Source organism: Bradyrhizobium sp. cir1, from assembly GCF_014198245.1.
Classification (GTDB): domain Bacteria; phylum Pseudomonadota; class Alphaproteobacteria; order Rhizobiales; family Xanthobacteraceae; genus Bradyrhizobium.
Window position 1 is genome coordinate 1 of record NZ_JACIHE010000017.1, and the last position, 115,343, is coordinate 115,343.

A 115,343-nucleotide genomic window follows, 5' to 3' on the forward strand; every position below is an offset into this window, starting at 1 on the left:
TGGCATTTGCCATCGTTCCACCTCCACCGATCAGCTCATCCCAGGCTGTATCGCGCGCAAGCCGAGGCGTGGCGAGGTGTGGGCCTCATGCCGGTCACCATCGCGGCAGGATGCAGAAGATCTGGCGTGCTTCCGGGATGCGACAATACGTGGGCGACTGGTTTGCTGCGCAGGCCCCTAAGCCTGAGCGTGGATATCGCGGCCGAGGCCTTTACGAAATATGCAGGCGGTCGCTCCGACCTACTTCTCTATGCGATCATTCTTGATGATGTTGAGCCGCATGCGCGTTTTCGGAGGCGCTACCATTGCCGCTGGATTCAGCGAGTATGGCCGCGTTCCTTGTTCGATCCAGCAAGCGCGAAGTCGTCGGCCCACAACGGATCCGGTGCAGGAGCTTGAAGTCTTTACCGTAACTGGGTGTGTGGGAACTCAATTTAATTAGCTTTGTGGGACAAGCCTGCCTCGCTACAACCCTGACGTAGGCGTCTCAACTGTCGGATTTGGCAGCAGTCAGTTTGAGCTGGCTACGCCCAATTCTTGCCGTAACGCCCTGAGACTGGGCTGCTCGGATGAGCGTGCACAAACGAAGAAAACGAATGATCTCGAGCGGAGTGGGCTAATGAACGTTGCAGAAGATTGCCAGCGAGCGGCCGAGGAGATCGAAAGGGCTTCGGAAATGTCGACATTGATTGGGCCAATTGTCTGGATCTTCGGACTACTGGCCTTGCTGCTGTTCGTAGCGCTGTACCTTCCATGGTAGACGTTTGGAGCTCTGCAAGGGCGGCCTCGGGGGCGTCGAGGCAGATGCTATTGGCGCATTTTAAAAGCTCGCTTGCTGTGCGGTGGGGGCGCCCGTCAGGCCGGCGCTGTCCGCCTTTTCGATGAGCGCCTGGACGCGCGGTTGCCCTTTCGTCACGACCGTGCTCGCGAAGAACCTGTTCACCGACGCTATCACCGAAGCGATCAATAGGGAGGGCTGGACGCCTCGGATACTCGCTAAGCCGGTGCACCGATCATTTATGGCGCGACCCGCCATCCCTCATCGAGCAAAATCCGCAACAGCCGTACGATACAAGCAAGATCAATGGTGAGGATTCTTTCGAGCAACTTGCTGCTGCGGATCACCCGGGCCGGCTCGCGACTAGCGCCCTCACTGCAACCTTTCTTTAACGGTACTTTCGCGGCCTATTGAGGTAAGCTCTTTTCCAGTGCGGACAGCGGCACGCCAACTGCCGCCAGCGCCAATAGTATCAGCGTCGGTCAAACGTTGCAACATAGCGATGTTTGGTGATTCTGGCCGTGGGCGACGCCGCGTTGTCGTGACCCCGCTACTGAAAGGTCCTGTTCATCAGCGGACGTGATCCGCCCGCATGAACCGCCTCAACGCGAAAGTCGCGGATTGCTCTTTTCTTGCTAAGGGCCCGCCACCCGCCGTGTCATGCGCGTCAATCCTGATCGGCGTCGAGACCTTGCTCGCGAGCACCACCGCGTGAAGCTGTCGGCGCCGGCAAATCCCAGAGTCTGTCCTGAGTGTGCGTCAGCGGGACCGCTAAAGCCTCAAAAGCCGACTTCACGCCTGCGTAGGCAGCCTCCTTCAAGGCGACAGCCGCGGGCTCGATCTCATTGTAGGCGGTCAGCGCCGCTGCATAATCACGATAGAGCGGAATTTGTGCCTCGTTGGTCCAGCCGAGACCGAGATGGTGGAACTGATCGGCCGGAACGGTGGTGCGGCGTTTATCCAGCTCGCGGAGGTAGTCCGCCGACCAGTCGTGGATGGTATAGGATTCAATCTTATCCATCATCGACCGCCAGCGCCTGACACGCTCCTCCAGCGGCATGTTGGTCGCTTTCGAAATGGCGTCTGCAATCTCTTCGGGATCGTTTGGGTCAACCAGCAGTGCCTCGTCTTCGCTGAAATCTTCAGCCGCCCCGGCAAACTTCGATAGTACAAGAACACCGGGATCATCTGGATCTTGGGCCGCGACGTACTCTTTCGCCACGAGATTCATGCCATCGCGTAGCGGCGTGACGAGACCTACATTTGCGGCGCGGTAAAGACGGGCGAGTGCGGCCTGGCTGAACGAGTCATTCGTGTAGTGGATCGCGCTCCGCTCGTCCGTGCCGTGCTCAGCATTGACTTGGCTGATCGCATTCTCCACGTCTTCCTTGTATTTCTGATATTCGCCAACGTCCGCACGCGAGGACGGCGCGATCTGCAACAACGAGATGCTGCCAGGGTTCGCAGCTAAAACGTGGTTGAACGCTTCGACCCTTTTATCGATACCCTTCGTGTAGTCGAGCCGGTCGACGCCTATCGCAAACTTGGAGCCCTCGAATTTCTGCAGTAATGAAGAGAGTTTTTCTTCTTCTGCGGGCGAAAGCTCTGCCCCAAGATGCTCTGCGAACTGCCTGGGATCGATGCCGATCGGGAATTTCTGGAGCCGCGTCTGGCCACGGTCCGTTGTCACGATGCCATCCTTGCTCTCCAGCCCGAAATAGACCTGCAGGCAGGCCAGAAAATTGTTGAGATCCCGGTTTGTCTGAAAGCCGAGCAGATCGTACTCCAGCATAAACTTCATAAGTTCGCGATGGTGGGGTACGCGCTTGATCATGTCGGGTGCCGGCCATGGCGTGTGCAGAAAAAAGCCGGTCGGCCGATCGATGCCGAGCCTATGCAGTTCAGCCGCGAGCGGAAGTAAATGATAATCATGGACCCAGAATGCGTCCCGATCCCGTACGTCGAAGGCCGCTCGCGCTATAAACGCGTTGACGTTTCGATAGCTCTCATAATCGCCTTCGGAGCCCGACATCCGCTCGAGCAGGGAGTGCAATCCCGGCCACAGGGTCGAATTCGAAAAACCTCGATAATAGCCGGGATAGTCTGCCTCTGGCAGCTCTAGCCTCGCCACGTCGCCTGCACCGGTCTTCACCAGCGGCAAGGGCCGGTCGGTCCCATCTCCGCGCGTATCCGAGGAACCTACCCAGAGTGCACCGGAACGCTCAACGACCGGTTCGAGGCCCGCCGCAAGCCCGCCGGTCTGGGGCTTATTAGGATCGAAGGGAGCAACTCGGTTCGAGATGACGACCAGCTTCATGTCGGGCTGGTGGTTTACGGTGTTGAGGCGGCCCTCCGGGTCGCTTGAGACAACAGCAGCGGAAGGTCCTGCTCCTTCGTGTTGCCCTTGCTCCAGCGGCACGCCGTCCAGGTGCATGTCGAAGGCAGTCTGTCCTCCACTTTCATCTTGCTCAGTAGCGCCTGACGTTGCGGTGTCGAGCGCGGCATGGATTCGAACCATCTCGTAACTCCGTTTGACGATGTTCGCGCTTGATGCATTCGTGGATCGACCGAGATATCTCGACGATGCCATACTGGCAGGTCCAGCTTTCTGGAAGCTGACCGTTCGCCGGGTTAGATAGCCGCACAGACGCCGGAGGCGCATCCCTGCGAGTGTCTTCGTGCTTGAGAAAACATGTCAGATATCTTCATGCAGGCATGCGCGCATTGATAATCCTGCTCCAGGCTGCGCAATGGAGTCACGACCGCGCTCTTGTTCAACGTCGATGAAAACCTTCCGCCGGCTCTGCATAAGCGCGGCATGTTCGAGGCTCCGCAACTCTTCTGTAAGCCGGTGGCGCGCGACGAGTGAAGCGAATATCAAAACGTCATCTGGGCTGAAGCCTTGAGGCGAAGTGTCGTCGACGTCAGGATTTTTGTCGCTTGCACGATGCGGCCGCAGCTAGACGCGAAAAAAACGAGCACGTGACCAGCACAGCGACGCTGGGCATCTCTTGCCGACCGTCTTGATGGCGGGGAGACTCTTCGCCAGATCACTATGGAGATGCCCGCGGTGGCAATGGGTATTGTGAAGTGGTTCAACCCTACCAAAGGTCATGGGTTCATCGGGCCCGCGGACGGAGGTCCCGACGTCATCGTGCACATCAGTGCCGTCGAAAGAGCCGCCTACACCACCGTCGAAGAGGGGGCCGCGGGTAAGTTATCAGCTCAAGGCCTGGCGTTCGGGTAAGACGTCAGCTGAGGATCTCCGGGTTGGCTGATCTGACTTGCCTCCGGAAAGTGCTCTCTGCAAAGCTTGCTCTCGCACCTGTCCGGCGATGCCTCGTCACGGCGCGCCGGGCGTTCGGTCTTTCGACCATCTCTTCTTGGCATGGGGGGCTCGCAAACGGCTTGAGAGCCTCGATCTTCTGAAGCCGTTGACCAATCGCTGCAGCCAGAGTTACGGCTCTACCAGCCAGGTCGCAGTGCCGCTGTGGCACCATATTTCGGCCAGCTGGCCACGTCGAGCCGTACGCTCGTGAACAGCCGGGAAGTGCGCGTCGCGCACGCCTCGAGCTCATGAAGTGGTTGGCGGAACACGGGCCGATCCCGGCGGGGCTTCCGTCTTGCACCTGCGCGCAGTAGCGGGCGCGCACGAAGGGGAAGAGGGGGAATGGCCGAGTAGGTGAAGAAGAACGCGATCGCGGCGCGGCAAGCTGTAGAACTCAAGATGCTTCAAGGTCGCATGATGGTGACAGCTTCTCGCTGGACCGAGCGTGTAGATGCGGACCCTCAGGAGACCAGCCTTCTCGTCTATGATCATCGCTTCGAGCTCGAAGGCTTCGCCTATGATTAGCGCACAGAGATCTTCGCTGAATTCCTCGCGCAAGCGATGTTCCGGCCCAATCTCGGCGCAACGTACCTTTCCCTCTGCAACGCGGTCGGGTGGCATCAAGGCGATTCCGTGTTCCTTCTTGTCGCGGGCAACTCAGCGCAGACGGAGAGTCTCTGGGTGAGGATCTCACCAGTTCGTTGTCCAGCTTGTTGATGAGGTCCCGAAATGGAGGTCCATGCCTATCCGGCTGAACACAACAGGCTGTTCGAACCCGTCGCGACCGCGGTGCTGCTACCCCAAATGCCGGAGGGTTCTGTGCGCATCGATCGCGGCTGGCGCAGCCGTGCATGCGAAATCGTCAACGACGGGCCGGTCCAGCCAGGGACACCGCTGATTCGGAAAGTTCATGCTGAACCCTCGGTCAACCAAAGCTTGGAGGTGTCGGAAAGCGAAGGTCGTCAAAATCTTTCTCAAACATTAATGGAGATCATTTCGAACGATAGAACAGCACGCGTCCGGCTGGTATCAGCTGGAGTAGCATACCATAGTCGCCGACATTCGCAGTCAGGACGACCAGGCCGAGCTTTTGCCCCTGCAGGAACAGCACGCAATTCTGAAGCGCGCGCAACTTGCCGTCCTTTTCATATCCCTGTAGACGGCAGAGGATCCCTGATAGCAGCGCGGCTCGTCCCAACACGTCTATGTCCGGCGCAAAGATCCGATGCGGCGGCATCGCTTTGATCTGCTTCCCGATCACATCGACGACAGAAGCGGTTCGCGCGTCGGAAGGATTGAGCGCGCCGACCGTGTGCATCAACTCCTGGATCGCGACAGTCGAATGATTGACTTGTCGCTGCGTGATCAGGTCGTCCAGGATCGGAGGGAACGATTTTGCATTTGATCAATATAGACGCAGGTATCGAGCAGTAGCCCCCGTCCGGCGGTCAGGCCGGCGCTGACGAACGGAAGTTCATCGTCGCTGCGCCGTGCCAGCGTGTTTTCCGGATCGAACCTCGCCCAACGTCGTGCCGCGTCAAAGTCGAATTCCGCCACGTTAGAAACCGAGCTTTAGCGCTGGGTCGACCTTGCCCCGAGACTTCTTGAACGCTTCTGCGAAGTTGTCCTCGAGTGCGACCGTCGCCAACGCAAACTCGATCAACTCCGTATCCGTCTCGATGCCCGTCTGGTGCTTGGCCTGCCGGACCAAGGCGGGACTCACCCGGCCACCGATGCGGCTGCCTTTTTCACTCAAAAGGCCAGCTCATTCCGCCGCCAGCATGACCGCTTCAAATCGTGCCTTGCTCGCGACAAGCCCGCTGGTCGCCAGCTCACGCTTAAAGGTCTGTATCAGTACCGAGCCATCCTTGGATGCAGTTCTCCGTTTCGCCCGGAGGGGCGTGGGCTTGCTAGCCGATCTTTTTGCCATAGAACTTTAACCGTTTGTTGAACAAAAAAATGAATTTGTCCAACATAGTCTTTCTGCTGCTTCGACTTCAAGCCGTCTGATTGCCATGCCGGCCTCGAGGACCAAGTGGACGATCATTGGAAGGAGTTGTTGGCCGCAGCTGCGCTGTCGATGCTGCTCGTCGTCAGTGCAGAGTCGAACCCGCGAGCGGACAAGGAGGAAGGCTCCGCGATGTGGTTTCAGCTGGGGCGCTCATGTTTTGACGCGGTTTCGCCGCAGCGAGATCGTCCCCTATATCGCCCATCCGCTGCCGGTTCGCGAGCCGCACAGGCCGACGAAGCGTCAGGCTTCACCTATGCCGAATCCTGGCGCGGGCTGACCGGCGCCTTCCCTGTGTCGCTCACCATGCCGCTCTCGCGGGCGTCGCATGATGCCTCGGCAATTCTGGTATGGGCGGCAAATCTGCTGCCGGAGAACGCAACTCTCGGGACCGTAGGTCATATGCTCGGCAAGTCGCCGGCCGATGTCATCGGTGTTCTTGCCGAGATGGGCCGCGACACCACCGGCGCGCTCTCCGTCGGACAACCTGACACGGGGCTGATTGCCGGCAAATGGCGAGAGATCCCCGACAAGGCCTCGCTCGAGCGCATCCTCAATGAGCTACCCCACAAGCCCTTCCTCGTCGGCGAAGATGGCGTGTCGATGTCGCTTGCCGGTACGCAGACGAGGCTCGCCGTCGCTCTGGATGGCGACACCCTGCACATACCGATCGACGGCGCGCCATCGACCCACATCATCAAGCCCGATGGCGAGCGCTTGCCTGGCCCCGTCCAGAACGAGGCATTCTGCCTAACGCTCGCGCGCATGATCGGAAGCCCGACGCCGAAGGTGACGACCGGGACGGCAGGCGAACGTAGCTACCTGCTGGTTGAGCGCTATCACCGACGTCATGACGGCAAGAGGTGGCGGCGGCTGCATCAGGAGGACTCCTGCCAAGCCCTGGGCCGACCGCCAGCTGCCAAGTACCAGAACAACGATAGAGGCCTAAAAGGACCATCATTGGCCGACATGGTCGGCGTGGTCCAGCGCCACATCACAGCACAGGAGACCGCCCGCTTCCTCGATCTTGCCATCTTCAATCCCATGGTGTGGAACACGGATTCCCACGCTAGAAAATTATTCGCTGATGCTATCGGCGCGCGGTGCCGCCGGCGCCAGGCTAGGACCTCGTCTGTGCGGCGCCATATCCGAAGATCACCCGCAACATGGCGCAGAACATCGGCGGGCAGAAACAGGCTGACCAGCTCGGACGCAACCACTGGGAGCGCTTCGCCATCGACTGCAGCCCTCTCCAGCGCAGACGATCCGGCGTGTCTCCGAGATTGCTCACGCCGTGACGCACCATGCAATGGCGGCCAAGGCCGAGGTCGAAGCCATGCCTGCCGGCGGCGATCCCGTCATGGACACGGTGGTCGAGGCGGTTATTTCGCGCGCACGCGGCTACCTAGAGCGCCTGAAGCAAGCGGAGCCATCGCCGGAAAGGCGCAGCAGCCCATCGCCCTAGGCGAGGAATAGACGCATGACGCGAGAAAGCCGAGCCCGCCTGCCTCACCGCCGGAAAACGTGGCTGCACATCTGCGCTCAAGGCTTCCGGGTGATGTGCCCGACGATCTTCCGCACAAGGTTACGATCATCGCACTCAAGGCGCTGCTCGAAGACGACGACAAGGATTTCAGCCAGTAGCGCCCGATCTTCCGCATCGCTTATGTAGCTCGACGGCCCGCCGGATAGCAGGATGTCTGCTCCCGGCACGATATCCGCGACGTGGCGTGTGAAACCACAAACGGCGGTTAATCGCAAGGCCATGATGCGCGCCGATCGAGTGGCAGAGCGCCCAGGTTACGGCGAGCTTTGTGCTGATGTCGTAGCCTTCTTCGCCATCAAGGAGACGAACTCGGCAAGCCCCCGCGCCTCATGTGGATCGTTGTCTCCAACTCTTGCCTCCAAATCCTTGTCTCCAAACGCTTGGCCCGCTCGCGTTGCGAATCGCGGAGTGGTCATTCGATGCGTACCAGCCCCGGCAGGGTCAATGTGCGAGTCTCTGGATTTCTATCTTCGTCAAAGATGCCGCTTAGGTCATGGCTTTCGCTTCGGAGCAATTGGCCGCTCTCTGACAAAGTCGCGCCGGACCGGAGAAGGTCGCTAGCACGGCGGTGTCGGAAGATATGGAACATACAGCGGCGGACATATGACCTTACGTTCAGTGGACAACAGGGGTACCGACATTGCGATGTGTCCCAGCATGAATTTTCCGGCGCCCACAAGCGCGGACGTTCTTGAGAGGCTCAGAAGTCGGCTTCTCGAAACCCCGAGATGATCCGGGCTCGGCATGTCGAACTGCGATGCGGGCGTTCAAGCGCTAAGCCTCCCACGGAGACCTAACAGGGCAGTTACAATCATTCAGATTCCTCGTCAGCTTCTCGAAAGCTAAGCCTCGTAGCGAGAACGTGTTTATCCAGGTTCGACGTTAGCTTCTCAGATTTGTCAGGAGAATCGGATGGATGCGTTCAACCACCTCCACCCCGTCGAGGCCCCAGATGTCGAGCGGGCGTACGACGACGAGCTGGGACAGCAGCAGGAGTACCAAGCGGGGTTTCAGCAGCACCTGAACGAGTTGCATCCGCACGAGCGCCCGCCCCAGAATTCAAATAACCTCAGCGACCGCGACGTTGTGTCGAACAGAGATGCGGATTTTTTGAGAATGCCGCACGGGGATCGCGTCGGACAAGGCATCTCGGGGTTGCCCTCGGATTCGCCCGCCTTCTCTGGACAAGGCGTCAATCAAGATCTGCTTTTTCCGGGCGCGGATCGGAGTGGCCAGTTGCCAGCCGGCAGTTTCAGTCTGACGGATAGTTGCCACGGCGTGGATGCAGCTGCCGATTGGCCGACGCAAAGTTTCGATCAGGAGGAGCATTGGTGGGCGGAGCCCGGTGATGTGGTGCCTGAGTGGCCAACGACCGCGGCAATTCCTTGGCAGCAAGATCTCGGAGTATCAATCCTCGGCCGACAGCCCCGGCCGGGCGATGGCAGTACGACGGACCTTGAAGACCCCGTCCTCAGGCAATCGCGGCTCGACCACATCTTGGACACCTGGGCCGGCGAGGAGGGGCAGACGCAAGACGAAGACCGCCAAGAGGCCGTAAGACGAATAAGAGCCTGGGCAGAGGCCGGCGACGTCTATGCAGGGCTGGAGCTGCATGATCTGGGCCTGACGACACTGCCTGCCGCCCTTCCGCCCGGGCTCCAGTCGCTCAACGTCAGCGACAACGAGCTGGTGCGCCTGCCTGACACCCTTCCGTCCGGCCTCCGGACGCTTGGCGCCAGCAACAACCGGTTAACCGACCTGCCCGACACTCTCCCGACCGGACTCCAGTCTCTGGTCATCGGCAGCAACCAGCTGACCGGGCTGCCTGAAACGCTTCCGGAGAGCCTTTCGACACTCGCCGTCTGCAGCAATCGGTTGACCAGCCTGCCAGACAACCTGCCGGCCGGGCTCCAGGACCTCGATGTCCGCGGCAACCTGTTGACCCGCCTACCCGACATCTTACCGACCGGACTTCAGTCGCTTGCCCTCGGTAGCAACCGGTTGACCAGTCTACCCGACACTCTCCCGCCCGAACTCAAAGAGCTCGAAGCCGACGGCAACCGGCTGACCAGCCTGCCCGACACTCTCCCGGCCGAGCTCCTGTTGCTCTTCGCCCGCGATAACCGGCTGAACAGCCTGCCCGAGACCCTCCCGACTGAGCTCCAGAGACTCCACGTCAGCGGCAACAGCCTGTCGAGCTTGCCCGAGAACCTCCCGACCGAGCTCCAGATGCTCGAGGCACGCAACAATCGGCTCACCAGCCTGCCAGAGACCCTGCTGACCCGGCTAGGTTCTGGGTGCATGGTTTATGTGGAGGATCATGCGCTGCCCGAGCAGGTGCGGACGAATTTGGCGGCAGCCCTGAATGCGCCGAGCTATGCCGGCCCGCGGGTCTTCTTTTCAATGGGTGGAGGAACGATGGTGGACCAGGAACGGCCGCTGGCCAATGCGGTCGCGGACTGGTTGAAGGGCGAGCCGGAGGCGATCGCCGTCTGGCAGAACTTCGCCCACGAGGAGGGTGCCCCGGAATACGCGCTCTTCCTCGACAAGCTGCAGAAGACTGTGAATTATGACAATCCCGAATTCCGAGAGGCGGTGGCCGAGGATCTACGGCAGGCGGCGATCAGGCCGGAATTGCGGCGGCAGTTTTTTGAGCTGGCCTACGGGGCGAGCGAGACCTGCCAGGATCGCGTCACCTTGACCTGGAACGGCATGCAGACCGCACGTCTGAACGCTGATGTCGAGGACGGAGCCTATGACGATCGGCTCGGCGAACTCATCCAGCAGGCGCGGGTCCTGTTCCGCCTGAACGCGCTCGAGCCGATCGCCCGTCAGAAGGTCGACTCGCTCGGGTTCGTCGACGAGGTCGAGGTCTATCTCGCCTATCAGGTCAAGCTACGTGAGCGGCTGGACCTGCAGCTCATCGCTCCGGATATGCGATTCTTTGATGTCGCCCACGTCACTGAAGACGACCTCACCGCAGCCGAGATCCAGGTGCGCAACGAGGAGGCGACGGGGTTCGCCCACTATCTGGCAACTCGCTGGCAACCCTGGGAGATGGTGGTGAGTCGGATTGCGCCACAAGCTCATGCACAGATGGAGGGCCGGCTCAGGGAGGCGATGGACGAGGAGTTTCCGAGCCGCCTTGAGCAACGGCTCGCCGACCATCAGCTAACCGGAGATAGCGATGCCGAGTTGCAATTCGGAGCCCAGATTAGCGAGGAGATCGCCCGCGAGATCAAGGGTCCTCTGATGCGCCAGGTGCTTGGGGACCGCGGGCTTGAGCTGTGAAATGGCCATCCTTGCGAGGAGCGTCAACGTCATGTTGTTTTCGGATGCCGGCGCGCTGAATGGGTCGTTTGTTGAAAACGCTCGGCCGGCGGATCTACGCGCATGGGCGCTCGATCTCCCCGAAAGATGGCCGCAGGGGCGCGCGGCAGCGACAAAGATGCAATTCATCAGCTTCGCAGCTGACCGACACTATTGCTTGTTGCGCAATTGCTGCTTGGCATCAGGGCATCCATCCGGGGGTGAAGCGGACTGATTGACTGGCACATCGCCTATCCTAGGAGTCCGATGCCTCGCAACCGGAACGATGAACGATGCGCCGCTCGGTACGATTCCAACTCTAGAGCATCCGCCGATCATGTTGCAGCGTATCCTGCGGCGATGAAGTAGTTGCGGCATTCGGTTCCTGTGATGCGACCAATCGCGCTCCAGAGGCCGTGAACGGTTCGTTTTGCGGCCTCTACGCAAGAGTGGCTTGAGCTTGGCGAAGGCGTTCTCGATGGGATTGAAGCCGGGGCTGTAGGGAGGCAGGTACAGCAGGCGTGCACCCGCAGCCTCGATCATCTGGCGCACCCTTGGTCCCTTATGGCTGGAGAGGTTGTCCATGACGACGATGGCGTCTTGCGTAAGGTCGGCGATGAGAACCTTCGCGACATAGACTTGGCGTATCTGCAGTACCGCATGGGTACATCGATGCGGTTGATTTCTTCGATGAACTCCAGCGCGAAATGAGAAAATTCGCTTGATATCTGCGGTGCCCGGCAGAAATTGGCGAATTTTCCTCTTCACGACGAGGTAAGTTTTCAATTGTGGACGGTGTCCGGTCGAAGGGCCCGGGTCCGGATGAAGGCTCAAGCCGATTGAGCTCACGCCGCAGCAGCTTTTTTCTATCGATGCCGAGCAGCTAGGCTGCTTCGGGTGCTGCACACCAGGGTTTCTGACTCCGGAGTTGCAGAAGATGAAGGCGTGGGATCGTCGCGAAGGTTTTAAGTCTCTCCCAGGAGCGACAACTGGAAGTGATCGGGCATCTCGGCATTTCGGCTCGCTTCGATCGGGGTCCGTGAGAGTGACCAAAGTTGGTCCTCTCCAAAGCGTCAGCGCGGCACGGTGTGTGTTCCCAGCCGATCGCCGCATTTGCCAGAATTTCGACGCAAGGTCGCGAGGAAAGCGGCTCGCAGGACTGAGGAGCTGGCTCAGATTCGACCTTGTACGAACCTTACCCAAAGTCACACGGTCCGCAACATGGATGACGCGATACTCATGTTAAACGTGCCGCCGAATCTTCGCGTCGCCCTCAAATTCGGCGGCCCCCTCGACCCCTCATCGACAATCCCTTTCAGCGTTTGCCGATACTTGGTGACAACACTCCGCCCAAGATTGCGATAAGAGGATTTTACTAGTTTGTTCTGATTGGAATTAAGCGAGTCCTGTTGTGAGCACTTTCCAATTTATCCATACCGGCGACATACATCTGGACAGCCCCCTGAGAGGCCTGAGCGGACAGGAGGGGCCAGCGGCCGAGCGTATTCGAACGGCGACCCGAACTGCCTTTGAGGACCTCATTACTCAGGCAATCGATAGACAGGCGGCTTTCGTGGTCATCGCCGGAGACCTCTACGACGGCGATTGGCGCGATTTTCACACCGGCCTGTTTTTCGTTCGGCAGATGGGTCGTTTGCGGGGGGCGAAAATCCCCGCCTTCGTGTTGCACGGCAATCATGACGCCGAAAGCCAAATCACGAAGCGGCTGACGCTTCCCGACAATGTTGAGGTGTTTAGCTATCGAAAGCCTCAAACTTTCAAGCTCGATGATTGCCGCGTCGCCCTTCACGGTCAAAGCTTCCGCCTGCAGGCGACGACGGAAAATCTGGCGGCAGCCTATCCCGCGCCGATCAAAGGCTATTTCAACATCGGCGTGCTGCATACTGCACTCGGCGGAATGGGCGGTTCTCACGAGAACTACGCCCCTTGCACGCTCGAAGAGTTGGTCAACAAGGGGTACGACTATTGGGCGCTCGCGCACGTGCATCAGGGCGGCGTACTGCATCGAAATCCGCACGTGGTGTTCTGCGGCAATCTACAGGGGCGCCATATCCGCGAAGCCGGCCCGAAATCGGCGCAGCTCGTTACGGTCCAAGACGGAGCGATCGAAGGCGCTGAGCTGCTCCAAACGGATGTCGTGCGGTGGATGCATGTCGATGTACCGGTCAGTGGTAGCGCGCGGTTCGGGGATGTTGTAGATCAAATCAAACGCTCGATCGACGAGGCGGCCAAGAACGCAGAAGGCCGACTGCTGGCTTGTCGCATCAAACTAACTGGCCCGACGGCTCTTCACGCCGAATTGATGGCGTCTGCGCCACAATTGTTGGCTGAAGCGAGGGCCGCAGCACTGGCTCTTGGCGAAGAGGTTGCATGGATCGAACGTGTGATCAATGCGACCGTGCCTGCGACGGCAGTTTCTAACCAGTCAGAGGGCAGCGCGATCAACGATCTCAAAGTCCTACTAGCTCAGGCTGCGGGGGATTCCGATCTCCAGGCAGAAATCGCGAACGATCTGGGCGACCTTGTCCGCAGGCTTCCTCACGACGCGGTACTTGATATTGACGATTTTCTTCTCGAAGCGGTGATCGCGAAACAATACTCGGTTGTGATTGAGCAGGCTGGCGAATATCTGAGCGCACGTCTGACTGCGGAAAGGCGTTGATCCGTGCGTATTCGTTCTCTTGACCTGATCCGTTACGGACATTTCACCGGCACGACGCTTCATTTTCCGTCAGGCGAACCTGACTTTCATGTCGTGTACGGCGAGAATGAGGCTGGAAAGTCGACGACGATGTCGGCGATTGAAGATCTACTCTTCGGTATTCCCGGGCAATCATCCCGTAATTTCCTGCATGAGAATGCGGCGCTGCGCATCGGCGCCGCCCTAGAACGCGACGGCGCGCTGCTTTCGGTCCGGCGTCGCAAGGGCAACAAGGACACGCTTCTCGGTCCGGACGATCTGCCGCTTGCGGCTGGCGATGGCATGCTTGCTCCTTTGCTCGGCGGGATGGACCGCGCGTTTTTCTGCCGGATGTTCTGTCTTGACCATGAGCGCCTGCGGGCTGGCGGGCGGGATATCACCCAGGCCAAGGATGATATCGGCGCGGCATTGTTCGCCGCCGGGGCCGGCGTGTCAGGTCTCCGCGATCGGCTGGGTGCGATGCAGGCAGAGGCGGATGGGCTCTGGGCCAGCCGCAAGGCGGGACACCGAAAATACTACCAAGCGGAAGACCGCCTTAAAGAGGCTGATGCGGCGTTGCGTCAACACACGGTGAGCGTAAACAAATGGCAGGAATTGAAATCCGCATTTGATGAGGCGCGCGGCCTTTGCAATCAGATCGAGAAGGAAATCGAAGAGCACGTTTCCGAACTTGCGAAGATTTCTCGAGTCCGGCGCGTATATCGCGGTGTGCGTCGGCTTCAAGAGATTGAAACCGAGATAGTGGACCTCGGCGCGGTGGTCGAATTACCTCCCGACGCGGCTAGCCAATTTGAGGAGGCCTCGGGCGATAACGCTGCTGCAGAAGTGCGTATAAGCGCATTCCGCGAACAGATCGCAACAATCGGCACGGAAATTTCCGGACTTGTGGTTGACGATGGCGTTCTGCTCCACCAAACCGAGATTGAACGACTTTCGAAGCGCAGCATACAACTCTCTTCGGGCCGGGCGGACTTACCGAAGCGGCGGGTCGAACTCGCCGCAGCGGAAGAAGTCCTGAAGCGCGCGGCGATTGAACTGGGGTGGACAGGGTCCGTCGCCGACCTGGTCGAGAGAATTCCGCCGCGGGCCAAGGTTGCAGCAGTCCGCGGACTGTTGACATCGCGTGGCAGCCGATTTGCCGCCGTTGATAGCGCTGAAGCGGCGCTAGAGGATGCCAGCGAAAAACTCGCCGATATCCAGGCACGGATTGAAGCGCTCGGAGCGCAGAAAGACCTTTCGGTGCTGGCTGGGGTCGTTGAGTCCATTCGTGCTTTTGGCGATCTCGATGCGCGTCTCCTGAGTATCCATCAAGAGCATCAGGATGCCGATAGATCATGTCAGCGGCAAATGGCTGATATGAATCCGCCTATCGTGAGTGAAACGAGTTTGCAGGCCTTGAAAAGCCCGGCGGAAGACGCGGTAAGGGCGCATCGCGATGCCGCCCGCGAGCTTCAGGCGCGTATTCAGCGCCAGCAAGCTGTGACGCGTGAGCTGACGCGTACAGTCGAAAACAATCGGAAGTCTTATGCTCGTCTTGTGTCGGATGAAAGAATTGTCGGCGTTGAGGAGTTGAAGAAACTGCGCGAACGGCGAGATGCCGGATGGTCTATCATCAGGCGCAGACATGTCGACAAGATCATGGTGCCAGAATCGGAGGAGCTCGCTTTTACAAGCGGCGAGCCGCTGCTCAATGCCTATGTGAAGGCCATCGAAGACGCCGACACCGCGGCGGACCGTCGCTTTCAGAATGCGCAGTCGACGGCTGCGGCCATGGTGCTGGCGCGGCAAATCGCTGACGAGCAAGACGTCCTTGAATCCGCCAAGCAGGAGCTTTTTTCGTTCGCCGAAGAGCAGAAAGCGTTGGCCGAGGCTTGGGCGATCCTGTGGAAACAGGTTACCGATGACCCGCGTTCTCCGGATACGAAATGCTGGATTGGCTCGATGCGAGGGCTGGCGTGCTCGATCAAATCGCAAAGCGTGACGCCGCGCTTCATGCAGGGTCCTCGCTCCAGCAGCAAATTGCAAAGGCCAAGCAACATCTCGCCAGCTTGATGGCGGACACGGCAATCGCAGCCTCGGCAGATATACTGCCGCTGAACGGAATTCTTGGTGCTGCCGAAGCGCGCCTCCGCACGGAGGAGGGCAACACACAAAAGAGGAATGAACTCGCGCTCGAGGAACGGAAGGTCGCAACAGAAGTCGAACGCAGGCGCGTGGCTGTTGAAAACGCTGCGAAAGAGCGTGATGTCTGGAACGCGCAATGGAAGGAGGCCCTGAGGGGTCTCAATCTGTTACCCGAAGCCCCGCTTGAGACCGTTCAAGAGCAAATCGAAGCAATCGATCAGATGCGGGAGACGTCTGCCAAGATCGCGGATTTGAACCACGAGCGCATTGGAAAGATCGAGCGGGACATCACGGCGTTTACGGAGGATGTCGAAAAGCTCGTAAATGCGATCGCGCCACGGTTTTCCGGGCAGAATGCAGATGAAGCAATCCTCCAACTCCATGCGCAATTGAATGCGGCGAGGCAGACTGTCGTCTCCCGCGACGAAAAAGCTGAGGCGATGCGGGGCCTCAAGAAGAAATTGGAAGAATGCGACAAGTCCAGGACGGACGCCGCGGCCGCAATAGATGGCCTCAAAAGGGCCGCAGCCGTCGATTCGATCGACAGATTGCGAGCGGCTATTCTTCAGTCCGATCTACAACGCGCGCTTCGCGATGAGCGATCGCGCTTGCGGACCACGCTTGAGGCTGATGGCGATGGGCTTGCTGTCGAACAACTCGCCGAGGAATGTCGCAGCGCCGATCCCGATCAAACAACGGCTCGGGAGCAAACGCTAAAGGCAATACTCAAAGATGTCAGGGAACGCCAGCTGATCGCAATTCAGAGCCGCAATGATACTGCGTTTGTTCGAAGCCGTCGGCGGCGACGCCGCTGCGGCCAAAGCTGCTGGTGATCGTCAGCTGGCTTTGGCCGAGATGAAGGAGGTGGCGGCGCAGTATGCGCGCGTTCGCTCCGCAACCATCATCCTGAGGTGGGCGATCGAGCGGTTTAGGCGCGAAAAGCAGGCACCATTGCTCAAACGGGCAGGGGAGCTGTTCTCTATTCTGACCGGCGGCTCGTTCCAACGCCTTACGCTCGAATACGACGAAAAAGATCTGCCACATCTGGCGGGCGTGCGTGGGGACGGTGGAGCGGTGCCCGTATCAGGTCTCAGCGAAGGCGCCGCCGATCAGCTCTTTTTCGCGCTGCGCATTGCTGCTGTTGAAGAGTATCTGATGCATGCTGCGCCGGTGCCATTTATCGCCGATGATCTTTTCATCAATTATGACGATGCGCGCGCCTCGGCCGGTTTCAGGGTGTTGCAACTGCTTGCGGAGAAAACGCAGGTGCTTTTCTTCACCCATCACCAGCACCTGCTTGATGTGGCGTCTACTGCGTTTGGCAGGAGTGTTTCGACGGCAACGCTTGAGCCTCGCCCACATCAAATGAAGAATGTTGCTTAGATGGATTACAGAATGCATGTCTCGACATCATAATCGCTAAGTTCAAACGCAGTCCGCGACGCGGAGTTTGCGTCGATATGCTTCTCGGACTTCCTTTGGGGAAGATCAATCCCGGAAAGTTCACGGTGCTGCAGGCCCTTCGTCGCCGCGACACCAAACGTAACCTGATCGGCTAAGGGCTAATTTCAGATTTAGCGAGGACGCAATCCTCGCCGAAATTGTTCCATTCACTAAATCTCATGGGGATGACGACGGCTGTAGTGGATACAGTCCGCGTTGGCCGGGAAGGGACTGTATGGCGGCCAAGAGCGCGCCGGAGATGGCGCAGGAATTCGCGCAGGCGGCGCTTAGCGCCACACCGGTGATCATTCTGGGCAGCGGCGCCTCGGCTGCACACGGTGTGCCCGGCATGGGCGGCTTGGCGTTGCAGCTTTCCGCTATCAAGCCTCCAACGAGCTGGACAGCAGACGAGAGGAGCGAATGGGATAAGTTCGTCGCGCAGCTTGCAGCCGGCAAAGATCTCGAAAGCGCCCTCCAGGCCGTGCGACCGACGGAACGCCAGACCCAGTTCATCGCCACCGAGACCCGCGCTGTCCTGCTGCCGCACGATCTTCGCGTCCTCCAGACGCTTGTGGCGGATCGGCGCGCGCTACCCCTTTCGCGGCTGTACCGCCATCTCTTCGACAGCACACACAAGACCGTCCATGTCGTCACGCCTAACTATGACCGGCTTGCCGAATATGCCGCGGATGCCGTCGATGTAAGCACGTTCATCGGCTTCAACTACGGTTATCTGCAATCGCGCGCCCGCGATTCGAACACGCGCGTTTTCGTTAATCGGCAGGTGACCCGTACCGTTGCCGTCTGGAAAGTGCATGGCTCTCTCGACTGGTTCCAGGATTCCGCTGGCCAGATCATCGGCGTTCGCGGAATGCCCGAAGTGCCGGCCGGATACTCGCCGCTGATGATCACGCCGGGCATCGATAAATACCGGCTGACACATGTCGAGCCGTTCCGAACGATCTTGGGCTGCAGCGACGCCGCGCTGGAGAACGCCCGCGCCTATTTCTGCGTTGGTTATGGCTTTAACGACGAACACCTTCAGACCAAGCTGATCGAGCGTTGCGACCGCGATTCCGTCCCGCTTGTCGTGATTACCAAAGAGCTGACCACGTCCGCCCGGACCTTCCTGGGCGGCGGACGCTGCCGGCGATACCTCGCGATCGAGGAGGGGACGATGGGCGCGCGCGCCTACATGCACGACGTGCCCAACGGGTTCGACGTAGATCAACCGATCTGGCGGCTCGACCGCTTCCTCAATGAGATGACAGGAGTTTCCGCGTGAGCATTCTGAATTTTGCGGACGGAGAAGCGCTGGGCCGCGTCCAATCGGTCGACACGACCACGGTGATCGTCCACGTCGATGATGTCGAGGCGCTGCGGGCGCTGCAGGTGAACCGGCTGGTTGCGCTCCAGAGCAGCCTTGCCGGCCATAAGTTAATTGGTGTGATCCAAAAGATCATCCGTACCGCGCTCGGTGAAGCGAAGATCGCCGATGTCGAGCTAGGCGAGGCCGCGCATCCCGAAGTCAATCTGGTTCGGATTATGTTGATCGGCACGCTGCTCGATCGGGACGGACCGCGCGCCAATGTCTTCCGCCGGACGCTTGAGACCGTCCCGGAGATCGATGCCTGCTGCTTCGCTCTCGAAGGCGAGCGCCTTACGCGCTTCATGGGGGTGATTTCGGAGGTGACCGGCGGCGCGCAGCGCCTGTCGCTTGGCGCCCATACGCTCGATCCCAACGCTCAGGCGTTCGTCAATGGCAATCGGTTGTTCCAGCGTCATGCGCTCATCGTGGGCAGCACCGGCTCGGGCAAGTCGTGGACGACCGCGCGCCTGCTCGAGCAAATCGCCGAGCTCGACAGCGCCAATGCCATCGTGTTCGACATGCACGGAGAATATGCGTCGATGGCTGGCGACGGTTTCGTCCATCTTCGCGTCGCGGGCCCAAGCGATATCGAAGCGGGGAAGGGGCTGAACGATGGTGTGCTGCATTTGCCCTATTGGCTCATGAGCTACGAGGCGCTTGTCTCGATGTTTGTTGACCGCTCCGATCAGAACGCCCCAAACCAGGCCATGATCATGTCGCGTACCGTCGTCGACGCCAAGACGGGCTTCCTGAAAGCCGGCGGTCATGTCGAGGTGCTCGCCAACTTCACGATCGACAGTCCGGTGCCTTTCAGGATGGAAACCGTGCTAGGCGAGCTCAACCGGCTCAACGCCGAGATGGTACCGGGAGCCAAGGCGGGCACTGAGAAGCAGGGCGATTTCCACGGCAAGCTCAGCCGTCTAATCCAGCGCCTCGAGGGCAAACGCACCGATCGACGCCTCGGCTTCCTATTCCCTGCGTCCGGCGTGGCGGACAGCTATGATTGGCTCGATCGCGCAGTTGAGCTGCTGCTCGGTGGCAGGGCGGCCAAAGGCGGCCACGGTGGCGTCAAGATCATCGACTTCTCTGAAGTTCCATCCGACATTTTGCCGCTGATCGTCGGCATGGTCGCGCGCATGGCCTTCCACGTGCAGCAGTGGAGCACGCAGGGGCTTCGCCATCCGGTGGCCCTGTTCTGTGACGAGGCGCATCTTTATATTCCACAGGATCCGACTTCGGGCGCCGCGGAGAATGCGATCGCTACCTTCGAGCGCATCGCCAAGGAGGGGCGGAAATATGGCGTCGGGCTGGTGGTGATCAGCCAGCGCCCCGCCGAAGTGAACCGCACGGTCGCCAGCCAGTGCAACAATCTCATCGCGATGCGGCTAACCAACGGTGACGACCAAGCTGTCGTGCGACGGCTGCTGCCCGACAGCCTCGGCGGCTTCGGCGACCTGCTTCCGGTCCTCGACACGGGCGAAGCACTCGTCGTTGGCGATGCGATTCTACTGCCCACGCGTATCCGCATTGCCAAACCGATAAACGAACCGCTTAGCGGCACGATCCAGTTCTGGGATCGTTGGGCCGACCCAGCGGCTGCGGCGACGCTCGACAAGGCTGTCGAGAGCTGGCGCCGTCAGACGCTTGTCAAATAGTTGCCTTCCGGCAAGCCTCTCGCGCATCACGATGCTGGGCGCGACCCTGCAGAAACTGATCCGGAGGGTGATCCTGCCTGCTTCCCACCATCTTTATGCACTCGTCTTGGCAGTGCGTCCGCTACGTGGTGCTGATGCCGTCCGAGATGGTTGGGGCGAAGGCAAATCTTGGCTGTCTCATCATCAACAGTCAGTACACGTTCCTGATGCCTCAGATGTAGGGCATCATCAGCATCACGATGATCGGACTTGCTTTCAACGCCGTTCTAGAGGCGTTGGAGCGGCGCCTCATGCGGTGAAGGCGCCGGGCACGAATTGAGTGCGGCGGTGGCTGATTGGGCTCCTTCGATGAAGGCCGCCTTGGAAGATGGGACGCGGAGAGCAACTTCTTTCATCAAGGCGACACATAGCAAATTTATGATCCCGAGATCTTGGCCGCAACGCCGGCTCGGTCAGAAAAGCCTACCTACGCGCCGCGCCGACTGGCCGCGGATCATTCACTACTCTTGAGACCAGCCAGCGAATTCACACGGCGCTTCGCGCCATCAGCAATCGATATGGCCATCTTCTCCGGAAATCCTTTTGGAAGCGCATTCAGCACCTGATCTATGGCTTTTGCGGCTGTATCGCCGAGCTGCTGGATGACAGCCTTGACTGTTTTGTCGGATAGACCGCAGCTTTTCGCAGTCTGCACGAAATGTCGGCCGAGAACCGTGTGGACGACGTAATGCCGGTTGCTACCGATCGCCATGGCCAGCTTCATTTGGTTTTGGCTGATCTGTCCAGCGTCCAGGCTCGGTTGGGTCGAAATGATGTCGTAAAGCGGGGCAAGATGAAAACGTCCGCCCGGCGCCAAATGAATGCTAAAATTCTTCGCATGGCCATCGGTGGCGGCAAGCAGCCAGAACACGATCTGCGCCTTGAAGAAAATGGCCCGGTCGTCCTCAGGCGTATCGCTGCCCTTGAGGAAATCCGAGATTTTGCGGATGCCAGGTCCGCCGTCGGATTCATACTTGCGCGCGGGCGGAACCGATAGTGCTTGGCAGCAGTCTTCCTGCGGCAGCCGCAACAGGCGGCCGTCGCGCGTCCAGGTGCGATCGAACCGCTCAACTGCGAGCACGCGGCGCCCGGCGAAATCGATGATGCTTGATTTGGCGACCGGCAAGCCGAGTGCGGCAACCAGCTCGAGGCACAGATGCTCGTTTTCAACGCTGCTGGTCAGGTCGATTCCGTTCGGCAACTTCCCGATCTGCGGCTTGATGATGTGCGTAGTTGCGGTCGTGCCATGAGGAACGTACCACTTGTCTTTCCAGTAAAGCAGCGCTGTCTTTTCCTGCGCACCGGCCAGAGAAATACGGAAATCCTGGTCGGGGCCGATGCCGAGTGGATTGCTGGCAAGATTGCCGAGAATGGCTGCAATCTCCTGATCGCTGGCGGCACGGCCATCAATAGCGCCGGCGGCTCCGGGCGCGCCACCATCGGGCAGGAACTGCAGCGCACCAATGCAGTCGCGGCCGATGGCGGAGAGCAGGCTGTAAGCGTCGGGGCCGTCAGCATGCGCACGTTCAGCGACGCGTTGGCGAATGTCGTCATTGTCGGGCAGAAGATTGTCAAAGACAGCGACGACTGGATCGCCAATATAACGATCCTCGCGCAGAGGCAGCGACACCGAAACAGGGATGGCATTTTCCCACGCGAGCCACTGCCTGTCATACTGGAAATCGATTGCGCCGCTGCTCTCGCGTCGCAGCCGGCCGACCAGCCGCGTGTTGAGGTAAACATTGAGCGGCGCCCGGGCAGGACGACGCGCCATCAAAAGAGATCCTCAATCGCTTCAGCCGTTAATTTGGTGCGCGGCCGGATGACGAGCTCGAGGTCGAGCCCGGCCAGCGCATCCAGCAGGATGCGCAGCTGCGTTGCAGGTTCGCCGGCCTCGAGCTTCGAGACTGTCGCTTGACGCGCATGCATCTTCTCACCCAGGTCACGCTGGGTAAGCTTCTTCTGCCGCCGGAAGCGTCTGATTCCAGCGCCAACTTGTTGCGGGGTGCGGGCGATCGTATCCATCAAATCACGATACGCGAGTGCGTATATGACGTCAATATGCGCGTTCGCGAATATCTATTGATTATGCGGCTCCGCGTATATTTACGTTTAATACGCAATTGCGTATGAATGGAGAGCGAGGACTCGGTCGATGAGGGAATGCTTCATAGATGTTTGTTAACGTTTTGGCGAAGTGGTAACAAAGTGGTTGTATCTCTCGCGCCAGCAACTCCTTGTATCGGAAGAGTTACACAAATAGATTCAATGACTTGAGGCCGGATTGTTCCGTATCTAAAGACCGGACACAAAATCCGATCCGACTTTTGGAGCCTCGACAGCGATTGAGCTGGAAAGCTATATTAGAACATACTAAGAACGAATCGATCTTCCGGTTGTATTTTCAAGACCCACTCTCAATAACAATGATGTCCGGCACATCATGCGTTTAGCGTCGCCATCTCAGCATGAAGTCGGGCCCAGGAGCCGCGTCATTGACCTTGTTCCGCCATTTGCATGACGACGCGTTTTTGGCCTTCTCGCGCGATCACAAGCACCTGTACGCGGCCTGTCTGCTCGACCTCCATGAACGCTTCTTTTCAGGCGCACCGTCGTTTCCGACCCCCCAGCAGGTCGTCCATGCCATCTACGACGTCATGCGTGCCAACCCCGCCCTCTGGAACGAGGGCGATGATTTCGGCGGCCTGCCGGAAATGATCTCCGCGGGACGCCGCCGGATCCGGAAGGCCGACGTCGCGCTCGCTTCCGAAAAGGGCGACAAGGCGCTCGGTCTTGCCCGACAACTGTACGCCCGGCTGCTCGCCTGGGGATGGCTTGAAGAGGAGGAATACGGGCTTCGCGTTACCGTGGACATGGCTATGGGACCGCTGCTCGTGATCCAGCGGCTCGCGAGCCTCAACAAGGATCTCTCGCAGCGATTCGGCGGCTTGATCGTGCAAATCCGCCTCAACCTGGAGGCCGTCGAAAAACTGAGGCCCGAGATCACCGACCGCAAGCAGCGCGAAGCCGCGCTCGCCGTCCGCGAGGCGCGCAATCAGGCCGACCAGTTCACGAAGAGCCTGCGGGCCATTCTGGCCGACCTCAAGCGCGTCCGACGGACAGTCATGGAGTCGAAAACCGTCGCTACCCGGCTGGAAGCCTTTTTCGAGGAGTTCGTCGACCAGCTCCTGCTGAAGGATTTCGAGTCCATCCTCACCGTCAACCATCCGTACCGCTTCCGCGACGCCATCGTCGATCTCGCGCGGAGGATCTCCTACACCCCGCAAACCATGCAGGTCCTCGCCGAGGAGTACACAGCTTCCAGCATGGCAGCCGACATCGAGGACGGTCGGCTGGCCGCCGCCGACGACCTGCTGGCCATCGAAAGCATCTTCGATCAGATCGGGGAGATGTTCGATAGGATCGAGGCCTTCCGGAGGCAGCTCGAAGCCCGGGTCCGCAACACCATTAAGTACGCCGAGCGGGGCGGGCAGGGACTCGTCGGCCGGGCCGGCGACCTGGTGCGGCGACTGGATGCCATCCTGCGGGACGGCAGACACCACAAGGCAACAATCGAATGGAGCATCGAGCCACTGCGGTCCCCCTGGTCGGAGCACCATCAGGCGCCGGCCAGGCAGCCGCGCCGTCCCGTGGAAGCAAGGGAGCTCGCCGAGCCGCCGTCGGACCCGCTCTACGAACTGCGGAAGAAGCTCCGCCTCGAGTACATCGCTCGCATCGCGCCCCGCCCCGAGGATGTCAGACGATTCCTCGAGGGCCAGGTGCCGCCATTCGCGACTAGGGAAGCCCGCTTCATGGAAATCGATACCGTGGACGACTTTCTCGCCTTCGATTGCGCCCGCCGATATGCGCTGACGGGCGAGATTCCGGCGCAGGTCGCGGCCGGGTTCGATCTGGAGCCGCGCCCAGACACGCCGCCCCACGACAGCGAATGGCTTCGCTGTGCGAACTTCGTGGTCAGGCGATCCGGCCACTTCCGGAAAGCAGAGGCAGCCCGTGCTCAGTGAGTTCGAAAACGTCGAGCGTTCCTTCGGTGCGGAAAAGGCAGCCGACCTCCGCAAAGCGCTGCACTTCCTGCTACGGCGGCAGTTCGTGTTCGCGGGAGATCCCCGGACTGGGACAGTCTACAACACGATCATGGATGGCCGCTTCCGCGACGTGGTCGACGGCTTCTTGGATAGTTGCGGATACCGCGTCCATCGCGATCCGGAGGCGCAGTGGGCCGGCATCGTCGCCATGGACGAGGACGTGCCGCTGCCTCGAATGAAGCTCGACGAAACCATTGTTGCGCTGGTGCTGGCGGCATACTGGCAACAGGAGGTGAACGTCGGAGCGGTCGAGGACCGGGCCGTCGTAGTGGCCACTTTGAACGACCTGTTCGATCGCTACCGTGAGATGGCGCAACACGGCGGCGGAGGCGCGATCTCGGCCGCCCGCTTCCGGGACATCCTGCGCGAGGCCGCCCAACGCAGTTTGGTCGAGATCGGTGATTTTGACGACGAGCAGCAGGACTGCGAGATCAGGATCCGCCCGATGATCAAGCTGATCAGTGGCGGCGATGCCCTCCAACGGCTCGAGCGCTACGTGCGTAGCGAGGAGGCGCGGTTTCCGCAGCCCGCAGGAGACGAGGCATGATGGAGCTACGCCACCTGGCGATGGTGAACTGGCACCTATTCGACATCGCCGACATCCACGTGACAGGACACGTCGGGGTCCTGGGCGAGAACCGGTCCGGCAAATCGACAATCCTCGACATGGCACAGGTCGTTCTCACCGGCGGGAGCCGGCGGTTCTTGCGCCTGAACGCGGTCGCCGGCGACAGCGGAAAATCGCGCAGCGGCTCGAAGCGCAGCGTCGTCGATTACTGCCTTGGGACGCTCGGCGAAGACCAGCGCCGGCGCGACGAGGCGCGCACCTACGTGGCGCTAGGCTTCGAAGACAAGGAAGGCGATCGACCGCCGGTCACGATCGGCATGGCGCTTGAGGCGCGCAAGTCCGACAGCAGGGAGACCGTGCTGGCACTGTTCGTCGCCGTCGGGACCGTTCTGAGCTCCAAGGACTTCATCGAGCAGCGAGGAAAGTCGCAATTCCCGGCGCCGTGGGAGGACGTGCGGGCCCGGATCGTCACGGCGGTCGGCGAGGGCAACTTCGTCAATCATCGCGACCGGGCGAGCGACTACGTCCGCGAGTATATGCGCCATCTTCTGCCGCATTCGCCCTATGGCGAGCACAACGCCAGCGCCCTGCAGAAGTCAATCGTCAACGCGATGACGCTCGACCACAACCAGACGGCCACCCAGTTCGTGCGGAACTACATCCTTGAGGACAGTCCGATCGGCATCAAGGAGCTGCGCGAGTCGATCCAGACATACCGCAACATCAGCGAAACCATCCGAAAGATGCGCCTCAGGCTCGAAGCCCTGAGGGCGCTTCGGGTCGTCCTCGGCACCCTTGAAGAAGCGCTCGAGACCAAGTTCAGGGAGGAGTGGATCGCAAAACGCGCGACTTGGCTCGCGGCGCGCGCGACAAACCTGGACTTCAAGACCAAGCGGCGTACCGAGATGGCGCGCCGGGACGGCGCAGCAAAAGAACTCGAATTCATCGACGACGACGTCAAGGCCATCGATAACGAGATCGAACGCCTCACGGCCGCGATCGCCGAACACGATGCCAAGACCGGCAGAAAGTCCCTGCAGCAGACCGCCGATGTGGCCGGGCAGGCAGCGCACCGCGCCTCGGCGGACTTCAAGGCTCGTATGGAGAACATCCGTCGCCTGCAGCCGCTCCGCGCGATGTGCGCGCACGGTTTCGAGGACTTCGTTCCTGCGCTTGAGCGCCTTCTGACCGCCACCGCCGGGGCTGACATCGGGCGCGTCTCCGACGAGCTCTCCGCGGCCGAGAAGTCCTTCGCGGCAAGCGGCGCGAAATGGCTGCCGAAGATCGACGAAGCGCGTCAAACGATCATCGCGGAGCTTTCCGGGCTCCGAGGCCGCCGCGACGAGGTGCTCGAACGGATCCGACAGCACGCCGCCGGAGGGGCGCGGGCCTATCTCGGCGATGACACTGAACTCCTCTGCCGCAGGCTGCGGCAGAGGGGAATGGACCCGCGCGTGCTCTGCGACATCATCGAAGTCGCCGAACCCGAATGGGTCGGAGCCGCCGAGGCGCTCCTCGGCCGCGACCGGGAAGCCGTGTTCGTGGACAGAGCGGATATCAGCGCCGCCACGTCAATCTTCAAGGAAGGTCGCCGCGAGTTTCGCCATGCATCGCTAGTGAGCCTAAACAAACTCGAGCAGTTCAGGGCCAAGCCGGAGCGCGGTACTTTCCCCTCGATCTTCCGGAGCCAGGATCCGGACGCGATGGCCTTCATCATGCGCCGCTACGGCACGGTCCGCCTCGCGGATACGCTCGACCAGTTCAACAGGCCCGGCCGGGCTATCATGAAGGACAGCCTCTACGACGACGGACTCGTAAGGACCCATCGCTGGATCGAAGCCTCGCAGCACAAGATTGGAAAGGCGGCCCAGGCGAACGCCCTGCGCTCCCTGCAGGATCAGGCCGAGGAACTGGATCGGCGCCAAACGCAAAAGAGCAAGGAGGCCCAGGCGGCAGAGCAGGCTTTTGCCGCTCTGAAGAACATCTGCGAGGAAGGTGACGATCTCAAGGCTTGCGCCGCTGCCTTCGCAGCCGCGCAGACCGAGATCGCCGAAGCCCAGGCGAGGCTCGAAGCGCTCGAGGGGGCGGGCGACGGCGGACTTCGCGACAAGAAACGAGCGCAGCAGAAGCTGAAGGAGAAGAGGCTCGACGAGCGAAAGATCCAGCAGAAGGCGTTCGGCGAGCATGACGGTGAGGTCAGATCGGCAGAGAGGAGACTGGGAGAGGGCGAAAACGTACCCGGCTCCGAGCTTAACCTGCGGGTCGCCCGGTCGATCTATCGCAAGACCTTCCCGCTCTACTCCGCCGCGAAGGGCAGGATCGTGTACCGCGAGCGCCTCAATGCCGCAGCCCAGAAGGGCTTCGCGGAGAAACATCGCGCCATCGCCGACAGGGCGCTCAAAGATGCGGACGCCTCGGACGCCGAACGCCTCCGGATCGAGCGACGGGTCCGCGAACTCCTTTACGATTACTTCGACCAGTTCGGGATGAGCTCGCAAGTCGGCGCTGAGAGCGAGCCGCTGCGGGAGGTGAAGCCCTGGATGGAGCAGCTCATCTCGGATATCGAATCCAATGAGCTGCGCCATTACGAACGGCAGGCGCGGGAAGCGGCGGAAAAGGCCTCCACCCTGCTGCGCGGCGAGTTCATCAATGCGCTCACGGCCCGGATCGGCAAGATGGAGCGGGAGCTGCAGTCGTTGAACCGCAGTCTCTACGCACATCCCTTCCATAACGAGCGCTATTCATTCCACCGCACTCAGATGGTGGAATTCCAGCCCATCCTGAAGATCATCGAGATCGCCAAAACCTCTCCGGAGGCCCTCGATATGCTGTTCCGGGGCGACGTGCCCGATGACTTCCCGCACAAGGATACGATCCTTGCGCTCGAGGCATTGCTCGAAGATCCCGATAAGGACTTCACCCAGTTCGAGGACTACCGCAACTTTTACACCTTCGAGATCCACATGGAGGATGTCGCCACCGGCCGCTCGACCCGCTGGGAGCAGCGGCGCGGGACTGGGTCTGGCGCCGAACAGCAGGTGCCTATCTACGTTGCCATCGGCGCTTCGCTAGCCGCCGTCTACGGCAGCGCAGAGCGTCGTGCCGGCAAGCCCGCCGGTTTCGCCCTGGCCATGTTCGATGAGGCCTTCTCCAAGATGGACGGCAAGAACCAGCGGCAGATGATGAGCTTTTACAAAAACCTCGGTCTGCAGTTCGTGATCGCGGCGCCGTTCGAGAAGCGGGTCGCCGTGCTCGAGCACATGGACACCATCGTAGAGGTGGACCGGATCGGCGAGCAGTCCAGGGCCACCGTGGTGCAACTGAAAGAGAAGGCCAAGCGCGAGCTGATGGCCATCGATCCGGACCTGATGTCCGAAGATGAGCTCGCCACCCGTCTGGCCGCCGAGTAGCCATGGTGCGGCGTTTCACGGACGCGATCGGCCTGCTTAACGACCTGCTCGATCGCTTCGAGGCCGGGGCCGCAAATCCGATCGCCCACCCGGACTATGCCGCTTTCTCGTCGGTAGTCGCGGCGGACGCTTTCCTGAAGCAGATCAGGAAAGCCGAAAGTGCCGGCGCGGTGTCCATTGGCTGGGGGCGCGGCGCCAAGCGAGACCAAGTGGCACACGTGCGGTTGGCCTCGGCGGAGATCTTATACCAATATCTCGGCCGCACCCCGGCGTCACGCATCGCGGAGGACGCCGCCGCGCGGCTATTAGCCGGAGTGGCGCTGCACGACTCCCTGAAGAACAGCGGCTCACAAATCGCAGAGGTGTGGGCGCGCGGCAAGACGTGGCACGGATTCGGTTCGTCCGACGTCGACACGCTGCGCCACGCATTCGTTCTCGCCCAAGCGATCCTCGATAACAAGCATCTGGACGTCGACTACAAAACTTTCTCGCGACGTACGGTGGGGCACAGCAAGATACTCGAGCGCATCGAGGGTGCCGTGGTCCGGCTTTTGAGCGGCATAATGGACTTTCCGCCTGGCGCCCGTCCCCGCGAGGCACTGCGAGCGATCGGACTGGAGCGCTTCGCGCCGCCGCTGCTGATCGCGGGCAAGATCGACCTCGACGGAGCCGATCTTTCCAGGATATCTCCGCATTATCTCGGAATCGCTCCCAAGGAAGCAGATCGCGTCCGCTTCCGGGAGCCGCCGGCCTACGTTCTGACGATCGAAAACTTCGCAAGCTTCAACCGGCACATCGCCGAGGCGGACCCCGGCCGATTAGGAACGACCATGTATGTCGGCGGGTACCCCTCGCTTGCCACCCAGCAGGCGCTGCGGACGATCGCAGGATTGGTATCCGAACAGACGCCGATCTTTCATTGGTCGGACATCGATCCGGACGGCACCTGGATCTTCCACACCATCGAGCGCGCCGTCGATCGACCGATCCGTCCCCACCTCATGAGCGTCGAAGTTGCCGAGCGTTTCGGACAAGTGCCGTTCAAAAAATCGGCACCCGCTCGATGTCCACCGGACTCCGGTATCGCGGCTCTGGCAGCGTACCTGGCGGAAGATGGAGCCAAGACGCTCGAGCAGGAAGAACTCGATCCAGTCCTGCCAGAGCTTCATTAGAAAATGCGCGCGGATGAACGCGGTGTCGATCCGGATGAGCTTCCTCACTCGACGATCTCCGTCGACTTTTGTTGAACAACACCTGTGTTCCGCAGAGCGAACGCCATGAGTAGGGCGGCCCCTTGCCGTGCTTCGACAATCCCATTGGCACCATGGCGACAACGCTCCGAAGCACCGCCTCTCGCCTCCAGAAGTGAAGAATGGGAATCGCTTATAACGGGGTGTTAGTCCGTTGTTTCGACTACGAAAGCCCCAGTCGGTCAACGGTTTGTCGACAATTACCGAAATAAGACCACTCATGTTGTTGCCGTCTCGATGATCGCCTGGCCGATCGACACTTGATGTCGTCCTCGGTGGTGATGCCGACCTCGGCCTTAGCCGGGTGCCAACGCCGCTGTACCTGACCTGTCGGGCAGCGCGGTAGCGCAGGAAGAGCAATTGTCAACTTGTCGCAAGATCAAGAGATTGGTCGATCGTGCTCGGCCTTCAAGCATCCGTCGCCGAGCAGTAAACTTAAAGTTCGTAGGAGCGAGATTCGGCGCCGCCTCGACGTGCTTAGCCGAAGGCGCGATCGAGGGCTGAAGGCTCAGGCTGAAGCATCGCTCGTGCTTGCAATGGCAGGTCTGTCCGCCAAAAGCTGCAAGCGCAGTACGAGGAGGGCCGCGTAGACGGCCTTGCCGATCGATAGGCCAATCCAGATGCCAACTGCGCCGAGGTCAGTTTTCAGGGCGAGCACGTAACTGAGCGAAAGCCCAATCAGCCAGTAAGCGATGCCAGCAAAGAGGAGCGGCACGCGTGTGTCCTTTAAGCCACGAAGGCTGCCAGCCGCGATGCTTTGGACGGCATCAGCCATGAAGAAGCTCCCGCCAACAAGGATGAGAGTTGCAGTCAGCTTGATCGTGGCGTCGGCGTTCCTCGCCGATTGGCCGACGAACAGCTCGGCGATTTAAAACCGAGTTCCGACCACCGCAATCGTAGCAATCGCCGCGATCACGATTCCGAGCAGCATGGCGGCAGCGCCTGCTCGCCTGATGCCGGACAGATCGTTGCGGCCGAGTGCGTGTCCGACGCGTACGCTCACCGCCATCCCGATGCAGAATGGAATCATGAACAGGGCCGTTGCGACCTGGAAGGCAATCTGACGGGCGGCAACGGCCGTGGTGCTGATCAGACCCATCAGAAGCGCCATCGCAGAAAAAAGGCCCGATTCCATGAAAATGGCAACCGAAACCGGCATCCCGATCACGATGAGCTGCCGCATCAATGGCCAATCGAACCGCCACAGATATCGGAGCACCTGGTAGTCGCGAAACGGGCGACACTGTGTGACGAACCAAATCCCGGCAAGGAAAGTCACACTGTTCACGAGGCTGGTCGCAAGGCCGGCTCCGAATAAGTCAAGTTGCGGCAAGCCGAATTGGCCGGTGATCAACAGATAGGCCAGCAGTGCGTTGGTCGGGATGGCGGCGAGCGTGATCCACAAGGCTGGCGTTGGACAGTTGACCGCCGCCATGAAACTGCGGATCGCCAGGAACCACAATGCCGGCAATATGCCCCAGGCCAGCCCGAACAGATATTGTTGAGCTAGCCGCGCGATGGCTGGTTCGTAGCCGAGCGCAAGCACAATTTGGTCGCCCTGCAGCGGCAAAACCATGATCGGCGCCCACAGAACGATTGCAACCCATAGCCCCATGCGCACCGAGCGCCGTACCAGAGCTCCGTCCGCCGCACCACATGCTTGGGCCGCGAGCGGACCCACCGCCGAGATCACACCGGCTGCGAAGGTCAGGCCGACCGACAAGATCATGCCGGCAAGCGCGGCTGCCGCCATTGCCTCAGTGCCGATATGGCCGATCCAGGCTAGATCCGTCGCCATCATCCCGATCTGTCCGAGCTGCGTGAGCGCGATCGGGGTGGCGAGTGTTGCAGTTGCGGCGAGTTCGTCGGTGAGTTGACGGCCAGCTACCCATTTCGCCAGCCGACGAGGCCGCGATGCGGGCGTTTTTTCTGCTGTCTTCCTCGTGAACACGCTGCCCCGGATTGCGCGCTTCAGCTATCCTTCTGCCCTCGCTGACACGATCTTATCGCTGCGGTCGCGTTCGCATCATCGGCGCCATGGCCAGCGATAGCATGTTCTCACAGAACAACGCACCGCTCAAAAATGGTGAGAGCATTCTGGTCCACGTCCGCAAAATCTTCTCTCTATATTGACCGCTGCCATAGTGAGCGCTGCTATCACCTCATGGTTGCGACTTTAGCTGTCTCGTTCAAGACGTCGTTTGTTTCAAGCCAGACAACAGCACCGCCTCCCACGAGGTGCTGCGGGAAACCGACGTCGTTTCTTCATAAAAACGCTCGAGCGGCATTGGCATGCCGGTTGCTTGAATATGTGACGAAACCACTTGTGATCATGATGCTCGTTCAGCATCCGGTTGAGGTATTCAGATGAACTTGCCCGCTTGATCGATGGCAGAGGTCTCCTGATGCACTTTCCAAATCGTGCGCCTGCGTCGCGAACTCTGCCATCTCGGATCGCGCTCCGGTTTCCCGGGCCGAATCCGATCGCCTTGTAAAGGGCTCGGGACGAATGGCGGTCCTCAACAAGATGGTGCACACCGCTGTAAAGGCGTTGTACCTCAGGACGCTTGTTTGCGTCAGTTTTGGCCGCTGGCTCAAGCGGCGGGCAGCTGCGAGATACCGAGCCTGGGTTCGTGAAGCTAAGCGGCGGCCTTAAATCGGTGCTTTGCAGATGGTCAATGAGCTGATGCAGGACGATTGGGATCCTGAGAAAATACTCAGGCAACAGGACGAGCTCAAGGTCAAGCTGCTTCGCGCCCAATCGGTTGTCGCCGAATGTAAGGCAGGATTGGCGGATCTGGAGCGAAGGCTCGAGCGTCGAGCGGTCTCATCGTCGATCGATGAAGGCCAGCGCGACTCTGCGGCAAACAATTCAATACGTAACGCACGACCGCCCAAATCGCGAAGCGTCGATGATCCTGTTGACCAGGATGCTGCCGTGGCGTTTTCGAGTCGATCATGGGACCGCTGAAAGCTGCCGCCGCGCACGTTAGCGGCGAAAGGTTTTGTCACGGACTTGGCGAAGATCTCGAGACGCATGGTGTTGCGAGCCCGGCGGGCGAACTGGACAACTGGATGCGGCACTGCCGATAGGCTCGGCTTTTGGTTGATCGCGGTGCAGGGGATGCGCGAAGAGTAGCACTGACGTATCGCCGCATCTTTGGCTAGAGTTGCCCTGTTTCGGGGGCTGCTCACGTAGATGTCCTGAATCGAATGTCGAAGAGCTCTCCACCTTGAGCCAGGCAGTTCGCTCGTTTTGTTCGTCTTCAAGGCGCTCAAATTGCCGGTAGACCTGTCTGGAGGGGGACGCGAGGGCGCGTTCAATGACGCGATGGTTTGCTATGGCCGTGGGCAAGGCATGCGAGTTACTGGTGGTGCTGACCGCGGAAGCCGACCATGCCTCGTCCGGCACTGCATGGAGGATGACGAGGACTGGCTGACTCTGTCCGCAAATGATCACAATGCACCCGAAAGAGGGCAGGTAACGGCAGTCACCTAAGTTCGTGAGAACCCAGGAAGAAAGTTTCCCGGCGCGAATGCGCTCCAGTGCCGGCCGTAGCCTCGTCAGCTTCTCGAAAGCTTCTCCGAATACGGACTAACCCAGTGATCCTGGACGGGAGACTGGCATGGACTCGGGGCTCAATCGAAGCGAAGCGGATCGCCTTGGACAAAGTTTAGCGGCAGCGGCGATGAACAGTCCATGTCCCTAACCCCGCGGGCGCTCGATCTCGATCTTGCCGCCGTGAAAGCCGATCCGGCTCCGCGTTTGTCCAACGACGTGTCGCTACACATCTTGCGGCGCGCCTTCCAGGCTGAACGGTAGCTTCGGTGTCGGGTGACCCTGGGCGCTGCTGTCAGTTCTTGCAGTGCGGGTCTTTGATCGAACCTCGATGGGACGGAGCGTACGGATTGACGCGCAGTTGAGATGCCGCCAATCGGGACCGGTCGGCGCTTAAACACTGTGAGAACGCTGAGAAGCTGTTTGGATTCTGGGCGATCGCACAACGCTTCGTCGTTTTCGCGCATAGGCAAGGTGCTACGGCGCGATCGCACGGTCGAGGCCTCTGCTGCGTCTTATAAATGTCATCTTGCGCGGGCCAGTGACGCGCGCGACGGCTCGATGGAGCCAGCGCTCAATACCAGACAAGGCACGCGGCAGGATGCGCGTGACAAAGCATGAGCAGGTCTATGATAAAGCGTTTTCGCAACTGGGTCCTATTGTCCATACTCACCTCCATGGTTGTCTGCCCCGCCGCAAAGGCGCAAGACCGCCGGACTATCACCGAACCTGTTGCACCTCATACGGTCTGCGATCGCCCTGTGCCTTCGGGCAAGAACGATACAGTTAGCCTGCAGGACGCCATTGAACATTGTCCCGCTGGGGCTGCAGTCTATCTCGGGCGCGGCGAGTTTCACTCAGGTCCACTCGAGATGAAATCGGGCGTGACCTTATGGGTCGGACGCGGTGCGACGCTGATCGCCATTCCCGAACCTGCTGCTTACGACAAGGGCCTCGGACAATGTGGTCGCATCGCGGACAAGGGCGACGGTTGCCGGCCATTCATCAGCTTTTCTAAAACGCGTGGCGGCGGCATCTACGGAGAGGGCATCATCGATGGTCAGGGCGGGGCAATTATTGGCGGCGGCGCGGAAAGCTGGTGGCAGTTAGCCCGTCGCGCCCAAGCCCAGGGAGGCAACCAGAACGCCCCGCGATTGATCCAGATCGACCATGCGCAGGACATCACGTTCTCTGGTGTCACGTTGCGCAACGCTCCCAATTTTCATGTCGCGATGAGCCGGGTCGAAGGTGCCACGTTTTGGGGCCTCACGATCGATTCACCGGCGGATGCCCGCAACACCGACGGCATCGATCTTGGCGCAAGTCAGGATGTGACCGTCACCCACAGCTTGATCCGTACGGGTGACGACAACGTCGCAATCAAGGCCGGCGATAATGGTTCAAGCAGCCATATCTCGATCATTGATAACTATTTTGGCTGGGGGCATGGCATGTCGATCGGCAGTGAGGTGAATTCCGGGGCCAGAGACATATTGGTGCGTAATCTGACGCTGGATGGTACGACGTCTGGCCTGCGCATCAAGAGCGATGTCAGTCGGGGCGGTCTGGTCGAGAGCGTGACTTATGAGTACGTGTGCCTGAGGGGCAACAAGTGGCCGGTGGCTTTCGATACAAAGTATGATCCGCGCGCACAAGGCACGAGGGTTCCGGTCTATCGGCAAATCGTTCTCCGTCATGTGCATGGCGACACCGGTGTGTTGCTGATGCGCGGCCTGGACGAGAGGCATGCACTTGACGTGACACTCGAAGATGTCCGATTTGCCAATTCCGCGACTTGGCAAGTTGAACATGCGAACGTCACCGCAAAACATTCTGACGTATCACCGCCGCTGCCCGGACGAGCTGCAGAACCGCTGCTGCGCGGATCGGAGGTATGTTCCAGGGCATTCCGCGACGGCAATCGGTAAGCACGACACTCGGTGCCGAACTCGGGTGCTGAGCTCCGCATCTGGGGCAAAGATGACCGGCGTTGACGAAGGTCAGCCTCATGCCCCGAGGTGTTTGCAATTGTCCGACGGTTTGCAGGGCCGCGAGCGAAGGTGACGTGCAGGTTTCTGATTCGGCGCGAAAAATGTGTTGACCATGCGCGGCGGCTGTCCCGCGGCGGTACCTTACATCGGCTGCGTCGACCGTGCCGCGAACTCAACGAAGAGTGAGATCACATGCGAATTTTGGTGCCGTCTGCGCTTCTGGCCGGATGTTTCTTCATCTCGGCAGCGTACGCTCAGCCACTATTGGTGTCGTATGCCGGAAATGCAGACTATCACTCCGTGCAGCAAGCCGTCGACGTGTTGCCGGCGGAAGGGGGCAATGTCCGGATCGCGCCGGGCATCTATCGCGAGAAGGTCAAAATCTCCAAATCCGGTATTCATATCGAAGGGACTGGCAGGAAGCCGGAGGATACGGTCATCGTGTATGGCGACGGCGCGATCAATGTAGGAGGAACCGCCCGTTCGGCGACGCTGGATGCCGCTGGCGATGACTTCCGGCTCGAGAATCTGACCATCCAGAACGACTACGCCCTCAATCCGGCCAATCCACCCTCGCAGGCAGTAGCGCTGTCCATTACCGGAGACAGGGACGTCGTTACGCGGGTCCGCCTGCTCGGTGCCCAGGACACGCTGTTTGCCGGTAAGGGACCAAACGGCAGAATGTCACGACAATACTTCTCGAACTGCTACATCGAAGGGCATGTCGATTTCATATTTGGCAACGCCAAGGCCTGGTTCCGGCAATGTGAGTTGCACGGCATTGCCAATCAAGCGGTCATCTATACCGCTCAGAGCAAGGCAGCACCGGATGAGGACAGTGGCTATGTTTTTGATCATTGCAGGCTAACTGCCGACCCTGCTGCGCGCTATATCGCACTTGGCCGCCCCTGGCGCCCCTACGCCACAGTGGTCTTCCTGGCGGCGAAGATAGATGCCCCCGTGATCGCGGAAGGGTGGCGCGAATGGACGCCCGGCAAGACCAATACGTTGAGGACAAGCTATTATGCTGAACACAGATCCTTCGGCGTCGGGGCCAACCCCTCAGCCCGCGAGCCTCACTCCCATCAACTGACAGATGGCGAAGCTGCGAGATGGTCGCTGAGCGTGTTCTTCGGAGGCGCCACAGATTGGCTGCCAAAAGAACCGTATCGATGGAAGACAAAGCAATGGTGACGAGACGACGGCGATCGTCGGATGAATGACGGGGGAGTGCGGATATGACGGCGGCGTGGGCTGTCACCGACATCGCGCTGGGCACCAGGTTTGTCGGTAATCGAAAACCTCACCAGACGGTTACTCACGAACAGGGAAACGCGCAACTGCGTGCGATAGCCCAGTGCTGGATGAACGCGATGCACGGTGTGGAAGGCGATCAAGTTCACGATGCCTGCCTTGCCTCGCGGCGATCGGCAGAGCCCTTGAGATAGGTGGGTGGCGCGGGGCGCTACAGCCCCTGGCTATGTCAGAACCGGCCGTGAACCCCGCGATCCATCGGGCTCTCGTGATCGATCGTTGATCCCGCGCTACCGAGCGAATAGGCCTGGACGGGTCGCTTCTTCGCCGAAACCCTTTCCATACAGCCAACGAGTGTCCCCAGAAACGTTTGTACTTTCGTGTTGCCTCTCAAACAACGGAGGGATCGATCGTGCGCACCTCCTGTTGGAGCCTCCAACCGGCGGTAGTAGCGACTCAGCCGTCAGGAGTGCGAGGAGCCGTTTGGCATTTCCACGAACTCACCGCTGGGCCGATGCAGCCGCCACGTGCGCAGGATCTTGCCGCATCCCTTTTTCCCGCCCTTCTTCCTGACCGCTGCGCGGAACGAAACGAGCCGGTCATCGTGTCGATTGTCCGCCATGGTCGCCCGAAAGCGTTAGCCAGGGAAGTCAAATTGCCCGCGTAGCCAGAGCAAAGCTCTGAATGGTTCCGTCCTCCACTTCCGATGCGCCGTTGAGGCCCGCTGAGATGTTCGGGCTAGCGCTAGCGCACCACGGTCTTGAGGTACTGGTAGGCCTTGATGATCTCGACCAGGCGATCCTCCGTGGAGCGGTCGCCGCCATTGGCATCGGGATGGTGCTGCTTGACCAACACCTTGTACTTCGCCTTGATCTCGCCGAGCGTCGCATTGGCATTCAGGCCCATCACCTGCAACGCGTTGCCCTCGACATTGAAAATCTTGCGCGCCTCAGGCTTGGCCTTCGCGCGGTGGCGGGTACTGGCGCGTCCGTTCAGCTCGACGATCGTGCAGAGGGCATACCAGTCGTCCTCGAAATTGGCAGTGCTGCCGGTCATTTTGTGTGCGCTGATGCTCTCGCCCATCTTCCAAGTCGGACGATGGCCGGTCAGCGCGTCCCTCTCGTAGCGCGCGACCGCTTCCGCGTCCATTCCAGAGAAGAAATTGTAGGACTGATTGTATTGGCGAACATGGTCGATGCAGAAGTGCCAATAGGCGCGCGCATTGTCGCGGCCCTTGGGCGCGGGATGGGTAGCCTTGTTCTGGCAGCCAGGCCATTCGCATAGCGCCGCGTGCTTGCGCTCCTGCGCTTCCTGCTTATTGATGCGAATGGAGTCGAAGATTTCGGATGTGTCGATCAACATGACTGCTCCGTTGGCGGAGCGGCAGTTAACAGAGCCGCTTCTATGCTAGAGACTTGGTTTGGACGGCAAGTCGGGTCTGACTCGGCCTTTGCGTCTAATGATGTAGCGGGCACTTCCCAGCAATTGACATGCCAGGACTCGCGAAGTTGATTCAGACCATCATCTCTTTGAGATTTCAGATCGACTCAATCGAAATTTGCTGTCGGGTTCTGCACATGGAGGTCTTGAATGGCACGGGGTGAGTACTCTCAAAAGCCAAGCGAAGGCACTGCTCGGCGGTAATCTGCGCAACGACGAAGGCGAGCGACCTCTTCTGAATCTTCTTTCGAAGCTTGGAAAGTCTTCCGTCTTGCGTAGCGAAACAGAAGGCGCATTGTCTCGATTTGAAAGGCATTCGGAGCCGCTCGTTCACGAATCAACGCAAGTCACAGCGTCTGCGCGCCGCCGACAAAGCGCCCTGCTCACCAGCCTACCCAGCAAAGTCTCGACGATTCGCTGTTGGAGCGGGTGGATGGTAGCGCTGGCAGGGCAGCCGGGATCGTAGGAGGTGCTTGGCAAGGCGCTGCAAGCCAGGAGATTGCTCGGAATGTGCAGCAGGCGGCAATTGGTGCGATCCAGGTCGCTACAGATACGGGCAAAGCCAATCGAAGTGCGGACCAGACCGGCACCACGTCAACGCGGGTGCTTGCCGCTGCCACGTCCCTGGCTGAGGATAGTAACGTCTGAAGCTGGAAGAGCAGAGATTCCTGGCCACCGTAGCGGCGGCTTGACAAAGCTTGGACGCTCCTGAAGAAGATCTGCTCGAGTGCGTTATGTCGCTTTACCTTGATCGGATGTATTTTCCACGCCGACGTCTTGGGCGGCGCGACTGACGCACAAGAGCCCAATAGGGGCCTGAGATCAGCAGCTGCCGACAATAGGTACTCCATCTCGTGCAAAGCGCCACTTTGCTTGAAAAAGGCGCACTTGCGAATGGGATGATTGCCGCTTTTCGTCAGGACGAAGTCAAAGCTAAACGGGGCGGCAAAACGTTCGCGGCAGCTCCGAACGTTAGTGAGGCGACATCTGTTACTGTGCGTCTGATGGCTCCAGCGGCTTCGATCGAAAGAAAGCGTACCTGCCGGAATGCGTTCAGCTCGCCATCAGCTCGGCTGGCCTACCACCTACAAGGGTGAGCGAAAGCCTTCAGGTGATGAACGCAGCGCCTTGCTGAAGCGCGCTCACAATGCCGATCAAGCCATTGGTCTGGAGCGGCAGCTTCGCCAGCACCGCTAGGAAGCGTCCGGAGCCGAGCGACGGATCGCGCGCATGACAAACTTTCCCAGATTCTCCATCCGGATTGGCAATCCTTCCGGTCCAGCCTCGGTTACGGATTTCGTAGTCCAGAGTCTCGTCGGCCCAGAAGAGAGAAGGGCTTCCTTCACTGAAGGTTGGTCTCGACAACATCCGAGACGATCAGAGCTGCCCGCCTGGCATACACCGGCGAGCTGAGACAACGATCCGGGTTGAGGACGACCTAGGAGTGACCGGGCCGGAAGCTGCTCTAAACGGCAAGGGCCGCTTCATAGGGTGAGGCCGTGCTCGTTGAGCACCTTATCTCTGAGAGCCCCCTTGATCTCACGGGCGATCTCTTTGCGAACTGCAGCACCCAACTCTCGCTTGGCATCCTCGACAAGGTCAGCTTCGACCCCGATCAAACCTTTGTCGGTGAGCTGCTGCTGCAGCCGGCTGTCGAACTCCGTCCCCATTGCAGCAAGGAGCTGATCGTGCGCCGTGGCGTGGTCTTCGGGTGCGATGTGACGCACGACGTCGTCCCAAGGTTGCCACTCCACCGCCAAATAGTCGGCGAATTCCGCCGCCTCCCTGTTCCGCACGGATGTCTCTGCGCTATCGACGTCAGCGTCGGTGACGCCGGAGACCTCAAAGAAGCGCATGTCCGGGGCGACGTGTTGCAGTCCCAGCCGCTCGCGGAGCTTATTTTGGTAAGCAAGAAAGACCTCAATGGCATCGACATCTTCGACGTTGTTGCCCGCGCCTAGCGAGTCAACCTTCTCGCGCGCAATTCTCTCCAGCGCGTCCAGGCGGAACATGACCCGCCCCATCTCGATGAGATCGGGAAGCCGGGCCTTGTTGTTATAGGCGCCGTTCTCGACGTCTGCGATGAGGCGTGCGGTCTGCATGCCGTTCCAGGTCAAAGTTCTGCGATCCTCGCAGCTCTGGTTGGCGTCCAGGGCCAGTTGGAAGTAGCGCTTGCACAATTGCGGGTTTTTCGCGGCCTGCCGCAGATCATTGGCCACCGACTGCCGGAATTCTTCATTCCCAGAGTTCACGGAGTCGAACAGTTTGCCAAGGAAGAGCGCGTATTCCCGGGCGCCCGGCTCTTCGGCAACGCTCTGCCAAGCTGCCAGCACCTCTCGATCGCCCTCCTGTGGATCGCCCCGGAGCCAGTCTGCGACCCTTTCAATGAGAGCATCGGCCTGTCCATCGTCTGTCCCGGACAATTCACCGGACAATTCACTTTCGTCATCGCGCGAAAGGTGGACGGTCGGACCGACATAGCTCTCGGCGCTTAGGACTGTATCCAGATTCGTCAGCACCTGCTCCGGCAGCGGATTCTCAGTCAGAACTATGCGGCCACCAACGCCCAACTGCGTCAGCAGGTCCTCGGGCAGACTCGTCAACTGGTTTTGGCTGGCGTCGAGAAATTCCAGTCGACCAGGGAGGGCCTCCGGCAAACGCGTTAGTTGGTTTTCGCTGACGTCGAGAAACTGGAGCGTGGCAGGAAGGACCTCCGGCAGATCCGTCAACCGATTGTGGTTGGCGTAGAGATACTGGAGCGCAGCAGGGAGGACGTTGGGCAGATCTAGCAACTGATTGTGGCTGAGGTCGAGAAACTCCAGCGCAGCAGGTAGGACCTCGGGCAAGCTCCTCAGCCGGTTGGAGCTGGCGTCGAGACCTCTGAGCTCGGTCGGAAGCGCGGGCAGGCTGGTCAGCTGATTGCCCCTAACGTCAAGACGCTGGAGCGAAGCAGGGAGGCTATCGGGCAGAGTGGTCAGCCGATTGAAGGGCACATCGAGCACGACGATACCGGTCGGAAGTCTAGGCAGGCTAGTAAGGGACAGCGATTCGAGATCCAGCCTAGTGGCCTCGCCGCGAGCATTCACTCGCCTTACTGCTTCTTCCCGATCCTCGAGCGGGCCCACCTCCGTTTCAGCAGCCCAATTCTCAAGTACCTCGTCCTCATTATCCTCTGCATGGGCTGAGTCCCCGGAGTTTTCTGCGTAGCCTGTCATGACTGCGTTCCACCGCGCCGCCGCTCCGTTTTCCCCGCCCTCTTGTCCGGAAGATGCAGAAGGGATGCGACCGCCGCGCTGAATCTGTCCTGCCTCAAAAGGATCCATCTCACCCTCCCTTCGAAACTGAGTAGACTCAGCCCATGGTGACATGCTCTAGGACCTAAGACACTTAGCTTTCGATAAGCTGACAGACTATCACCGTAAGGTGGCAACGATGGCATCGAAGCCGGCATGACTGTCGGTACGACGATTTTGGAACAGTGACTTGATCTCGGCCGAGGATAGTTATCTCCAGCCTACACGTTTCTGCGGATACCAAGGCGGCAGCGGCTTCAGTATAGGGCCCCAGAGCCGCGATGGTGCTTTATCCCAACGGCGGCCAGCGGAGTCTTTTCGGCCGAGGAGCTGGAAACGACAGGCGGCAGGCGGTCCGAACGGCCAAGTTCACGACGCCCCTCTCAGATGCCCTAGGCAGTCGGTGTCGAGCTGGTCTTTGCGAAGCTTGACCGGTTCACTCGCAAGCCGGCTTGCCTCACTCATCAGTGGCAAACAGAGCAACTCGGAGGTTCTGCAGCGACACTCGTCAGCTGATCGACAGGTAGGCCTGCTAACGGCAGAACGTTACGCCCGTTGACTGTCCTGCCGGACTTATCTGGTCAACGAAAGGCAGCAAGCTCACAGCAGTATCGATCGATTTGCCGGGTCGGGCTCGTGTGAAGCTGTACCCACTTAAGTCGGCGAGAGCCGCAGAGCACGTGCACCGGCGGTCGAACGATCATTGTGCGGCGCAACCACCTGCTTCGCGAGCTTGAGAAGCGGGATATTCTTGCTTCTGACGATGGAGAAATTGATGAACACGGGACAGGCACAGTGGAGTGCAGGTTCTTCCTCGGCGCCTTCTGAAGACGCGGACCAGGAAAGCTACCTCGGCGGCTTCAATCGTGCCGTCGCGAATTTGGTCGAAGCCTTGACTGGGTATCGGACCCCAGCCTCCGCGCGCGCGCAGATCCTGGACAATTGGGTTGCCGAAGAGGGGCAGGGCGAAGCCGAGAATAGGCGACAGGGGCGCAGACGAATCAGGAATTCGGATAACACAGGCTCGCGCTCGCTGGATTTGTCCTCGCTCTCGCTGACCGCTCTGCCCGCCGCCCTGCCGCCAAGGTTGCTGGAACTGCGCGCCAGGCACAACGAGCTAAGCAGCCTGCCTGCTATGTTCCCACCCGGTCTCCAGCATCTTCTCATTAGCCATAATCGCTTGACCAGTTTGCCGGACGATCTTCCGGCGACCCTCTCTGAGCTGGAGGTCGCTGACAACAGCTTGACCAGTCTGCCGGCAAACCTTCCGGCCGGGCTCGAGATCCTGAACGCAAACGACAACCGGCTGACCAGCCTGCCGGACGCTCTCCCGAGCGGGCTCACCTCGCTTGCGGTTAGTGGCAATCAGCTGACCGACCTCCCGGAGTCCCTCCCCTCGTGGCTCATTGAACTCAATGTCAGCGGCAATCAATTGGCCAACCTCCCCGACCCTCTTCCGAGCACGCTCCAATCACTCAATGTCAGCGGTAACCGGCTGACCAGCCTGCCTGAAGGTCTTTTAGATGCTCTTGTGCCGAATAATAGCCTCTACTACCCGCATCTGGAGAGCCTCGAATTGGGGGATAACGCGCTGCCGGACGATGTCCTCGCTCATCTGGCGGCGGCTGAAGCGCCACCGCAGCTTGCGCAGCAATCCCTGCATGAGGCTGCCGCACACTGGCTCGCAGACCACCCGGCCGTGCTGGCCGAATGGCAGCACTTTGCGGATGAGCCCGGCGCCCAAGACTACGCACAGTTCCTGGAGAGGCTACGAGGCACCGTGAATTATCGCAATGGCGAGTTTCGGCAGGCAGTGGCTGATGATCTGCGGCATGCGGCCGCCAATCCGACGTTGCGCGAGCAGTTCTTTGCGCAGGCTTCCGAAGCCAACACGAGCTGCGAGGATCGCGTCACCTTGCACTGGAATGGTATGCAGACCGCGCGCCTCAACGCTGACGTCAAGGACGGGGTATATGACGATCGGCTTGGCGATCTGATCCAGCGCGGCCGTATGGCCTTCCGCTTGGAGGCGTTGGACGAGATCGCGCGCGACAGGATCAACTCGCTCGCGAGCGGCAACCCGAACGTAGACGACATCGAAGTCTACCTGGCCTATCAACATCGGCTGCGCGAGCCGCTGGAGCTCAGTCACCTCGCCCCTGACATGCACTTCCTGGCGGTCTCTCACGTAAGCGAGGATGATGCGACGGAGGCGCTCGACCTGGTCCGGGAGCGGGAAGCAAGCCAGTTCACCGACTACATGGCCAGCCGCTGGCAACCCTGGGAGACGGTGCTGAGGCGCATCGCTCCGGACGAACATGCAGCGATGCGAGACCGGGTGGTCGAAGCCATGGACGAGGAGTTTCAAACCCGCTTGGGTCAGCGACTGGCCGAGCATGGTCTTCTAGGCGATCCAGATGCCGAGCGGGTGCTCGGAGCCCAAGTCCGAAACGAGATCGCTGGCGAGATCAAAGGCGAGGTCATGCACCGTGTGCTCGCAGAGCATGGCCTCGAACTATGAGGCTCCCAAGCCGCCGCAGAGATATTTATCATTGCTCTGCGGCGGTACGTAAAGATCGATCGTGAAGCCTCGCCCATCGCTGCCAAGGTGCTTTTGCGCCTTGGCAATGCGCTGCCGTCAATGAGGGTCTTTCGGTCTTGCCGAGTGACGAAAATTCCCGCGTGCCAGACGAGGGCGTATCTACGTCCAGTCGAAGGCGCTTCGGGACGAGAGGTCCTCGGTCGAAAAGTTGTCGAGGAGACCAAGGCGCGCAGCGTGAAATCATCGGTTGCGGAGGCGCTGCCGCAGCCAGCCAGCTCGGTTTGACGAGGCAGCTAACTTTTCGGGCGGTGATGCTTGAATTCGGCGCACGATCGACAGGCGATCCATTTTTATATCGGTGGACGAATTTCGTCAGTTCGAACAGGGGGCCGGCGAAGAGGTGCGGTAAAACTGGAGCGACCCCTCGTCAGGCGGGTGCCGATGCGAGGCCGGTCTTGCGCGCAGCAACATCCTGATCTCGTCAGCTTTTCGAAAGGTTGCGGCTACAACAATCGAGAATCTGCTTCTTGCTGAACGAGCTGCTATCTGGCCGTAATCCAGGCCCTACGGATTGCTGCAGGGTCTATATAAACATGAGGAGAGCAGGATGGATCCGGTTGACCCATTCTTCGATTCAGGAGCCTGGATGCGGGAGTACGCCGCCCTGCAGGGGCGAACTGGGCAGCGAGCGGCCAGCCCAAGCGAGCAGGGTGACTTTGAAGGGCGGCTGCAGGACTTGAATCTCGATCCGTCTGATGAAAGGAACTCAACTTCGCCTGATCGGCCAGCCGCAGGAGGTGGTCGAGCAGTCCGGCGGGAGGATTTCGGCGGTTCGATGCGGGCGCCGCCGCACTCCGCGTTTAGGGAGAGTGCGCTGGGCGGCACGCGCCGGAGCGTAGACATTCCCACCTTTCAGCTTCCCGGTTCGGGGCAAGTGCCGCAGTCTAGTTTGCGAGATGATCTGTTCAGCAGCGCACGTTACAGCTTTCCGGACGCAGAGTCTGCCGCCTCGGCCAAGGGCGGAAAAAGCCGCGGTTTATGGTCACGCTTCAAGTCGGGAATCGGCAAGGCTCTTGGCGGGAGCGGCAGTGAAAAGTCGCCGCGCGAGGTGGGCCAATCTGACGTCTTTTCGACGAATTTGCGAATTGATTACGCCAGGCAGCCAGGCCGGACGCGCGGGGTCCCTCCGGCCGATGAGGCGCTCATTAACGATTTCAGAAGGAAGGCGACGGGTAACCTCAGCGACGGCACGATCAAGAATGCGGCAACCGATTTGCGCCATTTGAGCGCGCGCCTGAGCACGGCTGGCAGGCCCTCAATTGCGGATCGGATTCGCCGGGAATTGGAAAACGCGCAGCTGGAAAATCCCGATGTGGAAAACCACCAGCTGGAAGCTGAGCTCGATGAGGATGTCGATACCTACGCAAAGGACCGGGGCAGGCGCATCAAGGCCGCCTTGAAGAAGCTTCGTGAGGTCGGTGCCGGAAACGCCCTGGCGGCCGATTTCCGCCGACTGGCTCCTCACGGCGCGGACGTAACCCTGATCGGCATGTGGGCGGCGGCGGAAAAGGCGACAGGCAGGATCGACCCGAAGACGATCGACAGGCAAGCTCGCCGCATGTCGAGGCTGAGTGAGTGGCTGCAGACGCATGACCGGCCACCGATCGCCGGCCGACTGTCCACCCCTGGGCTCGCTCAGGATGTCGAGGAGTACAGGCACGATACCGACGACAGCAAGATCAACGCTGATCTGGTCAAGCTTGGCCAATACGAGCAAATCCTGGAGGCGAACAGGGCGCTCGGATTGCTGCCTCCTCAGGACTATGGTCATCCGTCTGCGGAAGGTGCTCGGCAGGTTCACTCGCCGCAGGAACTTCCCGCAATGCCGGCAACGCCGAGCGCGGGAGCCTGGGAATGGCTTGGCGAGCAAATGCACGGGCCCGCCTCATCGATGCCAGCGCCGTACCGGGGGGCAGACGCTGCCTCTTTACAGCAGCTTCCTGCAACGCCAGCGACGCCGAGCACCGGAGCCTGGGACTGGCTCGGGGAGCAGATCCACGGTCCTGCGTCACCGGTTCCAGCGCCGCACTGGGCCGCCCAGGCTGATCTGCCAGTCGAACTTCCTGCGACTCCAGCTACCCCAAGCCAGGGCGCATGGGCCTGGCTTGGGCAACAGATGCAAGAGCCCGCATCCTCGTCGTCAGTTCGGCCCCAATCGTCAAACATTTATGCCGGCCTCGATTCCTTCGTCGATCTGGACCCGTCAACGCCGTACCACTTGTGTGACGATGCGCACTCTGCGCCAGCACCTGAGCTTGCAGCCGCATCGTCGTTCGCAGGACTGCCGACGGCGGCTCCGGAGCTACGGGATATTGGCACACTTGTTGGCGCCGGCTGGCGCCACGGCTCGCAGGCGGCTTCAGACGTGTTGATCGATGTCTTGGGCAATATCAATCTGCTGCCGAACCAGTTTGGACCAAGTCAGTTTGCGATCAACGGTGAGCTCTATTCGGCTACGTTTGGACCAGGCGGTCGCAGGGATGTTCGCCTGGTTCATCACCCGCGCGCCGGTGGGACGAACGAGGCCGGGCCATCCCAGCCGCTGCATCGCCCACCGCCAATCGTAAGCGCAAGGCAGACCGAGGAAAGTGCAGTCGATCTTGGCTATCTTATCCGGGGCGGCTGGGAGCATAGGGAGCGATTCCTGCCGTCTTACCTCGTGCGCGTTTTGGAAGGCGAGCGCATCATGCCCCAGCCTGGGCGGCCGACCTATTTCGAGATCCGCGGAGTGCCTTACAGGGGCGAGTTGGTGGAAAGCGAGGGACGCCAGCGCGTTCGCATTCTTCCTGAACGTGGCTGAAGAGGCAGCAGGGCAGCAATCCCCGTCTTTCGGCGGGGCAGCTCGCGTGAGGCGTTCTATACGCGGCTTTTGGCAGGCGAGATCGGCTGCTAGGTCACGGACTGAACCGTGCAGCTTCCTCTTTGTAGAACCAGGCAGGCTCATTGGATTCTACGAATTTGGTGCATGCCCTAAGCTGCCGTCTGCATCCCTGATCCTTTCACAACGCCAATTCTTGTCTTGAAAACCTTCGCTCAGCGAGCCCTGCAGGTCGAGCGCATTTGTCATCGACGGAGCACAGCGCGGAGCGCAGCCGACGGAACAAGCACCAAGAACATGGCTACCAGACAAAGGTTTGCTGACGAATGCTTTTCCTAACGATGGGCCAAAATCCTCGGCGGGCGTGTTACTTCGCAGCGTGCATACGCTTAAGCCTTCATGCGCGGTTCAGTTATTACGCAATGGAATGACTCCTCGCGATGACTTTCAAACAGCTCTTCCGCTTAGTGCTTGGTGGGAAAGAAATCGATAAACCATCGTATAGCTCGTTTCCCCGTTCCCTTGGGTCTTTATCCCACAGTCAGCTATTGGAGTGCAGACTCGAGCGGCGATTGTCTCCGCCGTCATCGGACAGGTCGATTTGTCGCGAGCTATGTATTCGGCTAATTGGAAAAGCGTGGCGGGATGTTGATACATCATGTAACAGGAAAGGTCATGCCTGAGACAGCGCACGATCGCGATCTCGCTTTGGACTTCACCAAAGGAGTGCTCATTATTCTAGTGATCGTCGGCCACCTGATCCAATATATCCTCTACCGAAATGAAGGGTTTTGGGATTCGGCAAGTTTCAAATGGATCTACATGTTCCACATGCCTCTCTTCATGGCGATAAGCGGTTATCTTTCCTGCCGAGCCCTAACGGGAAAGCCCTTCACGAAAGCCGTCTGCGATCGTGCGATGCAGCTCCTGTTGCCTATGCTGTTTTGGTGCTCTCTCCTGGAGACATTAAAGTTGACCGTGTTTCCCCGACCGGCGGGCGGAGCAGACAACGTTTTGCAGTTCCTGAATGATTTCGCCGGCGCATACTGGTTCGTCTGGGCCGCGTTCATTTGCTTTCTTCTCGCCAAAACTATTTCGATCTTCAATCATTCCTCGTCCTGGGTCTTCTTGGTATCGGTCATTCTGGTCGTCCTCGCACCTCTGACGTTTTCCATATTCCCTCTCATAAAGTATACGTACCCGTTTTTCTGCTTGGGATTCGCATTTGCGCAGTCGAGAGAGCGGTGGACGAGCATAGTGCGCTCTCAGGGGCCGTTCTTGATTATGTCTGCCTCAATGGTGGCGATGATGTGCTTTCTGGTCTGGCGCAACGACACTTATGTCTACAACAATCTCGCTTTGGTCCAGGATTTGCAGTCCGCAAAGAATGTGCTTCTGATGTTTCTTGGCTCCGCAGCTGCCTCAGCGGTGATGATTGCGGTCCTACTTCGATCATGGAATATTGGCCGATCAAATCGGGTGGTCCGCTTTATCGCCGCGAAACTGGGACAGAGCACGCTGGTGCTGTACTTGATCCAGGGTACGGTATTCCGTCTAATGGATTCGATACAGTATGGAGAATTGTGGAGCCCCACAACGAGGGGGGCCGCGGCTGCATTTCTCGGGACAATGATTGTTGCCGTCGCGCTTGCGGTTCGCTGGATCGTGCGCGACATTCCTTATCTGTCTCAGCTCATGCTCGGAGTGCCACCCCGCTCCTTCGTTTGTCGAACCAGCCCTGCCGATAAGTAGCTGTAACCGAAGTCTGGTCAGAAGGCTCTCGCAGACCATCGTAGATTTGACCTGCGACTGAGTATTTGCTCCGGAAGGAGTTAGAGGACGGCCCGAAGAAGGACGGACAAATGAAGCGCGCCAGGTTCACGGAAGAGCAGATTATCGCGTATTGAAGGAGCATGAGGCTGGGGCGAAGTCAGCCGACCTGCTCGCAAGCAAGGTGTCATCTTGATGTGCTTGTGCCGATCTTCTGCGGCCAAACCTCACTTTATCGCGCTCCTTCATGAAGTGAAGGCCAGCCGCCAATCCTGGTAGGCATCCCACGAGCGCTCTTGGCGCTACAATTCGCAGCCCGTGGAGCTTTGACGACACTCCTGGGAAGGCGAGGTGGTAGCTTTGTTATGGCAAGGCAGCCCCCCAAGTTAGTGGCGCGTGGTAGGGACAGCGCTTTTCGGGGCCGACAGAGCGCCGAATCACGTTGCCGCTAACTTCCGCTTTGGTCGAAGTGGACGGTGATCATAAACGGGACAAGCGTTCGCCCGCCGAGCTGAGGCACCTGGGGCGGATATTACGCGCTGACCAGATGACACCTGGGGCCATCATCAAATGCCGACGCAATCGCCTTTTGCGGTTGCCCGACGATGCGTTCGGGGGGGCATCCCGCGCATTCAGCCTTCACGCTCGCAAGGCGCTGACTGGTATCTGGGAGGGTCGTCCGGCCTACCTATCGGGCAGACCCCCTTGAGAAGTGGGGCTCAAGGTGCGGACCGGCGATCATCAGCGACACTCGACGAGCAGCGAAAGGACATTGTCGGGTTGGATGCCGTCCACTGTCGTCTTGATGTACTTGTGCCCGTCGCGAGTGGCTCACACCACATCAACCGTGCGGCCGTATTCTTCGACATAGAACTCCCATTCGCCGCTCTCGATGTCTTTGATTGCCTGATCGATGGATCGCTTCCGCTGCGTTCCGTCGGGGTTTAGTCCGCCGACGTGTGTGATCCTTTCGTGAGGGTTCTTTCGGTCCTTCTTGTTGGTGCAACGAATGCGTGCGCGTTTGGCCATTCGAGTCTCTCCTAGATCGGCAACCAGCTTAGACGAAGGTAGTCGATCAAGGCTGCCATCAATCATGGTAGGCTCGCTGGAGTCCTACGCGATACAAATTGGCGGTACCCCGAGAACCTCGCACCACCCGCGGCTGCGCGGGCGATCGCGATGTGCCCTTTGCACGAAAGCGGACGGGGCGGGTTGATCATCCGGCTTTCCGAAAGCTCCTCTGCTTATTCATCATCAAGCATGCGCCGAAGCTCACTTGGAGGGAATTGCTCCAGATCCAAAGCAAAGTCTTCTGGATCAATAGACGCTGGAGCGGCAAGGTGATTATCCTGTCGTCAGTGAAGCTCGTCATGTAAGTCCTTTGCCAGTTGCTGGAGCTCCTCGGAAGGCACGGAGACTGGGACGTGTTGATTATCGACAAGATCCAGTACTCGCCGAAGCTCCCCCTGAAGAAGCTGCTCTGAATCGAATGCGACTTGCTCCTGGATAAGAGACGGCGAGGCGAATTGATTATCGTTCCTTTCCTGTAGCTGCTCTGCGGACTCATCATCAAGCAGTTGCCAAAGCTCCTCTGGAGGGGGCCGCTCTGGATCGAAAGTAAATTCTTCTGAATCAATGGCAACAGGAGGAGCGAAGTGATCATCCCGTAGTCCGTGAAGCGCGTCGTGCAAGTCCTTTTCCAGTTGCCGCAGCTCCTCTGGAGGGACGGAGACTGGCGAGTCGCTGGGTTGATCATCGAGATGATCCAGTACTCGTCGAAGATCTGCCTGAGGGAGCTGCTCCGAATCGGATGCGACTTGCTCTTGGACGAAAGCCGAGGTGGCGGGTTGATCATCTCGCCCCTCGGTAACCTCCTGTGCGTCTTCATCCTCGAGCAGTCGCCGAAACTCCGCTGGAGAGAACTGGTCTGGATCGAAAGTAAAGTCTTCCGGATCAATGAAGAACGAAGGAGCTGCATGATCCTCCAATCGTCCCTGAAGTTCGTCGTGCAAGTTTGTTTCCAGTCGTTGAAGCTCCTCCTCTGAACGGACGGGAACTGGCAAAGGGATGGCTTCGTCATCAAGATGATCCAGTCCGCGCCGAAGCTGCTCCTGAGGAAGCTGCTCTGGATCGACCGCGACCTGTCCTTGGAGGAGAGCCGACGCCAATGGGACGGGTAGATTTTCCTGCACCTCCTCATGCTCCTCTTGCCGCTTAGCTTCCTGCAACGCGCCGTGCTGCGCAGCGGCGCCGTCGATGCGTATCGGGTCCGTCAGTGACGCGGTTTCGGGATTGATTGGAGGCACGTTGGGAGGATTGAGCTTGGCGCGAGTGCGCCCCGGACGCACGATGGGCACGACTACGCCCGTCGACCGAAAGGTCCGCAGATGCTCTAATGCCTTAACGAGTCTGTTGCTATTAGAGGAACCGCTGAACTCGCGCACGTCACTGCCATCGCTCAGCGATTTGCCGTCTAGCCGAGCAACAATGCTTGGCTTGTTGTTTGCGAAGAGCCAACGGCTATAGCCAATAAGAGAACCTGCATGCTGCTTCGCCGTAACGGCGGCCGTCCCGCCCTCAATAAGCGCCTCCTCAAGCCTGAAGATATCGGCAGCATCCTCGGGATAAAGAGGCCGCCTGTCCCACTGCCCCCGGATTATGACGCCCGTTGAGGCGACCGGCATTGCTCCGCCACTTCCTCCTGAAGCGGCGCTTGCGCTCGGTTTCCGATATACCAGAACTTCTTCCAGATCGTTCAGCGTCCTCTGTCTTTTCGCTGCTCTCGATTGAGCTGCGTCTTGTTCATGATTGATGGGGGCCTCCTCGCTTGCCAGAAGATTGCTCCGGGCACGTGCATCCATCGCTTCGTCCGGGGATTGCTGGCCATCGCTAGATGCGTCTTTCGCTGAGGGGAGCGCGCGCGGTCGCCCGCGACAAACCAAATGACCGGAATCATGATACGCACGAAGGACGCTTACGCCTGTCTTCATGAGGGCGTCTTTCGGAAAGTAAGTATCTAAGTGATTAACCAGGGACTGGTGGTCCTTTAGATCAGTCGTTTGGCCACGGGCGCGAAGATCATTCGCCAGTCGGCGAAGTGCCTGAGTATAAAGCTTGACCGTATTCGGTTGTGGGTTCTTCTGATCCACATATTGAGCAATTGCCTTATCGATAAGGTCCCGGTCTTCTGTAGATAGATGGGGATAGGAGCCTCCACCTCCGACGGGAGCGGGTTCGGCCTGCCTCGCCTCAGCCAAGTGCTGCTCAAAGCCATCTTGTCCGGCCTGGCTCGTCTGCTGCTCTTGCGAGACGGCGTGCTGCACTTGCGACCAAGCTGGCACGTTAAACGGGTCAAAATCTTGCGGGTCCACGCTAACCTCACCTCCAGGATCACCTGAACAGGTCTGCCTAGTCGGGCAAGCTTTCGAGAACCTGACCTGGCCATGGTTCCGCGCGGAGAGTTATTCGGGGTGCCCAACCTCGGAAATGACCGCGCTCGGGACCAGGCTCTCTTGAACAATCCGCCTCACCCTCCCTGGGATCCAACGACATCTTTTGTCCATAAGCTCTTACAGCTGGCGCACCCTTGGATCCCAACGGGCTCGTCTGGCGCCGGTCCCTCCAACAAGATCGCGAAGCTCAAGTCCCATGCGGCTCGAGAAAGTGGAACCAAAATGGCACTTGCGATGATCAGAAGAATATCAACGTAGATACCAACAGATTGAGTGCGTGTTCAGTTTGGGGCGTGTGCGTGATGCTTGTGGGGTTATGAATGTATGATAATCCCACGCCTGCATATATTCCCGGAGCAAGATGCGCGGTATATGTTCCGGTGATTGCCGTGGTATCACGATGCGCAAGCTGGCCTTTAGCCAGGGCAGCATCCACCGCAAATTTGCTCCAGACCGTGTTGGTAGCAACAAGTGCAATCAGATCACTGGGCCGGCTATCAAAGGGCCCTTTCGCATACAGACGAAGCTCGTAATATTGGCTGATCCTGTTGAGGACAGGCGGAGCTCCCATGATGGAGAAGCCGCCATAGATGCCGCGAGACGGCGATCCAAGGGCGTCGCTCTGCCAGAGCTGCCTGTCCGCAGCGATGTAGTGAAAATTATTCCCACTCTCCCTTTGTTGCTTGGGGGCCGCCAAATTCGTGTAGCGGCTACTGTTGAAACCAACGCCCGCTCGCAGCCACGTGTCGGCTACGCCGGGAGCAGCCTTGCTCTTGTAGCCGGCTTCGTCAACGAGAAGGATGCCCGCATTGGCCGTGCTCCAGTTCAAGCCGGTAGGATTCTCGGTTATGTGGGCATAGGCACCATCTGGACTGATTGAGCGCTGGACCGAGACCTTGTTGTACAAGCGATCGTCAAAATTGTACTTCAAGTTGACCGCCGGCGTCGGCGCAGCATTGGTGCTCATCCCTGCCTGGAATAAGGCAGACATGTTCGATCCTGTAATCCCTCCGAACAATGTGCCGGTGAACTCATTTTGGTTTCTGAGGTAGCCAAGTTTGAGTTCTAGCGTCCTGTCGAAGAAAGTCTGGTAGTAGGCGAGCGTATTGATTCCCGCTCGATCTGGTCCCGGGCGATCCCACGTCCAGTATTGGTGCTCGGCTCCTACGACAATCTGTCCGTCGGCAATGCCAAACCGGCTGAGATCGTAGGTAACGATCATGAAGTTTGCCGACGCGAAGGTCGGATTCTGGCCCATATAGAGCTGGTTTGCGATAGTGCTTCTGGCCGCATTCGGCAGCTGGTTGTCTACAAAGTTGTTGTGTATCCAGCCGATGTAGCCGATGCCGACATCTGCCAGCGCCGATCTAACGCCGTACATGTCCTGATCAATCGTGTCCGCAGGGCCAGGTATGTTGAGCCACCCCCCTTTTTCACGCAGACTGTCGTACCTTGCGAAGGGATCGATCGTCTTTTGCGGTCTCGTCTGAGCAGCGTTGTCCGCATTGCCGCGCTTCTCGAAAGGCACTCCGGGACCTGCTGCTGGCGCCGGGGCACGGGGGCGGACTGCCTGACGGATCAGGTCGATCGGGAGCTTTGCGGCCTGATCGGAAGTCTTTTCTCTTTTGCTGGCCTGATCCCCAGGGTTACCAGGATCAAGTCCGCTCGCGGTTTGCGCCAGTACGGAATTGCCGAACAGACAAGCCGCTAGCGAAAATGCGATGACAAGCCCAGATTGCTTTCCCCTTGGTCTGAAAATGAAAGAAAGTGCTGCCGCAGCCGAGTATGTCCGAGGCGATGTCGTCGCAAGAATGCAATCACGCATGGCGTACTTCGGGTCCATGTCTGCCGGCCATGAATAGATTGAACTGCGGCCTGCGCCGACAGTGAGCTCCCGGCGTTTTCGCGTCCGAGGGCGAGGGGGACGAGCCGGAACTCGATCTATCCGAAGCGAACCACTCAGGCTTCCTGAACCTGTCAGCTCGCGGCGCGATGATGATCTGGTCCGAAACTTTGCTTGTGCACGACGCGGGTGCCCGAGAGCCAGCAGAGAGCGCCGGCTCGGCAAATGCTCACGACGAGCGCGCGGGGTGCTGTCCTGGCCGCCAAAACATCCACCTTGCTCACTGTGAGTCAGGCGGGTCTGGATATCGTTGTCAGCGAAACAGGAGACAATCGCCAAGCCTGAAGGCCGAAGAGCCTTTGAATGTGCGCGCGCGGCAACCACACCACAACATCCAACGTGATGGCGCAGCAGACCGAAGGGATCAGCCGTCGAGCAGCTTTGGCGGGTATCGGCGAGCAGTTGCTGGCTGCCGTCAGCGCCGCAAAACCTGTCTTGCATCCGAATCCTTGACGTGCGCGGCTTTCTTTGGTCACGCTTGCCACGTGCCCGCCACCTAGAACAATCTGCCGGAATTGGTAGTTGACCAGCTGCAGTTTTTGCCGGTCCAATCGGCCATTGCCGCTCGGCCGATCAGCCGTGGCGCTTACGTGGCGCGTCCCGGAGGAAGTTGCTGGTCTCGCCAAGCCGTGAGGGGGCTCCATCGAACACACTGCAGGAATGAGTGAACGGTTTGCATTCGTGCCGTGGGAAAGAAAATCTCCAGGGTTCTTCTGAATGGTGAAAAAATGCTGCGCCATCGCCGGCGAAGATGAGCAGTTTGCTTGCTGGTGACGCTATCATGGAGAACGCGCGCAAATTGTCGCGTTGCGTTGCTCAAGAAGTAGCGTTTCATAGGAGCAGGGCAGCCGATCGGGAAGCTCGGCAAGATTGATTATTGTCGACGCTGGCAGCTCCTGGAGCGCGTGAGCATCGCAGCCTATCGCGTCGACAAAACAAGCCTGCTGGAATGGGACTTGGGCGAGGAACAATGGACTTGATTGATCAAGCGGCCGCTTCAGACTTGCGGCCGCTCTTGCGCGGTCCGTCAAGACGGATTCTCCCGGTTTTGGTGCTCCCGCTTGTCCTCGTCAGCTCGTGTGCTGCTGGCGTCTGGCTTTGGGCTAACCTTGAAGCGTTTGTCGAGAAGCCGGAAGCCCGGGACGTCGCTTCAACGATGAGCCTGTCACTGGAAGACAGGGCAGCCTTGTTTGAGATAAACTGGGCACAGCAGAAAACTGGCGATGAGATCGCAGTACTCAACAGCCGGATCAATGCCCAGCGGGATCACCTCAAAGAGATCCTGGATCAGATCACCATGCTGACTTCGCGGATCGATTCGCTGCAGAGTTTAACACCTGACCCTTCTGCTGCGTCCGAGCCTCCTTTGTCGTCAGCCCGGGCTGCTTCGAGCGTCGCCAGGAAACGCTTCGGGCGGTCCAAACCACAGGGACCTGTTTCCGTCGGAGGCGCGCCAGTGATCGCCGGACCGAAGACAGCCGAGCCTTGAGGTCTGAGACGCTGCAGGCGTGGTCAACTGTGCTCGATGAGGTGGACCGTAGCTTCGCAAAGCTGCCTCCGGCCGTAAAATACACGACGCTTGTGCGGGCGCCGTCGTCTCCAGCGGCATGTCGCTGAGGCCGTCACTATCATCGAGCGCACTCCAGGACAGGTGGCGCAGAGCACTTTCCGCATGATCGAGCCGTGGCCCTGAACGGCGGAATCCGCTGCGCCTTTCCTTTAAATCAGCTCTCTTCTATTCAGCCCCCGCCAGTTTTGAGATCATATCTGAAAGGTCGTGTCATCACACCGCCGCTGCATCTTCGAAATCTGGCCTGTCTGCCCGAGGCGCTTCTTCGGATCGCTTCCTCGCGAAGAGCTTAGAGGTTGGGATCTGCTCACATGCGTGGCTTAGTTAATAGGGATGCGGTCGAGATAAGTGTCGAACGCGGCAGCAACAGCGCGAATGACAAACCGGTGCTCCTGCTTGACCCGAATGAATCCGTGTTCAATCTCCACTATCCCGTCTTCTGCAAGCATTCCCAGGCGGTCGGCCGAATCGAGAAGAGGCATCGGATCAAATCCGTGAGCAGCACAGATTGCTGGTACGTCGGCCTCAAAATCGCACATCAGACGCTCGATGATTGCGGCGCGGAGGCGATCTTCGGCGGCGAGACAGTAGCCTTTTGAGGTTGCCAGACGGCCAGCCTGAATGTGTTGGTGATAGGAAGCGGTTGCCATCTCGTTCTGGACGTAACCGTCATGCAGACGGCCGATGGCTGACGGACCTAAGCCGATCACGGCTTTGCAGGTATCAGCCGAATAACCCAGGGAGTTGCGGCGCAGCCGACCAGCTTTCTGCGCCTGCGCGAGCTCGTCATTGGGCAGGGCGAAATGGTCGAGCCCGATCTGGCAGTAGCCGGCCGAGACCAGCGTATCTGCAATAGCCGCGGCTTGCTCAGCGCGGGCGACATTATCTGGCAGCGCCGTCTCGTCGATCTGGCGCTGACGTTTCATATAGGAGGGGACGTGAGCATAGCCGAAAACCGCAAGCCGGTCTGGCCGCATGGCCAGAGCCGTCCGCGCGGAGTCCACGCAGGACCGCACCGTCTGATGCGGCAGTCCGAAGAGAAGGTCGAAATTGATGCGGCTTATGCCATGCTGGCGTAGACTTTCGACGACCGAAGCTGTGAGCTCCTCGCTCTGCACGCGGTTGACCGACCTTTGAACCACCGGATCGAAGCTTTGCACGCCGATGCTCGCGCGGCTGATCCCGGCCTCTTGTAACGTTTCGACCATCTCGGCCGTGACTCCGCGCGGATCGATTTCTATCGCGATGGTAGCTGATTTGCTGAATGCAAAGCAGTGGCGCAGGAGTTCCATCAAAGTGAGAAAATCGCGCGGTGCAATGGTGGTCGGCGTCCCGCCGCCGAAATGCACGTCGCTCACCGGCAGAGCGCACGGCACTTGCTCTGCGACCAAGCCTATCTCGTCCCGCACTGCCGCCAAGTATTTGCGGACCGGTCGCTCGCCGCGAGTGAGGCTTGTAGGGAAGCCGCAATACCAACATATAGAGCGACAGAACGGAACGTGGATGTAGAGCGATACGGGCTCCTGGGGCGGCAGCCGCCTCAGCCATGTCTCACAAGTCTTGGCACTGACCATCGCGGAGAAATCCGGTACGGTTGGATAGATGGTGTACCAAGGTAGGTGAGCATCGCAATACTTGTTAAGGAGGGAGGTCTGCAAGGCTTAACTTTCCCATACTCAAACAGCATGAAGCTGACCGATGCCCTCTCTTGTGTCTTTGCGTTATGTCAAACCCGGCTAGTGGTTTCTGAGATCTGGTCCGGTTTTCGATGTTACTGCCAACGCGGCTTAGGGGCAGAGCAGGGAGTGAGAGCCGCTCGTTGCCGATTATCTTTAAGTATGAATCATTTTCTCGGGCGAGCACGGTTGAAGCGGCTAGTCGTGCCCGACGAGCCGGCGCGAACGATCAATCGCCCTTCCGAGGACACTTCGGTTCGCATTTGCTGGTCGCCATTTATTTTTGCGACGAAAACATGGGCTTGTAGGTCTCACCAGGAGGAGCTGAGCTTCCGCTGGGTCTTCAAACCGGCTTTTTCAAGAAAAAGCCGATTTGGTTGCTCACAGAGTGCAACGGATGCCTCCCGTCCAAGGCCGGCGTGCCACGTAAGATAAGTTGGTTGCCAGATGAGAGCGCGAGGATCGCAATCGCACAACGTGACGCGACGTGCGATTCAAGTCCTTTGGCGCAGTCGACGAAAACGGGTGTTGATCCCTGGTATCGAACGCATAAGCCTCAATTCCGCCACGCTGGTTGTCTCATTGCCACAAGCATCATCACGGATGTACTGATGATGTTGGGGCGACCCCAGCGCACTTTCAGCCCCCCGGCCAAGTGCGTCGGGGCGCCTTGGTTCGGCGGCGTCTCGTCGCTGTCTAATGTAGCTCACCAACTCACAATGGAGCTATCGATCCTTGCCAGATCCCGCATATCTATTCCGTTAGCCTTCCTTGGCGTCGCATTGATGCGATCGCAGTCAGTTTCACATAGACTGCCTGGTCAGGCGTCGACCATCCCGTCACTATGTTCTCGATGCTCCGAGCTGGAGCCGTCTATGCAGGAGCCGCTGGGAGATCTTGCGCCTGTTCATTGCATGAAATTTGCCTTCGCATCCTGCCATTTCAGTCCATTCACAACGGATCGAGGAAGTTTGGTAGGCCCCAATCAAATCTGGAGCTCGTCTCCCGGAAATGAGAGCTGAGCGTAGCCAGGCAACAAGGAGATTGCCGCCAAACAGCGTGATCAGTCAAAGTGGGCGCCCCACCAGCTTCTGTTGTACAACGCCGAAGGCATCGAACTCATCGGGGACCGGTAAAAGGATAACGATTGTGGCGCGGATGATTTCAAAGGCTGCACGCGCGACATTTTGACGGCTTCGTGGCCGAGGCGGCTGATTGCCGCGCCTTCGCATCCATGCCATCTCGAATTTGCCTGCGAATTTTTTGGCGCTCAGCACATCATCTTCCCTGACATTCTCCATGAGAACGTAACCGACACACGCGCGGGAAACGAGATTGCGCGGCGTTGCAGTTCTACATTGAAGTAGATCTTCCAGGCTCCCCGCCGCTCTTGAGAAAGTCGAAGACGCCCCCCTGGCGCGATCCGCGGGTTAGCCAGGTCGTGCCCGATCGTCGCCATCAGATGCTCTTCTTCCTCCGTTACTGCGCCCTAGATTAGAGGGCCGCGCAAGCCATAGACGAGATCGAGGTAGGCCTCATCCCGCTCGCGCGCCCCGCCAACATTGAGCCTCCCGCCAAACGGAAAGCGCGAACGGGATGTGACTAGGTACGGACCGCTCGGCTCATAAGAATCAGCTGGGATGCACGAGATGAGCCGCCCCATCGCCGCTCGCCCGACAGATTTTCGTTGGTCGCGTTGGCGGCTTTCAGAGTTAGGCAAGGCGCGCGGACCAGACTTAAGCTGCGGCCTCCATCACGTTCTGACCGTGCTGGATCTCCTGCCGATCCCACGAAAGATGGGAGTTGAGACTTTCAAGTGAGAACCAATTGGATGCCGGCAACGACCAGAACCGCCACGAGGGCAAATCTGATTCCTGCCGGGTTCAGGCAGTTCAGGCTGACTACCGTTCCAGCGACCGCACCCGCCAGCGCAGAGATAGCGTAAAGAGCCAAATCCGGAGAGGGAAATTGGCCGCTGAAAAGAGCTCCGACGAAGCCAACTGTGGAATTGGCCAGAATAAAAGGGGGTGATAATGCGACGGCCTGCTTCGGTGATGCCCAATTCAGTGTGATGAGCGTCGGCGCGAGGAACACTCCGCCGCCCACGCCGGTCAGGCCGGAAACCAGGCCAAGGGTTGCGCCAATGCTCACGCTTGCCCTGAGTGGAGTTTCGCAAAGACGATCGGCGGCTGGTCCCCGCTGCATGATCATCACTGCGCTCGCCAGAAGAAGAACGAGCCCCGTCAGCGTCTTGTACATGTGGTCCTCGAGCACAATCAAGCCACCGGCAAGCGACGCTGGCACCGACGAGAAGAGAAGCGGGCGCAGGATTGGCCAGTCAACGACCTTGTTGCGGTTGAAGAGCCACGTAGAATAGGTCGCGACGACAATGTTGAGAGCAAGCGCCGTCGGGCGCATCTCTGTCGATGACATACCAAAAAATGCCATTAGCGAGACGAATGCAGTCCCACCAGCCTGGCCAACGCTCGCATAGAGCAGTGAGATGATCGCGAAGAGCAGAGAAGCCATGCTTCACCGACCGTGGCGACGATCTTCGCCGTTTTCCACCGAGCCCATCATGATTCGTGCATCAGGTGCGATCTAACTGTGTTTCTGCTTGGGGACGGATCTAAGCGCTTCGCCGGAATCGCTGGCCGGAGGTGCAGTCAGTTCAATTTCCTTAACGGGTGCCATGTTTGGACCGTCCCATCAATTGCCGGAGTTGGTACTTGACTGGGCTGGAATAGGGCTGCGTTTGGGCCCTAAGGGAGCGGCACTCCGAGGGGGCCGCCGAGGTGAGCTGCATTTCTTGCTGTAGCTCACCTCGTGCCGCGCCTCGCAATGGTGTTGTCGCCTTTCCTCCGCATGTCATAAATGCTTCGAGATTCCTACGTCGCAACCAACCGTGTGCGTTCGAAGCCCTTTCTGCGACGTTTGATTTTGTTGAAATCAACAGTTGGTATGACACTTGCTGGTTTGGCGCGGGTCCTCTCCCTGCTGGAGAAGCGCATGCAAAGTGTCCTTCGCATCAAGCAGATCTCACCGTTACGAGTATCTCTCGTTGCGCCTCTAAGGTGGCCCCTTTCTGCACGTTCGGTACCTCTGCGCCAAGCCTGCCGGACGGATTCGATGAGACGCCGCACAATGATGCGAGGCGTATGGCTTCTGCCCCGCCTGTTCCGTGTTGCTCATCGATCGCGTCGCCGGCGCCGTCGCACGGCGGAGAACCGGCGAACGGTTAGCGATGGCAACTCGCAAGATTGGGAAAAGACATGACTCTCCTGTTGTCTTCGTCTCTAAGCAGAGAATGGATGCTGGGACGCTCGTCGAGTCCCGCGCGCCCTAGCCGCTCGAGCTTAGTGGTATCGCGCAGATCAGAGCCCAGGATCTCGTCATGCTCGGCCTCGAGACAAACCAAAACGTCGTTCGGCTTCGTTTTCTCGCCATGCAAGCTCAACAGAGCCAAGGCTCTAGCCGGCGGAGCTGTTTGGAAGCTCAGTCCAGGACCCGCGGACCTTCTATCGGTGCCGGCATCATCAAACAGGACACCGTTGGCTTCGTATCGATGGCACAATCCTTCAACACTGATGAGGGCGATGATCTCCGATCTAACCAGTGCGCTATCGGCGAACCGGACCGATCGCTTCCGCTCAGCCTCAGAGGCAGGGATGATGGCGCTATCTCCGGTTTTTGCTGCGATCATGCCGGCGCATTCGGCGGCAGGGCAACGAATTCGCCGAATGGCGCCCGGCACAGCGCGAGCGCTCAGACTGCACGAATAACTAACCCTCGAGTTCAGCTCATGGACTGGAATTTGGCTCCGTCTGAAACAAGCGCAATCGAACACGATGACGGGGAGCTCGATCGTCGAGCTGAAGCGCCCATCATGGACCTCTTTAGCTTCACCGAATGCGCTAACCAGACTCATTCACTCAGAGCGCTATTCGAGCTTCTTGTAGGCTGTGCCACAAAGGAAGGCTTCAGTGAAGTCGCATACGGCGCTCTCAACTTCGATGAGCCACTTCGGCTGGCGGAGTATCCACCCCCGAGTGTGGCTGTGAAGTGGCCGCCAGACTGGTGCGACCGATACTTCAAGCGCAAGTACCATACTATCGACCCGGTGGTCCGGCGGACGCCGATGCTTTCGCGGCCGTTTTTGTGGGATCAACTCGCCGACTACTATCAGCTTCAACCGGACGAAAGACGCGTACTGGACGAGGCGAGAGAGGCGGGGCTGAAGCATGGCATGAGCGTGCCGTTGTTTGGCCCGTTGGGTCGGATATCTGTGGTGTCGTTTGCTTCTGCGTTCGACGATGCTGATCCTCAGGACCGGATCGGTCATCTCAACGCGCTGGCCTGGCAGTTTCACACCGCCTATGGCGACATCGCTCGTCCCTGCGATCATGGTTGCGAAAGAAAAGTGGCACTATCGCAGCGGGAGATCAGTTGCATGCGTTGGGTGGCAGAGGGGAAATCGTCATGGGAAATTGGGAAGATCCTGGGAATCAGCGACAATACAGTCAACTTTCATGTCAAGAATGCGATGCGCAAGCTGGGTGCGACCAGCCGAATTCAAGCGGTCGCTATAGCTATTCGCCTCAATGTTCTTTGAATTTGACAACGGGGCACTAACAGCCAAATCGTGGGCTTCCAGCTTCTAGCATGTTGAGCATGGCACCTTCGGCGAGCTCGCAGATACGACGCTCCTTGGAGCAAGTCCGCTATCTCACGCTGCGTGAGGTTGTAGGACTTCACGAGATCGATGAATTGTCGAATCGACTGACCTGTTCCTCTGGTGTGTTGGCGGCATCTCGGCTAACTCTAGCCAGGCTCTGGATCCATTACTCAGACGAGCCCGCCCCTGGTGCTTCGGAACTGGATTGGGGCCGGCAGGGAGAGGAGCAGCTGAGGAAAGAACCCCGACCTGCGGTCGGGGTTCCGATTCACGCAACGGCGTGGAGATCTCTATTTGGCAAAGGGCGAGCCAAACTTGTAATTGAGACGTGCCGTGATGAGATCGATGTCCTGGTGGGCGCGGTCCGTGCCGAGCAACCCTGGGAAGCTTATGTTGCTGCGCTGCATGAATAAGTGGTTATACTCGACGCCAGCTGACCAGGTCGGCGTGAGGCTGACTTCGGCACCGGCCCCCAGCACGCCACCCCAACGCACATCATTGCTGTTGGCAAGCTCGGTGCCAGAAGCTACCGAATTGAGGAGATAGTTGTTGCTGGTCACCGCAGCACCACCCTTTCCGTAAAGTAGGACGGCATTGAACGCGTAGCCGATATGTCCCGTGAGTAGACCGAATGCGTCTGTCGTGGTGCCAACGGTGTTTGCCGGAAAGGCGGTGCTGACATTGGAGCCGCTGAAGTCGGCCCAGTTGCCCTGACCTTCGATGCCGTAGACCATGTTGAAGATCTGCCAACGATAGCCAATCTGGCCGCCAATGGTCCCGCCAGTCGAATTATGGCAGCCCTCGGGAGTGACGCCATTGAAGTCCCAGCAATTGTGGCTCGTTCCCCAACCGCCATTGACACCGATATAGTAGCCGGACCAGTCGATAATCGGGGCTGCGACCGGCAGCAGTGGCGCCTTGACCTTGACGGGCTGCCCGGCCAAGTCCGTGCCGAATGAGGGAGCGGCGGCACCGAGTGCGCCGATGCTTGCAGTCAGAATCAGAATCTTTTTCATTCGAGTGTCGTTTCCTTTCGGTGCCCCCGGCGTCGTGCCTTTAACAATATGAACGCGAATTGCTGTAACTGCCGCACAACATGTCTTCGAAAGAAATGGGTCCAATCGCACGCCGCGTCAGATTGTGGAGCGCGCAACTTGCCATGCACTGCCTCGACCGAAATGCTGGGCCTGACACTGGTCGCTTCGCGCAGATGCTTCTTTGAATACGGTCCGTTCGTGATGACCTGTGACGGGACGCCGCGCTGCGACCTGTTTGGCTCCCTCTGTCACTGACTAGCGACAGAGCCAGGCTGCGCCAACACGTCCCGTGCATGCTCGCTATTCAGAGAGTGCGGCAAATGAAGACCGCTGATCGGGGACGCCTCTCGTGCGCTCAAGCTCATTCTCCCGGCAGGACGGTCGCTGCCGCTTGCAATCGTGAGCGATGCGGCGATGATCGATCACAGGCCTGGATCGCTTTTGGCTCAGGACCTATCGCAAGTGCAGCACGATGATCCTCAACCTCGACCTCGATCGACGGGTGTCAAGGAGCCGATGCGGCTGTGCTTGTGAGGCTCTTGCTTGAACTTGCGCAAGCTCGTGCCGAGCCAAAAGTCAGGAGAGGAAACGGTATGGCTTTTCCTGGCGACGGCGACTATTAGCTCAGTCCCGTCTCGTCGCCGACTTGCTCTTGGTTCCAGGTGACTGGTCTGGGGTCACCAGAAGAGCTGCATAGGCGACAGTCGTCGTGAACGTGCTCGTCTTCAGCGGGGCTGAACATGAGTGGATTAAGGCCAGCTCCACCACGCTCTGCCCCGGTTGTTTTGCCGCCGCATAAGGTTCCTCCCAAGGACTTAACAAGCTAAACTCATGTGACAGTAGAGGTTCAAGCGCCCTATTGCGCGGTCGACGGCGCGAGTTCAGCCCGCAAGCTGCGTATCGCCTCGTTAGCCAGATTCAAAGTATTCTGTTCGCCCTTCTTTATCGAAGACTCAAGGAAAGTGCACAACCGGCTGTAGAGGACCGTCTTGCGATTATGCGCCAGCAACGGATCCTTCTCAACAAAGCGCCAGGCCTTATCAAAGGCTGCGCTCACGATAGCATCTTGCATCTGCACTTGCTCGGATAACAACTGATCCATCTCAACACTCCACCACGTCTTGATACAAGGAAGTACCTTCGCAAAAGCAAACCGAGAGTCTATGGCTTGTCCCAGCAAGTAAGACATCAGAGCCGCAGTACGCTCGGACATCGAGCTGCTCTCGATGCTTCAATATATTTATAGATGTTTGTTGAAGTTCAGATGACCCCGAATGTCGTATTGCCAGGCGCAATTCGAATAATTCTGAAGCGGTTGAGACGAGCTCGCGTTGTTCGCGCGGATTCGTTGCCGAAGTGCTCTTGTTGCTCGGTGTCGGTCAATAATTGTGGCTCTTCTTCCTGCAATCGGAAGTTCGCCGCCATGCCAGTCACGACTAAAGCCGAACATCCATGAAAATAGATCGTTCCGCTTCTTTCGCAGTCTCTAGTTTCTGAAGCGTGTGGCGTTTTCCCGCCACCGCTTGTTTGCTTTTTGACATGTGTCCGCGTGACGTCGTCCTTTGCTCGACCCTGCGCGGCCTCCTGCTCTCGGTGCGGGCTCCAGCTTTCGAGCATCGTGGCGAACAGCGGTGCCATGGAAAAGCCAGCGGAACCGGCGCGCTTACGGGACGGTGAGCCCATAAACGCCAACTCGTCGATCCCTGGTGCGTACGGCCGTAGCAGTCAGCCCAGCGATAAACGTTCGATAAGCCGCCATCAACCGGAGAATAAGCCAAATTAAATCTCAGTCCGCTGCCGCACGTGACAGAATTAGTTTCGCGATCTTCATTCGGTTGGCGGGGGTTCGGAGCACTGCCGGTAATGCCGCCACGGCCTGATCGAGAAGGCGTCCCAAAACCTGAAGGTCCTCTGGGTAGTAAACGCCACGGTCGCGCGACAGTCGCGTCGTTTGCTGATCGCCGGCGCGGGTTCTCGTATCGCCGAGCTGGCCGAGCTCCAGTTCCGCCGTGATCATCTGATTTGTGAGTGCGTTTAGCAGTCGGACCGCTTCGAGCTCGTTGCCTTCTTCGCGTATGAGGGTGGCCACGATGTCGAGTTGCAGGTCGATGCGATCCTCGAGGTCTTCTGAGCGTGAATTAGAAGGGTCAAGTTCCACGGTGTTGCTCCAAAGTAGTCGAATGCAGGCAGCAGACTGAGTAACGGTTGTGTGGTGCTTTCCCGTTCGCGAGACGGCAGAGGCGGCGATAGAACGAATGGCTGCTGCACAAGGCAAGCTGCGCACGCACGGTCGCCGAACGGAGAGGGTGGCAGGCATGTGCCGCGAAAGGACCGCAAAGGCGAAATCGACTATAGAACGCAGCGAACTGCGTTGTAGATGGCGCGTCATTTGATTCGACCGTCGAGCCGGTCCAGCGCGTCGGACAGTGGCAGTGACTCCAGCCAGCGGGGACACCGCTGATGACGGCAGGTCGAGAAGTGCGGCCCGAACTGCTGCGGGATTGCTTGCCGCCGGTCATAGCGATCCAGACGTAACTGGAGGCCTCGCCAGGCAGAGTGCCATAAAGAGCGCTTGGCGCTGGACGAAGCTGTTGCTGAAGGCGCGCCGTCAACTGGTCCAGACCGGTTTCCTCATCATGCCAGAAAATTACGTCCCAGCCCATGCCAGGCAACCCAGAAATGACATCCGCTACATACGTCTGCGGTTTCTCTCTGCATTCGTTGACAGGCGTTGCCTGGCCCGGCGAGGATGCGGATGGGCTCCTGGTAGGTGGGCGCGCTAACAGACAAGACCGGCAGATCGCGCACCTCCACCCCTCGTTCCCTTGGTGATGTAAGGATTGCTGAGAAGGGATAACCGCGCCGAGATATGGTCGAACAGCGCCGGCGCATAGAATGAGATAGGGTAGCGTCAGTCTGTAGGAAATGGGTGTGGAAGCCGCCTGCCGACGAAGACTGAGGACGCGAGCAGAGTGAGACTCCACGATCACACGACGTACAGGGGTTGTCAGTAAGATCGCGAGGCTGGTCTCATCACACCGATCGACATCATTGCCTCGTCCTGGGCGGAGGATATGCGGCTTGCACTTAGCGTGGTCAGATAGCTGACCGCACTGCTTTCTTTGGAGGCCGCGACAGCGTCGGATTGTCGGCGGCGCCCGCCTGGTCAGGGCAAATAGTCCAGCCCGCACCGGCGTAGAGGGCAGTTCGCCTGCCCCAATTCTATGCAGCGCACGCATTTACCTTGGCCAAGCGATGTGCGTGAGAGTCGATCTTCTTGGAGGCCTTAGTATGATTGCAAAGGGGGAGGCGCCAGCACGATAGATTGCGCGCCAGGCGCTGCGATTGACGATCCGACCGCATTTGCGCTGCACGTGCGTCGATTCCAAAGATTGATGGGTGTCGTTGGCGATGCAGCCACGAGAACCTTGAATCGGCCTGCGACGATGCTGAAAGCAAAAAAGGGTCCATTGCTCACACGACATTCGTTAAATGTGCTTTCCGGAAACCGGCGATCGACTTATGGGTATTTGGCTGAAATTGGTAAAATCGAAAGTGTTGATGGGAAGCATCCAGTTCGTGGATCGCGCACGCGCGTAATCTTTCTCTTACATCGAAAGCGGGTTAGTTTTTTCCTGCCGTCTTGCTGCAGTGAGCTTATGGGCCCTTTAGGTGAGCCTGCTGATTCGTTGATGACCGGCGGCCATGATTGAGAAGACAGAAAGGTCGCAGCAGTGACCGCTGGCGAATACCTCTAAATTGGACTCCAGATGTTACGAAGATGCCACAAAAATTCCTCGATCCCCATAAGCTGATGAGCAGGTCATGGAGTCTCGTCGGCGACTATCCGACCAGCTCCGGCCTCCCGCACATGCAGGATGAGCCCTGAGCAATCACGACCTTCATTGAAAAGGCCCGCGAGATCGAAGCGGACGAAGAGCGTTCGGCCGCGGATGAGTTGATAAAGCGGTTCGCAAACACTCCCTAAGCCAAAGCTCGCCCCCATAGGGGCGCCAGGCGTTCAGATATCGCGGCCATTGAGGCTGACGGTCGCCTCCCCAGGGCAAACGACAACCAAAATCGCGACCAGCTTCGGTTAACCTCAGTGCGTCGGTCTACTTGCCACGCATACGATCCCCCAATGTAGACATTATCCGCCAAAGCTATCGAGAATTTCAGCTTTGATTGCGGTTGCGGTGTACAGGGAAATCTCCAGCGGAAGGTCTCCGAATGCAAGCTGGCAAAGCAAGTAGTTGGCACCTGCCACTTCCATCTGCTGAAGAAGAAGCTGTCGGACGGAAGCCGGCGTTCCAACGACGCACAATTCGCTCTCAAGTGCTGCATCGAAGGTCAGCGGAAGGGCGGGCGGTGTCGGAATGGCGTTAAGCTCGTAAAGGAACTTAAAGCTCTCCAGCCATCGCCGATACGCAGTTTCGGCCGCCGTTTGAGCGTCCTGATCAGACTTCGCAATCACGACCATGCGGGCCAGCCCGAGAAATGGCTCGCGGCCGTGTGCGGCTGTATTGTGGGCTCGATGGGAGCGGTAGGCGTCCGTAACGTTCCGGACAACACAGGCGGGGCCTATGCACGCCAGATTGGCGCCATTTGCCGCGGCCCACTGCGCCGTCTCAGCCCGATTGCTCGCGATCCAGATAGGCGGATATGGACGTTGATGAGGCCTCAACGTTAAGGGTACTTCGCTGAACTCGAAGTGGTGTCCCTGATAAGATAGCGTATGTCCCTTCAGCGCAATATTCAGGATTTCACTGGCCTCCGTATAACGGCTTGGTGCAGCGTCGGCAGTGATGCCGAAATAACCCCATTCAATCGGCTGGGAGCCGCGGCCTATCCCGACCTCGAGCCTGCCGCCACTCAATTGGTCAAGCATGCAGATCTCTTCGAATGCGCGCAATGGATGATAAAGGTTGAGCAACAGGACGAGCGGACCGAAGCGTAATCGCCGGGTGCGCTGCGCGACGCTCGATAGAAACAGGTTCGGCGAAGGCCCTCTGCCATGAGGTGTGCAGTGGTGCTCGGCCAGGTGATAAGCGTAGAAGCCGAGCGAGTCGCAGACCTCGGTCAGCTTCAGACGATCTTCATATTGTCGTGCGGCATCTCGGCCGTCGTCATCCAAATGGTCGAAAATACCGCACCTTAGTCTTGGAAGGCCACTCTTCACTCGATCAATCTCCGATGATGGGGCAGATGGCGAGGCCTGATTGCTTCATACCGTCGCGCTCAAAGAGGTCTCGTTCGTCATTTGACCGCTTAGGCCGTTTCTCTTTAGGGCGTGGATCTGAGCTTGCACCATGTGAGCGGATCACGAGAATGCGCAAATGGCGGTCCGGTCGCACCGTTGACAGACGTTCCCGAAGCGCCTCCACAGCGTGCATGTGCTCGACCAGAAGCATCGTTAGCCGCTTCAGAGGTCCTGTGCCTTGCGAGCCAGATCAGCTCGGAACGGCTACTATTTGTCTATCATCGGACGTAGCGTCTCCGTCAGGTCGACATCGGCTAGCTCTGCGAGCGCTGCAACGAACGCGAAAAACGCTCCGAAAGCTGCAAGTATAAGAGAGCTTGCGAGTATCGCTGCTCCAACGACCTGAGTGCGTCTCATCATCCGTTTCACTTTGGGTCTGGGGGGCGGCGATGCCGCCAATCAGTTCTGCTCGACAGTTTCAACACGGCCGTCTCGCCAGCGGTAAACCAGAAAGCCAGGAGCCGCATTGTCTCCCTTTCTATCGAACCGGACTGGGCCAATCACGGTATCGGTCGGCCGTGAACGAAGTGCGCTAGCTACGCGCACAGCATTGAAAGAACCGGTCCGGTTCACCGCCTCTGCCCATGCCTGCACGGCCGCATAGGCGTAAAGCGTGTAGCCTTCAGCGGACAGGTTGGAAGCTTTGAGTTCGGCCGCCACGCCGGCCGCATTGGCATTCCTGGCGGGGTCCGGCATGAAGGTAAACAACGTGCCATTTCCGGCGCTGCCTGTAATGGCCCAGAATTCAGAGGTCATCAAAGGATCGTTCGCCATGACCATAAGTTCCGCTCTTGCTTCTGACGCCTGGCGTACAAACAATCCGATTTCGGTATGATAACCGCCGATATAGGCGACACGCACCCGTTCCTTCTTCATCCTTGAGACCAGCGCCCTGTAATCCTTTTCACCGGCTACATAGCTTTGGCGAATGACTTGTTCACCGAATCTCCGAAGCTGTGCTTCAACGACGTCGGCGATACCCTTGCCTGCGGTGCTCTTGTCGTCGAGCACTGCGATCTTGTCGTTAGGGAAGGTCCGGTGAATATACTCTGCGGCAACGATGCCCTGTTGGTCGTCGCGGCCGCAGATCCGAAACACGGTGTCAAGGCCCCGTTCTGTTAGCTGAGGATTTGACGAGCCTGGTGACACCTGAATGATGCCTGCTTCGGCGTAGATCTCGGAGGCCGGGATCGACGCAGAAGAACAAAAATGGCCAACGACCAACCGGACCCGCTCTGTTGTGAGCTTATTCGCGACTGCGACAGCTTGCTTCGGGTCGCACGCGTCGTCGGCGACAGTCAATATCACCTTGGTATCGAGAAGTAGGCCAGAAGCGTTCAACGCCTCGACTGCCGCAGCTGCACCATCGCGCATTTGTGCGCCGAACGCAGCGCTGCTTCCGCTCATTGGGCCAGCCACGGCAATATTGACGTCGGAGCCGCGCGCAACAGAGGCGAGGGCGCAGATGAGAAGCGCTGCACTCGCAGCAGACGCGCAACAATTTAACATTGTAGAGCTCCGAATGTTTACCTGAAGTGTAACCGCCAGCAGCTGTGATCAGACGTGTCTACACGTTGAGATTGTCTGTCAAAGCGAAGCTTGCGTTGGTCGGCCAGATTGCGACCACGGTAGAACTTACAATTTGACGTTAGGTGCGTTTCAAGGCCGTTTTGAAGGAGCCTCGACGGTGCAACAGGGAGCGCGGATTGACGAGGTCACGACGACTGTCCGGTTTAGTCCATAAAACTGTTGGCCCGCATCAGAGCCGACGACCGCCTATTGGCAATGCCGTGCGGAGCCGGCCAGGAGGACGTCAGTACGGCTGATCCTCCAACCCGCCAAGGGCCAGATCGAGATATTGCATGAGGCAGGGATCCCAACCAGCCAGACTACGGGGGGCGCTTAATCGTGCAAGTACCTTCAGGATCATCGAAACGCGTGAATCGGCGCCAGCGATTTCGCCGATCAGCAAGCGTGCTGCAACTGCGACAGCCTTTGCCCGCTCGCCGCAAGGATGCTCGCCTCGATCCATACAATCACGCAGGTCGTCGCGGATCCGCCGCCACCGCTCCTCGCGATCTGCAGCTAACTTGCAGGTGCATCGGGACGTCTGATTATGCGTCTCGACCCGCGACATGGCATTGAGGGTGGCAGGCAGCTCATCCACACTTACCTGCATATCACTGTCGATGGTCATGTTGCGCAAGCGATCTCGCAGCAGAGTTGCTCGAGCGACTTGAAGTTCTATCCGTTCTAAATGTTTGCGCAGAAGATCGGTAAGTGAGGTCGTGCCCTCCATAGCTTTACGGATCTCGAGAAGGGAGAAGCCAAGCTCACGTAGCGCTCGAATTTGGTGAACCCGTTGCACACTTTCGCGGTCGTACATCCGGTGGCCGCCGTCAGTACGCTCTGAAGCTGCTAGGAGCCCGGTGTGTTCATAATGATGCAGCGTGCGTACCGTTACTCCGGTCGCCTCTGCAAGTTCGCCAATGCGCCATCGACGCCTTCGTGGTGTAGCTTTGCTCATGTTGTTCATTTCAAAGCCTACAACCTGACGTCACGTGTGATTCAAGCTATTTCAAAGCTCTAGCTGGATCGTCTTCCATTCCAGCGCGAGACTGGTGACTATCCTCAGAATGGCGGGGGATCAACCCTGAGGGGAAATGGTGATCAACAAGTTCGTCAGGCATGCCAGTTGAGCCTCGCCAGCCGCTGTACGCTCCAGGATGAGTTTGGCGATTGCTGTGCGATTTTCCGGACTTCGCATCGAGGGGGGTAGCGCGGTGATCGCACTATCATAAAGGCGTCCCAGGACGGAAAGCTCTTCCGGATCGAACACGCCGCTGCATTGCTCCAAGTTCAGCTCCTTGTTTGTCATTGCGTCATGGCAGCGCACGTCGTCAAGACGTTTGGCTGCGATAGGGCCAAAAGAAGTCAGACCCGCGGCGCGGAGCGACGAAGATGCGATGTACTCCCATGTGATGCGACAGGGCAACATGCGTGCGCGATGCTTGCCTCGACGGCGCAAGAGATCGTGGTGATGTGCATGATCGATGACCATCACGCTCACGGTGCGTGATGGTACGGCTTCCGAAGAAGCTGAAGCGTCTCCGCTCTTCGGGAGCCGCTACTGATTCGGAGAGTTGACGAGGGCAGCCCAGCGCCGATTCTGCCGTACCGACGCAGGTGCGCCCGGCGCCCGGGTGCAACGTACGTCCCTGTCTCTGAAACCAGGCCAACAGTCTGACCCGCCGCTCGCACGTCGAGCCTATTGCCAACGTCCGTAAGACCTACACAACGTCGTCATGATAGCCGTCTGTTGCGACGATCTTTATAGAGCGACCACGAATTCGAGCGAGGCGAGCCAAAACTGTATGCGTTGAGACATTCGTTGGGATATGAGGTTCGCAGATCTTGCGAACGTCCTTACGACAACGGCGAGACAGATCGTGCGAAATCTCCGGCAGTATCCGCTCGTTCCGAAGTGCAGATGATGGAGGCCTCTTGCCCAGTTGCCATGCGGGTAGCTTCCTGCAACAATATCTCGCGCATCCACAGGCTTTCCGGGTCGCTGTTGTGAAGCACGGGCCATTGAACCGCCTCAGTGAAGGCGGGGAATGGCTGCGGGAGCTCCGCAATGCGAAGGGGCATTGTTCTTTGGAAATGCTTTACGAGCCCTAATGGCATCGTCCCTATGCGGTTGGTGCCTACCAGCAGGGGCGGGATCATGCTGAAGCTCTGCACGAGAATGTCGATGCGCCGATTGAGACCGAGATCGAGTAAAAGGGATTCTTCGACCGGCGTCTTGCGCGCGCCTTTGACCTTAACCGCAACGTGGCCCATCGACATATACCGATCAAATGTAAGCCCCCGTAGTAGTTGGCTGTTCGTGCAGCAACCTACGCAGACGAGCCTCTCCTCGAATAGGGCCGCCTTGGGGTGCGCGCCGGACATGAATAATTCCGGCAAGATAACAAAATCGACTTCGCCGCGGCGGAGAAGCTCATCGTGCTCATCGGTGAGCGCGACCAGTTCGAAGCTGACGGCCGGTGCTTCTCGCGCGACGCGCTCCACGACATTTCGGAAGAATACGACTGTTATAAAATCAGAAAGGCCGATCCTGAATCGCCGGTTCGATCGAGCTGGGTCGAACACGTCCCGCGCGATGATTGAGTGATCGATGTGCGTTAGAGCCTCGCGCACAGGAGCTGCAAGGCGTTCCGCGCGAGAGGTCGGGACAAGTTCCCGCCCCCTCATCCCAAACAGCTCATCACGGAAATAGGAGCGCAGCCGGGCAACGGCTGCGCTCATGGCCGGCTGACTAAGATTAATCTTGCGGGCCGCTGCGCTGAGGTTTCGCTCAGTCATTAGAGCATCCAGCGCGACGAGAAGATTTAAATCCAGACCTTTGAAACGCATGTCTTCTTATCCGGCATGAACGTAGTTGCGGCGCATACAACGAGCTGTGACGGCTGCGTCTGGAGAGGTCCTATTGGCTCGCCCGACTGGACTCCGTTTTCATCCTTCGATCGCGAAAAGACGCTCATGAAATGACCGCAACAACGGAGAGCAAGGCGGTAGGCCGACCAGCAGCGGCCGGAAACCGTCAGGAGTCCCGAAGTTGATCGGTCTCGCCGCTTCCGGCGAGCCACGCGACAGGACCCGGTCGGTTGGTTAATGGCAGATCAACCCAGTGTCCGGCCAGTGCCGTGAGTTCGCCAAAGCGCCCAGTCGAGGGCCGCGTAGCGCAGCGTTAGTCACGGCGGCCAACCTACAACCTGACGCAGTGTGCGGTTCAAGCGATTTTATGGGGCAAGCCAAACATTATTGTACTGGAGGAGGCGTGTTGTGCCGCGATAGTGCTGGGCGCTGCCTGTTCGCGGTGCAAGCGCACCAAACCTCACCTGCGAGGTCACCACGCTCACGACTCGGCAAGTCTTCGCAGCCGATCGCCCGTCGCTGGCAGCTTGGCCACAGAGACGTTGAAGTGACGAAAGTGGCCGAGCAGGTCGAAGGATTGTTAGCGTGTTTGGAACGTGCCGAGAGTGGCTTACGGTGAGCCTAGCAGCGCCTGCGAGTTGGAGGCTCCTGATGCCCAGATGCCATGTTGGATGCTTCCTCCAGCAATATCCGCCGCATCCAAATGCTCGCCGGATCGGTATTGTGGAACGCAGGCCACTGCACAGCCTCGGTGAATGTGGGCAGCGGGAGCGGCGGTTCGACGATCCGCAGTGGCATCCGCTTTTCGAAGTGTTTGGCGAGTCGTAAGGGCATTGTGCCGATACGGCCTGTGTCTAACAATATGGGCGGAATCAGGCTAAAGCCCTGCACAACGATCTCAATGCGTCTCTTGACGCCGTGCTCAAGCAAGAACCATTCTTCGATGTTTGGTCTGAGCGCCCGTCCGAACTTCGCCGTAACGTGCCCCATCGAAATGTATTTCTCGAATGTCAGCTGCCGCGATAGCTGCTTGTTCTCGCGGCATCCCACGCATACGAGGGTCTCGTCGAACAGCGTCGCCTTAGGATGCGCGCTCGACATGAACAGCTCCGGCAGAATGAGAAAGTCCACCTCGCCCCGGCGGAGCAGCTCATCGGGTTCATCGGAAAATGGCAGCAATTCGAAGCGCACCGCGGGAGCTTCCACTGCAATACGGTCCACAATTTTGCGAAGAAAGACGATCGTCATGAAATCGGAGAGGATGAACCTGAAGCGTCGGCTCGACTGAGTAGGGTCGAACGCGTCCCGCGATATGATCGAGAGTTGGATGTGCAGTAGGGCCTCGCGCACCGGACCTGCAAGCGCCTCCGCGCCAGGTGTAGGGACGAGCTCGCGACCTCTCATGGTGAATAGTTCATCGCGGAAATAGGTGCGCAGCCGCGCGATCGCGGCGCTCATAGCGGGCTGGCTCAGGTGAATCTTGCGCGCCGCCGCTGTGAGGTTGCGCTCCGTCATCAGAGCATCGAGCGCAACGAGAAGGTTTAGATCAAGTCCCTTGAACCGCATGTTGTAAGTCTATCCATCGTGTGGATGTGTTCCATCGGAACAATCGATTTTACCAAATTGCGGGACGTTGGATAGCAAACATCAGTTTGCAAAAGTAATCAGGCATACCACGATGGCTGCTGCTCGCTCACGCTGGCTCAGAGAAAAGCTCCTGGACGTGCGAGCAGCCGACGCATCCGCTTCGAGGGCGGCTATGGGCGCGCCGTGCGAGCCGCGTCGCTTCGTCTCGGTGCGAAAGTCGCTCGATCGAGACGCCAGGCAGATCTCCATAAACCTTGGTATGCGTGTTTCATCCGTTTCCATATTGCAGGTTTACCCGCGTACACTTGAGAGCGCGTTCAGCCGCATTCTAGTGTCGGGAAATAGCGGCAGGCGCAGATTGCGGATGCCCAGTAATTCAGGCGACTCTCCAAATGGCTTGCCTGTCCACCGCATTCAGGGCGTGTCGAATATGTATAAGAACCAGTGTGATCTGATGCCACTCGGTTGCGCCATCGATGAGGCGCCGCGCATCGAAGGCCTTCCCGCAGACGTCAAAACGTCGACAGAGATGCTAGACGAGGCGGAAAAGCTCCGTGGTGCAGACAGGTTCTGGCTAGTCCAATCGCCTCGCCGGCATCTTCCGGGATATCTCGCGCAGGGCATTGGCCGGATGACGAGTGCGAACCATGAGATCGCTTCGTCGCGAGCGAAGGCGCACGGCGCGGTGCAGGCGAGAAGTGCCGCGCTCCGACGGATCATGGCAGCTCATTTCAGTATTGATCAGCGGTTCGGCGACTAGCGAATTCTCGTGACCATCTCCGCTCATAATTCCACTGGCGCAAGGAAGCCCGCCATGAACATTGCCGCATCCCGGACTGCGGAAGCCCCTACTGCGCGCGCTCAAGTGCAGTGGAGCCTTCGCTGGGAAAACGAACTGCGGCTCGCTGATCATGCCGAGCTCGCCGAGTTCTTCCGCAAGAGTTACGGGCCGACCGGTGCGTTCAATGCGCAGCCATTTGAGGGCAACCGAAGTTGGGCCGGTGCAAGACCTGAGGTCCGCGTAATCGGTTACGACGCGCGCGGGATAGCTGCTCACGTCGGGCTACTACGCCGCTTCATCAATGTTGGTGGGGTCGATCTTCTCGTGGGCGAACTGGGGTTATACGCGGTGCGTCCGGATCTTGAGGGCCTGGGAATCAGCCATGCAATGCGCGTGATGTATCCCATGCTGCAGGAGCTTGGGATTCCATTCGGCTTTGGCACGGTTCGGCCTGCGCTTGCGAAACATATGACCCGACTGGTCGAAAGGCAGGGGCTCGCAACCCTCATGTCTGGCATTCGCGTCCGCTCCACGCATCCGGATGTCTATCCCAATTTGCCGCCGATCCGGATCGAAGACGTGATCGTAGTGGTTTTTCCGGTTGGACGCTCGATAAGCGAGTGGCCGGCCGGGACGATCATCGATCGGAACGGGCCCGAGTTGTGAAAGAGCTTTTCCCCCTATCTGCTGTCCGTTGCGACTACGCTGACGTGAGTGGAAGTTGCCCCGTCTATTTGACCTTTGATGATGGGCCAAATCCATTTTGCACGCCAGAGGTGCTCGATGTGCTGGCGCAACATCGGATTCCGGCGACGTTCTTCGTGATCGGCACGTACGCGGCCGAACAACCTGAACTCATTCGACGAATGATCGCGGAAGGGCACGAGGTTGCGAACCACACGATGACGCATCCGGATCTATCCAGATGCGGACCAGCGGAGGTACGCGATGAAGTTCTGGCGGCGAGCGAGGCGATCCGTTCGGCGTGCCCGCAGGCCTCACCCAGGCACATGCGAGCACCTTACGGCATGTGGACACAAGAGGTGCTCGCTGTGTCAGCGAGCGCTGGTCTCACAGCTGTGCACTGGTCGGTCGATCCGAGAGATTGGTCCCGCCCCGGGGTTGATAGAATTGTGAATTCAGTACTGGCGAGCGTTCGCCCGGGTGCAATTGTGCTCCTGCACGACGGATATCCTCCTGATGAGGAGCGACCGTGCACTGATGCCACGCTGCGCGATCAGACCACCATCGCGCTGTCACAACTGATCCCGGCGCTACAACGGCGCGGGTTTGTAATCCGTCCATTCCCTCAACTTCACTGAAAAAAACTGACACCCTATGGACCTGCTCGCTACAACAAGTGCTGTCGCTGTTTCGTCTTATGCGCTGCTCTCGACGATCTACAAGAGCGCGCAAGCGCTATATGCCCAACCGGCGACGAACCCATCGCTGCAGGACAACCTGGGACGATCAGAAGCGGTCCTTCCCAGTGTAGACGTCATCGTACCGTGCTTCAACGAGGATCCAATCACGCTCGCCCAATGTCTGGAGTCGCTTGCGAGTCAAGACTACACCGGAAAGCTACAGGTGTATGTGGTCGACGACGGATCTGCAAATCGCGACGTTGTCGCGCCTGTACACAAAATCTATGCGAACGATCCGAGGTTCAGCGTCATCTTGCTGGCAAACAACGTTGGAAAGCGCAAGGCGCAGATCGCCGCAATACGCAGCTCATCCGGTGACTTGGTCCTCAACGTCGACTCGGATACGATACTTGCCGCTGACGTTGTCACGAAGCTTGTATTGAAGATGCACGACCCGGAAGTCGGTGCGGCCATGGGTCAGTTGATAGCGAGCAACCGCAGCCAAACCTGGCTGACCAGGTTGATCGATATGGAATACTGGTTGGCATGCAACGAGGAGCGCGCGGCGCAGGCGCGTTTCGGTGCCGTCATGTGCTGCTGCGGTCCATGTGCCATGTATCGTCGCTCCGCGCTCGCCTTGCTTCTCGATCAATACGAAGCCCAATTCTTTCGTGGGAAGCCGAGCGATTTCGGCGAGGATCGCCATCTAACGATCCTCATGCTCAAGGCGGGATTTCGAACGGAATACGTCTCGGACGCGATCGCAGCAACAGTCGTCCCGGACAGCCTTGGGCCATATCTACGTCAGCAACTCCGCTGGGCGCGCAGTACCTTCCGGGACACGTTCCTTGCATTACGCCTGCTGCCAGAGCTCGACGGCTATCTGACGCTAGACGTTATCGGGCAAAATCTCGGCCCGTTGCTTCTCGCCCTGTCATCACTGGCTGCGCTCGCACAGCTCCTAATCGCCGGCTCTGTACCCTGGTGGACGGGATTGACGATTGCAGCAATGACAATGGTCCGCTGCAGTGTGGCAGCCCTTCGTGCTCGCGAACTGCGGTTTCTCGGCTTCGCGCTCCACACACCGATCAATATCTTTCTCTTACTTCCTTTGAAGGCCTATGCGCTTTGTACCTTGAGCAACAGCGATTGGCTATCGCGCAAGGTCGCCAATGTGCCGGCCGAAGGGGAAAAGCAGTCTGTCATCCTGCACCCGAACGCTGGACGAAGTGCTGCAGGTAAATGGGGAATGTCTGGAACAATTCATAAGGCGGGGCTTTCGAGCCCTGAATCGAGCCTGACGGCAACGAAGAGTGTTTGCGGTTGCGATCGTTCGACCGCCTGCAAGTAGGTGATAGGCTCATGATCCCGGACGCAAACCATCAGCTATTAGAGCGAGAGTTGTCTGCCGACGATCCATGGCGCCTCGACAGTAGTTCCTTCGAGCAGGAGCGATACGCGCAAATGCTCCGGATGTCGCGTTGCAATGGAGACGTTGCGTGTGCCCTCGAAGTGGGATGTGCAGCCGGTGCATTCACCGGCATGCTGGCGCCGCTATGCGGACGACTCACCGTGGTCGATGTCATGCCGCAGGCCATCGAGCGAGCGCGACGACGGACCAGGAAGTGGTCGCATATCACGTGGGTGACCTCCGACATCCAGCGGTTCTCGACCACCGAGCGGTTCGATTTGATTGTCGTGGCCGAAGTTCTTTACTACCTCAAGGACATTGTCGAGATGCATGCGGCTATCCGCAACCTAGTGAGTATGCTTGCGCCAAATGGAGCTCTGATTTTCGGGTCGGCACGTGATGCCACATGTCAACGATGGGGCCATGCTGCTGGTGCCGAAACGGTGATCGCTCTCTTCAACGAGACCCTATCGGAGGTCGAGCGTCTGCATTGCCACACCGAGTCGGTCAACGAAGACTGCTTGATCGTCCGGTTCCGGAAGCCGGGTCATTCGTCAGAACAATCAAACGTCGGCCACTAGACCAGGGGATCATATGCGCATCTGCGGCATCAAGTTAACACATGACGGGGCAATCGCTGTCGTCGAGGACGGGCGGCTTGTCTTTTGCACCGAGCAAGAGAAGCGCGGCAACAGTCCACGCTATCAATCCGTCGAGAATCTCGATGCAGTCGTGCTCGCCTTGGCGGAGCATGGCCTGGATCCGCAGGATATCGATCAGTTCGTCATCGACGGCTGGGATGGGGAGATTGAGTCGCAGTTCCAGGTCCTAAGTGGCGCTGTGCCGATCGCGCTGAAAGGGGCGCCGTATGTCGAGCGCCATGCTGAGGGCCTTCTTGATTCCGTCGACGGCTTTGGCCTGATCCTCGGAGGCAAGGTGTTTCCATATAAGAGCTACCCGCACGTCACGGGCCACGTCGCGTCAGCATATAGCACCAGTCCCTTTGCCAGCGCGGGAAAACCCGCGTTCTGCCTGGTATGGGACGGCTGCATCTTTCCACGTCTTTACTATGTGGAAACCCGGGGGGCACGGCTCATTGCATCCCTGTTTCCGATGATCGGCCATGCCTATGCTGCCGCGGGCCTTCACTTCGGCCGTTACAAGCAGCCGAACCGCTCCAGTTGGGATTTGGGCATCGCCGGCAAGCTGATGGCTTACATCGCGCTTGGCTCTGTCGACGAAAGCATTGTGGCAGTGTTTCAGGAGCTCTATGAAAAGCGCTTCGCCGCTGACACGGAGCAGGCTCGTCGCTACCGCGCTGACATCAACAATGCGGAATCGTCGCTTGCAGCTATGCACGACTTCTTCGAGGTAAGCGCATTGCGCCTGACGGCCAAGCGAGCGGAGGACGTCCTTGCGTCGTTTCATGTGTTCGTGGAACGTCTTCTTGTCAAGGAAATGGCGATGGTTCTGCTGCGACACTCGTCGCTTCCAGGAGCGCGAAATCTATGTATCGCCGGAGGTTGCGGTCTCAATATCAAGTGGAACAGCGCGCTTCGTGCGGCGGGATTGTTCGATGACGTTTGGGTGCCGCCGTTTCCGAATGACAGCGGCTCGGCAATCGGCGCTGCTTGCGGCGCGATGGCGGCGCAAAATGGCTTCGGGCCGTTGGAATGGTCAGTCTACAGTGGTCCGGACCTGCAGGACAGCGAGCTTCCGCCGGATTGGCAGGCGGCGCCATGCAGTCTGCGTGAACTTGCGGCGATTCTGGCCGACAACAAGCCGGTCATCTTCCTTTCCGGGCGCGCCGAGCTTGGGCCGCGGGCGTTGGGCGGCAGAAGCATTCTTGCAGCGCCGACCTCCCCAGCAATGAAGGATCATCTCAACGACATCAAGCGTCGCGAGCACTTCCGGCCAGTGGCGCCGATCTGTCTGGAGGACCGGGCGCCAGAAATTTTCAGCCCAGGTACGCCAGATCCTTACATGCTTTTCGATCACCAGACCCGGGCGGAATGGCGCGACAAGGTCCCCGCTGTGGTCCATCTTGACGGCTCCGCCCGGCTGCAGACAATCTCCCGCAACTCTCCGCACAAAATCGCCGCGCTTCTCGTCGAATTTGAGCAACTCACGGGGATACCGCTGCTCTGCAACACGAGCGCCAACCTCCACGGACGGGGATTCTTCCCGGATGCTGCCGCGGCCTGCCAATGGGGGCGTGTCGAGCATGTGTGGTGCGACGGCCAGCTCTGGACCAACACGGTGGTAAGGAAGCCATTGTCGGCCGAGCGACTTCTGTCAGCCTAAGAGTGACCATGTCCACCGTAGCAATCGACCTTGCCGGCGTGAAAAAGTCATTTGGCGACAAGGTCATCGTCAATGAACTATCGTTCTCGGTTGCGCGCGGAGAATGCTTCGGCCTGCTCGGCCCAAATGGAGCTGGCAAGAGCACGATCGCGCGTATGCTCCTTGGCATGATTTCGCCGGACGCAGGCAAGATTACAGTCCTCAACGAGCCTGTGCCTTCCCGCGCTCGTGTGGCGCGTGTGCGCATCGGCGTGGTGCCGCAGTTCGATAACCTTGAACTCGAGTTCACCGTTCGAGAGAACCTGCTCGTGTTTGGTCGCTATTTCGGCATGAGCGCTCGCAAGATCGAGGCGGTCGCGCCATCGCTGCTCGAGTTTGCGCGCCTCGAAAGCAAGGCGGACGTGCGCGTCTCCGAGTTGTCCGGTGGCATGAAACGGCGGCTGACGCTGGCGCGTGCGCTAATCAATGACCCGCATCTGCTCGTGATGGACGAGCCGACGACTGGTTTGGATCCGCACGCCCGCCACCTGATTTGGGAACGTCTGCGAGTTCTGCTTGCGCGGGGCAAGACGATTCTCTTGACCACTCACTTCATGGAAGAGGCCGAACGCCTGTGCGATCGGCTGTGTGTCCTCGAGGGTGGACGCAAGATCGCCGAAGGCAAGCCGGACGGCCTGATCGATGAGCATATTGGCTGCAACGTGGTCGAAATCTATGGCGGTGATCCACATCAGCTCTGCGAGTTGATCAGGCCGCATGCACGGCACATCGAAGTGAGTGGAGAGACGCTCTTTTGTTATGCGCCATATCCGGACCAGGTACGCGTGAAACTGCGCGGGCGAGCGGGCCTTCGTATTCTGCAGCGCCCCCCGAATCTCGAGGACGTGTTTTTGCGGCTGACCGGGCGCGAGATGGAGAAGTGAGCGATGGGTGAAAATTATGCGGCGGTGATGCCCGCTAACGCGTACAATTGGATTGCGGTATGGCGTCGGAACTTCCTAGCATGGAAGAAAGTCGCACTTGCATCGATTCTCGGCAACCTCGCAGATCCTATAGCCAATCTGTTTGGCCTCGGCTTTGGCCTTGGACTGATCGTGGGGCGCGTTGAGGGGACGTCGTACATCGCGTTCCTGGCGGCAGGCATGGTCGCGACCAGCGCCATGACGTCCGCGACCTTTGAAACCATGTATGCAGCCTTTGCACGCATGGACGCCAAGCGCACCTGGGAAGCAATCCTCTCCACTCAGCTCACGCTTGGCGACATCGTTCTGGGTGAACTGGTGTGGGCGGCCAGTAAGTCCGTTCTGGCCGGAACAGCGATCGGGATCGTCGCTGCCACGCTGGGTTATGCGTCATGGCCATCCATTCTGTATGCGATGCCAACAATCGCCCTTACTGGCCTTGTCTTCGCCAGCCTTGCGATGGTCGTCATATCTCTTGCTCCAAGTTACGATTACTTCGTATTTTACCAGACACTTGTCCTCACTCCTATGGTGTTTTTGTGTGGGGTGGTCTTTCCGACGAGCCAACTGCCCGGCTCATTTCAGCATTTCGCCGGCTTGTTGCCTCTCGCACATTCGGTCGACCTTATTCGCCCAGCGATGCTTGAGCGTGGCGCCGACAGCGCTGCCCTGCACGTAGGTGCGCTCTGCGTTTACGCGGTCTTGCCCTTCTTCGCGTCGACAGCACTATTTCGTCGCCGGCTGATGCGTTGACGTGAGTTCAGCGAAAATGGAGAAAGTCACATCGATGCAATGTCACGATGCGTATTGCGGTAGCTCGGGATGACCTGGTCTGTCACAGCAACTGCTGCAATGGCCTTAAGAGGCCCAGATCGAGCAAGGTCTACGGCCGCCTGTTCGGTCGATCGGTGCGGACGCCAGCACCGTACTTTCTGAGCGCCAGTCGCTAGGCGCCGAGATGGACTTTGCAAAGTTGTGTTGTGCTGTCTGACCCGCGCAACCGACGGAGCGTGACTGTAAAGATTTGATAGGTGGGACGCAGTTGGCGTTCTCGGCATGATCATATGGAGAACGGGATGTTGTGCCTGGGAGTGAGTGGCGGACTTGACAGAATCTATGAAAGCTCGCCGGAGCTGCCGAATACATTTCTGCACGATGGCGCTGCGGTTCTTGTGCAGGATGGCCGCGTGATTGCTGCTGTCGAAGAGGAGCGCCTCAACCGCGTCAAGCACTCCAACAAGTTCCCGAGCAATTCGATCCGGTACTGCCTCTCTACCGCAGGGGTTGAGCTCGGCGAGATCGACCGTATCGCGTTCTACGCGACTGAAGCCTACTGCAATACCATGCTCGAGCGTCTTTCTGTTTCTCAGCCCGTTCCGTTGGACGCCAAACTGTTGCTGCGCCAGCTGCTGGCACGGGAGTTCGGCGCTGAGATCGATCCGTCGCGGCTTTCCTTCGTGAATCACCACGAAGCGCATGCCGTGAGCGCGTTTGCCATGTCCGGCTTCGAGCAAAGTCTCGTTTTTGCGATCGACGGCGGTGGCGATTTTCTCTCCGGCTTATTGGCGGTGGGGTCTGGCACCGAAATTGCGCAACTTGCAAGCTTCCCGGAACATAACTCCTTGGGGCTGTTCTATCTCGAGACGATCCGATATCTCGGCTACGGGTTGTTCGACGAGTACAAAGTGATGGGGCTTGCCCCGTATGGTGATCCCGCTCCCTATCGCGAGCTCTTCGCGCAGTTCTACGAGTTGCTGGAAAACGGTGGCTATCGCGTTCACCTGGATCGGATCGGTCCGGCCCTGGTCCGCAAGATCGAGGTTCGGCGAAAAGGAATGCCATTCACCCAACAGCATCGAGATGTCAGCGCTTCGCTGCAGGAGGCGCTGGAGCGGATCGTGTTTCACATCCTGCGGCATCATCGTGAAGCGACGGGCATGACACGCTTGTGCTTGGCTGGGGGAGTAGCCCATAATTGCACGCTGAACGGTAAGCTGCTTTATTCCGGGCTATTTGACGACATCTTTGTTCAACCCGCGGCGCACGACGCCGGTTGCGCGCTCGGCGCTGCGTTGATGGTGTCAAACGAGCTGGGCAGGCCGGCGCCGCGGGAGCGACTGCCGGACGTTTATTGGGGGCCCGATCTCGGCAGCGAGCAAGCCGTAGAGCATGAGCTCAACGCATGGTCAGGCCACCTCGACATTGAACGAAGTGATGACATAGCATCCAGTGCGGCAGACTGGATGGCAAATGGCGCTGTAATCGGCTGGGTTCAGGGCCGCTCTGAGTTCGGCCCACGTGCGCTTGGTAACCGCAGCATTCTTGCGGACCCGCGGCCTGCGGAAAACAAGGACCGCATCAACGCGATGGTCAAGAAGCGCGAGGGCTATCGCCCCTTTGCGCCATCTGTTCTGGAGGAGGATGCGAGCGAGTTCTTTGAGCTCCCGGACGGCACGCGGCAGCTCCCCTTCATGAACTTCGTGGTTCGTGTGCGTGAAGCCAAGCGTAACGTGCTCGGTGCGATCACACACGTTGATGGGACCGCTCGGCTGCAGACAGTATCGCGCAAGGCAAACCCCACCTATTGGGATGTAATTGATGCGTTCAAGAGGCGAACGGGCATCCCAGTTCTTCTGAATACCTCATTTAACAACAATGCCGAGCCGATCGTGGAGTCCGTGTCAGATGCGATCACCACGTTCTTGACGACTGACCTGGACGGACTTGTCGTTGGGCCGTTCCTCGTCAGAAAGCGGCCAGCATCACTGCAGGATTGGAGTGCACTGGGCGTTTCATTGCCGCCGTATGCATCCCTTCATCGTGTTCGCTCCCACACAGCGCCAGATCGTCAGGAAACGGTCTGCGAGATCCGCACGGGACGTTCCGCCCACGATAGTATGCGTATCTCACACGAGCTTTTCGAGATCTTGATGCGGATCGAGGGCGAGGCGTCGCTCGGCTGGCTTCTCGAGGCAACCATGCAGGACCAGGCCAAGCGTGAAGATCTCGTAAAGGAACTGCGGCTCGTGTGGGAGCTGCGGGGCGTTCGGCTGCATCCGCCGCGCGCGGCTGCGGCTGCAATAAAGTGCAAAGCGAAACAGAGCCGGAACTCATGAGCATGGCCATGCCTATGCCTGCATGTGAGGAGGCCAGGCCATCCGACGCATGGCGGCATCCGACTGAAATCGGGCACGTCGACGCAACACCGATCAAGAAAAGACGGAAAGGGTTGCGAGAACGCGGCCCATCACGGATAGCGCTGCTATGAAGTTCTACCGACGCAGCTCGCCGGCACCGCGATTTCAGACCGTGACGTCGGACAAGATGATACGTGAGACGTCTGCAATGACGTCTGTTGTCCAACCAGGAGCCCGGGAAGAGGCAATGCAGAGCGGTTCGAAGAATGATAGGTTCGTAGTTTCCCGGCGACGCACGGGGTTCGGCGACTGCCTGTGGTCACTGGCGGCAGCTTGGCGTTTTGCAAAGCAGACAGGACGGACGCTAGCCATCGATTGGAGGGGATCTTGCTATCTCGATGAGCCATCCACCAACGCCTTTCCAATCTTCTTCGAACCGGTTCAAGACATTGCTGGCGTGCGGGTGATTTGCGACGACAAGATCAATCAGTGTTCATTTCCGGGACCATTCTTCCCGACTTGGTGGAACAAGCCATCCATCGATTGCGTCTATCGCCCGGACGAGCAGATTTTCCGGGAGCGCGACGAACTCGATCAACTGTTCCAAAGTCACAAAGATAGTGACGCTAACACAGTTGTGTGTGATGCGTGCCTGATGTGGCGCTGCGATCAGGAGGCCGAACGAGAAATCTTCCGGAGCATCAAGCCACGACCTGAAATTCAGGCTCGGATTGATGCTATCTACCGCGAGCACTTTGAGCCGTACAGCGTAATCGGCATCCATGTCCGGCATGGCAACGGCGAGGACATTATGGGGCATGCTCCCTACTGGGCTGACCCGGAGCGCGCCTTGCGACAGGTCTGTAATGCCATTGATAAGGCTAGGGGGTTACCCCACGCAAAACCCGTGAAGGCTTTCCTGTGCACGGACAGCGCGATCGTCCTTGAGAAGGTTTCGACTATATTTCCTGATGTGTTCACGATTCCAAAACAGTTCCAGGCACCTCAGGCCGGCCCATTGCACAACGCCGCGCTCGGAGCCGAGGGCGGCTTTTCCGCCCTCATCGATATGTATCTCCTTGCGCGCTGCGATACCGTGATCCGCTTTCCCCCGACGAGCGCGTTCACGCGCTATGCGCGTCTCTTTGCCCCACGCGTTATAGAATTCGATTTGGACGATCCGAGCCGATTGATCCTGATTGAAGAATCCTCGCAAGAGCTCGTGGCTTCATGAAAGTCGTAGCCCGCCTGATCGATCTGATTGCCGCTTTTTGCATCCAGCAGTATTGGCAGATCTTTTCGGGGCGGCAATTGTCTGTCCAATGTGAAGCTCTGTCGCGGACTTCCACCGAAGAACAGCGCGACGCGGGGTCCGAATGTCTTCCGCTGAAGATCGACGTTGACAACAATGACCTTAACGTGCTGCCGCCCCGCTAAACAGGTGTAACACGTCTTCGTCTTCGGCTCGGGGAGGCCGCAAGTCGGAGCTAATCGGTGGTCGGTCGCGGCTGGACATTTCGAAAGCGTCTCCGTTCAGCCGGCGAGTTCCGTCTTACGGTCGGTACTCGCTGGTGTGAACCGGCGCTCTCGAGATTCACTATTTTGAAGAAACATTCAGTACGCCAGGTCGTGGTCCGGGATCAATCCGCCCCGCGATGTGCCAGTGCTGGACACAGCAGAGCAGGGCGCGATGAAGTCGGCCGCAGTTGCGGACAAATCTAACGTACGAAGTGGGTAACGTCAGCTTTCGAGTTGAAGCGGCTACTGGCGGCGGCCGCTATCCTGGTCGATCGTTGCCCGACGAGAGCGCTGGCCATTTCTTGGCTCTTCCAGTTGTGCGATCAGGAAAGAGAGCGCGGCTCGTTGCCTTATCTTTACGAAGGCGAGTGTGCTCGCGACATTACGTAGCTGATGCACCATCGCTGTCACAAAGCACACGCAGCGTGCCTTGAACCCGCCAAGCATTCCGCGTGCGCGACATTAGGACGCAAAACGGAAGCGGATTTACATGCATCGCAGTGGCCCAAATCCTGCTACGCGTGCGGCGCGCAACTGGAGAGGAGGCGGGCGTGGGTCTGGATCTGCCAAATGACGATCTAATCAGAGGCCCGCTGCCCGAGACACATTTGGCTTGCCCCTTTCAGGTCGATAAAGCCCGTGTTCATGGCGGAGAACAGAAGGCGATGTTGCTCACCGGAGCATCGCGCGGAATTGGTCATGCCACTGCCAAGCTGTTCTCGGAGGCGGGCTGGCGCATCATTTCTTGCGCGCGTCAACCGTTCGACGGCGAGCGATGCCCCTGGGAGGCAGGGAACGAAGATCATGTCCAGATCGACCTCAGCAATCATCGAATGCTGCCGCGCGCGATCACTGAGGTCAAGAAACGCTTGGCCGGTGCACCTTTGCACGCGCTAGTGAACAATGCCGGTGTTTCGCCGAAAACACCCGCTGGCGATCGAATGACGTCGTTGACGACGTCAATCGAGACTTGGATGAAGGTGTTCCATCTCAATCTGGTGGCCCCGATCCTGTTGGCGCAGGGCCTGTTTGACGAGCTAAGAGCCGCGTCAGGATCGATCGTGAATGTGACTTCGATTGCGGGCTCGCGGGTGCACCCGTTTGCCGGCAGTGCCTATGCGACGTCGAAAGCTGCGCTTGCGAGCCTCACACGCGAAATGGCCCACGATTATGCGCCGCATGGCATTCGCGTGAATGCGATCGCGCCCGGCGAAATCAGGACGGACATGTTATCGCCCGATACAGAAGCGCGTCTCGTGCCAAGTATCCCGCTGCGCAGAGTGGGAACCCCGGATGAAGTGGCCAAGGTCATCTTTTTCCTGTGCTCAGATGCGGCGAGCTATGTCACGGGGGCCGAGGTGCCGATCAATGGTGGGCAACATCTGTGAATCGGCCGGCCTTGGCGACGCAGCTGACTTGAGCTGCAGCAGCGGTGCTTATGTTCTCCGCTGACGACGCGCACGCAATCCGCAAAAATGAAATGAAAGCACACCGTAAGTTTACCGTCGTGCCATGAAAAGGTGTCACGGTTCTATGTCATCTCGTCAACACTTGGCGTTAGATCGAGAGTGACATGCAAAACGAAGCTCGCCAACCGGGACAAAGTACCAGGGAGGATGATCAAGAGAACGGAGCCCGCCTCATGCTGGATATACCTTCCTCACGTGAAAGGCCTGCCTCGCAACCTGAGCCGGAGGGTAAGCTCTCGGGGGAGCCGTTGCGTGAGAGCACGCTAACCGGCATCTTCGAAATATCGAAAATACTCGCCGCTCCCTCGCGGCTCGAAGTCACGTTGGCCAACGTTGTTGGTCTTCTGCAGTCGTTTGTGCAGATGCGACACGGCATCGTCTCACTGCTCGATGACGACGGCATGCCGGACATTACAGTGGGCGCCGGCTGGAGCGAAGGCAGCGACGAAGGTTATCGGATGCGATTGCCGCGGACGGCAATCGACCAGATCATCGCGACGGACAGGCCTCTTGTCGTCGAGAACGTGGCCGCCGAGCCGTTATTCAGCGCTGCCGACCGGGAAGTGCTCGGCGCCTCGGATGATATGCCAGTGTCGTTCATCGGGGTTCCGATTCGCATTGATCCGAAGGTCGTGGGTACGCTGACGGTTGACCGCATCCGCGACGATAGCTCGAGTCTCGGGCTCGAGTACGATGCGCGACTGCTCGCCATGATCGCTAACCTGGTGGGACAAACAGTGAAGTTACATCGCTTGTTCGCCTGCGATCGCGAACGACTGATGGCGGAGAAAGACCGGCTACAAAAGCAAGTACTAGAGCTCAGGCAACCCGCTCGGGAGCGCAAGAAGCTACCCGCCCATGGGATCATTGGCGACAGTCCAGCCCTGCGCGGGCTGCTCGAGAAGATTGCGGTTGTAGCCAGATCTAACAGCACGGTTCTGCTGCGTGGCGAATCCGGTACCGGAAAGGAACTAGTAGCCAAGGCCATTCACGAATCATCGTCCCGCGCCAGGCGCCCGTTCGTTAAGCTGAATTGCGCGGCGCTTCCTGAGACCGTCCTGGAATCCGAATTATTTGGACATGAAAAAGGCGCCTTTACCGGTGCGTTCAGCTCGCGCAAGGGGCGCTTCGAACTTGCCGACAAAGGAACGCTGTTTCTTGATGAGATCGGCGAGATCTCAGCTCCGTTCCAGGCGAAGTTGCTGCGCGTTCTGCAAGAGCAGGAGTTCGAGCGGGTCGGCAGCAACCAGACTGTTAAGGTCGATGTTCGAGTAATAGCTGCGACCAACAGGAACCTTGAAGAGGCCGTCGCAACGAGCGAGTTTCGCGCGGACCTTTACTATCGCATCAGTGTCGTTCCATTATTGTTGCCACCGCTGCGCGAAAGACGCAGTGATATTCCGCTGCTTGCGAGGGAGTTCCTCAGAAAGTTCAATAGCGAGAACGGCCGTACGCTGACCCTGGAGGCGAGTGCGATCGATGTACTGATGAACTGCGGCTTTCCGGGAAATGTCCGCGAACTCGAGAACTGCATCGAGCGTACAGCGACGCTGTGCGCCGGATCATCGATCGTGAGAAGTGACTTTGCATGCTGCCACGGCCAGTGCCTATCTGCGATGCTGTGGAAAAGCACGCAGGACGAGAGACCAGACCAGGCCGCACCCATGCCATCGGTGCCCGCAAAGTCCACCATTTCGCTAGCTCAGCCGACCCAGCCGGTCCAGTCTGTCGGCGGCGAACTGGCCTCACTGGGGCCTCCCGGCACGGTTCTCGTTAGTGGCGCGAAGATGGCCGACCGCGAACGGGTCATTGCGGCCATGGAAAGATCTGGCTGGGTGCAGGCGAAAGCAGCACGCCTGCTCGGACTAACGCCGCGCCAGATTGGCTACGCGCTGAGGAAATATGGAATCGAGATAAAGCGGTTCTGAACGACGACATCGGTCGGAACTGCTACTGCCAAATAGCTATACGAAGACGATCTCCGATAGGTAATCTCATCGCAATCTGAAGGAAATGGGTCCGCCCACGGGGGCGACTTGGCCCCGAGCGTCACCGTGCGCGCTTGCGGGACTGCTGTCGAAAGGCGGGCTCACCTGGCTCGATGACAGAGGACTTGCTCGCAATGACATACTTAGCGTCACCTGCGGGCCATGCAATCGCGAACAGTCGGTTGCTGAACATCTAACAAGCGTCAGGCCTATCCGTCGACAAGCTCGGACTAAGTCAACCGGTCCGCCGGCCGCTGGTGATTGGCGGCGGTGGTCTGCCGCAAGCCATCCTGGCCTCGCTCAGCTGGCGCGCCTTGCGGAAAAGCGCTGTCGCAGTCCTGACTATGTTAGCATTCGTTCGTCGGGAAGCGGGCTAGAGGGACGCATTACCCGGTCTAAGCCTCTGTGATGGCAAGCCGATCCCAAAAGGGCGGGCGATGGTACAACACTTGCTGTGCTCTCCGCACTGTCGCAGCTTTTGGAGCAACACCGTGCACAATGTCGTCTGCATCAAACAGGTTCCGGACTCGGCGCAGATCCGCGTGCACCCCGTGACCAATACAATCATGCGTCAGGGAGTGCCGACCATCATTAACCCATATGACCTCTTCGCCCTCGAGGCCGCGCTTGAGCTGCGCGATCGGTTCGGCGGCGAAATTACGGTGCTTACAATGGGACCGCCATCGGCGGAAGATTCTTTGCGAAAGGCGCTGACTTACGGCGCTGATCGCGCCGTCCTACTCACCGATCGCTGCTTTGCGGGCTCCGACACCCTGGCCACAACGTACGCACTTGCAACAGCCATCCGAAAAATCGGTAAGGAATATGGCCCGACAAACCTCATCTTCACGGGAAAGCAGACCATCGACGGCGATACGGCGCAGGTTGGGCCCGGCATCGCAAAGCGACTGGGCGTATTGCAGCTAACCTACGTTGCGAAAGTCAGATCCTTAGATCTCGCCGCCCATACAATTGAAGCGGAACGACGCTCCGAAGGTGGTGTTCAGGTGCTGCACACGAGGCTGCCGTGTCTGATCACAATGCTGGAGGCAACGAATCAGATTCGGCGCGGCGCGATGCCGGATGCCTTGCGTGCCGCACGTGCCCAAATCGTTAAATGGAGCGCAAACGATGCCGGAATCGAAGAGGTCTCCAAATGTGGCCTCAAGGGATCGCCGACCGTCGTCAAGCGAGTGTTCGCTCCCTCCGCGCGGGCTGAGAAGGCAGCGCTGGTCGACGCCGGCGAGCAACCGGCGCAGGCGTTGATTGACGCTATTTTCAAGCATCAGCCGAAGCTCGAAGCCGATCTTGCTGCACTTGTCCGTGACGCTTGATCCGAGCGAAACGGCCCAAGATGTACCAGCACCATGAGGCACCCGCGTCCAGTGAGCGCGCAAGATGTAGCTAGGCATCTCAGAACGCGACCATTCTGGTCCAGGGCGTTTCTTCGATTGCTCGCGATCACCTGGGACCGCATGTTCCGTAGGCCACGTGATGGCTCGATCGATGCCCCGAGTTGACCGCGATTGTCAGGCGCATCGACAAAGGGCCGCGCATGCGTCCCGATCCCACTATATGGCCGTGTTCGACGGCGTTGAGGCGACTGCTTCGCGCGTAGTTGTCACGAGCGAAGACGGATTACGTCAGCGGCCGGGATCACCATGCTAGCGCCCGAACCCCGAAAGGCTTGTCGCGCTGTTCAGGGCGTGAAGCCCACCTGTGTGGCACTCTGGACCAATCTCCGCGATTCAACATCCCTAAACCCATTGTGAGTGGCGGCTGGCTCTTCCGTCTGGTGTCCGACGGCCGTGCAAGCGCTGTCAGGTTCAATACACTTGCAATGAGGAATCGGTCGCGATTTTGTCGATGTATTCAGAATCTGTGGAGTGAGTGCACGAGTTGGCACGGTGATTGCTGTAAGCGTGCAAGAAGACAGCGTGGTGGCACTCGCGAACGTGAAACATAGGGGCGGTCTCTTTGAGAAGCTCGCGCCGGCCAGCAGCCCGCATTACGCGCAGCTTGCGGCCGAAGGCCCCAAGAGCCAGGTAGATGCGGATAGTCCTTGCAATGCTGTACGAAGCTCATAGCGGTTCGATCAACTGGCAGGAGCAGCAACCGCGAGTGCCTGCGCGGCGCAATATCTCACCATACGCTGCAAGCGAATGCTGTGGAATTCGCGGCATCGGACTTTTCGTGCACCGGAATCCGTCTGGATCGCCGCCGCTCAGTTGATCTACGCTTTCCCTTCGATGCGGGTGAGCGGCACTGAGCATGCCGCTGTCTGCTACCTTCGAAGGTGGCCACCAAGAATTCGCCTGGATGGCGAACGCGAACACAAGCCCATCGAAACCAACGAACTCGCGGTAGCCAATAGTTGGCCGGGATACGAAGCTGCTCCCTCAAGGACCATTCTCTCCTCATCTCCAGGGTCAAATGACATCTCAAGCGTCTCGATTTACACCCGACCAGCCTCCGCAAATATGCTGCGAGTATTTGACTGAGCACGCGCGAGCCCTGTTCGGCCCGCACCCGTTCGCTGTGGAGATGTCCGAGGACCAGGTCGCTAGCCTGCTGCCTGAATATCTGGCGATGTCACAGGCCTTTCCATACCTGCAGGCGGGGTCGCAACGGGATCTCATATTCGATGCAATGAATCACAATCGAGATCTTGCGAGGGACATTGAACTGACCAGCGTGGTCGGAAATTTCATCTGTTGGGATGAGACGGGCGGTTATGGCCAAATTCTCCAGGGCGGCAAGGCGGCGCTACCCGATATTCTGGTGACTGAGAACTTCCACTCCAACTTGTTTAGAAAGGATGCGTCTCAACTACTCGGCAGAGCAATACGGCCCAACTACAGCGCCACGACGAAGCAATACCTGCATTCGCTCTATGCCGGATTGTCATCGAAAGATCCCTTAGTGCGTTGCGCCTACATGGTCGCTTTTGAGCTACATGCTGCGGACATGATCCAGTCGCTATGGACCACTCTGGTCAAAACCTTTAAGGCGCGGCCTGACGATCTTGAGTACTTCCGCAGCCATGTCGGCGGAGAAGATCCCGCGGAGAAGTATCACGGAGAAATGACAGGCCGGCTGATTGGCGAACTTATCCCGGCTGACCGTAATAACCGCTTTTTAGATGAATTCGATCGAGCCTATCGGCTCAGCCTACAGTGGTGCCGCGATCTGCTCCGAATTGTCTCACTTAAGGGAGATGATCACTCAGAGATCGAACACCATGGCCGTTGTCATTGTGGTTCTGTCAAGTTCTACGTCAAAGCACCGCGAGAGCTCTCTGCGGTTCGATGCAATTGCTCAATCTGCCAAATGTCTGGATTTCTGCACTTGCTCGTAGCTGGCAATAAGCTTGGCATTGAGTGCGGCGAAGAATTCCTCACGGCGTATCAGTTCAACAAGAACATCGCTCGGCACACGTTTTGCCGGGTTTGCGGCATAAAGCCATTCTATAGGCCGCGGTCGAACCCCGCCGGATTCAGCGTAAATATTCGATGCCTCGATAAAAGGACCATCGAACGCATAACAGTAAGAGAGTTCGATGGCGAGCATTGGGACCAAGCATTCCGCTCGATGCAGCAGGACCTTCAGCCCTGCGTTGAAGACAGACCCCGGAGTGAACTCGAATGGCGCGCGTAATGAATCATAAATCCCGTCTGCTTTCAGAAGAAGCTTTGACAAAATACCGCATAGAGCTGTTGGTAAAGGGGACGGTCGTGATCGGCCCCCAGATATTGTTCACCCAAGAGGACTTGGCTAAGATCGATCAGCTGCAGGCTGAGATTTCCGAAGAAGAAGTGAGGGTGGGAGATGCCGGCGACTCGCACAATGTTTTCGTCAAGCGCGTGAGGGTCGACCCGCCCGGCCGCGCTCCTAGCGACGCGAGCGGTGCAGCTCCAGGGCAGATCATGGAACTACTTGAAAGGAAAGACCGCAGCTTCGCGCTAAGAAAAATTTTGGGAGCCACGTCGGATTACATGATTCGCCGATGCCAAATGCATCGGATGCCGCCTGGTTCCTTTGTTGGCATTCATCTGGATGCTGCGAGCGACCCTGATTTCGAGTACGCGGTGATTGTGCAGCTGGCGAGGGACTTCGAGGGGGGTGAGTTCGTGGTATATCCAAACGGGTACGAACACCAGGTATTCCGACCGCCATTTGGCGCCGTGCTTATCACCACATGTAAGCTCCGGCACGAGGTGAAGCCTGTGCTGTCCGGCGAGCGCCGATCGCTGGTCTACTTCTGTTCAAAACGCAGCGGCGCGAACCGCCGGATCATCGAAAGTTCTACCGCTGGCGTATGAGGCGGGGTGGCCGAAATTCGCTTTCGAGTGAACTTGGTAAGGGGGAGCTCTCAGGAGAGGGGGGAGCTTGGCCATCTTGTGTCACTGTCCCCCCGCAAAGGCAGCCAGGGCGATGAGCATGTGGAAGAAGAGTTGCAACGGAGAGCCGGATCTCGCCGCCAAGACCCGATTCGTTCAACCTGCGCGTGCCCAGCTGCTGCGCTTGATCCGAGCCGGAGCGACCGCGTACAAACCTTCCAGCAGATCGTCAATGATCAGGATTGCAACGATGCCGCCTGTTCGTGCCCGGGAACGATGCTGGCGTTACTGGCGGCGGCGCCCACTTGTCGCTTCTGTTGGTTGTTCGGCGCGTGCCACCGCGCCGGTTGCCTATCACTTTGACTCCGCCTGGTCTTCCAACAGTACCGTTGCAGAACAGCTCGCAGCACGTCTGGGCTTCCGCCTGCAAGCGGCCCGCTGGCCCGGCAGCAGAACGGCCATGATTGCGGGGTCTACGTGGTAGAGGCGACGCGAGCGCTGATTGGACGATTGGCGCGGGGCGAGCGGCCAGACAATGAGCCGCTGCACCTCGAGCACCTCATCGCCGATCGGCCAGCCCTTCAGGAGCGACTTAAGGGCGGTCGCGATTGGAGCGGACAGAGCTTGAGCTAGACGAGGCAAACATTCACGTCGCGTCGTCAGGTACCGCGCGCGATCGAAAGCAGGGACAAGTTCCGATGAATTGAGCGGTTGAAGATATGGTCGCTGTGATCTCTATCAAACCATTCGCAGTAGGTGGTGCTGTAGATCGCGGGCCGCGGCCCTATCGCGCGCAATCACAAGGCACTCCACCGTGCCAGCCTCTTGGTCGGCGGCAAGCGGGATCACGCCCTCCTTGCGTGTGCGGTCGAACAGAAATCCTTCCCTGACCAAACGATCATGCGCTATTTGGAGGGATCCTGATCGAACATTTCTTACGGATAAAATAACGTTGCAACCGGAATAGTCGAAGCCCAGCAGCCGGACGGCAATGCTATGTAACACCGAGCCGCCACCCCAACGGCCGTTCGCTTCATTAAACAGCAACCGTCCGTCAGTAGCGAAAATGGCGTCAATGTTGATCATTCCGCGATATCCCAGGTTTCGCGCAAGCGCCACAAATCGGTATGCATGCGCCTGGGCAGTCAACCATTGCTCGTTCCCGAGGTCGCTTGGAAGCTCAAGTCCTGTCCAGATCAGAGCTCTTTCAGATCGATCCGCGCTTTTACGCAGTCGTATGTTTCCACTGTTCCTGAAAACGATTGAACCATCATCCTCAATTTCATACTCGAGATAGAACAAAGACTTCGCCAGGTGGTACGACTCCACGACCAGCGTCTTACAGGATGCCGTTGTCATCTCAGACCAAAGCGCGTCAGGATCAAACGACGGCCATGGAATCCGCCGGGTATCTCTTGCCCCAGGTAGTGGATCGCTTTCATTGCCGGTCAGAATGACATTTCCGACCCCACCGGCTCCATTGTCCAGCTTTACAATGACGCTGCCGGTCTGGGTTCTGAGCGAAGCGACCGCTCTGAATAGTTCGTTTGAGTCCGTCGTGACAGATCCATTGGGCAGCGGAAGTGCGACGCTTGTCGCCAATTGACGGAAGTGGCTCTTGCGATTCAACAGATCAGGCCCTCGCTGCAGAGCGAAGTCGTCGCCGGTCTGCGGTATGCCCAGCATGGCCGCCAGGCGTGCGACGCCTTCAGTAGAGTAGCAGGGATACAATCGCCAGGTTGAGTTCTGACGAATATGTCTGGCGATTCGCTCAACAACAGTCTTGGACAGGAGTGTGCAATCATCAAGGACCGGCGATTGGCTGCCGCCTTGAGGTACAAGCAGACAGAGACTCGATGCGTCGAAATCGAGCGTCGCGCCAATGAAGGATAGCAGATCCGCCGGGATGACTACCGGGGAGACTATCAGGTCACCCTCATGAGCAAACCACGCTGAACGGTATGCCGAGTTGGCGGCCAGCGAAAGTTGAGCTGGTGTCAGATCGGCGCCCGACATTTGAGCCGTACCGGCATTCATGATCAGGATCCGCGGCATCCGCGACCTCCGGACATTTGGACGCGATCAGAAAGGGATCGTGATGCAACAATGCTGAACTTGCTGCGCCGTGGTGAGGCACTGAGCGAAGCTTGATTTCGCCCGGTCCTGCTCCGAGAGAGGATAGGTCGGTGCTTGCTCATCGACCATTGCAGCCTCAGAAAATTCGGCCTGCTGAAGCTGAGGATCGCTATCCGCTCTCCCTGCTGCACGCCGAGCTGATTGAAGGCGCGAGCGATACGCTCAGTCTGTCGGTTGAGGCTGACGTAGCTGAGAGGCTGCTCTTCGAAATGGATCGCAGTCTTGTCGCGAGCATACGTAGCGTTTCGGTCGATCAGGCTGCAGAGATCCAACGACCTATTCATGCGCCTCACGCCCGCATATTACGTTTCCGCCGCAACCCTGAATTGCTTGGCGAGGCCCCGATCACGTGATTCGGTTGGCCCTTGTACAGGCTATGATCACACGGCCTTGGAAGGATGATGGTTCTCATGGGTTGCGAACAATGGATATTGCTTGAGGCATCTCGGCCGATTGATCACTCTCTCTGTTCTGCTGGGCAGCGGTCGTGTGCATCTGTCCGTAGTGATAAAAACACCACGAAGACAGTTTCTTGCCGCGTCTTTGATATACAGGCTCGCCGCACATATAGGCCTCTCTGGCATCTCCATCTTTGAAGCCGATGATGCAACGGCATTGGCCTTCAATATGGTCGATCAACAGGACCTTCTTGAGGCCGTCGGGCTCTTTCAACTTGCTGCTCCATAATGCCAAGCAGTATCTTCCAATGTCGCGCTGGTCACGCGGAGCGACAATTGCAGCTCGGAGTCTTTGAGAACCTGCGCGGGGCCGCCGTCTGTCGCACCTTTGCGCGATGAGAATGCCTTGCCACCATGGCAAAGCAGTAACAGAGCGGAAAGCCGGTTCGGCGAACTGATTTTGGCGCGGTGTCGAGCCAGAGGAGGGGATTGATTGAGATTCGGGAAGCAGCGTCCCCCACTTAGGGGTTTCGGATGGGGTCTACGTCGCTCAATTCTGACCTCGTCGGCTCTCTGGTGCCCCGGGCCAGAACAGCCACGTAGTCTCGCTTCCGGAATGGCGAGCCTTTCAAAGCTACGCTCGAGCCATAGCGCCGCAATTGGGACTCGCTGCAGAACCCTTCCGACCGACCCGCCACGGGGGATGAGGATCCTGACTGACCATGGGGACGAGGATCTGACCAGTTGAGACATTCGCAATCCTTCACAATCCCGGCGGCAGACCGAGATAGCTGCCCACCTCAAAATCGTACAACTTAACGTTACGTCCGATTCAAGCCCTTTTATGCAGCCTGTGTACGTGGCCAAGCTCTCAAATCGGGCCGCCGTCCGGTCTCGTGTCGCACGCATTCGGCGCGGCGATTTGCGTCAAGAAAGTTCGTCTCCCTTTGATCAGGGCCGCTGCCGATAAGCCTATTCCCGGAAACCGCCCTTTTGCGACCAAGTGCTCACTACCTTTGCAGCCGATTGCCCCCCTGACCTCGCTGCCGTCATCGGATAGCTCGGTCACTTCTATCCGACGCTGATTTGCAATGCGAAATCCGGCATGCGGCCGATAGTTTTCGATGAGGTCGTCCTGACGGGGGCGCAGCCTGTAGTCCTTTGGGAGGGCGAAGAACGGTCCTGCGAATGTGCCGGCGGCCGTCAATCAAACGCACGTCGCGGTCACTGACTTCGTCTGGCGCCGAGATTATTGCAGCGTCTGATAGAGGCGGTACAGCAGCCGCGCGCGAGGTTCAATCGACGAGATGTAGAGTTGCTCATAACGCGTATGCGCGCCCTTGCCGTCAACGCCAAGGCCATCAAGGGTCGCGGTATACGGCGCGGTGAAATTGCTGTCGGAGCCGCCGCCGCTGAACGCGTCGAGCAGCTCGAAGCCAAGTTCGGCGGCGAGCGTTTTGGCGTGCGCGTAAAGTGCGACACCGGCGCTGGTCTTCTCATATGGCGGACGGTTCAATTCGCCTGATACCTTCACGCTGACGCCCTCAGTGCGCGAGGTGATGCCGAGAATCTGCGGCACCAGCTCGTCGGCATGGGCCATGGTCGGGACGCGCATGTCGACTTGCGCATAGGCCAGTTCCGCGACGACGTTGGGCCTGGTGCCGCCGCGGACGACCCCGACATTGACGGTGATACCGCGCGTGAGATCGTTCATCGCCTCCAGCGTCTGGATCACATGGGCGAGTTCCCGGATCGCGCTGCGGCCGTCCTCGGGCCGCGTACCTGCATGCGCGGGAGCGCCCTTGATGAATACGTCAAAGCGCGCAACGCCCTTGCGCCCCGTGACGACCTTGCCCCCGTCGCGCGCCGGCTCGGTCACCAGTACGTATTTGGCCTTGCGGCCCTCGGCCTCGATCAGCTCGCGCGAGGTTCGGCTGCCGATCTCTTCGTCCGAGACGTAGAGGTGCGTGATGCCGAGCGGCGGGCGTGCATCATCGGCGCAGATTTGCCGGAATGCGTGATAGGCGAGGTAGGCACCGCCTTTCATGTCGTAGATGCCGGGGCCGAACGCACGGTCGCCCTCGATCTTGAATGGTAGCCGTTCGATGGATCCCATCGGATGAACTGTATCGAGATGGCTCAACACCAGAATGCCCGGTACGCCCTGCCCCCAAGAAGAGCGGGTGACCAAATGATCGCCGCAGCCGTCACGCCCCGCAACGCGCTCGACGCTGGCCGGCAGGTCGCGATAACCTGCTGCGACAACATCAGCCAGTTTGTTGATCTGATCTGGTCGCTCCGTCGGAGATTCGATCAGGACCCAGCGGCGAATGCCCTCGAGAATCGGTGCGATTTCGAACGCGTTGCTGGACATAGTTGTCTGACGCCTTTGAATTCGACTTCTCATCGCTTCTGCAAGATCATGACATCACCATGTACTCACATCGGAATCGAGCCCCAAGATCTAGAGAAGCGCCAACCGTTGTGACCCGGGGCGTGCCTCTGGACTCGATCCTGCTGCGGCAACGAAACTACTCGCCTGTCGATCACAACTGATCTACCAAAGCTGGTAGTTTTCGACGAGATTATGCAGCCGAGGCCGTACTGGAGTGGACGGTCTGGTGAGCTGTGGTTGGTTATGGTCAGGACTTTACTGCGATATCGGCACAAACGCATTGTCCTGACCAGGTAACCCGCACGCCTCTCGACGCGGAAGGTCGCAGACCGGCGCAAGCATAGCAGGACAGGCGAAGCGCCGAAATCGCCGGAGCTGATAAGACCTTTCAATACGAGCTCTAATCTGTGAAACCAGTCGCAGCCCGGGCAATTGTTCGATCCGACCGGATCTGCGCAAAAAGCGCAATCACTCAAGCAGTAAAGTACGAAGCGCGCCCCGGAAGTTGATCAATGGATTTCCATCGCTTTGTCGGGTCGCGATAATTCGTCCGATAAAGACGGTGTGTGTGCCAAGCACCTTGTGGTCATACAAAACGCATTCGAGCGCGCAAAATGCGTTCGGTAATAGCGGTACATCGAGGGCGCCCTGATCCCAGGGCGCGGTATCGAAGCGGTGAACGCCTTTCGCCCCCTCCCCACCGCCAAAACGCAGGGCAAGGTGCTCCTGGTCACTGCGGAGAACACTGACTCCAAAGCTGCCGTTGGCAAGGATGTCATCATGCGCCTCGGAGTGGGCATTGATGCCAACGACCAGGCACGGCGGCTCCTTGCAGACGGACGTCACAGAACTCACCGTCAGTCCTCGTCGTCCGGCTGCCTTCCCGGTCGTCACGATGGCGACACCGCTCGCCAGGCTTTGCATGGCATGGCGGAACTCTGCCGGTTGGATGGACGGCATATCCCGAATCGCAGGAGAGAACTGGTGGCTCATGATCAGCCTCTGCAGTTGAACCCCACTTCTAGTGTCTCCGCACCCAGAGAAGACTTTGATCCCTATTGGGCCTGTGTCGAAATTGCGTGACGAGTAGGCTCAGATTGAGACCGAGTATGCCTGCGATGTCCGCTGGATCAGCTACAGTCATGACCGGACGGACGTGCAATATCTCGGCGCGTTACGCTGGATGGCGATCGCGGCGGCGGAACTGAGAATTGCCGCCGCCACTGTTTCAACAGGCCCCCCATCAAACAGCGAACCGTGCTGAGCAGCCCGGCGACGCGCCAGTGCACATGGAGCGATGGTCGCGATCCGACCAGCTGGGCTGGAACCTCGCCGGGCCTCGTGCGGACGGGATGATGCCGATTGCGGTATCGGCCCGCGCCTGCCAAAGTTTCCCCGCATGTAGACGGCATCGGCGGACCTAATGTACTTTTAGGAGAACACGTTTTTTTGCCTCGAGAAGATGCTGATCGAGCGTCGCGTGCAGCGTACCCCGCAGCTCCGGCGGGATTGAGCTATCTGTATCAATCAATTCCCGAAACTTGCGAATGATGTGTTCTATCACTGCAATAGATCCGAGTGTCTCAATCCTCTGCCAGGACATCATCGATTATCTCCTTCGCGCAGCGCTTCGTCGCGGGTACTCACCTCGGCAACCCGGGCTGCAACAGGCTATCGTCGATAAGAAAGTTGGCTCTCGCGTCCCGTGCTCAATGCGAATTGGCGTCAGGCCGAGCTCAGGCGGTGCACGCTCCTTGAAATTCCGCAGTGACGTGCATTCCTGGCTGCAATATTTTCGCGCTCGTGAGCTGCAGACTTGGTCGCAATACTGGAACATCGGCCAACTCGGCTGTCAGGCGTTCGAAACTGCGATGAGGCGTTTCAGTCGAGCGGCTGCGGCGCCGCGATCAAGTGATTCTTGTCCAAGTGCTACGCCTTCCTGCAGTGTCGAGGCCCGCCCGGCCACGATCAACGCCGCCGCCGCGTTCAAAAGCGCGGCGTCGCGAAATGGACCTGATGCGCCATCAAGCGCATTTTGCAGCGCAACGGCATTAGCCTCCGCATCGCTGCGCTCCAGCGCGTCGTTGCGGCAGCGGCGGAGCCCGGCTTGTTCCGGCGTCACTTCGAAGGTGCGGACCATACCTGCCTCAAGCGCAGCAACAAATGATGGGCCGGTGAGGGTTAGTTCGTCGAGCCCGTCCGAGCCATGAACAACCCAAACCGACTCGGCACCAAGGTTCTTCAAGACGCACGCCAGAGGCTGCACCCATTCGGGAGACAATGCCCCAACGATCTGCCGCTTGACCCCGGCCGGATTGCACAGAGCCTCGATCAGATTAAAGATCGTATGGGTTCCAACTGCGTTCCGGATCTGCCCAATGCGCTGCATCGCCGGATAGTGCGCTGACGCAAACATGAAGCCGATGTCGGCTTCCTGCACACAACGTGCGATGGCCTCAGGCTTGAGATCGACCTTCACACCGAGGCGCGCCAACACGTCTGCGGTGCTTGAACCAAAAGACGCAGCGCGGTTGACATGCTTGGCCACAGGAATGCCGGCCCCGGCAACGATGAAGGAAGCGCACGTCGACACGTTGACCGAATACATAAGGGTCTCGCTCGTGCCAGCGAGACCGACGGGCTCGCATGCCACCTCGACCCGCGGCAACCTATTCCGCATCGCCGAGGCGGCGCCGGTGACTTCTTCGACCGTCTCGCCCCGGACCCGCATCCCCATCAACAAGGCACCGATTTGCGAGGGAGTTGCGTAACCCGACATCATGCTGTCGAAGGCTGACGCAGTTTCGTCACGCGTCAGAGCGGCGCCTGTGGCAACTTTGCCGATGATCGATCTAAGCACTTCCATCGAACTTTACACGTTCCTGTCCAAACCTCGAGCTCTTCCGTTCAGCGAGACATTGTTGAAGAGACCCGGCACCGATTGCCTTGATGCAGCGGCCCGCCCCACGCGGCATGGCCTCATTGACGCTTGAGGCGGCAGTCGGTTGTGTGTGGGCACACTTGGCGAGGCTACAACCTGACGCTACGTGAGGGTCAAGCTCTCCATTTCGGTGGTGCCGTCGAGGGGAGATCCTCGACCAGCTAGAACACTGCAGTTTCTTGTCGTAGGACCGATGACACTGTCTGGCGCCCGGTGGCCGCGTCCGCAGCGGCCTCTTTACCGCGGTGTTCCGACCGGATCACCGCATCCTAGAAAGCCTTTTAGCCTTCGGGCGCCGCCGTGGTGAAGCGTTGAAACGGCAAACGAACAGGCCGCCACATCGTCACTTCGATTCGCTGCTCTTCTTGCCAGTGTCTCGCACGGAGATCACGTAGCGACATTGCTGACTGAGGCTCGCTTGCTTGGATCTGAGGCAGGCAGTGATAGCGGCGCGATCTGGTATGTGGCTGCTACAAAGGCGGAATACGTCCTCCATGCAGGCCTCTTTCTCTTCTGCGGTCGGCGTTTGATCGCGCGCGTTGACCGGCCCGGGGATTACAGCTGTCATTGCGACGACAAGAGCGATGGCGCAGTGGTAGATTGTGAGGCGCGAAGTTAACTGACTTCGTTGAGTGTGAGTCATGATATCCCTTCAAGTCCGTGTGGCTACGTTATTGTTCTTCCTGCGCGGAGCGCAACATGACCTGTCAACCGGTAAACAGGCCGGAACTGCTTAAGGACGGTGCCGGCATGCTCGTGCTTCCGCTTTTGCGGTCCGTACGGTGCTGGTCATCTGTCCGGCACGACAGAAACGACACGTGCCGTAGTGGCGCAGCACCACGAACCGTGGAAGCACTGGCGGCTGAGCTGGCCCAGCAAGTGATCATTCTGGAACTTCCAGTTGTTCGGTGCATGCCTGGACGTCGCGAGGCATTGCTAGGGCCTGACATGTGCTTAGGTACCCTGGCTCACCCTACCGCGAACCGACTAATGACGCCGTAGCAGGCGCGACGCCGGGTTGATGGGAGCAGGCAAAAGGGGCAGGTGCGCCCAAGCCACCGTTGATGATGCATTCGATCGTTCAGAGCGAACCATGATGGCGAGCGCCGAGACTATGTTTGGTGTAATCGCGCCTGTGTTCCGCGATATGTGAAGACCTAGGGTGGGGTATCTGGGATGGAGCCTCCATCGTCCGTTCCGCCGAGGCGACGGTCCCTGGGAGCGCCTGCCGTGCAGAGCTCGAAACGCGCGATTTCGTCCAGCCGCGACAGGAACAACTCAGACGCAGCGCGAGAGATACACCTGGAGGATCTTATAGTTCTGATCGAGTCGCGCCAGGTGAGTGTAGATGTCTGAAACATTCGCAATTCTCATGACGTGTCCGGAACGGTATGGATTGTCGGACGTAGTTCCCGCTTGTCGAGGATCGTACAATCTAACGCTACGTGCGGTTCAAGCCCCTTCGTGCGTCTGATCGTCTGAGGATGTCGGGGGCTGTGCATTCTTCGTACGAGCCTCGGCTGCAACGCGCACTGTGGTGTTTCAGAATAGCGGCTGTGCATGGTGACTGTCCGTTTCGCAACCGTGGCTCCGAGCGTCGCTGTTACGTGATTATACGGAGCGCCGGTGTCGCATTTCTTTGATCTGCGAATTGCATGCTCGCGGCATGAATCCGAAAAGTAAACTCTACCAACCCGAGCACTGGCGAGGCCGTGCGGAAGCAACGCGAAAGAAAGCGGAAGCGCTCGCTGACGGAAAAGCCAAAGACAGGCTGCTCAAAATTGCCGTGGAATACGACAAGCTGGCTCGGCGCGCCCACGCGTGGCAGATGCACAAAGAGGAGGACGAGACCTGGCATGAGGAAGAGCTGTAAAGCGCCCCTGCGGATCATCAAAAGGCGCCAGCCTGTTGATCGCTAGCCGACCCAATGGCCACGCAAATGTCGCTCAGCGAGCAAGTCAGTGCCTGGAGGAACGTTGAGGGGCATCGTAGGGCGGCGCATCCTGACGGTCCTGTGCCGCGCTCCAGATCGCAAAATATATGTGAAGGCGGAGCAGTCCGCCTGCCCAACGCTCCTTCAGGCCTACTTGTTTAGTCAGCTTCTCGAAAGCTAATTCTCATATAAAAAAATGCGCAACCTACATCTCAATTTGCAGTCAATGCGTCGCAGTTAACGCGGAAGCCCGTATGCCATCTGCGCCGGAACGTTCAGCTGTTACAGGTCAAGTGTTTGGAGCTTCGTCGCGGCTGCAATCGCATATCAGTTTCGCCAATTCGAGGCATCTGCGTCATGCCTCAACATTTCCTTTGCGTTCGTCCGAGGGGCAGATTTCCAGGTAGTCGGGCGAAGTGTGCGCTGGAACCAAGTCTGTGAAGAGGTCTTCACGTCCGGTTTGATGGTCCGCAGACGGTGCGGCCGCGGTATGCGAGAGGCGTAGGAAAGCCCCCGCGCCTCTGCCGTCCGCAAAATAATTCAGAAGAACGTTGCGATGATCCAGTAGAGTCCCGCCCAAAGCAGCGCATTTACGAGGAGTGCGGCCAGCGGCCAAAGGTTCCACCTCTTTTGCGCCCGCCGGGAGCGACAATCGGCGCGGTAATGCTTGATCGGTGGGTGCTTTGGTGCGCGCCAATGCGTCATTTCACCAGACGTCGCGCTGGTCCACCGAAAAATGCCGGGCTTTGCATGCCTCGTACCACCCATAAGTTCGCAGTCCTCTTTCATAAGGAGAGTATCAGAATTGTTATCTGTTGCGCGGCGACTCTCCGGTCGATGATATGCTCGTGTATCGTCGGTACAGTTAAGGTCGCTTTCCATTACCGCAGCAATCTACATGCCACGACGCAGAAGTGTCGGTACCCCTTTGATGCCAACAAAAGCGTGTCTGCCGCGCGTTGTCGACACAGAGTCGCTGTCAGAGGTCGGATTCGCAACGTCCATGTCTGAAAGACGACACCCGCATGGGCAGCAAAAGGCTCAGCGCTTCGCGAGCGCCATACCATGAACAATGAGTTGGGACTTGCATCGAAGTGACGCGGGAAGATCGATCGACGGTCGCCCAGATTGAGATCGACTAATCATTGTTTCTGACCGTTAGCTTACGAGGAGGCACCGAGATGGCAGGCGACCCGCTGGATGCTATCAGCTCGAGACGGTTCATGCACCAGAGCCGCGGACGCCGGACATGGGCATTGAGCACCATTCGAACTCGACGAGAAAGCTGTGAATGATCAAGTACGATCTCACCAAGCAGTTGTTCGCTGGGCAGCATCAACTGGTGCCATCACTGGCTTTGCAAGTCATTATGGAGTGTGGATGTCGAAGGTCACTACGGGAGCATGCCATGATGACGACCAATTCGTTGAAGAGGAGGAGCCGCCAGTGTCTTGTGCTCAAGCAGGTAGCCATGAAACATGAATGGCCACTAACGCTTGATTGAAGCGCGGGCGAGCGATGGCGGGCATCAGTGTTGCTGATGGGCGCTCTATTCGGCGATGTGCGACCAATACTGGCTGGCATCGGTGAGTGAGATGCGTCGCATGAGAGGGGTTCGATGACAGAGTTGCATCATGAGCGGGAAGTTGCGATCGGCGGACTGATTCGCCATCGCCCAGATCGTGCTACCGCTGTACTCACGCAATCTGTGGGCCCTGAGAGCGTTCCGCCCACAACGCGATCGAAGACTATAGCAGGAGAACGAGTGATGATGGATATCTGCGGCTTGCTCAGATGGTGCTCTGAAGAGCGGTATAGGAGCGCTGGGCCGAGGATCGAACCGGTTGACGAGTTGCGAGACAACGTCATCTGCATCGATTTCAAGGCCCTCCGAAAGGCAAAGGAGCGGGCGTGCGAGCGCGGCTAATAGAGAAGCTGGAGGCCGGCCGTGTGCAACACGGCCGGTTCGCAACGGTTCCGGGATCAGGTCCTTGCGGCGTGTTCTTTGTACAGGGGCCTTGCGGGTGTGAACTAAAGATAACTGGATTTGTCCGTCCTGGCTGGGAGCATGTCGCTGTCTCGACGCCGCGGCGCTGTCCGAACTGGGAAGAGATGTGCTTTGCCAAAGACCTGTTCTGGGATGAAGAGGAGTGCGTCATGCAACTGCATCCGCCACATTCGCAGTATGTGAATAACAGCCGATATTGCCTTCACTTGTGGAGACCCACTCATCGTGACATCCCGATGCCGCCGCCGAGCTTTGTAGGCATCGTTGGACTAGGGCCCTCAGACGCGGCAATGTTGTTCGCGCGGATGAGCGCGACACCATGATGAGTTGAGTTATTGACATCCAAGCGGAGGCGACGCCGAGCGGCTGCAGAAACACCGATTCGGCGTGGCCGAACTGAGGCGTCAAAAGTGGGTATATGTCGGGATCGATCGCCTGTTGCCGTATGCGGGGGGCTGAGCCTGAATTAGCTGCTCTCATGTGGGAGCAGCAAACAGTGCACCGATCCCGGCAAAGATCGCGGAGCCGGGCTGAACGCGGTTCGCCAGTAACAACAGCATCTCGCCGGGTCGACGACCGGTCACAAGGCAATCACTGAGCGATCCGAGGACGCGAATTGCGCACTCTTTGGCGCGAGAAGTGTGTGCCGACGAGCGAAATAACGCGATGATGGTGAGAGCGAGGTCAACGCGACAGTCGAATTCAGTTTGACGAAGGCGCTGGCGCCCTATCACCCTGACTCCATCCGGAATTGCGCAGGGTCGGCTTGCCGTCGCTGTGCGACAGTCATGAGCTCGTTGGCCGCTACCCCGCCTCGGGAGCGGGGCTCGTAAGCAGAGACGGTCGAGACACCATCTAGGCGCGGGGGCGGTAGCTTCGCCAACTTATCTGGTCGTCAGCTCGTCGTCAGCTTGCCGCAAGATCATTCGCAAGCAGAGCGTAAGCAGCCTGCGCTCGCTCTGAGGAAAGTACGCTGAAGAAGCAGGCGAACCGGCATGCATAATCGAGTTAGTGACCGATCCACACGCCCTGATCAAGCTGACGAACCGAGTCGGTCGGCGGACAGTTACGAATTTGCTCAAATATTGAGAGATCTCACTCAACGGGAGAGCCCGCCATCTGGGGAATTGGCCGACAAAATGGGGCTCTGCTGCAGCAAGCCGCAGACCTCAGATGCAATCATTTATAGTCCAAGCACCTCGGACCGCAGCACATCCTCTCAGTCCTCCAGCTCAAATCCATCCTCGCCAGCGAGGCCTATCCGTCCTCTGTTCGAATGCAGGACTGCTGAATTGTCCGAGGCCAATGTCAACGGGATCTGCGTTGGATTGGCAGCGGAGTGGCTCCTCAATCTCCCGAGCAGCCCATCATCCCGGATGAGGGCGCTGCGCCCCGGGAGTCAAAATCACAACTCAGCGGCAATGCTGCAGCAGCGGTATGAAGACCTCAAGAGTCTGTTGCGAAGTGATAGGGCGGAAGGTTCTCACAACCTTCAGGCAAAAAGTACGATGTTACGCGAAGCCGACCTAGAGCCGTTCGCCGGACAGACGCGATATAGGTTTGGTACATCTTCGCGCATTGACCAAATCGTGAATGAGGTCACCGACGATGGGTCGATCTATTTGATCAGCTTGCGTTTCGCCGCAGGTGGCGCCCACACAATCCCACGTCGACATCGAATGGAATGACGACCCTCTTTGATCCAAATTATGGGGAATTTACTGTTCGGTCAGATCAGATGGGTGAGTTGTTAAAAAGTCTCGCCGATCGCTACAGGGACCCGAATCGACATGATATATCGACTGTCGTCACACAAAGGATGACGTGAGTGTTTCGGAGGTTGCTACACAGACCCGAGGCCCGCGAGTGGATCTTTCGCGATCAATGCCGGACAGCCGCAGCGCCTCTGACAGCGCACCCACGGCAGGGAACATGGATGTGGCGCCCTGAACGCGCGCCCGACGTGGTAGCGGAGCTCACCGCGGCCCTTCGGACGTTGGAGGGGCACGCTCAAGGGAAACTGTCTGGAAGTAGTGCGGCGAGGGGAGAATGTTCAGAGAGAGGCTGGCCGGTCACTCAGGTTGATGAGCTTGTGCCCTGGCGCGTCAAAGCCTGAATGGGCTGCGCTTGCACACAAGCAGGGCCGTTGGCCCGTTAGACTTACCTGATAGCTGGCTAATCTCCTCGTTGGGAGTTTCGACGCCTTTAGCCCTTGCGCTTAGGGCTAAGGGCGGGCATCACGCATCCAACACAGGCGGCACAAGCTGTATTTTCGGTTTCCTTCGGAATCGTCGCAGGCCCGCTTCTCTGACCTCAGCCAAACAGCTGCTGTCAACGACAATGCGTGCCGTCCCAGCGGCGCACGACCGGGTCGACGCTCGCCACGAGCTCCGCAACAATCCGTACCTTGTCCTCGTCACTGCGCTTTTCGCTGAGGTCCGGCTCTGGTTGAAGATCTCAAAACCGGAACCGAATGTGATAACGCTATGCACTGTGTTCGTTCCAAGCCTAGCGGTCAAACTTTGCGCCGAGCCGAAAATGGCCTGCAGCCCCTGTCCGCGGAGCGGGCGCAAGCTGGCTATCAGTTTGACCTGGAAGACGTCGTCCGATGGTTTTGATGTGATCCCAGTCTCACACCGGGAGCAGCGCGGGCGCGACTCGGCGCTGGTCAGGCTGGCGGATCAGACGCTGTCGCTGCCACGCCCGCACTGGTTGAAGTTAGCAGAAACGTGACTCGGCGCCCAAAAGCCCCACGCATACACAGGGCAAGCGCTGTCCCTACCACGCGCCGCTAACTTCGGCGTCACCGTACAGGGACTAGCTTTCCGAAAGCTGACGAACCCGATGCGATTCACAAAGCGAAAACGGCCGGTGTGGGTCGATGCCCCTCTGCCTGGAACCCAGCCATCTGTCTAGCGGACATCCGATTTACGGGTATGGTCAAGCATAGACATAAGCCGATCTGTTCAAAGAGATCGTGAAACTCACATATGCCATGTGCCGTGAGAAGGTGTCAGCAGAAGTCCATCGATATTTGAAGGCGCGGCTCTGCGACATCGCACGAAAGACGATCCATTATCTCTGCGACTTCGACGACAGCTGGGCCCGTCCGATCAAGCTCGAAAGTGATCGGACAATAGCCAACGAACGGCCTTTCATTGTTACTCGATGCCGTCGGTCGCATCCTCAGGAAGATGTCGGCGGTGTGTCGGACGATGTCGAATACCTCGATATTGGGTGATCCGTCTTTTCCCGAGCACGAACATATGCGCCCGCGCGGCCCAGATGGATTTGATCGCCACTTCATCGGCGGACAGTGATGCCGGTGTCTTCGCATTGTCCGGCGGGCACAACGAGCTCTATGATCGGTTGTGTGAAGGTCAGGCGGCCTGCTGACCGGCAGGCTTATCGGCCTGGCGCAGGAGCTTCCATTCCCAGGGCAGCAGTTCGTGCAGGCGCGTCGCGGGAAGGTTGGCGATCCGGGCCAGGACCTCGGCGAGACAGGCCTTGGGCTCGACGTCCTTGAGGCGACCGGTCCTGAACATCGTCAGCATGATGGCGGCACGGTCGGCCCCACGCACGCTGGCTACCGGCGAAGGTCCGGTTGCGCTCCAAAGGCGATGCCTCTTAATGCGCGCTCAGCGCAATTGTTGGTTAAGCAGATCCTGCCATCGTCGAGGAAGCGGGCGAAGTCGTCCCAGCGCCAAGAGGGTTTCGCGCCCCGCAACAACCAGGCGTGCATGTGCTCAAGAAGCGGCCTGCTCCTTTCATGGCGCACGGCGGGTCGCTCGTCGGCGTCCCGCCCGTTGATGGTGCGCTCGACCTCGAACAACGCATCGAGGTGTCTGACCGGAGCGAGATTAGGTTAGGCCCTCATAGCAGCCGGCCGGAATTAGACGTGGCAGTGCATCAGGGATGCTTCGCCTTTCCGCAGTTGCATCGTCGCTCGCGGGACCACCAGGTGGAAGATGTCCGGCATCCTCCAGATGTCAGACATACTGCACCAATCTAAGGTAATCGTCCGTGAGGACAGGTGAGCGAATAGAACAAGCCGCGTCTTCAAGGAAGGTGGTCAGAGTCCGACTAGCCCGATTACGGACTTCGACAGATTGCCGGGCCGGCGCGCGAGTACGGAGAGTTGCAAGTTCGGAACTGACCAGGTCAGCCGCCGCTGCGGCGCAATCTGAGGCAGAGAAGCAACCAGCAGACATGACAGCTTTTGCTAGTCCCAATGTGGTGAGCCAACCCGCATAGATCAGCACGGCACCGTCTGTCTCATTGAGCCCAGAGAGCTCCTCAATTGCAGCAGCATGGACTGATGCCGCTCCAACTGACCGAAAGAGATCAGCTATTTCGTCACGCGTGGCTTTAGAGAGGAGGCAGCGGCCGAGATGTGATAGGAGCGCCTCAGTCGGACCTTCGAAGATGCGAAGGATGCGAGCGTCTCGATAGATTTTGGCTAAAGGCGCTCCCTCATCGTAACCACGGCCACCTAGCAGCTGGACGCATTGATCAGCGACAAGGCCGCACCACTCCGAGGACAAAACCTTCGTTGCCGACGCAAGGTGGACGTTTGGCGCGCCCTGCGCCGAAACAAGTCGGCAGGATGCGGCCAGCATCGTCTTCACGACTTCCCGCCGCAGCACCATCTGTCCAAATAACTGCTCGATGTAGCTGTTCTCGATCATACGCAGTTTACCGAGCCGGCGATGGCTTGCATAAGAGGCTGCGACCTGGATAGCGCGCTCAAGGGCTCCAAGACCCATAGCAGCCACACCGACACGGCCGCGGTTCATACTAGATGCCGCCGCGCCCCAGCCGTCTTGATCGCGAGAGAGCATGTAAGAACGCGGCACCTCGACATCGTGGAACTCCAGGGTATTCTGAATGATGCCACGTAGACCGAGTGTGCGATGCTCGTGCGTGACCTTTAGGCCCGGGGCTTGCCTGTCAACGAGTACACCAACGAGCCGACCTTTCGCATCGGGTCCAGACGCGCGCGCAAAGCACACGATCCAGCGAGCCCAGTCAGCGAGGCCGATCCAGATCTTGCGGCCGGAGATACGAACTTTATCTTCGCGCATGAGAGCCGAAGCCTCTATGTGCCTCGGGGCCGAGCCAGCTCCGGGCTCCGTCAAAGCGAATGCGCAGAGATCGCCGCGTGTTGCACCCCAAATGATATGCTTTTGTTCGGGGATGTGCGGTGCCGCTTGGATGCAGGGCAAGGCCAGGAAGTTATGGATGACGAGGGTAGAGGCAGCGGAGACATCGAAGGATGCAGTGGCGGAGATGAGGTTGATGGCCTCCTGCAATGGAAGAGCTAATCCGCCGTGCTCTCCTGGTGTGGTGAGCCCGAACAGTCCATGCCTTGCCAATATGCTGTGTAGGGTCGGAGGGAATGCTCGGCGGTCATCCGCGTCTGCGAAATTCAGCTGACTGAGGTCAGCGATCAAACTGGAGTATAGTGCAGCTGCACGGCCTTCGGCCGTGCGTTCCTGCGCCTCCCGGAATTGGGCGTAAACCTGAGTATACATAGTCATAAGGCCCACAATGAACCCGGTCGCGCTCCGCGCCAATTCATCCCCGTGGCTATCTCGGTTACACATTGGTATAGTGTGGATGTAAGCGCTGTATACGCACGTTCTCCGGGACTTGGATTTATTGCGGCCGCTGCGCGGGCTCTCATCAAGATAAGTCTTGTCGATATGACCTGTCGGAGGCGAACGCTCGTTTCAGTGACCTCCCATGCACCTCAAGACTCACTCAGCGTTGTCGATTGGTGTTTCGTCCCAAAGAGAGCCGACCGGAGAGAGATCCGTCATGCACCAATCGGCAGCATCGCAAGGCGAAAGTGAAATATGGCATTAAAATCATGTCCTCCGTGGCTGTTCGACATAGCGCGGACATACGCGCAGCACCAACGAACCGAATGATCTTGCGCTCGCGTCTGCAAGCGGATCGCTCGCATCGCGTTCACAGCCGCCTACCTTGATCTCTCGCGACGGGAACCCGGGAGATCGAACGGTGATGTCGGACACATGACTTCATTGGTGCCGAAGCTGTTCGGCTCGGTGCTGAACCAGGCCAAGTCGAGGCGCGCCGGCCTCCTCTCCAGTGGCCCAACGCCGTCCTCCCAATTGTAACCGGAGACGGAATTGTCGCCAGGATATCGAACGAGGGTCGGGCCGAGCTCCTTCACCAGCGCCAGCACGTCCTTCCGAAAACCTGTTTCGTCTGCGCTCCGATGGCCGGGCTCGTAGATACCACCATAGATGCATCGGCCCAGATGTTCGAGGAAAGCACCAAACAAACGAGGGTCCGTGTGACCAATGGTGAAGTCGCGATCGATCAGAACATTGGCTTTCCTCATGTTCTTCTCGGGTAGCCTGCGGCTGATGACAGTTACGACCCGGCTGCTGCTCTGCGAAGGGCACGAATAAAATTTGTGCCGACAATGGAGAGAACTCCATGAAGCCGATCCGCATCTATTGTGGGATTTGCGGATGCGAGCTTCGACAGCGACGTCGTGAAGATACCGGAAAGGGCCTAAAAAGAAGTGGGATGTCGACGATCCGCATCGAGCAGGGCAGCGAGTTAGCCTGGCGCAATCTTGACTGAGGGCTACAGCGCGGCGTCACGCTGGGTTTGGCTGCCCGGCAAGCCAAACGATAATGCATTCATCCAGGCCCTTCAACGATCGTTCCGGGCGGGATATCAACACCGATCGGTGCCTCAGCCTTGCAGACGCACAGAAAAAGGGGGAGATTTGGCGCAAATACTACAACAAAAGCAATCCGCAACAGATCGCCGATTTTGCCGCAAACTCACGTGGCGCAACCAGCCCGCTAACGTGTTCAGAGTCGTAAAACTCTAGTTCTGGGATTCCAAAGTTCTGTCCCGCTGCATCTTCGAAAGGGTCATTCCCGTGATCTGCCCCACCGTACTTTCAACAGCATCGATTGCGCAACCTGCTGACACACACTCGCTGTAAGACAGATATCATGACAGAACGCTGCGGCGGAGTTGGCGGCGCGTCGGCGAAGCGGAGCCCATCCGCGAGGACGAAATAAAGCGTACAGTAATCATGGCACTTCCGCAGGATATCTTGTGGTTTTTGACGATGCGCGTTTACTGAGGGGTTTCAAATAAGCCTCTGGCCATCAGATGTAAGTGCGAACCAGGAAAGGGCATTTGGCCGCTTGACCACGCGTCTGGACAGGAAAGTAGGCAAGAGGGTCGAAAGCGGGTAGGCGGCACCGGATATACCAGACGAAGGGTTCAAACACTCGGCAGCGAAAGCCCCCTTCCATCGCAGTGCTGGACCCGTTTTACCTTGGCTGAGGTCCTGTCGTCGAAGGAAAAGTCACAAGCAAATTAGGTCTGGGCCCTACCGCCGTTCATACGGATAGGCCGATGAGTTGGGCCTTTGGCGCGGCTTGCTAGGGCTACGTTGCAAGCTCCCCGAAGCAAAACCCTGGCATTCGTGCCAGGGTTTGGCATGGTCATCGACACTTCGACAGAGTGGATCAGAAGTCCATACCGCCCATGCCGGCGCCTGGAGGCATTGCTGGACCAGCCGCGGCCTTCTTCGGCAGCTCGGCGACCATCGCTTCCGTCGTGATCAGCAGCGCCGCCACGGAGGAGGCATTCTGGATAGCGGTGCGCACGACCTTGGTCGGGTCGATGATGCCTTTGGAGACGAGGTTGCTATACTCGCCTGTCTGCGCATCGAAGCCATAAGAGTACTGCTCGTTGTCCAGGACTTTGCCGACGACGATCGAACCGTCTTCACCGGCGTTGATCGCGATCTGGCGGGCCGGCCAGGACAGCGCCTTGCGCACGATCTCGACGCCAGTCTTCTGGTCGTCGTTCTTGGTGCGCAGGCCTTTGAGCTGCTCGGAGGCCCGGAGCAGGGCGACGCCGCCGCCCGGGACGATGCCTTCCTCGACCGCGGCGCGGGTCGCATGCATCGCGTCATCAACGCGATCCTTGCGCTCCTTCACCTCGACCTCGGTCGCGCCGCCGACGCGGATCACCGCGACGCCGCCCGCGAGCTTGGCGAGACGCTCCTGGAGCTTCTCGCGGTCGTAGTCCGAGGTGGTCTCCTCGATCTGCGCCTTGATCTGGGCCACGCGCGCCTCGATGTCGGCCTTCTTGCCGGCGCCGTTGACGATCGTGGTGTTCTCCTTGTCGATCATCACCTTCTTGGCGCGACCGAGCATGTTGAGCGTGACGTTCTCGAGCTTGATGCCGAGATCTTCCGAGATCGCCTGGCCGCCGGTCAGGATCGCGACATCCTGCAGCATGGCCTTGCGGCGATCGCCGAAGCCCGGAGCCTTGACGGCCGCGACCTTCAGGCCGCCGCGCAGGCGGTTCACGACCAGGGTCGCGAGGGCTTCGCCTTCGACGTCCTCGGCGACGATGACCAGCGGCTTACCACTCTGCACCACGGCCTCGAGCAGCGGCAGCAGCTCGTTCAGCGAGGAGAGCTTCTTCTCGTTGATGAGGATGTAGGCGTCGTCCATCTCAACGCGCATCTTGTCGGCGTTGGTGACGAAGTAGGGCGAGATGTAGCCGCGGTCGAACTGCATGCCCTCAACGACGTCGAGCTCGGTCTCGAGCGACTTGGCTTCCTCGACGGTGATGACACCCTCGTTGCCAACCTTCTTCATGGCGTCGGAGAGGAACTTGCCGATCTCGGCATCGCCGTTGGCGGAAATGGTGCCGACTTGGGCGATCTCCTCGTTCGAGGTGACCTTCTTCGAGTTCTTCTGGAGATCCGCAACGACGGCCTCGACCGCGAGGTCGATACCGCGCTTCAGGTCCATCGGGTTCATGCCGGCGGCGACCGACTTGGCGCCTTCGCGCACGATGGCAGCGGCGAGCACGGTCGCGGTAGTGGTGCCGTCGCCGGCCGCGTCAGCGGACTTGGAGGCGACTTCGCGCACCATCTGCGCGCCCATGTTCTCGAACTTGTCGTCGAGCTCGATGTCCTTGGCGACGGCAACGCCGTCCTTGGTGATGCGCGGCGCGCCGAACGACTTGTCGAGCACGACGTTGCGGCCCTTCGGGCCGAGTGTGACCTGCACGGCATTGGCGAGAATGTCGACGCCGCGCAGCATGCGATCCCGCGCTTCCACTCCGAATTTGACTTCTTTGGCTGACATAAGGAATTCCCTCAGTTCTTATCTTCTCATCCTTCAGCGCGCCCAAGCGGGCGCTCGTCAGGGTGGAGCTGTGCGAGCGCTGGGTTAGGCGGCTTTCTTGTTGGAAAACACATCGGTGAGAACGCCCATGATGTCGCTCTCCTTCATGATCAACAGCTCCTCGCTGTCGATCTTGACTTCGGTGCCCGACCATTTGCCGAACAGCACGCGGTCCCCGACCTCGATGTCGATTGGAATCAGCTTGCCAGTCTCATCGCGGCCGCCCGGGCCAATTGCAATGACTTCGCCCTGCGAGGGCTTTTCCTTGGCTGTGTCGGGAATGATAATGCCACCAGCGGTCTTCTCATCGGCGTCGATGCGCTTGACCACGACGCGGTCGTGAAGCGGACGGAAATTCATACAAGACTCCTGAGCGTTTTAAACAAGTTGGAGATAGTCACGGTGTGACAAGCCCAATTATAGCAAGGGTCAGGCCAATAATGAGCTGAACGATCCATGCCTGCAGCTTTTGCGTGGCTGCGTCGGGAATGATAACGCCGCAAGATGTCTTCTCATCGGCGTCGATGCGCTTGACCACGAAGCGGTCGTGAAGCGGACGAAAATTCATAAAAGTCTCCTGAGCCCAAGTTGGAGATAGTCATTGTGACAAGACAAATTATAGCAAGAGTCAGGCCAAAATGAGCTGAACGATCGATAGCTTCAGTTCTGCTGAATCGTTGCCTGGCCTGCGCGTGTCTTTGTCCGGAAGCAAACGCCATCAGATACACGGCGCGCCAAGCTGTTGTGAAGATGACATTGCGTTTCACCGAAACACCCGGTTGAGCCCCGGGGTTCCTCAACATTAACGGCCCTTACACCGTTCGAAGCACCGCGTATTTCGAAGGCGGTAGCCGAGCTGCACATGATTGCTGTCGTCTGACAGCGAGCATTTAGGAGCCGGCGCCGGTAAAACGTGCGGCGCACAAGGCTCATCGAAGAGCGGGCTCGAACAATATGAGATCCTCGCGCATAATAGCAATTATGCCGACATCTCGAGCGTGGGGCGTTCAAGAACTTATCTGCACCGACCTCGATCAGGCCACTGGATGCTGCGGTATGAACACAGCAGA

Annotated in this window: 81 protein-coding genes and 6 pseudogenes; 45 read left to right on the plus strand and 42 right to left on the minus strand. The window is 58.8% G+C overall.

Annotated elements, in window-relative coordinates:
- Nucleotides 1-399 (plus strand): PLP-dependent transferase (locus tag GGD63_RS27980; RefSeq protein WP_183246649.1); only part of this gene is annotated, 399 nt, incomplete at its 5' end.
- A gap of 220 nt (nucleotides 400-619) precedes the next feature.
- On the plus strand, nucleotides 620-760 hold the full coding sequence (locus GGD63_RS27985) for a hypothetical protein (protein WP_183246651.1): 141 nt from the start codon (nucleotides 620-622) through the stop codon (nucleotides 758-760).
- A 685-nt stretch (nucleotides 761-1,445) separates the two neighbouring features.
- Here the strand turns inward: GGD63_RS27985 and GGD63_RS27990 are convergent.
- Nucleotides 1,446-3,296, minus strand: coding sequence for a trehalose-6-phosphate synthase (locus GGD63_RS27990; protein ID WP_183246653.1), 1,851 nt, complete (start codon nucleotides 3,294-3,296; stop codon nucleotides 1,446-1,448).
- A gap of 552 nt (nucleotides 3,297-3,848) precedes the next feature.
- Between GGD63_RS27990 and GGD63_RS40635 the strand changes: the two are divergent.
- Both GGD63_RS40635 and GGD63_RS28000 read left to right on the plus strand, forming a co-directional pair.
- A pseudogene (locus tag GGD63_RS40635) lies at nucleotides 3,849-4,056 on the plus strand (cold-shock protein).
- Between the two features lie 404 nt (nucleotides 4,057-4,460).
- Complete coding sequence (locus GGD63_RS28000; RefSeq protein ID WP_183246655.1) at nucleotides 4,461-4,631, plus strand: hypothetical protein; 171 nt, start codon at nucleotides 4,461-4,463, stop codon at nucleotides 4,629-4,631.
- A gap of 466 nt (nucleotides 4,632-5,097) precedes the next feature.
- On the opposite strand, the gene GGD63_RS40260 is transcribed toward GGD63_RS28000, so the two are convergent.
- Genes GGD63_RS40260 through GGD63_RS28010 form a run of 3 tightly spaced genes read right to left on the minus strand, consistent with a single transcriptional unit; the run spans nucleotide 5,098 to nucleotide 5,862 of the window.
- The gene (locus tag GGD63_RS40260; RefSeq protein WP_246785665.1) at nucleotides 5,098-5,424 is read right to left on the minus strand and encodes a DNA-binding protein; all 327 of its coding nucleotides are present in this window, start codon (nucleotides 5,422-5,424) and stop codon (nucleotides 5,098-5,100) included.
- Nucleotides 5,425-5,471: 47 nt separating this feature from the next.
- On the minus strand, nucleotides 5,472-5,663 hold the full coding sequence (locus GGD63_RS40265) for a hypothetical protein (protein WP_246785666.1): 192 nt from the start codon (nucleotides 5,661-5,663) through the stop codon (nucleotides 5,472-5,474).
- Nucleotide 5,664: 1 nt separating this feature from the next.
- The gene (locus GGD63_RS28010) at nucleotides 5,665-5,862 is read right to left on the minus strand and encodes a hypothetical protein (protein WP_246785667.1); all 198 of its coding nucleotides are present in this window, start codon (nucleotides 5,860-5,862) and stop codon (nucleotides 5,665-5,667) included.
- Nucleotides 5,863-6,141: 279 nt separating this feature from the next.
- On the opposite strand from GGD63_RS28010, the gene GGD63_RS28015 reads away from it, so the two are divergent.
- Together GGD63_RS28015 and GGD63_RS28020 are read left to right on the plus strand one after the other, a co-directional pair.
- A complete protein-coding gene (locus tag GGD63_RS28015) occupies nucleotides 6,142-7,590 on the plus strand; it encodes a HipA domain-containing protein (RefSeq protein WP_210316001.1) in 1,449 nt (482 codons plus the stop codon).
- Nucleotides 7,591-8,572: 982 nt separating this feature from the next.
- Nucleotides 8,573-10,951, plus strand: coding sequence for an NEL-type E3 ubiquitin ligase domain-containing protein (locus tag GGD63_RS28020; protein WP_246785668.1), 2,379 nt, complete (start codon nucleotides 8,573-8,575; stop codon nucleotides 10,949-10,951).
- 353 nt (nucleotides 10,952-11,304) lie between these two features.
- On the opposite strand, the pseudogene GGD63_RS28025 reads toward GGD63_RS28020, so the two are convergent.
- Nucleotides 11,305-11,611, minus strand: a pseudogene (locus GGD63_RS28025) (transposase); the annotation flags it as partial.
- Nucleotides 11,612-12,380: 769 nt separating this feature from the next.
- On the opposite strand from GGD63_RS28025, the gene GGD63_RS28030 reads away from it, so the two are divergent.
- From GGD63_RS28030 to GGD63_RS28055, 6 genes are all read left to right on the plus strand, one after another.
- The gene (locus GGD63_RS28030) at nucleotides 12,381-13,652 is read left to right on the plus strand and encodes a DNA repair exonuclease (RefSeq protein WP_183246658.1); all 1,272 of its coding nucleotides are present in this window, start codon (nucleotides 12,381-12,383) and stop codon (nucleotides 13,650-13,652) included.
- A 3-nt stretch (nucleotides 13,653-13,655) separates the two neighbouring features.
- Nucleotides 13,656-15,743 (plus strand): AAA family ATPase, encoded by a 2,088-nt coding sequence (locus tag GGD63_RS28035; RefSeq protein WP_183246660.1) that lies wholly within the window; start codon nucleotides 13,656-13,658, stop codon nucleotides 15,741-15,743.
- Complete coding sequence (locus GGD63_RS28040; protein ID WP_183246661.1) at nucleotides 15,647-16,648, plus strand: hypothetical protein; 1,002 nt, start codon at nucleotides 15,647-15,649, stop codon at nucleotides 16,646-16,648. Before GGD63_RS28035 ends, GGD63_RS28040 begins: the two co-directional genes overlap by 97 nt.
- On the plus strand, nucleotides 16,599-17,198 hold the full coding sequence (locus GGD63_RS28045) for an ATP-binding protein (RefSeq protein ID WP_183246663.1): 600 nt from the start codon (nucleotides 16,599-16,601) through the stop codon (nucleotides 17,196-17,198). The genes GGD63_RS28040 and GGD63_RS28045 overlap by 50 nt, the downstream gene beginning before the upstream one ends.
- 295 nt (nucleotides 17,199-17,493) lie before the next feature.
- Complete coding sequence (locus GGD63_RS28050) at nucleotides 17,494-18,543, plus strand: SIR2 family protein (protein WP_183246665.1); 1,050 nt, start codon at nucleotides 17,494-17,496, stop codon at nucleotides 18,541-18,543.
- Nucleotides 18,540-20,282, plus strand: a complete 1,743-nt coding sequence (locus GGD63_RS28055; RefSeq protein WP_183246666.1) for an ATP-binding protein — start codon at nucleotides 18,540-18,542, stop codon at nucleotides 20,280-20,282. Before GGD63_RS28050 ends, GGD63_RS28055 begins: the two co-directional genes overlap by 4 nt.
- A gap of 493 nt (nucleotides 20,283-20,775) precedes the next feature.
- On the opposite strand, the gene GGD63_RS28060 is transcribed toward GGD63_RS28055, so the two are convergent.
- Together GGD63_RS28060 and GGD63_RS28065 are read right to left on the minus strand one after the other, a co-directional pair.
- Nucleotides 20,776-22,095, minus strand: a complete 1,320-nt coding sequence (locus GGD63_RS28060; protein WP_183246668.1) for a type II toxin-antitoxin system HipA family toxin — start codon at nucleotides 22,093-22,095, stop codon at nucleotides 20,776-20,778.
- Entirely contained in the window at nucleotides 22,095-22,346 is a 252-nt protein-coding gene (locus tag GGD63_RS28065) for a helix-turn-helix domain-containing protein (RefSeq protein WP_183246670.1), read from the minus strand. Before GGD63_RS28065 ends, GGD63_RS28060 begins: the two co-directional genes overlap by 1 nt.
- Before the next feature lie 470 nt (nucleotides 22,347-22,816).
- On the opposite strand from GGD63_RS28065, the gene GGD63_RS28070 reads away from it, so the two are divergent.
- The 4 genes from GGD63_RS28070 to GGD63_RS28085 are packed head-to-tail and all read left to right on the plus strand — an operon-like array spanning nucleotide 22,817 to nucleotide 29,577.
- Nucleotides 22,817-24,346 (plus strand): Wadjet anti-phage system protein JetA family protein, encoded by a 1,530-nt coding sequence (locus GGD63_RS28070; protein ID WP_246785669.1) that lies wholly within the window; start codon nucleotides 22,817-22,819, stop codon nucleotides 24,344-24,346.
- Nucleotides 24,336-24,974: a DUF4194 domain-containing protein gene (locus tag GGD63_RS28075; protein WP_183246674.1), complete on the plus strand. Its 639-nt coding sequence runs from the start codon at nucleotides 24,336-24,338 to the stop codon at nucleotides 24,972-24,974. The genes GGD63_RS28070 and GGD63_RS28075 overlap by 11 nt, the downstream gene beginning before the upstream one ends.
- Nucleotides 24,971-28,405, plus strand: coding sequence for an SbcC/MukB-like Walker B domain-containing protein (locus tag GGD63_RS28080; protein ID WP_183246676.1), 3,435 nt, complete (start codon nucleotides 24,971-24,973; stop codon nucleotides 28,403-28,405). Before GGD63_RS28075 ends, GGD63_RS28080 begins: the two co-directional genes overlap by 4 nt.
- Before the next feature lie 2 nt (nucleotides 28,406-28,407).
- Nucleotides 28,408-29,577: a Wadjet anti-phage system protein JetD domain-containing protein gene (locus tag GGD63_RS28085; RefSeq protein ID WP_183246678.1), complete on the plus strand. Its 1,170-nt coding sequence runs from the start codon at nucleotides 28,408-28,410 to the stop codon at nucleotides 29,575-29,577.
- 586 nt (nucleotides 29,578-30,163) lie between these two features.
- Here the strand turns inward: GGD63_RS28085 and GGD63_RS40845 are convergent.
- Both GGD63_RS40845 and GGD63_RS28090 read right to left on the minus strand, forming a co-directional pair.
- Nucleotides 30,164-30,430, minus strand: a complete 267-nt coding sequence (locus GGD63_RS40845; protein WP_312013432.1) for a hypothetical protein — start codon at nucleotides 30,428-30,430, stop codon at nucleotides 30,164-30,166.
- 93 nt (nucleotides 30,431-30,523) lie between these two features.
- Complete coding sequence (locus GGD63_RS28090; protein WP_312013433.1) at nucleotides 30,524-31,606, minus strand: MATE family efflux transporter; 1,083 nt, start codon at nucleotides 31,604-31,606, stop codon at nucleotides 30,524-30,526.
- 720 nt (nucleotides 31,607-32,326) lie between these two features.
- Here GGD63_RS28090 and GGD63_RS28095 point away from each other — a divergent pair.
- The 3 genes from GGD63_RS28095 (at nucleotide 32,327) to GGD63_RS28105 (ending at nucleotide 36,399) form a co-directional block, all read left to right on the plus strand.
- Nucleotides 32,327-32,626 carry a hypothetical protein gene (locus tag GGD63_RS28095; protein ID WP_183246680.1) on the plus strand — a complete coding sequence of 100 codons (300 nt, stop codon included), beginning with the start codon at nucleotides 32,327-32,329 and terminating at the stop codon, nucleotides 32,624-32,626.
- 1,217 nt (nucleotides 32,627-33,843) lie between these two features.
- Entirely contained in the window at nucleotides 33,844-35,142 is a 1,299-nt protein-coding gene (locus tag GGD63_RS28100) for a glycoside hydrolase family 28 protein (RefSeq protein WP_183246682.1), read from the plus strand.
- A 255-nt stretch (nucleotides 35,143-35,397) separates the two neighbouring features.
- Nucleotides 35,398-36,399 carry a pectinesterase family protein gene (locus GGD63_RS28105; protein ID WP_183246684.1) on the plus strand — a complete coding sequence of 334 codons (1,002 nt, stop codon included), beginning with the start codon at nucleotides 35,398-35,400 and terminating at the stop codon, nucleotides 36,397-36,399.
- Nucleotides 36,400-37,203: 804 nt separating this feature from the next.
- On the opposite strand, the gene GGD63_RS28110 is transcribed toward GGD63_RS28105, so the two are convergent.
- The 3 genes from GGD63_RS28110 to GGD63_RS28120 all read right to left on the minus strand — a co-directional run bounded on the left by GGD63_RS28110 (nucleotide 37,204) and on the right by GGD63_RS28120 (nucleotide 41,222).
- The gene (locus GGD63_RS28110; RefSeq protein WP_183246686.1) at nucleotides 37,204-37,821 is read right to left on the minus strand and encodes a J domain-containing protein; all 618 of its coding nucleotides are present in this window, start codon (nucleotides 37,819-37,821) and stop codon (nucleotides 37,204-37,206) included.
- Nucleotides 37,822-39,006: 1,185 nt separating this feature from the next.
- Nucleotides 39,007-39,267 carry a hypothetical protein gene (locus GGD63_RS28115; RefSeq protein ID WP_183246689.1) on the minus strand — a complete coding sequence of 87 codons (261 nt, stop codon included), beginning with the start codon at nucleotides 39,265-39,267 and terminating at the stop codon, nucleotides 39,007-39,009.
- A gap of 116 nt (nucleotides 39,268-39,383) precedes the next feature.
- Nucleotides 39,384-41,222 (minus strand): NEL-type E3 ubiquitin ligase domain-containing protein, encoded by a 1,839-nt coding sequence (locus tag GGD63_RS28120; RefSeq protein ID WP_183246691.1) that lies wholly within the window; start codon nucleotides 41,220-41,222, stop codon nucleotides 39,384-39,386.
- 745 nt (nucleotides 41,223-41,967) lie between these two features.
- Between GGD63_RS28120 and nopM the strand changes: the two genes are divergently transcribed.
- The 3 genes from nopM (at nucleotide 41,968) to nolL (ending at nucleotide 48,364) form a co-directional block, all read left to right on the plus strand.
- Complete coding sequence (nopM, locus tag GGD63_RS28125) at nucleotides 41,968-43,713, plus strand: T3SS effector NEL-type E3 ubiquitin ligase NopM (protein ID WP_183246693.1); 1,746 nt, start codon at nucleotides 41,968-41,970, stop codon at nucleotides 43,711-43,713.
- 628 nt (nucleotides 43,714-44,341) lie between these two features.
- Complete coding sequence (locus GGD63_RS28130; protein ID WP_246785670.1) at nucleotides 44,342-46,594, plus strand: hypothetical protein; 2,253 nt, start codon at nucleotides 44,342-44,344, stop codon at nucleotides 46,592-46,594.
- 663 nt (nucleotides 46,595-47,257) lie between these two features.
- Nucleotides 47,258-48,364, plus strand: coding sequence for a nodulation factor fucose acetyltransferase NolL (gene nolL, locus GGD63_RS28135; protein ID WP_183246695.1), 1,107 nt, complete (start codon nucleotides 47,258-47,260; stop codon nucleotides 48,362-48,364).
- Nucleotides 48,365-49,123: 759 nt separating this feature from the next.
- On the opposite strand, the pseudogene GGD63_RS28140 reads toward nolL, so the two are convergent.
- The 4 genes and pseudogenes from GGD63_RS28140 to GGD63_RS28155 all read right to left on the minus strand — a co-directional run bounded on the left by GGD63_RS28140 (nucleotide 49,124) and on the right by GGD63_RS28155 (nucleotide 54,477).
- Nucleotides 49,124-49,477: pseudogene (locus GGD63_RS28140) on the minus strand (DUF3892 domain-containing protein).
- A gap of 260 nt (nucleotides 49,478-49,737) precedes the next feature.
- A complete protein-coding gene (locus tag GGD63_RS28145; RefSeq protein WP_183246698.1) occupies nucleotides 49,738-51,753 on the minus strand; it encodes a hypothetical protein in 2,016 nt (671 codons plus the stop codon).
- Between the two features lie 319 nt (nucleotides 51,754-52,072).
- Nucleotides 52,073-53,677: a carbohydrate porin gene (locus tag GGD63_RS28150; protein WP_183246700.1), complete on the minus strand. Its 1,605-nt coding sequence runs from the start codon at nucleotides 53,675-53,677 to the stop codon at nucleotides 52,073-52,075.
- Between the two features lie 290 nt (nucleotides 53,678-53,967).
- Nucleotides 53,968-54,477 carry a hypothetical protein gene (locus GGD63_RS28155; protein WP_183246702.1) on the minus strand — a complete coding sequence of 170 codons (510 nt, stop codon included), beginning with the start codon at nucleotides 54,475-54,477 and terminating at the stop codon, nucleotides 53,968-53,970.
- A 230-nt stretch (nucleotides 54,478-54,707) separates the two neighbouring features.
- Between GGD63_RS28155 and GGD63_RS28160 the strand changes: the two genes are divergently transcribed.
- Nucleotides 54,708-55,226: a hypothetical protein gene (locus GGD63_RS28160; protein ID WP_183246704.1), complete on the plus strand. Its 519-nt coding sequence runs from the start codon at nucleotides 54,708-54,710 to the stop codon at nucleotides 55,224-55,226.
- A gap of 401 nt (nucleotides 55,227-55,627) precedes the next feature.
- Here GGD63_RS28160 and hemN read toward each other — a convergent pair whose 3' ends face one another.
- The 3 genes from hemN to GGD63_RS28175 form a co-directional block, all read right to left on the minus strand.
- On the minus strand, nucleotides 55,628-56,965 hold the full coding sequence (hemN, locus tag GGD63_RS28165) for an oxygen-independent coproporphyrinogen III oxidase (protein ID WP_183246705.1): 1,338 nt from the start codon (nucleotides 56,963-56,965) through the stop codon (nucleotides 55,628-55,630).
- 1,085 nt (nucleotides 56,966-58,050) lie between these two features.
- Complete coding sequence (locus tag GGD63_RS28170) at nucleotides 58,051-58,284, minus strand: hypothetical protein (protein WP_183246707.1); 234 nt, start codon at nucleotides 58,282-58,284, stop codon at nucleotides 58,051-58,053.
- Nucleotides 58,285-58,795: 511 nt separating this feature from the next.
- Complete coding sequence (locus tag GGD63_RS28175; protein WP_183246709.1) at nucleotides 58,796-59,512, minus strand: sulfite exporter TauE/SafE family protein; 717 nt, start codon at nucleotides 59,510-59,512, stop codon at nucleotides 58,796-58,798.
- A gap of 1,357 nt (nucleotides 59,513-60,869) precedes the next feature.
- Between GGD63_RS28175 and GGD63_RS28180 the strand changes: the two genes are divergently transcribed.
- Entirely contained in the window at nucleotides 60,870-61,595 is a 726-nt protein-coding gene (locus GGD63_RS28180) for a LuxR family transcriptional regulator (protein WP_183246869.1), read from the plus strand.
- A 353-nt stretch (nucleotides 61,596-61,948) separates the two neighbouring features.
- Here the strand turns inward: GGD63_RS28180 and GGD63_RS28185 are convergent, their stop codons facing one another.
- The 10 genes from GGD63_RS28185 to nodD1 all read right to left on the minus strand — a co-directional run bounded on the left by GGD63_RS28185 (nucleotide 61,949) and on the right by nodD1 (nucleotide 73,961).
- On the minus strand, nucleotides 61,949-62,674 hold the full coding sequence (locus GGD63_RS28185) for an outer membrane protein (protein ID WP_157329465.1): 726 nt from the start codon (nucleotides 62,672-62,674) through the stop codon (nucleotides 61,949-61,951).
- A gap of 877 nt (nucleotides 62,675-63,551) precedes the next feature.
- On the minus strand, nucleotides 63,552-63,908 hold the full coding sequence (locus GGD63_RS28190) for a hypothetical protein (RefSeq protein WP_246785671.1): 357 nt from the start codon (nucleotides 63,906-63,908) through the stop codon (nucleotides 63,552-63,554).
- A 47-nt stretch (nucleotides 63,909-63,955) separates the two neighbouring features.
- Entirely contained in the window at nucleotides 63,956-64,333 is a 378-nt protein-coding gene (locus GGD63_RS28195; RefSeq protein WP_183246711.1) for a hypothetical protein, read from the minus strand.
- Nucleotides 64,334-64,481: 148 nt separating this feature from the next.
- The gene (locus GGD63_RS28200; protein ID WP_183246713.1) at nucleotides 64,482-64,853 is read right to left on the minus strand and encodes a NolY; all 372 of its coding nucleotides are present in this window, start codon (nucleotides 64,851-64,853) and stop codon (nucleotides 64,482-64,484) included.
- A gap of 1,992 nt (nucleotides 64,854-66,845) precedes the next feature.
- Entirely contained in the window at nucleotides 66,846-67,874 is a 1,029-nt protein-coding gene (locus tag GGD63_RS28205) for an LLM class flavin-dependent oxidoreductase (protein WP_183246715.1), read from the minus strand.
- 480 nt (nucleotides 67,875-68,354) lie between these two features.
- A complete protein-coding gene (locus tag GGD63_RS28210) occupies nucleotides 68,355-69,362 on the minus strand; it encodes a branched-chain amino acid ABC transporter substrate-binding protein (protein WP_246785672.1) in 1,008 nt (335 codons plus the stop codon).
- 406 nt (nucleotides 69,363-69,768) lie between these two features.
- Nucleotides 69,769-70,482, minus strand: a complete 714-nt coding sequence (locus GGD63_RS28215) for a MerR family transcriptional regulator (protein WP_183246871.1) — start codon at nucleotides 70,480-70,482, stop codon at nucleotides 69,769-69,771.
- Between the two features lie 120 nt (nucleotides 70,483-70,602).
- Nucleotides 70,603-71,016 carry a hypothetical protein gene (locus tag GGD63_RS40270; RefSeq protein WP_246785674.1) on the minus strand — a complete coding sequence of 138 codons (414 nt, stop codon included), beginning with the start codon at nucleotides 71,014-71,016 and terminating at the stop codon, nucleotides 70,603-70,605.
- A gap of 365 nt (nucleotides 71,017-71,381) precedes the next feature.
- Nucleotides 71,382-72,374, minus strand: a complete 993-nt coding sequence (nodD2, locus tag GGD63_RS28225; protein WP_183246719.1) for a transcriptional regulator NodD2 — start codon at nucleotides 72,372-72,374, stop codon at nucleotides 71,382-71,384.
- Nucleotides 72,375-73,016: 642 nt separating this feature from the next.
- Nucleotides 73,017-73,961 (minus strand): transcriptional regulator NodD1, encoded by a 945-nt coding sequence (gene nodD1 / locus GGD63_RS28230; protein WP_183246721.1) that lies wholly within the window; start codon nucleotides 73,959-73,961, stop codon nucleotides 73,017-73,019.
- Between the two features lie 193 nt (nucleotides 73,962-74,154).
- On the opposite strand from nodD1, the gene GGD63_RS28235 reads away from it, so the two are divergent.
- The 16 genes from GGD63_RS28235 to GGD63_RS28310 all read left to right on the plus strand — a co-directional run bounded on the left by GGD63_RS28235 (nucleotide 74,155) and on the right by GGD63_RS28310 (nucleotide 93,238).
- Nucleotides 74,155-74,742: a NodY gene (locus GGD63_RS28235; protein WP_246785675.1), complete on the plus strand. Its 588-nt coding sequence runs from the start codon at nucleotides 74,155-74,157 to the stop codon at nucleotides 74,740-74,742.
- 54 nt (nucleotides 74,743-74,796) lie between these two features.
- Nucleotides 74,797-75,429: a NodA family N-acyltransferase gene (locus tag GGD63_RS28240; RefSeq protein ID WP_183246723.1), complete on the plus strand. Its 633-nt coding sequence runs from the start codon at nucleotides 74,797-74,799 to the stop codon at nucleotides 75,427-75,429.
- On the plus strand, nucleotides 75,426-76,085 hold the full coding sequence (gene nodB, locus GGD63_RS28245) for a chitooligosaccharide deacetylase NodB (RefSeq protein WP_183246725.1): 660 nt from the start codon (nucleotides 75,426-75,428) through the stop codon (nucleotides 76,083-76,085). Before GGD63_RS28240 ends, nodB begins: the two co-directional genes overlap by 4 nt.
- A gap of 16 nt (nucleotides 76,086-76,101) precedes the next feature.
- Nucleotides 76,102-77,478, plus strand: a complete 1,377-nt coding sequence (gene nodC, locus GGD63_RS28250) for a chitooligosaccharide synthase NodC (protein WP_183246727.1) — start codon at nucleotides 76,102-76,104, stop codon at nucleotides 77,476-77,478.
- An 11-nt stretch (nucleotides 77,479-77,489) separates the two neighbouring features.
- The gene (gene nodS / locus GGD63_RS28255; RefSeq protein WP_183246729.1) at nucleotides 77,490-78,119 is read left to right on the plus strand and encodes a nodulation methyltransferase NodS; all 630 of its coding nucleotides are present in this window, start codon (nucleotides 77,490-77,492) and stop codon (nucleotides 78,117-78,119) included.
- A gap of 13 nt (nucleotides 78,120-78,132) precedes the next feature.
- Nucleotides 78,133-79,842: a nodulation protein NodU gene (gene nodU / locus GGD63_RS28260; protein ID WP_183246730.1), complete on the plus strand. Its 1,710-nt coding sequence runs from the start codon at nucleotides 78,133-78,135 to the stop codon at nucleotides 79,840-79,842.
- An 8-nt stretch (nucleotides 79,843-79,850) separates the two neighbouring features.
- Nucleotides 79,851-80,765: a nodulation factor ABC transporter ATP-binding protein NodI gene (gene nodI, locus GGD63_RS28265; RefSeq protein WP_210316002.1), complete on the plus strand. Its 915-nt coding sequence runs from the start codon at nucleotides 79,851-79,853 to the stop codon at nucleotides 80,763-80,765.
- Between the two features lie 3 nt (nucleotides 80,766-80,768).
- The gene (locus GGD63_RS28270; protein ID WP_183246732.1) at nucleotides 80,769-81,557 is read left to right on the plus strand and encodes an ABC transporter permease; all 789 of its coding nucleotides are present in this window, start codon (nucleotides 80,769-80,771) and stop codon (nucleotides 81,555-81,557) included.
- A gap of 323 nt (nucleotides 81,558-81,880) precedes the next feature.
- Nucleotides 81,881-83,920 carry a carbamoyltransferase gene (locus GGD63_RS28275; RefSeq protein ID WP_183246734.1) on the plus strand — a complete coding sequence of 680 codons (2,040 nt, stop codon included), beginning with the start codon at nucleotides 81,881-81,883 and terminating at the stop codon, nucleotides 83,918-83,920.
- 148 nt (nucleotides 83,921-84,068) lie between these two features.
- On the plus strand, nucleotides 84,069-85,175 hold the full coding sequence (locus GGD63_RS28280) for a nodulation protein NodZ (RefSeq protein WP_283811992.1): 1,107 nt from the start codon (nucleotides 84,069-84,071) through the stop codon (nucleotides 85,173-85,175).
- Nucleotides 85,172-85,378, plus strand: a complete 207-nt coding sequence (locus GGD63_RS28285; protein ID WP_183246736.1) for a hypothetical protein — start codon at nucleotides 85,172-85,174, stop codon at nucleotides 85,376-85,378. The genes GGD63_RS28280 and GGD63_RS28285 overlap by 4 nt, the downstream gene beginning before the upstream one ends.
- 632 nt (nucleotides 85,379-86,010) lie before the next feature.
- Complete coding sequence (locus GGD63_RS28290) at nucleotides 86,011-86,847, plus strand: SDR family NAD(P)-dependent oxidoreductase (RefSeq protein WP_183246738.1); 837 nt, start codon at nucleotides 86,011-86,013, stop codon at nucleotides 86,845-86,847.
- 185 nt (nucleotides 86,848-87,032) lie between these two features.
- Nucleotides 87,033-88,856 (plus strand): nif-specific transcriptional activator NifA, encoded by a 1,824-nt coding sequence (nifA, locus tag GGD63_RS28295; RefSeq protein ID WP_183246740.1) that lies wholly within the window; start codon nucleotides 87,033-87,035, stop codon nucleotides 88,854-88,856.
- Between the two features lie 551 nt (nucleotides 88,857-89,407).
- The gene (locus GGD63_RS28300) at nucleotides 89,408-90,250 is read left to right on the plus strand and encodes an electron transfer flavoprotein subunit beta/FixA family protein (RefSeq protein WP_183246742.1); all 843 of its coding nucleotides are present in this window, start codon (nucleotides 89,408-89,410) and stop codon (nucleotides 90,248-90,250) included.
- Between the two features lie 1,210 nt (nucleotides 90,251-91,460).
- On the plus strand, nucleotides 91,461-92,573 hold the full coding sequence (locus GGD63_RS28305) for a GFA family protein (RefSeq protein WP_246785676.1): 1,113 nt from the start codon (nucleotides 91,461-91,463) through the stop codon (nucleotides 92,571-92,573).
- Nucleotides 92,561-93,238, plus strand: a complete 678-nt coding sequence (locus GGD63_RS28310) for a 2OG-Fe(II) oxygenase (protein WP_183246745.1) — start codon at nucleotides 92,561-92,563, stop codon at nucleotides 93,236-93,238. The genes GGD63_RS28305 and GGD63_RS28310 overlap by 13 nt, the downstream gene beginning before the upstream one ends.
- A 756-nt stretch (nucleotides 93,239-93,994) precedes the next feature.
- Here GGD63_RS28310 and GGD63_RS28315 read toward each other — a convergent pair.
- The 7 genes from GGD63_RS28315 to trpD all read right to left on the minus strand — a co-directional run bounded on the left by GGD63_RS28315 (nucleotide 93,995) and on the right by trpD (nucleotide 101,051).
- Nucleotides 93,995-95,311, minus strand: a complete 1,317-nt coding sequence (locus GGD63_RS28315; protein WP_183246747.1) for a peptide ligase PGM1-related protein — start codon at nucleotides 95,309-95,311, stop codon at nucleotides 93,995-93,997.
- Nucleotides 95,296-95,676 (minus strand): AMP-binding protein, encoded by a 381-nt coding sequence (locus GGD63_RS28320; protein WP_183246749.1) that lies wholly within the window; start codon nucleotides 95,674-95,676, stop codon nucleotides 95,296-95,298. Before GGD63_RS28320 ends, GGD63_RS28315 begins: the two co-directional genes overlap by 16 nt.
- 124 nt (nucleotides 95,677-95,800) lie before the next feature.
- Nucleotides 95,801-96,064 (minus strand): hypothetical protein, encoded by a 264-nt coding sequence (locus GGD63_RS28325; RefSeq protein ID WP_183246751.1) that lies wholly within the window; start codon nucleotides 96,062-96,064, stop codon nucleotides 95,801-95,803.
- 975 nt (nucleotides 96,065-97,039) lie between these two features.
- A complete protein-coding gene (locus GGD63_RS28330) occupies nucleotides 97,040-98,164 on the minus strand; it encodes a M20 family metallopeptidase (protein ID WP_183246753.1) in 1,125 nt (374 codons plus the stop codon).
- Between the two features lie 489 nt (nucleotides 98,165-98,653).
- A complete protein-coding gene (locus tag GGD63_RS28335) occupies nucleotides 98,654-99,178 on the minus strand; it encodes a flavin reductase family protein (protein WP_246785677.1) in 525 nt (174 codons plus the stop codon).
- Between the two features lie 427 nt (nucleotides 99,179-99,605).
- Nucleotides 99,606-99,791, minus strand: coding sequence for a hypothetical protein (locus GGD63_RS28340; protein ID WP_100233433.1), 186 nt, complete (start codon nucleotides 99,789-99,791; stop codon nucleotides 99,606-99,608).
- A gap of 246 nt (nucleotides 99,792-100,037) precedes the next feature.
- Nucleotides 100,038-101,051 carry an anthranilate phosphoribosyltransferase gene (trpD, locus tag GGD63_RS28345; protein ID WP_183246754.1) on the minus strand — a complete coding sequence of 338 codons (1,014 nt, stop codon included), beginning with the start codon at nucleotides 101,049-101,051 and terminating at the stop codon, nucleotides 100,038-100,040.
- A gap of 1,741 nt (nucleotides 101,052-102,792) precedes the next feature.
- Between trpD and GGD63_RS28350 the strand changes: the two genes are divergently transcribed.
- The 4 genes from GGD63_RS28350 (at nucleotide 102,793) to GGD63_RS41015 (ending at nucleotide 108,308) form a co-directional block, all read left to right on the plus strand.
- On the plus strand, nucleotides 102,793-102,999 hold the full coding sequence (locus GGD63_RS28350) for a hypothetical protein (RefSeq protein WP_183246756.1): 207 nt from the start codon (nucleotides 102,793-102,795) through the stop codon (nucleotides 102,997-102,999).
- A gap of 3,207 nt (nucleotides 103,000-106,206) precedes the next feature.
- Nucleotides 106,207-106,755, plus strand: coding sequence for a YopT-type cysteine protease domain-containing protein (locus GGD63_RS28355; protein ID WP_283811995.1), 549 nt, complete (start codon nucleotides 106,207-106,209; stop codon nucleotides 106,753-106,755).
- Nucleotides 106,752-106,895, plus strand: coding sequence for a YopT-type cysteine protease domain-containing protein (locus tag GGD63_RS40640; protein WP_283811993.1), 144 nt, complete (start codon nucleotides 106,752-106,754; stop codon nucleotides 106,893-106,895). The genes GGD63_RS28355 and GGD63_RS40640 overlap by 4 nt, the downstream gene beginning before the upstream one ends.
- 1,167 nt (nucleotides 106,896-108,062) lie before the next feature.
- The gene (locus tag GGD63_RS41015) at nucleotides 108,063-108,308 is read left to right on the plus strand and encodes an IS1096 element passenger TnpR family protein (RefSeq protein WP_409334100.1); all 246 of its coding nucleotides are present in this window, start codon (nucleotides 108,063-108,065) and stop codon (nucleotides 108,306-108,308) included.
- Nucleotides 108,309-108,447: 139 nt separating this feature from the next.
- On the opposite strand, the pseudogene GGD63_RS28365 reads toward GGD63_RS41015, so the two are convergent.
- The 3 genes and pseudogenes from GGD63_RS28365 to GGD63_RS28375 all read right to left on the minus strand — a co-directional run.
- Nucleotides 108,448-108,926 (minus strand): annotated as a pseudogene (locus tag GGD63_RS28365) (transposase); the annotation flags it as partial.
- Nucleotides 108,927-109,056: 130 nt separating this feature from the next.
- Entirely contained in the window at nucleotides 109,057-110,607 is a 1,551-nt protein-coding gene (locus tag GGD63_RS28370; protein ID WP_183246760.1) for an acyl-CoA dehydrogenase family protein, read from the minus strand.
- Nucleotides 110,608-111,110: 503 nt separating this feature from the next.
- Nucleotides 111,111-111,437: pseudogene (locus tag GGD63_RS28375) on the minus strand (alpha-N-arabinofuranosidase); the annotation flags it as partial.
- Nucleotides 111,438-111,535: 98 nt separating this feature from the next.
- Here GGD63_RS28375 and GGD63_RS28380 point away from each other — a divergent pair.
- Nucleotides 111,536-111,685, plus strand: coding sequence for a hypothetical protein (locus GGD63_RS28380; RefSeq protein WP_183246762.1), 150 nt, complete (start codon nucleotides 111,536-111,538; stop codon nucleotides 111,683-111,685).
- Between the two features lie 908 nt (nucleotides 111,686-112,593).
- On the opposite strand, the gene groL is transcribed toward GGD63_RS28380, so the two are convergent.
- From groL to GGD63_RS40275, 3 genes and pseudogenes are all read right to left on the minus strand, one after another.
- The gene (gene groL, locus GGD63_RS28385) at nucleotides 112,594-114,234 is read right to left on the minus strand and encodes a chaperonin GroEL (protein WP_183246764.1); all 1,641 of its coding nucleotides are present in this window, start codon (nucleotides 114,232-114,234) and stop codon (nucleotides 112,594-112,596) included.
- Nucleotides 114,235-114,318: 84 nt separating this feature from the next.
- Nucleotides 114,319-114,633: a co-chaperone GroES gene (locus GGD63_RS28390; RefSeq protein ID WP_183246768.1), complete on the minus strand. Its 315-nt coding sequence runs from the start codon at nucleotides 114,631-114,633 to the stop codon at nucleotides 114,319-114,321.
- A 100-nt stretch (nucleotides 114,634-114,733) separates the two neighbouring features.
- Nucleotides 114,734-114,841: pseudogene (locus tag GGD63_RS40275) on the minus strand (co-chaperone GroES); the annotation flags it as partial.
- Nucleotides 114,842-115,343 lie beyond the last annotated feature (502 nt).

Bases quoted from the DNA above. Each gene is read 5' to 3' on its own strand.
- GGD63_RS27985 (WP_183246651.1), top strand. From the start codon at position 620: ATGAACGTTGCAGAAGATTGCCAGCGAGCGGCCGAGGAGATCGAAAGG.
- GGD63_RS27990 (WP_183246653.1), bottom strand. From the start codon at position 3,296: ATGGTTCGAATCCATGCCGCGCTCGACACCGCAACGTCAGGCGCTACT.
- GGD63_RS40260 (WP_246785665.1), bottom strand. From the start codon at position 5,424: ATGCACACGGTCGGCGCGCTCAATCCTTCCGACGCGCGAACCGCTTCT.
- GGD63_RS28020 (WP_246785668.1), top strand. From the start codon at position 8,573: ATGGATGCGTTCAACCACCTCCACCCCGTCGAGGCCCCAGATGTCGAG.
- GGD63_RS28050 (WP_183246665.1), top strand. From the start codon at position 17,494: ATGGCGGCCAAGAGCGCGCCGGAGATGGCGCAGGAATTCGCGCAGGCG.
- GGD63_RS28060 (WP_183246668.1), bottom strand. From the start codon at position 22,095: ATGGCGCGTCGTCCTGCCCGGGCGCCGCTCAATGTTTACCTCAACACG.
- GGD63_RS28065 (WP_183246670.1), bottom strand. From the start codon at position 22,346: ATGGATACGATCGCCCGCACCCCGCAACAAGTTGGCGCTGGAATCAGA.
- GGD63_RS28080 (WP_183246676.1), top strand. From the start codon at position 24,971: ATGATGGAGCTACGCCACCTGGCGATGGTGAACTGGCACCTATTCGAC.
- GGD63_RS28085 (WP_183246678.1), top strand. From the start codon at position 28,408: ATGGTGCGGCGTTTCACGGACGCGATCGGCCTGCTTAACGACCTGCTC.
- GGD63_RS40845 (WP_312013432.1), bottom strand. From the start codon at position 30,430: ATGGCTGATGCCGTCCAAAGCATCGCGGCTGGCAGCCTTCGTGGCTTA.
- GGD63_RS28095 (WP_183246680.1), top strand. From the start codon at position 32,327: ATGGTCAATGAGCTGATGCAGGACGATTGGGATCCTGAGAAAATACTC.
- GGD63_RS28100 (WP_183246682.1), top strand. From the start codon at position 33,844: ATGATAAAGCGTTTTCGCAACTGGGTCCTATTGTCCATACTCACCTCC.
- GGD63_RS28105 (WP_183246684.1), top strand. From the start codon at position 35,398: ATGCGAATTTTGGTGCCGTCTGCGCTTCTGGCCGGATGTTTCTTCATC.
- GGD63_RS28110 (WP_183246686.1), bottom strand. From the start codon at position 37,821: ATGTTGATCGACACATCCGAAATCTTCGACTCCATTCGCATCAATAAG.
- GGD63_RS28115 (WP_183246689.1), bottom strand. From the start codon at position 39,267: ATGTTGTCGAGACCAACCTTCAGTGAAGGAAGCCCTTCTCTCTTCTGG.
- GGD63_RS28120 (WP_183246691.1), bottom strand. From the start codon at position 41,222: ATGGATCCTTTTGAGGCAGGACAGATTCAGCGCGGCGGTCGCATCCCT.
- nopM (WP_183246693.1), top strand. From the start codon at position 41,968: ATGAACACGGGACAGGCACAGTGGAGTGCAGGTTCTTCCTCGGCGCCT.
- GGD63_RS28130 (WP_246785670.1), top strand. From the start codon at position 44,342: ATGGATCCGGTTGACCCATTCTTCGATTCAGGAGCCTGGATGCGGGAG.
- nolL (WP_183246695.1), top strand. From the start codon at position 47,258: ATGTTGATACATCATGTAACAGGAAAGGTCATGCCTGAGACAGCGCAC.
- GGD63_RS28150 (WP_183246700.1), bottom strand. From the start codon at position 53,677: ATGGACCCGAAGTACGCCATGCGTGATTGCATTCTTGCGACGACATCG.
- GGD63_RS28155 (WP_183246702.1), bottom strand. From the start codon at position 54,477: ATGGCGCAGCATTTTTTCACCATTCAGAAGAACCCTGGAGATTTTCTT.
- GGD63_RS28160 (WP_183246704.1), top strand. From the start codon at position 54,708: ATGGACTTGATTGATCAAGCGGCCGCTTCAGACTTGCGGCCGCTCTTG.
- GGD63_RS28170 (WP_183246707.1), bottom strand. From the start codon at position 58,284: ATGGAGAATGTCAGGGAAGATGATGTGCTGAGCGCCAAAAAATTCGCA.
- GGD63_RS28175 (WP_183246709.1), bottom strand. From the start codon at position 59,512: ATGGCTTCTCTGCTCTTCGCGATCATCTCACTGCTCTATGCGAGCGTT.
- GGD63_RS28180 (WP_183246869.1), top strand. From the start codon at position 60,870: ATGGACCTCTTTAGCTTCACCGAATGCGCTAACCAGACTCATTCACTC.
- GGD63_RS28185 (WP_157329465.1), bottom strand. From the start codon at position 62,674: ATGAAAAAGATTCTGATTCTGACTGCAAGCATCGGCGCACTCGGTGCC.
- GGD63_RS28190 (WP_246785671.1), bottom strand. From the start codon at position 63,908: ATGTCCGAGCGTACTGCGGCTCTGATGTCTTACTTGCTGGGACAAGCC.
- GGD63_RS28195 (WP_183246711.1), bottom strand. From the start codon at position 64,333: ATGGCACCGCTGTTCGCCACGATGCTCGAAAGCTGGAGCCCGCACCGA.
- GGD63_RS28210 (WP_246785672.1), bottom strand. From the start codon at position 69,362: ATGAGCGGAAGCAGCGCTGCGTTCGGCGCACAAATGCGCGATGGTGCA.
- GGD63_RS28215 (WP_183246871.1), bottom strand. From the start codon at position 70,482: ATGAGCAAAGCTACACCACGAAGGCGTCGATGGCGCATTGGCGAACTT.
- GGD63_RS40270 (WP_246785674.1), bottom strand. From the start codon at position 71,016: ATGGTCATCGATCATGCACATCACCACGATCTCTTGCGCCGTCGAGGC.
- nodD2 (WP_183246719.1), bottom strand. From the start codon at position 72,374: ATGCGTTTCAAAGGTCTGGATTTAAATCTTCTCGTCGCGCTGGATGCT.
- nodD1 (WP_183246721.1), bottom strand. From the start codon at position 73,961: ATGCGGTTCAAGGGACTTGATCTAAACCTTCTCGTTGCGCTCGATGCT.
- GGD63_RS28235 (WP_246785675.1), top strand. From the start codon at position 74,155: ATGGGCGCGCCGTGCGAGCCGCGTCGCTTCGTCTCGGTGCGAAAGTCG.
- GGD63_RS28240 (WP_183246723.1), top strand. From the start codon at position 74,797: ATGAACATTGCCGCATCCCGGACTGCGGAAGCCCCTACTGCGCGCGCT.
- nodC (WP_183246727.1), top strand. From the start codon at position 76,102: ATGGACCTGCTCGCTACAACAAGTGCTGTCGCTGTTTCGTCTTATGCG.
- nodS (WP_183246729.1), top strand. From the start codon at position 77,490: ATGATCCCGGACGCAAACCATCAGCTATTAGAGCGAGAGTTGTCTGCC.
- nodU (WP_183246730.1), top strand. From the start codon at position 78,133: ATGCGCATCTGCGGCATCAAGTTAACACATGACGGGGCAATCGCTGTC.
- nodI (WP_210316002.1), top strand. From the start codon at position 79,851: ATGTCCACCGTAGCAATCGACCTTGCCGGCGTGAAAAAGTCATTTGGC.
- GGD63_RS28270 (WP_183246732.1), top strand. From the start codon at position 80,769: ATGGGTGAAAATTATGCGGCGGTGATGCCCGCTAACGCGTACAATTGG.
- GGD63_RS28275 (WP_183246734.1), top strand. From the start codon at position 81,881: ATGTTGTGCCTGGGAGTGAGTGGCGGACTTGACAGAATCTATGAAAGC.
- GGD63_RS28280 (WP_283811992.1), top strand. From the start codon at position 84,069: ATGAAGTTCTACCGACGCAGCTCGCCGGCACCGCGATTTCAGACCGTG.
- GGD63_RS28285 (WP_183246736.1), top strand. From the start codon at position 85,172: ATGAAAGTCGTAGCCCGCCTGATCGATCTGATTGCCGCTTTTTGCATC.
- nifA (WP_183246740.1), top strand. From the start codon at position 87,033: ATGCAAAACGAAGCTCGCCAACCGGGACAAAGTACCAGGGAGGATGAT.
- GGD63_RS28305 (WP_246785676.1), top strand. From the start codon at position 91,461: ATGTCCGAGGACCAGGTCGCTAGCCTGCTGCCTGAATATCTGGCGATG.
- GGD63_RS28310 (WP_183246745.1), top strand. From the start codon at position 92,561: ATGGCGCGCGTAATGAATCATAAATCCCGTCTGCTTTCAGAAGAAGCT.
- GGD63_RS28315 (WP_183246747.1), bottom strand. From the start codon at position 95,311: ATGCCGCGGATCCTGATCATGAATGCCGGTACGGCTCAAATGTCGGGC.
- GGD63_RS28320 (WP_183246749.1), bottom strand. From the start codon at position 95,676: ATGAATAGGTCGTTGGATCTCTGCAGCCTGATCGACCGAAACGCTACG.
- GGD63_RS28330 (WP_183246753.1), bottom strand. From the start codon at position 98,164: ATGTCCAGCAACGCGTTCGAAATCGCACCGATTCTCGAGGGCATTCGC.
- GGD63_RS28335 (WP_246785677.1), bottom strand. From the start codon at position 99,178: ATGAGCCACCAGTTCTCTCCTGCGATTCGGGATATGCCGTCCATCCAA.
- GGD63_RS28340 (WP_100233433.1), bottom strand. From the start codon at position 99,791: ATGATGTCCTGGCAGAGGATTGAGACACTCGGATCTATTGCAGTGATA.
- trpD (WP_183246754.1), bottom strand. From the start codon at position 101,051: ATGGAAGTGCTTAGATCGATCATCGGCAAAGTTGCCACAGGCGCCGCT.
- GGD63_RS28350 (WP_183246756.1), top strand. From the start codon at position 102,793: ATGAATCCGAAAAGTAAACTCTACCAACCCGAGCACTGGCGAGGCCGT.
- GGD63_RS28355 (WP_283811995.1), top strand. From the start codon at position 106,207: ATGGGGCTCTGCTGCAGCAAGCCGCAGACCTCAGATGCAATCATTTAT.
- GGD63_RS40640 (WP_283811993.1), top strand. From the start codon at position 106,752: ATGACGACCCTCTTTGATCCAAATTATGGGGAATTTACTGTTCGGTCA.
- GGD63_RS41015 (WP_409334100.1), top strand. From the start codon at position 108,063: ATGTGCCGTGAGAAGGTGTCAGCAGAAGTCCATCGATATTTGAAGGCG.
- GGD63_RS28370 (WP_183246760.1), bottom strand. From the start codon at position 110,607: ATGACTATGTATACTCAGGTTTACGCCCAATTCCGGGAGGCGCAGGAA.
- GGD63_RS28380 (WP_183246762.1), top strand. From the start codon at position 111,536: ATGAAGCCGATCCGCATCTATTGTGGGATTTGCGGATGCGAGCTTCGA.
- groL (WP_183246764.1), bottom strand. From the start codon at position 114,234: ATGTCAGCCAAAGAAGTCAAATTCGGAGTGGAAGCGCGGGATCGCATG.
- GGD63_RS28390 (WP_183246768.1), bottom strand. From the start codon at position 114,633: ATGAATTTCCGTCCGCTTCACGACCGCGTCGTGGTCAAGCGCATCGAC.